Annotated in this window: 126 protein-coding genes, 2 tRNA genes, 2 pseudogenes and 1 riboswitch; of the genes and pseudogenes, 87 read left to right on the top strand and 43 right to left on the bottom strand. The window is 38.6% G+C overall.

All coding sequences use genetic code 11. The annotated features are described in order from the left end of the window. The coding region (locus tag HMPREF9096_RS09470; protein ID WP_009500743.1) for an autotransporter outer membrane beta-barrel domain-containing protein at positions 1 to 1444 on the bottom strand (1444 nt) is incomplete at its 3' end. Between the two features lie 163 nt (positions 1445 to 1607). On the opposite strand from HMPREF9096_RS09470, the gene HMPREF9096_RS01835 reads away from it, so the two are divergent. The 8 genes from HMPREF9096_RS01835 (at position 1608) to HMPREF9096_RS01800 (ending at position 10117) form a co-directional block, all read left to right on the top strand. After that, positions 1608 to 2591 (top strand): DNA polymerase III subunit delta', encoded by a 984-nt coding sequence (locus tag HMPREF9096_RS01835; RefSeq protein ID WP_009500744.1) that lies wholly within the window; start codon positions 1608 to 1610, stop codon positions 2589 to 2591. A 54-nt stretch (positions 2592 to 2645) separates the two neighbouring features. Further along, entirely contained in the window at positions 2646 to 3428 is a 783-nt protein-coding gene (locus HMPREF9096_RS01830; RefSeq protein ID WP_009500745.1) for a YchF/TatD family DNA exonuclease, read from the top strand. A gap of 26 nt (positions 3429 to 3454) precedes the next feature. Next, on the top strand, positions 3455 to 3979 hold the full coding sequence (locus tag HMPREF9096_RS01825) for a DUF1523 family protein (RefSeq protein WP_005626131.1): 525 nt from the start codon (positions 3455 to 3457) through the stop codon (positions 3977 to 3979). A 50-nt stretch (positions 3980 to 4029) separates the two neighbouring features. Then, positions 4030 to 5328 (top strand): hemolysin family protein, encoded by a 1299-nt coding sequence (locus HMPREF9096_RS01820; protein WP_009500746.1) that lies wholly within the window; start codon positions 4030 to 4032, stop codon positions 5326 to 5328. A gap of 72 nt (positions 5329 to 5400) precedes the next feature. Next, positions 5401 to 5931, top strand: a complete 531-nt coding sequence (locus HMPREF9096_RS01815) for a hypothetical protein (RefSeq protein WP_005632738.1) — start codon at positions 5401 to 5403, stop codon at positions 5929 to 5931. Positions 5932 to 6002: 71 nt separating this feature from the next. Further along, positions 6003 to 7502 carry a fused PTS fructose transporter subunit IIA/HPr protein gene (gene fruB, locus HMPREF9096_RS01810; RefSeq protein WP_009500747.1) on the top strand — a complete coding sequence of 500 codons (1500 nt, stop codon included), beginning with the start codon at positions 6003 to 6005 and terminating at the stop codon, positions 7500 to 7502. Position 7503: 1 nt separating this feature from the next. Beyond that, positions 7504 to 8445: a 1-phosphofructokinase gene (gene fruK / locus HMPREF9096_RS01805; protein ID WP_009500748.1), complete on the top strand. Its 942-nt coding sequence runs from the start codon at positions 7504 to 7506 to the stop codon at positions 8443 to 8445. Position 8446: 1 nt separating this feature from the next. Then, on the top strand, positions 8447 to 10117 hold the full coding sequence (locus tag HMPREF9096_RS01800) for a fructose-specific PTS transporter subunit EIIC (protein WP_009500749.1): 1671 nt from the start codon (positions 8447 to 8449) through the stop codon (positions 10115 to 10117). A 61-nt stretch (positions 10118 to 10178) separates the two neighbouring features. Here the strand turns inward: HMPREF9096_RS01800 and HMPREF9096_RS01795 are convergent, their stop codons facing one another. Both HMPREF9096_RS01795 and nadR read right to left on the bottom strand, forming a co-directional pair. Then, entirely contained in the window at positions 10179 to 10859 is a 681-nt protein-coding gene (locus HMPREF9096_RS01795) for a metallophosphoesterase (protein WP_009500750.1), read from the bottom strand. Further along, positions 10856 to 12079, bottom strand: a pseudogene (gene nadR, locus HMPREF9096_RS01790) (multifunctional transcriptional regulator/nicotinamide-nucleotide adenylyltransferase/ribosylnicotinamide kinase NadR). The gene HMPREF9096_RS01795 and the pseudogene nadR overlap by 4 nt, the downstream one beginning before the upstream one ends. Next, positions 12074 to 12251, top strand: a riboswitch (FMN riboswitch). (Overlaps the previous pseudogene by 6 nt.) Positions 12252 to 12339: 88 nt before the next feature. Here nadR and ribB point away from each other — a divergent pair. Together ribB and HMPREF9096_RS01780 are read left to right on the top strand one after the other, a co-directional pair. Then, entirely contained in the window at positions 12340 to 12987 is a 648-nt protein-coding gene (gene ribB / locus HMPREF9096_RS01785) for a 3,4-dihydroxy-2-butanone-4-phosphate synthase (protein WP_009500753.1), read from the top strand. Positions 12988 to 13077: 90 nt separating this feature from the next. Next, positions 13078 to 13848, top strand: coding sequence for a glycosyltransferase family 25 protein (locus HMPREF9096_RS01780; RefSeq protein ID WP_009500754.1), 771 nt, complete (start codon positions 13078 to 13080; stop codon positions 13846 to 13848). A gap of 48 nt (positions 13849 to 13896) precedes the next feature. Here the strand turns inward: HMPREF9096_RS01780 and trmL are convergent, their stop codons facing one another. Beyond that, positions 13897 to 14379 carry a tRNA (uridine(34)/cytosine(34)/5-carboxymethylaminomethyluridine(34)-2'-O)-methyltransferase TrmL gene (trmL, locus tag HMPREF9096_RS01775; RefSeq protein WP_009500755.1) on the bottom strand — a complete coding sequence of 161 codons (483 nt, stop codon included), beginning with the start codon at positions 14377 to 14379 and terminating at the stop codon, positions 13897 to 13899. Between the two features lie 10 nt (positions 14380 to 14389). Next, positions 14390 to 14971 carry a 16S rRNA (guanine(966)-N(2))-methyltransferase RsmD gene (gene rsmD / locus HMPREF9096_RS01770; RefSeq protein ID WP_009500756.1) on the bottom strand — a complete coding sequence of 194 codons (582 nt, stop codon included), beginning with the start codon at positions 14969 to 14971 and terminating at the stop codon, positions 14390 to 14392. A 96-nt stretch (positions 14972 to 15067) separates the two neighbouring features. Here rsmD and ftsY point away from each other — a divergent pair, with 96 nt between their 5' ends. The 36 genes and pseudogenes from ftsY to rplQ all read left to right on the top strand — a co-directional run bounded on the left by ftsY (position 15068) and on the right by rplQ (position 35358). Next, the gene (ftsY, locus tag HMPREF9096_RS01765) at positions 15068 to 16411 is read left to right on the top strand and encodes a signal recognition particle-docking protein FtsY (protein WP_009500757.1); all 1344 of its coding nucleotides are present in this window, start codon (positions 15068 to 15070) and stop codon (positions 16409 to 16411) included. Between the two features lie 18 nt (positions 16412 to 16429). Beyond that, a complete protein-coding gene (gene ftsE / locus HMPREF9096_RS01760) occupies positions 16430 to 17086 on the top strand; it encodes a cell division ATP-binding protein FtsE (RefSeq protein ID WP_009500758.1) in 657 nt (218 codons plus the stop codon). A 9-nt stretch (positions 17087 to 17095) separates the two neighbouring features. After that, the gene (ftsX, locus tag HMPREF9096_RS01755; protein ID WP_009500759.1) at positions 17096 to 18028 is read left to right on the top strand and encodes a permease-like cell division protein FtsX; all 933 of its coding nucleotides are present in this window, start codon (positions 17096 to 17098) and stop codon (positions 18026 to 18028) included. Between the two features lie 319 nt (positions 18029 to 18347). Next, positions 18348 to 18659 (top strand): 30S ribosomal protein S10, encoded by a 312-nt coding sequence (rpsJ, locus tag HMPREF9096_RS0108825; RefSeq protein WP_001181005.1) that lies wholly within the window; start codon positions 18348 to 18350, stop codon positions 18657 to 18659. A 16-nt stretch (positions 18660 to 18675) separates the two neighbouring features. Beyond that, a complete protein-coding gene (gene rplC, locus HMPREF9096_RS01750) occupies positions 18676 to 19302 on the top strand; it encodes a 50S ribosomal protein L3 (protein WP_005632753.1) in 627 nt (208 codons plus the stop codon). Between the two features lie 15 nt (positions 19303 to 19317). Further along, entirely contained in the window at positions 19318 to 19920 is a 603-nt protein-coding gene (rplD, locus tag HMPREF9096_RS01745; RefSeq protein WP_005625901.1) for a 50S ribosomal protein L4, read from the top strand. Next, positions 19917 to 20216 (top strand): 50S ribosomal protein L23, encoded by a 300-nt coding sequence (gene rplW, locus HMPREF9096_RS01740; RefSeq protein WP_005625900.1) that lies wholly within the window; start codon positions 19917 to 19919, stop codon positions 20214 to 20216. Before rplD ends, rplW begins: the two co-directional genes overlap by 4 nt. Positions 20217 to 20233: 17 nt before the next feature. Then, positions 20234 to 21055: a 50S ribosomal protein L2 gene (rplB, locus tag HMPREF9096_RS01735; protein WP_005625898.1), complete on the top strand. Its 822-nt coding sequence runs from the start codon at positions 20234 to 20236 to the stop codon at positions 21053 to 21055. Positions 21056 to 21080: 25 nt separating this feature from the next. Further along, positions 21081 to 21356, top strand: a complete 276-nt coding sequence (gene rpsS, locus HMPREF9096_RS01730; RefSeq protein ID WP_005539416.1) for a 30S ribosomal protein S19 — start codon at positions 21081 to 21083, stop codon at positions 21354 to 21356. Positions 21357 to 21367: 11 nt separating this feature from the next. Continuing rightward, entirely contained in the window at positions 21368 to 21700 is a 333-nt protein-coding gene (rplV, locus tag HMPREF9096_RS01725) for a 50S ribosomal protein L22 (RefSeq protein WP_009500761.1), read from the top strand. Positions 21701 to 21717: 17 nt separating this feature from the next. Further along, on the top strand, positions 21718 to 22425 hold the full coding sequence (gene rpsC / locus HMPREF9096_RS01720) for a 30S ribosomal protein S3 (RefSeq protein ID WP_005625894.1): 708 nt from the start codon (positions 21718 to 21720) through the stop codon (positions 22423 to 22425). Between the two features lie 13 nt (positions 22426 to 22438). Continuing rightward, on the top strand, positions 22439 to 22849 hold the full coding sequence (rplP, locus tag HMPREF9096_RS01715; protein WP_005625890.1) for a 50S ribosomal protein L16: 411 nt from the start codon (positions 22439 to 22441) through the stop codon (positions 22847 to 22849). Next, complete coding sequence (rpmC, locus tag HMPREF9096_RS01710) at positions 22849 to 23040, top strand: 50S ribosomal protein L29 (protein WP_005625888.1); 192 nt, start codon at positions 22849 to 22851, stop codon at positions 23038 to 23040. Before rplP ends, rpmC begins: the two co-directional genes overlap by 1 nt. Beyond that, positions 23040 to 23297, top strand: coding sequence for a 30S ribosomal protein S17 (gene rpsQ, locus HMPREF9096_RS01705; RefSeq protein WP_005625886.1), 258 nt, complete (start codon positions 23040 to 23042; stop codon positions 23295 to 23297). Before rpmC ends, rpsQ begins: the two co-directional genes overlap by 1 nt. 212 nt (positions 23298 to 23509) lie before the next feature. Next, positions 23510 to 23827: a hypothetical protein gene (locus tag HMPREF9096_RS0108830; RefSeq protein ID WP_032803565.1), complete on the top strand. Its 318-nt coding sequence runs from the start codon at positions 23510 to 23512 to the stop codon at positions 23825 to 23827. 13 nt (positions 23828 to 23840) lie between these two features. Further along, positions 23841 to 24146: a hypothetical protein gene (locus tag HMPREF9096_RS09365; RefSeq protein ID WP_009500763.1), complete on the top strand. Its 306-nt coding sequence runs from the start codon at positions 23841 to 23843 to the stop codon at positions 24144 to 24146. Positions 24147 to 24170: 24 nt separating this feature from the next. Next, entirely contained in the window at positions 24171 to 24704 is a 534-nt protein-coding gene (locus HMPREF9096_RS01695; RefSeq protein ID WP_009500764.1) for a hypothetical protein, read from the top strand. Between the two features lie 655 nt (positions 24705 to 25359). Continuing rightward, a pseudogene (locus HMPREF9096_RS09525) lies at positions 25360 to 25575 on the top strand (hypothetical protein); the annotation flags it as partial. A gap of 383 nt (positions 25576 to 25958) precedes the next feature. Beyond that, entirely contained in the window at positions 25959 to 26552 is a 594-nt protein-coding gene (locus HMPREF9096_RS01690; RefSeq protein ID WP_009500766.1) for a hypothetical protein, read from the top strand. Positions 26553 to 26829: 277 nt separating this feature from the next. Beyond that, positions 26830 to 27201, top strand: coding sequence for a 50S ribosomal protein L14 (gene rplN, locus HMPREF9096_RS01685; RefSeq protein ID WP_005548786.1), 372 nt, complete (start codon positions 26830 to 26832; stop codon positions 27199 to 27201). 10 nt (positions 27202 to 27211) lie between these two features. Continuing rightward, positions 27212 to 27523 carry a 50S ribosomal protein L24 gene (gene rplX / locus HMPREF9096_RS01680; RefSeq protein ID WP_005635734.1) on the top strand — a complete coding sequence of 104 codons (312 nt, stop codon included), beginning with the start codon at positions 27212 to 27214 and terminating at the stop codon, positions 27521 to 27523. 17 nt (positions 27524 to 27540) lie between these two features. Next, entirely contained in the window at positions 27541 to 28080 is a 540-nt protein-coding gene (gene rplE, locus HMPREF9096_RS01675; protein ID WP_005625881.1) for a 50S ribosomal protein L5, read from the top strand. Positions 28081 to 28091: 11 nt separating this feature from the next. Continuing rightward, positions 28092 to 28397: a 30S ribosomal protein S14 gene (rpsN, locus tag HMPREF9096_RS01670; RefSeq protein WP_005625879.1), complete on the top strand. Its 306-nt coding sequence runs from the start codon at positions 28092 to 28094 to the stop codon at positions 28395 to 28397. Between the two features lie 36 nt (positions 28398 to 28433). Continuing rightward, positions 28434 to 28826, top strand: a complete 393-nt coding sequence (gene rpsH / locus HMPREF9096_RS01665; RefSeq protein ID WP_005625877.1) for a 30S ribosomal protein S8 — start codon at positions 28434 to 28436, stop codon at positions 28824 to 28826. Between the two features lie 15 nt (positions 28827 to 28841). Beyond that, positions 28842 to 29375 (top strand): 50S ribosomal protein L6, encoded by a 534-nt coding sequence (gene rplF, locus HMPREF9096_RS01660; RefSeq protein WP_009500767.1) that lies wholly within the window; start codon positions 28842 to 28844, stop codon positions 29373 to 29375. 13 nt (positions 29376 to 29388) lie between these two features. After that, positions 29389 to 29742 carry a 50S ribosomal protein L18 gene (gene rplR / locus HMPREF9096_RS01655; protein WP_005625873.1) on the top strand — a complete coding sequence of 118 codons (354 nt, stop codon included), beginning with the start codon at positions 29389 to 29391 and terminating at the stop codon, positions 29740 to 29742. Positions 29743 to 29756: 14 nt separating this feature from the next. Then, on the top strand, positions 29757 to 30257 hold the full coding sequence (rpsE, locus tag HMPREF9096_RS01650; RefSeq protein ID WP_005625871.1) for a 30S ribosomal protein S5: 501 nt from the start codon (positions 29757 to 29759) through the stop codon (positions 30255 to 30257). A gap of 6 nt (positions 30258 to 30263) precedes the next feature. Continuing rightward, the gene (rpmD, locus tag HMPREF9096_RS01645; RefSeq protein ID WP_005543631.1) at positions 30264 to 30443 is read left to right on the top strand and encodes a 50S ribosomal protein L30; all 180 of its coding nucleotides are present in this window, start codon (positions 30264 to 30266) and stop codon (positions 30441 to 30443) included. A gap of 3 nt (positions 30444 to 30446) precedes the next feature. After that, positions 30447 to 30881 carry a 50S ribosomal protein L15 gene (gene rplO, locus HMPREF9096_RS01640; RefSeq protein ID WP_005625870.1) on the top strand — a complete coding sequence of 145 codons (435 nt, stop codon included), beginning with the start codon at positions 30447 to 30449 and terminating at the stop codon, positions 30879 to 30881. A gap of 7 nt (positions 30882 to 30888) precedes the next feature. Next, a complete protein-coding gene (gene secY, locus HMPREF9096_RS01635) occupies positions 30889 to 32214 on the top strand; it encodes a preprotein translocase subunit SecY (RefSeq protein WP_005625869.1) in 1326 nt (441 codons plus the stop codon). A 28-nt stretch (positions 32215 to 32242) separates the two neighbouring features. Continuing rightward, positions 32243 to 32356, top strand: a complete 114-nt coding sequence (rpmJ, locus tag HMPREF9096_RS01630; protein ID WP_005625868.1) for a 50S ribosomal protein L36 — start codon at positions 32243 to 32245, stop codon at positions 32354 to 32356. Positions 32357 to 32497: 141 nt separating this feature from the next. After that, the gene (rpsM, locus tag HMPREF9096_RS0108840) at positions 32498 to 32854 is read left to right on the top strand and encodes a 30S ribosomal protein S13 (RefSeq protein ID WP_005625867.1); all 357 of its coding nucleotides are present in this window, start codon (positions 32498 to 32500) and stop codon (positions 32852 to 32854) included. Between the two features lie 16 nt (positions 32855 to 32870). Then, a complete protein-coding gene (gene rpsK, locus HMPREF9096_RS01625) occupies positions 32871 to 33260 on the top strand; it encodes a 30S ribosomal protein S11 (RefSeq protein ID WP_005543603.1) in 390 nt (129 codons plus the stop codon). Between the two features lie 29 nt (positions 33261 to 33289). Further along, a complete protein-coding gene (gene rpsD, locus HMPREF9096_RS01620; protein WP_005625866.1) occupies positions 33290 to 33910 on the top strand; it encodes a 30S ribosomal protein S4 in 621 nt (206 codons plus the stop codon). Between the two features lie 31 nt (positions 33911 to 33941). Continuing rightward, positions 33942 to 34931: a DNA-directed RNA polymerase subunit alpha gene (gene rpoA, locus HMPREF9096_RS01615; RefSeq protein ID WP_005625865.1), complete on the top strand. Its 990-nt coding sequence runs from the start codon at positions 33942 to 33944 to the stop codon at positions 34929 to 34931. A 40-nt stretch (positions 34932 to 34971) separates the two neighbouring features. Continuing rightward, entirely contained in the window at positions 34972 to 35358 is a 387-nt protein-coding gene (gene rplQ, locus HMPREF9096_RS01610) for a 50S ribosomal protein L17 (RefSeq protein WP_005635737.1), read from the top strand. A 120-nt stretch (positions 35359 to 35478) separates the two neighbouring features. Here the strand turns inward: rplQ and HMPREF9096_RS01605 are convergent, their stop codons facing one another. Beyond that, complete coding sequence (locus HMPREF9096_RS01605) at positions 35479 to 36075, bottom strand: Crp/Fnr family transcriptional regulator (protein WP_009500769.1); 597 nt, start codon at positions 36073 to 36075, stop codon at positions 35479 to 35481. 121 nt (positions 36076 to 36196) lie between these two features. Beyond that, positions 36197 to 37276, bottom strand: coding sequence for an anaerobic sulfatase maturase (locus HMPREF9096_RS01600; RefSeq protein WP_009500770.1), 1080 nt, complete (start codon positions 37274 to 37276; stop codon positions 36197 to 36199). Between the two features lie 136 nt (positions 37277 to 37412). Between HMPREF9096_RS01600 and HMPREF9096_RS01595 the strand changes: the two genes are divergently transcribed. After that, the gene (locus HMPREF9096_RS01595) at positions 37413 to 38222 is read left to right on the top strand and encodes a sulfite exporter TauE/SafE family protein (protein ID WP_032803567.1); all 810 of its coding nucleotides are present in this window, start codon (positions 37413 to 37415) and stop codon (positions 38220 to 38222) included. Between the two features lie 31 nt (positions 38223 to 38253). On the opposite strand, the gene ispC is transcribed toward HMPREF9096_RS01595, so the two are convergent. The 13 genes from ispC to HMPREF9096_RS01530 all read right to left on the bottom strand — a co-directional run bounded on the left by ispC (position 38254) and on the right by HMPREF9096_RS01530 (position 53035). Continuing rightward, on the bottom strand, positions 38254 to 39447 hold the full coding sequence (gene ispC, locus HMPREF9096_RS01590; protein ID WP_009500772.1) for a 1-deoxy-D-xylulose-5-phosphate reductoisomerase: 1194 nt from the start codon (positions 39445 to 39447) through the stop codon (positions 38254 to 38256). Between the two features lie 109 nt (positions 39448 to 39556). Beyond that, positions 39557 to 40114, bottom strand: coding sequence for a ribosome recycling factor (gene frr / locus HMPREF9096_RS01585; protein ID WP_005632773.1), 558 nt, complete (start codon positions 40112 to 40114; stop codon positions 39557 to 39559). 150 nt (positions 40115 to 40264) lie between these two features. Then, positions 40265 to 41881 (bottom strand): phosphoenolpyruvate carboxykinase (ATP), encoded by a 1617-nt coding sequence (gene pckA, locus HMPREF9096_RS01580; protein ID WP_009500773.1) that lies wholly within the window; start codon positions 41879 to 41881, stop codon positions 40265 to 40267. A 173-nt stretch (positions 41882 to 42054) separates the two neighbouring features. Continuing rightward, positions 42055 to 42936 carry an Hsp33 family molecular chaperone HslO gene (gene hslO / locus HMPREF9096_RS01575; protein ID WP_009500774.1) on the bottom strand — a complete coding sequence of 294 codons (882 nt, stop codon included), beginning with the start codon at positions 42934 to 42936 and terminating at the stop codon, positions 42055 to 42057. 156 nt (positions 42937 to 43092) lie between these two features. Further along, entirely contained in the window at positions 43093 to 44466 is a 1374-nt protein-coding gene (gene argH / locus HMPREF9096_RS01570) for an argininosuccinate lyase (protein WP_009500776.1), read from the bottom strand. 134 nt (positions 44467 to 44600) lie between these two features. Further along, positions 44601 to 45488 (bottom strand): UTP--glucose-1-phosphate uridylyltransferase GalU, encoded by an 888-nt coding sequence (gene galU / locus HMPREF9096_RS01565; protein WP_009500777.1) that lies wholly within the window; start codon positions 45486 to 45488, stop codon positions 44601 to 44603. A 23-nt stretch (positions 45489 to 45511) separates the two neighbouring features. After that, positions 45512 to 45703 carry a carbon storage regulator CsrA gene (gene csrA, locus HMPREF9096_RS01560; protein WP_005625841.1) on the bottom strand — a complete coding sequence of 64 codons (192 nt, stop codon included), beginning with the start codon at positions 45701 to 45703 and terminating at the stop codon, positions 45512 to 45514. A gap of 77 nt (positions 45704 to 45780) precedes the next feature. Next, positions 45781 to 48405 carry an alanine--tRNA ligase gene (gene alaS, locus HMPREF9096_RS01555; protein ID WP_009500778.1) on the bottom strand — a complete coding sequence of 875 codons (2625 nt, stop codon included), beginning with the start codon at positions 48403 to 48405 and terminating at the stop codon, positions 45781 to 45783. A gap of 187 nt (positions 48406 to 48592) precedes the next feature. Continuing rightward, a complete protein-coding gene (gene uspA / locus HMPREF9096_RS01550; RefSeq protein WP_009500779.1) occupies positions 48593 to 49018 on the bottom strand; it encodes a universal stress protein UspA in 426 nt (141 codons plus the stop codon). A gap of 101 nt (positions 49019 to 49119) precedes the next feature. After that, positions 49120 to 50412, bottom strand: coding sequence for a Xaa-Pro aminopeptidase (pepP, locus tag HMPREF9096_RS01545; RefSeq protein ID WP_009500780.1), 1293 nt, complete (start codon positions 50410 to 50412; stop codon positions 49120 to 49122). Positions 50413 to 50423: 11 nt separating this feature from the next. Beyond that, positions 50424 to 50972: a YecA family protein gene (locus HMPREF9096_RS01540; RefSeq protein WP_009500781.1), complete on the bottom strand. Its 549-nt coding sequence runs from the start codon at positions 50970 to 50972 to the stop codon at positions 50424 to 50426. A 109-nt stretch (positions 50973 to 51081) separates the two neighbouring features. Next, on the bottom strand, positions 51082 to 52725 hold the full coding sequence (gene groL / locus HMPREF9096_RS01535) for a chaperonin GroEL (RefSeq protein WP_009500782.1): 1644 nt from the start codon (positions 52723 to 52725) through the stop codon (positions 51082 to 51084). Between the two features lie 19 nt (positions 52726 to 52744). After that, positions 52745 to 53035 (bottom strand): co-chaperone GroES, encoded by a 291-nt coding sequence (locus HMPREF9096_RS01530; protein WP_005629492.1) that lies wholly within the window; start codon positions 53033 to 53035, stop codon positions 52745 to 52747. A 168-nt stretch (positions 53036 to 53203) separates the two neighbouring features. Here HMPREF9096_RS01530 and ureA point away from each other — a divergent pair, with 168 nt between their 5' ends. The 9 genes from ureA to aspA all read left to right on the top strand — a co-directional run bounded on the left by ureA (position 53204) and on the right by aspA (position 61231). Further along, positions 53204 to 53506, top strand: coding sequence for an urease subunit gamma (gene ureA, locus HMPREF9096_RS01525; protein ID WP_009500786.1), 303 nt, complete (start codon positions 53204 to 53206; stop codon positions 53504 to 53506). A gap of 22 nt (positions 53507 to 53528) precedes the next feature. Continuing rightward, on the top strand, positions 53529 to 53834 hold the full coding sequence (gene ureB / locus HMPREF9096_RS01520) for an urease subunit beta (RefSeq protein ID WP_009500788.1): 306 nt from the start codon (positions 53529 to 53531) through the stop codon (positions 53832 to 53834). 11 nt (positions 53835 to 53845) lie between these two features. Further along, entirely contained in the window at positions 53846 to 55564 is a 1719-nt protein-coding gene (gene ureC, locus HMPREF9096_RS01515) for an urease subunit alpha (RefSeq protein WP_009500789.1), read from the top strand. 199 nt (positions 55565 to 55763) lie between these two features. Beyond that, positions 55764 to 56810, top strand: a complete 1047-nt coding sequence (locus HMPREF9096_RS01510) for an ATP-dependent Clp protease proteolytic subunit (RefSeq protein WP_156791783.1) — start codon at positions 55764 to 55766, stop codon at positions 56808 to 56810. Positions 56811 to 56832: 22 nt separating this feature from the next. Then, positions 56833 to 57381 (top strand): urease accessory protein UreE, encoded by a 549-nt coding sequence (gene ureE / locus HMPREF9096_RS01505; protein ID WP_032803568.1) that lies wholly within the window; start codon positions 56833 to 56835, stop codon positions 57379 to 57381. Next, positions 57366 to 58073, top strand: a complete 708-nt coding sequence (locus HMPREF9096_RS01500) for an urease accessory protein UreF (protein WP_009500792.1) — start codon at positions 57366 to 57368, stop codon at positions 58071 to 58073. The genes ureE and HMPREF9096_RS01500 overlap by 16 nt, the downstream gene beginning before the upstream one ends. A gap of 82 nt (positions 58074 to 58155) precedes the next feature. Continuing rightward, positions 58156 to 58791: an urease accessory protein UreG gene (gene ureG / locus HMPREF9096_RS01495; RefSeq protein ID WP_009500793.1), complete on the top strand. Its 636-nt coding sequence runs from the start codon at positions 58156 to 58158 to the stop codon at positions 58789 to 58791. 53 nt (positions 58792 to 58844) lie between these two features. After that, the gene (locus tag HMPREF9096_RS01490) at positions 58845 to 59657 is read left to right on the top strand and encodes an urease accessory protein UreD (protein WP_009500794.1); all 813 of its coding nucleotides are present in this window, start codon (positions 58845 to 58847) and stop codon (positions 59655 to 59657) included. Positions 59658 to 59812: 155 nt separating this feature from the next. Further along, on the top strand, positions 59813 to 61231 hold the full coding sequence (gene aspA, locus HMPREF9096_RS01485) for an aspartate ammonia-lyase (protein WP_009500795.1): 1419 nt from the start codon (positions 59813 to 59815) through the stop codon (positions 61229 to 61231). A gap of 87 nt (positions 61232 to 61318) precedes the next feature. Here the strand turns inward: aspA and tal are convergent, their stop codons facing one another. Then, the gene (tal, locus tag HMPREF9096_RS01480) at positions 61319 to 62272 is read right to left on the bottom strand and encodes a transaldolase (protein ID WP_009500796.1); all 954 of its coding nucleotides are present in this window, start codon (positions 62270 to 62272) and stop codon (positions 61319 to 61321) included. Between the two features lie 123 nt (positions 62273 to 62395). Then, the gene (locus tag HMPREF9096_RS01475) at positions 62396 to 63262 is read right to left on the bottom strand and encodes a VirK/YbjX family protein (RefSeq protein ID WP_032803569.1); all 867 of its coding nucleotides are present in this window, start codon (positions 63260 to 63262) and stop codon (positions 62396 to 62398) included. A gap of 103 nt (positions 63263 to 63365) precedes the next feature. On the opposite strand from HMPREF9096_RS01475, the gene yihA reads away from it, so the two are divergent. Both yihA and HMPREF9096_RS01465 read left to right on the top strand, forming a co-directional pair. After that, positions 63366 to 63983 carry a ribosome biogenesis GTP-binding protein YihA/YsxC gene (yihA, locus tag HMPREF9096_RS01470; RefSeq protein ID WP_009500798.1) on the top strand — a complete coding sequence of 206 codons (618 nt, stop codon included), beginning with the start codon at positions 63366 to 63368 and terminating at the stop codon, positions 63981 to 63983. Positions 63984 to 64097: 114 nt separating this feature from the next. Continuing rightward, positions 64098 to 65627 (top strand): YifB family Mg chelatase-like AAA ATPase, encoded by a 1530-nt coding sequence (locus HMPREF9096_RS01465; protein ID WP_032803570.1) that lies wholly within the window; start codon positions 64098 to 64100, stop codon positions 65625 to 65627. A gap of 33 nt (positions 65628 to 65660) precedes the next feature. Here HMPREF9096_RS01465 and deoC read toward each other — a convergent pair whose 3' ends face one another. After that, on the bottom strand, positions 65661 to 66332 hold the full coding sequence (deoC, locus tag HMPREF9096_RS01460) for a deoxyribose-phosphate aldolase (RefSeq protein ID WP_009500800.1): 672 nt from the start codon (positions 66330 to 66332) through the stop codon (positions 65661 to 65663). A gap of 109 nt (positions 66333 to 66441) precedes the next feature. On the opposite strand from deoC, the gene HMPREF9096_RS01455 reads away from it, so the two are divergent. Both HMPREF9096_RS01455 and rfaD read left to right on the top strand, forming a co-directional pair. Continuing rightward, positions 66442 to 66945: a protein disulfide oxidoreductase gene (locus HMPREF9096_RS01455; protein WP_009500801.1), complete on the top strand. Its 504-nt coding sequence runs from the start codon at positions 66442 to 66444 to the stop codon at positions 66943 to 66945. Positions 66946 to 66997: 52 nt separating this feature from the next. After that, the gene (gene rfaD / locus HMPREF9096_RS01450) at positions 66998 to 67924 is read left to right on the top strand and encodes an ADP-glyceromanno-heptose 6-epimerase (protein ID WP_005636304.1); all 927 of its coding nucleotides are present in this window, start codon (positions 66998 to 67000) and stop codon (positions 67922 to 67924) included. Positions 67925 to 67977: 53 nt separating this feature from the next. On the opposite strand, the gene xylB is transcribed toward rfaD, so the two are convergent. After that, the gene (gene xylB / locus HMPREF9096_RS01445) at positions 67978 to 69459 is read right to left on the bottom strand and encodes a xylulokinase (protein WP_032803571.1); all 1482 of its coding nucleotides are present in this window, start codon (positions 69457 to 69459) and stop codon (positions 67978 to 67980) included. A gap of 56 nt (positions 69460 to 69515) precedes the next feature. Further along, positions 69516 to 70835: a xylose isomerase gene (gene xylA, locus HMPREF9096_RS01440; RefSeq protein WP_009500803.1), complete on the bottom strand. Its 1320-nt coding sequence runs from the start codon at positions 70833 to 70835 to the stop codon at positions 69516 to 69518. 212 nt (positions 70836 to 71047) lie between these two features. Between xylA and HMPREF9096_RS01435 the strand changes: the two genes are divergently transcribed. The 6 genes from HMPREF9096_RS01435 (at position 71048) to rfaC (ending at position 77865) form a co-directional block, all read left to right on the top strand. After that, positions 71048 to 72220: a MalY/PatB family protein gene (locus HMPREF9096_RS01435; RefSeq protein ID WP_009500804.1), complete on the top strand. Its 1173-nt coding sequence runs from the start codon at positions 71048 to 71050 to the stop codon at positions 72218 to 72220. A 1-nt stretch (position 72221) separates the two neighbouring features. Beyond that, positions 72222 to 73628 (top strand): Na+/H+ antiporter NhaC, encoded by a 1407-nt coding sequence (nhaC, locus tag HMPREF9096_RS01430; protein ID WP_032803573.1) that lies wholly within the window; start codon positions 72222 to 72224, stop codon positions 73626 to 73628. A 110-nt stretch (positions 73629 to 73738) separates the two neighbouring features. Further along, positions 73739 to 74902: a DNA-binding transcriptional regulator gene (locus tag HMPREF9096_RS01425; RefSeq protein WP_009500806.1), complete on the top strand. Its 1164-nt coding sequence runs from the start codon at positions 73739 to 73741 to the stop codon at positions 74900 to 74902. A gap of 67 nt (positions 74903 to 74969) precedes the next feature. Then, positions 74970 to 76010 carry a lipopolysaccharide heptosyltransferase II gene (gene waaF, locus HMPREF9096_RS01420; RefSeq protein ID WP_032803574.1) on the top strand — a complete coding sequence of 347 codons (1041 nt, stop codon included), beginning with the start codon at positions 74970 to 74972 and terminating at the stop codon, positions 76008 to 76010. Next, positions 76007 to 76912 carry a DMT family transporter gene (locus HMPREF9096_RS01415; RefSeq protein ID WP_009500808.1) on the top strand — a complete coding sequence of 302 codons (906 nt, stop codon included), beginning with the start codon at positions 76007 to 76009 and terminating at the stop codon, positions 76910 to 76912. Before waaF ends, HMPREF9096_RS01415 begins: the two co-directional genes overlap by 4 nt. Next, positions 76909 to 77865 carry a lipopolysaccharide heptosyltransferase RfaC gene (gene rfaC / locus HMPREF9096_RS01410; protein ID WP_009500809.1) on the top strand — a complete coding sequence of 319 codons (957 nt, stop codon included), beginning with the start codon at positions 76909 to 76911 and terminating at the stop codon, positions 77863 to 77865. The genes HMPREF9096_RS01415 and rfaC overlap by 4 nt, the downstream gene beginning before the upstream one ends. Before the next feature lie 43 nt (positions 77866 to 77908). Here the strand turns inward: rfaC and HMPREF9096_RS01405 are convergent, their stop codons facing one another. Continuing rightward, entirely contained in the window at positions 77909 to 79132 is a 1224-nt protein-coding gene (locus HMPREF9096_RS01405; protein ID WP_009500810.1) for an MFS transporter, read from the bottom strand. 168 nt (positions 79133 to 79300) lie between these two features. Then, positions 79301 to 79390: transfer RNA gene (locus tag HMPREF9096_RS01400), tRNA-Ser, on the bottom strand. A 124-nt stretch (positions 79391 to 79514) separates the two neighbouring features. Between HMPREF9096_RS01400 and dauA the strand changes: the two genes are divergently transcribed. The 5 genes from dauA to dusC all read left to right on the top strand — a co-directional run bounded on the left by dauA (position 79515) and on the right by dusC (position 84586). Next, positions 79515 to 81257 (top strand): C4-dicarboxylic acid transporter DauA, encoded by a 1743-nt coding sequence (dauA, locus tag HMPREF9096_RS01395; protein ID WP_009500811.1) that lies wholly within the window; start codon positions 79515 to 79517, stop codon positions 81255 to 81257. 70 nt (positions 81258 to 81327) lie between these two features. After that, positions 81328 to 82044, top strand: coding sequence for a ribonuclease PH (gene rph / locus HMPREF9096_RS01390; protein WP_009500812.1), 717 nt, complete (start codon positions 81328 to 81330; stop codon positions 82042 to 82044). Positions 82045 to 82067: 23 nt separating this feature from the next. Beyond that, positions 82068 to 82709, top strand: a complete 642-nt coding sequence (pyrE, locus tag HMPREF9096_RS01385) for an orotate phosphoribosyltransferase (protein ID WP_009500813.1) — start codon at positions 82068 to 82070, stop codon at positions 82707 to 82709. Between the two features lie 78 nt (positions 82710 to 82787). Then, positions 82788 to 83654 carry a co-chaperone DjlA gene (gene djlA, locus HMPREF9096_RS01380; protein ID WP_005636320.1) on the top strand — a complete coding sequence of 289 codons (867 nt, stop codon included), beginning with the start codon at positions 82788 to 82790 and terminating at the stop codon, positions 83652 to 83654. Beyond that, complete coding sequence (gene dusC, locus HMPREF9096_RS01375; protein ID WP_009500814.1) at positions 83654 to 84586, top strand: tRNA dihydrouridine(16) synthase DusC; 933 nt, start codon at positions 83654 to 83656, stop codon at positions 84584 to 84586. The genes djlA and dusC overlap by 1 nt, the downstream gene beginning before the upstream one ends. Before the next feature lie 39 nt (positions 84587 to 84625). Here the strand turns inward: dusC and rpoH are convergent, their stop codons facing one another. From rpoH to plsY, 5 genes are all read right to left on the bottom strand, one after another. Then, complete coding sequence (rpoH, locus tag HMPREF9096_RS01370) at positions 84626 to 85471, bottom strand: RNA polymerase sigma factor RpoH (protein ID WP_005626842.1); 846 nt, start codon at positions 85469 to 85471, stop codon at positions 84626 to 84628. A 137-nt stretch (positions 85472 to 85608) separates the two neighbouring features. Continuing rightward, a complete protein-coding gene (locus tag HMPREF9096_RS01365) occupies positions 85609 to 85920 on the bottom strand; it encodes a DUF2322 family protein (protein WP_009500815.1) in 312 nt (103 codons plus the stop codon). 25 nt (positions 85921 to 85945) lie between these two features. Continuing rightward, on the bottom strand, positions 85946 to 86971 hold the full coding sequence (gene murB / locus HMPREF9096_RS01360) for a UDP-N-acetylmuramate dehydrogenase (protein WP_009500816.1): 1026 nt from the start codon (positions 86969 to 86971) through the stop codon (positions 85946 to 85948). 75 nt (positions 86972 to 87046) lie between these two features. Next, the gene (narQ, locus tag HMPREF9096_RS01355; RefSeq protein WP_032803576.1) at positions 87047 to 88750 is read right to left on the bottom strand and encodes a nitrate/nitrite two-component system sensor histidine kinase NarQ; all 1704 of its coding nucleotides are present in this window, start codon (positions 88748 to 88750) and stop codon (positions 87047 to 87049) included. A gap of 41 nt (positions 88751 to 88791) precedes the next feature. Next, complete coding sequence (gene plsY / locus HMPREF9096_RS01350) at positions 88792 to 89391, bottom strand: glycerol-3-phosphate 1-O-acyltransferase PlsY (RefSeq protein ID WP_009500818.1); 600 nt, start codon at positions 89389 to 89391, stop codon at positions 88792 to 88794. Between the two features lie 82 nt (positions 89392 to 89473). Between plsY and folB the strand changes: the two genes are divergently transcribed. Then, complete coding sequence (gene folB, locus HMPREF9096_RS01345) at positions 89474 to 89830, top strand: dihydroneopterin aldolase (RefSeq protein ID WP_009500819.1); 357 nt, start codon at positions 89474 to 89476, stop codon at positions 89828 to 89830. An 87-nt stretch (positions 89831 to 89917) separates the two neighbouring features. Further along, the gene (gene sodC, locus HMPREF9096_RS01340) at positions 89918 to 90490 is read left to right on the top strand and encodes a superoxide dismutase family protein (protein ID WP_009500820.1); all 573 of its coding nucleotides are present in this window, start codon (positions 89918 to 89920) and stop codon (positions 90488 to 90490) included. Between the two features lie 65 nt (positions 90491 to 90555). Here sodC and HMPREF9096_RS01335 read toward each other — a convergent pair whose 3' ends face one another. From HMPREF9096_RS01335 to HMPREF9096_RS01325, 3 genes are read right to left on the bottom strand one after another with little or no spacing between them, the layout of a single operon-like run. After that, positions 90556 to 90834 carry a heavy-metal-associated domain-containing protein gene (locus HMPREF9096_RS01335; protein WP_009500821.1) on the bottom strand — a complete coding sequence of 93 codons (279 nt, stop codon included), beginning with the start codon at positions 90832 to 90834 and terminating at the stop codon, positions 90556 to 90558. Between the two features lie 7 nt (positions 90835 to 90841). Further along, entirely contained in the window at positions 90842 to 91204 is a 363-nt protein-coding gene (locus tag HMPREF9096_RS01330; RefSeq protein ID WP_005635782.1) for a mercuric transporter MerT family protein, read from the bottom strand. Further along, complete coding sequence (locus tag HMPREF9096_RS01325; protein ID WP_009500822.1) at positions 91179 to 92288, bottom strand: transglutaminase-like domain-containing protein; 1110 nt, start codon at positions 92286 to 92288, stop codon at positions 91179 to 91181. Before HMPREF9096_RS01325 ends, HMPREF9096_RS01330 begins: the two co-directional genes overlap by 26 nt. Before the next feature lie 232 nt (positions 92289 to 92520). On the opposite strand from HMPREF9096_RS01325, the gene metH reads away from it, so the two are divergent. The 4 genes from metH (at position 92521) to HMPREF9096_RS01305 (ending at position 99090) form a co-directional block, all read left to right on the top strand. Then, complete coding sequence (metH, locus tag HMPREF9096_RS01320) at positions 92521 to 96210, top strand: methionine synthase (RefSeq protein ID WP_009500823.1); 3690 nt, start codon at positions 92521 to 92523, stop codon at positions 96208 to 96210. Positions 96211 to 96258: 48 nt separating this feature from the next. Then, the gene (locus tag HMPREF9096_RS01315; protein ID WP_009500824.1) at positions 96259 to 97440 is read left to right on the top strand and encodes an AAA family ATPase; all 1182 of its coding nucleotides are present in this window, start codon (positions 96259 to 96261) and stop codon (positions 97438 to 97440) included. Between the two features lies 1 nt (position 97441). After that, positions 97442 to 98158: a hypothetical protein gene (locus tag HMPREF9096_RS01310; RefSeq protein WP_009500825.1), complete on the top strand. Its 717-nt coding sequence runs from the start codon at positions 97442 to 97444 to the stop codon at positions 98156 to 98158. Between the two features lie 464 nt (positions 98159 to 98622). Then, on the top strand, positions 98623 to 99090 hold the full coding sequence (locus HMPREF9096_RS01305; protein WP_009500826.1) for a hypothetical protein: 468 nt from the start codon (positions 98623 to 98625) through the stop codon (positions 99088 to 99090). 47 nt (positions 99091 to 99137) lie between these two features. On the opposite strand, the gene HMPREF9096_RS01300 is transcribed toward HMPREF9096_RS01305, so the two are convergent. The 4 genes from HMPREF9096_RS01300 to HMPREF9096_RS01285 form a co-directional block, all read right to left on the bottom strand. Beyond that, positions 99138 to 99875 carry an ABC transporter ATP-binding protein gene (locus tag HMPREF9096_RS01300; RefSeq protein WP_009500827.1) on the bottom strand — a complete coding sequence of 246 codons (738 nt, stop codon included), beginning with the start codon at positions 99873 to 99875 and terminating at the stop codon, positions 99138 to 99140. After that, positions 99875 to 100852: an iron ABC transporter permease gene (locus HMPREF9096_RS01295; protein ID WP_009500828.1), complete on the bottom strand. Its 978-nt coding sequence runs from the start codon at positions 100850 to 100852 to the stop codon at positions 99875 to 99877. Before HMPREF9096_RS01295 ends, HMPREF9096_RS01300 begins: the two co-directional genes overlap by 1 nt. Before the next feature lie 27 nt (positions 100853 to 100879). Further along, positions 100880 to 101665 (bottom strand): helical backbone metal receptor, encoded by a 786-nt coding sequence (locus HMPREF9096_RS01290; protein WP_009500829.1) that lies wholly within the window; start codon positions 101663 to 101665, stop codon positions 100880 to 100882. Positions 101666 to 101738: 73 nt separating this feature from the next. Further along, the gene (locus tag HMPREF9096_RS01285) at positions 101739 to 103679 is read right to left on the bottom strand and encodes a TonB-dependent siderophore receptor (RefSeq protein ID WP_032803579.1); all 1941 of its coding nucleotides are present in this window, start codon (positions 103677 to 103679) and stop codon (positions 101739 to 101741) included. Positions 103680 to 103877: 198 nt separating this feature from the next. On the opposite strand from HMPREF9096_RS01285, the gene glyQ reads away from it, so the two are divergent. From glyQ to HMPREF9096_RS01240, 9 genes are all read left to right on the top strand, one after another. Beyond that, on the top strand, positions 103878 to 104786 hold the full coding sequence (gene glyQ, locus HMPREF9096_RS01280; RefSeq protein ID WP_005628151.1) for a glycine--tRNA ligase subunit alpha: 909 nt from the start codon (positions 103878 to 103880) through the stop codon (positions 104784 to 104786). A gap of 57 nt (positions 104787 to 104843) precedes the next feature. Continuing rightward, positions 104844 to 105104 carry a hypothetical protein gene (locus HMPREF9096_RS01275; RefSeq protein WP_009500831.1) on the top strand — a complete coding sequence of 87 codons (261 nt, stop codon included), beginning with the start codon at positions 104844 to 104846 and terminating at the stop codon, positions 105102 to 105104. A gap of 1 nt (position 105105) precedes the next feature. Further along, complete coding sequence (locus tag HMPREF9096_RS01270; protein ID WP_009500832.1) at positions 105106 to 105486, top strand: hypothetical protein; 381 nt, start codon at positions 105106 to 105108, stop codon at positions 105484 to 105486. Further along, a complete protein-coding gene (locus HMPREF9096_RS01265; protein ID WP_009500833.1) occupies positions 105486 to 105932 on the top strand; it encodes a hypothetical protein in 447 nt (148 codons plus the stop codon). Before HMPREF9096_RS01270 ends, HMPREF9096_RS01265 begins: the two co-directional genes overlap by 1 nt. Before the next feature lie 9 nt (positions 105933 to 105941). Then, on the top strand, positions 105942 to 107207 hold the full coding sequence (locus tag HMPREF9096_RS01260; RefSeq protein WP_009500834.1) for a histidine-type phosphatase: 1266 nt from the start codon (positions 105942 to 105944) through the stop codon (positions 107205 to 107207). A 59-nt stretch (positions 107208 to 107266) separates the two neighbouring features. Then, a complete protein-coding gene (locus tag HMPREF9096_RS01255; protein WP_009500835.1) occupies positions 107267 to 107719 on the top strand; it encodes a DUF2846 domain-containing protein in 453 nt (150 codons plus the stop codon). Between the two features lie 17 nt (positions 107720 to 107736). Beyond that, complete coding sequence (glyS, locus tag HMPREF9096_RS01250) at positions 107737 to 109803, top strand: glycine--tRNA ligase subunit beta (RefSeq protein WP_009500836.1); 2067 nt, start codon at positions 107737 to 107739, stop codon at positions 109801 to 109803. Between the two features lie 85 nt (positions 109804 to 109888). Beyond that, positions 109889 to 109965: transfer RNA gene (locus HMPREF9096_RS01245), tRNA-Ile, on the top strand. A gap of 269 nt (positions 109966 to 110234) precedes the next feature. Then, entirely contained in the window at positions 110235 to 111059 is an 825-nt protein-coding gene (locus tag HMPREF9096_RS01240; protein WP_005644310.1) for a class II glutamine amidotransferase, read from the top strand. A 57-nt stretch (positions 111060 to 111116) separates the two neighbouring features. Here HMPREF9096_RS01240 and HMPREF9096_RS01235 read toward each other — a convergent pair whose 3' ends face one another. The 4 genes from HMPREF9096_RS01235 to bcp all read right to left on the bottom strand — a co-directional run bounded on the left by HMPREF9096_RS01235 (position 111117) and on the right by bcp (position 113441). Further along, positions 111117 to 111890 (bottom strand): energy transducer TonB, encoded by a 774-nt coding sequence (locus HMPREF9096_RS01235; protein ID WP_009500837.1) that lies wholly within the window; start codon positions 111888 to 111890, stop codon positions 111117 to 111119. Between the two features lie 9 nt (positions 111891 to 111899). After that, positions 111900 to 112343: a TonB system transport protein ExbD gene (gene exbD, locus HMPREF9096_RS01230; protein ID WP_005627856.1), complete on the bottom strand. Its 444-nt coding sequence runs from the start codon at positions 112341 to 112343 to the stop codon at positions 111900 to 111902. 3 nt (positions 112344 to 112346) lie between these two features. Next, positions 112347 to 112799 (bottom strand): TonB-system energizer ExbB, encoded by a 453-nt coding sequence (gene exbB / locus HMPREF9096_RS01225; RefSeq protein ID WP_009500838.1) that lies wholly within the window; start codon positions 112797 to 112799, stop codon positions 112347 to 112349. 174 nt (positions 112800 to 112973) lie between these two features. After that, the gene (gene bcp, locus HMPREF9096_RS01220) at positions 112974 to 113441 is read right to left on the bottom strand and encodes a thioredoxin-dependent thiol peroxidase (protein WP_009500839.1); all 468 of its coding nucleotides are present in this window, start codon (positions 113439 to 113441) and stop codon (positions 112974 to 112976) included. 101 nt (positions 113442 to 113542) lie between these two features. On the opposite strand from bcp, the gene dapA reads away from it, so the two are divergent. Beyond that, positions 113543 to 114439 carry a 4-hydroxy-tetrahydrodipicolinate synthase gene (dapA, locus tag HMPREF9096_RS01215; RefSeq protein ID WP_009500840.1) on the top strand — a complete coding sequence of 299 codons (897 nt, stop codon included), beginning with the start codon at positions 113543 to 113545 and terminating at the stop codon, positions 114437 to 114439. Position 114440: the final 1 nt, after the last annotated feature.

Consider the following 114440-nt stretch of genomic DNA (forward strand, 5'->3'; position numbering starts at 1 on the left):
ACGCACCTGTCTGTTTGTCCTGAAGTTGATGCCATGTTGCATAAATCCCGGCGCTATAACCTTTCATACTTCCTGTTGTAACATTGTCTGTATCTGAGTGACGGAAAGTACTACGTTGTTCTGCTTGTCCACCCATTAAACCAAAGGAAAGTTGATGGTCTTGATTCTGTAAGGAGAAAATATCACCACCAAGTTGTATACCTTTATGGTTTCCTTCTACTGGCGTTGTTTTACCTTGTACATGTTGGCTTGAATGTCCGTTAAGCAAACGTACCCATAGTGCTTTACGTGGTAAAGTGCGGTCAAAAATATCGCTATATTTGTCATTCAAACTTAGGTTGAATAAGGTATTGGCTGCTTGAGCTTGATAAGGATAAAGTTTAATGCTTTCCGGCTCTTGCCACATTGCCCAAAAACCATCGTGATGTTTTTGTAAAAGTAGACGACGAATACCTTTTTTATACTGGCCAACAAGACGAAATGCGTTTGTATTTTCCGTATTTACTTTTACAAGGTAATGTCCGCCGAGATTTTCAAAATTTTCTAATGCTTTTCCTTCAAGAATAATATCAGATGTTCCCGTTACGTCTTTTTCAAAAGTTAAAATTGGAGTTTCAGTAGACTTGTCTTTTAGATCATAAGATAAAATGAAACGACCTTGCCCACCATTATAATTTTCATGAACTACCAAACTTTCGTTTTTTGTATTGAAACGGATATCAGAATTTTCCGTTTTTAAAGAATAGATGTCAGAGTCCCATCTCGGTTCCCAAAGTGAATCTGTTAATGTAAGCTCAGTCAAATTAATGATTTGACCTGCAACATGAGATTTGTTTCTTATTTTAAAACGTAGTGAATAGTACATTGGATCTGCAGAAGCAAAGCTTTCTAGTTTACAATCTGGTGCAAATCTAGTTTCACAACTTTCTAAGTTAGGATATTCTGCTAAATATTTAGCATAGTTTTTACGATGATATCTTATATTATCAACTAGTAGTATTTCACTATTAACATCAGAATTATCAATATAAGCGTATCTTATATTTGTATTAGAAGATGAACCATAATCAGATACAACTCCTGATGCACTACTCCATTCAAAATGTTCATTACGCTTTTTGTCAGTAAACTTAAATGGCTCCTTAAAATCCTTAAGGCTATGCCCTTTTACTACGTCATTGTCATCAGGTAAAAGCTCTCCGTTGCTTTTACTCCCCCTTCCAACTGACGCCAATTTCATCGAGCCTCCTCCTGTCATTGCCCCATTTTCATCATAGAGAAAAAGTTGCCAATGTTCAGAATTTTTATTACGTAATTTTTCCCATCGCTCTATTTCCTCAGCGGAAAAACCATCATAAGAATAATCTACTGCGAATGCGTGAAGAGGAGAGCTGATTAAAATAAACTTTAAGAGAGTTAAATTAAATTTTGCTTTTAATTTCAAAATAATATCCTCAAGGGTTAAGGGCTAAAGGGGGCTAATTATATTCAATATTGAATAAAAAAGCAGCATTTTTATTATATTTTTCTGTTTTATTTTAGATATTATTTATAAAGCCCATTTTAAAACATGTATAATCGTGCTTTCACTCATTACTACACAAAAAATGACCGCACTTTATCCTTGGCTAATGCCAATTTATCATCAAATTGCTCAAACCTTTGACGAAGGTTTGGGGCATCATGCTGTCCTGATTAAAGCTGATTCTGGTTTAGGTGTAGAAAATTTATTTGATGCACTTGCACAGAAAATAATGTGTGTGGCTCAAGGCGATAAACCTTGTGGTCAATGCTATTCTTGTCATTTAATGCAAGCCCATAGCCATCCAGATTATCATGAATTGAGCCCTATTGATGGTAAGGATATTGGCGTTGATCAAGTACGCGACATTAATGAAATGGTTGCTCAACATGCACAACAAAATGGTAATAAAGTGGTGTATGTACAGGGTGCGGAACGTTTAACGGAAGCGGCTGCTAATGCGTTATTGAAAACATTGGAAGAGCCTCGTCCAAATACTTATTTTTTACTTCAGACAGATAGTTCAGCAAGTTTATTGGCAACCATTTATAGTCGATGCCAAGTGTGGAATCTGTCCGTGCCTAATGAACAAATAGCTCTTGATTGGTTGAAATCAGAAAGTGCGGCTGAAAATCAGGAAATTTTGACCGCACTTGCGATGAATCTTGGGCGTCCGCTTTTAGCATTAGAGACTTTACAACAAGGGCTTATTGAACAGCGTAAAAACTTCTTACGTCAATTTTGGGTGTTCTATCGCCGACGTTCACCATTGGAATTGCTTCCGTTGTTTGATAAAGAACGCTATGTTGAGCAAGTGGATTGGATTTTAGCTTTTCTTTCCGATTGTTTAAAACAGAAACTTGAAATTGATAGTCATCGACAAGTTGCCGATCTTGGCCGTGGCATCGAACAATTCAGCGATGAGCAAACCGCTCTTGGTTTATTACAAGCAATCAAAATTATGCAAAAAGTGCGGTCAGATTTGCTTACAATTAATGGTGTGAATGTTGACTTGATGCTATTAGATGGCTTGACGCGATTAGTCACAGAAGTATTTGAAACGCAATAAATTAAAGATATATCGTCTATGGCGTTCAAGCCTTAGGTATAAGGAAAAATAATTATGTTCATTGTTGACTCCCACTGCCATTTAGATGCGTTGGATTATGAAAATTTACATAAAAATATCGCAGATGTGGTGGAAAAAGCGCGCGCGCGTGATGTGAAACATTTGCTCGCGATTGGTGTAACCTTAAGCCGTTTTGAACAGGCTTATGAATCTTTACGCGAATTTAATAATGTCTCGCTTGCTTGCGGTGTTCACCCACTGGATTTTGAAGAGGAACCTTATGACGCAGAACGCTTATTGCGTTTGGCGCAAGATCCGAAAGTGATTGCTATTGGCGAAATTGGATTAGATTATTATTACAGCGCGGACAATAAATCGGATCAACAAGCGGTGTTTGGTAGCCAAATCGATATTGCAAACCAGTTAGATAAGCCTGTAATTATTCATACACGTTCTGCAGGTGATGATACTATTTCAATGTTACGCCAACACCATGCTGAAAAGTGCGGTGGCGTTATTCATTGTTTTACGGAAACTATGGAATTTGCGAAAAAAGCGTTGGATTTAGGCTTTTACATTTCTTGTTCTGGCATTGTCACCTTTAAAAATGCCGAAGCGATTCGTGAGGTTATTCGTTATGTGCCAACGGATCGCTTATTGGTTGAAACGGATTCGCCTTATCTTGCGCCAGTGCCTTATCGCGGAAAAGAAAATCAACCAGCTTATACGAGAGAAGTATGTGAATACGTGGCAACCTTAAAGGGCGTTTCTGCTGAGGCGTTTGCTAGAATCACCACGCAAAATTTCGAGCGTTTATTTAAAATTCGTGTAGAATAAATGCACAGTTCTGACAAGGAAAAAGTATGCGAAAGTTTTTTAAATATTTCTTATTTATTGTTGTTTTTTTATTCCACGGTTTTATGTTTTCCGTAGTGAATTATGTATTTCCCCATTACGATGTGACGCGTGTTACTGGCGTAGAAGTTAAACGTGTTGATAAAGATGGTCCCATCACAAAATCGAATCCAGCTGATGGCCCAACACGTGATGTGTATTACATCAATACGCAAAATGATGATGGCAAAATTATGGTGTATCGCAATGAAGATACACGTTGGGGGTTCCCATTCTACTTCAAATTTGGATCTGCCAATTTACAGGCTGAAGCGCAGGCTTTGGGTAATGACAACAAACTTGTGCAAATTAAATACTATGGTTGGCGTATTACAATGATGGATGAATATCGTAATGCAACCTCAATTAAAGAAATTACTGCTGATGACACGCCAAGTCATCCAATCGTTTCTTGGATTTTCTATGCATTCCTGTTAGCTACTTTATTCTTGTCTATTCAATTTGTTCGCGGCTGGTTTGACAGCGAAGAGTAATATCCTGAACGGCCGCAAAGTGCGGTCGTTTTCTTTCATATTTTTGAGTAATGATTATGGAATTATTTCATACTATTTTGGCGATTATTGCCTTAATTCTAATTAGTGCGGTTGTTTCTTCTGCAGAAATTTCACTGGCGGGTTCGCGTAAATTGAAACTACAAACCCTTGCGAATGAAGGGGATGTGCGCGCGCTTCAAGTGCTTAAATTACAAGAGCATCCTGGTCGTTTTATTACTGTGGTTCAAATCGGTTTGAATATGGTGGCGATTCTTGGCGGGGGAATTGGTGAAAGCGCACTAAGCCCTTATATCGCGGAAATTTTAAGCCGCTCTTTTGTGGGCGATTGGATTGAGCCAACCGCTTCTACAATCGCATTTGTGCTGGTTACTTGTTTCTTTATCTTATTTGCTGATCTTATTCCAAAACGTATTGCTATTACTTATCCTGAAATGGTGGCGTTGCGCGTTGTCGGCATTATGAATTTCAGTATGTTTGTGTTTAAGCCGCTTGTATGGTTTTTTGATACGATTGCTAATGTATTTTTCCGCTTATTTCGTATTTCCACTGTGCGTGAAGATGGCATGACCTCTGAAGATATTTTCGCCGTAGTTGAAGCAGGCGCAGAAGCTGGTGTGTTGAAAACTCAAGAGCATTATTTGATCGAAAATATTTTCGATATGCAATCCCGTACAGTGACTTCCACCATGACAACCCGTGAAAATATCGTGTATTTAGACCGCACTTTTTCTCGCCAAGAAGTCATGGATACGCTTTCTCGTGATTCTCATTCTAAAATCGTGATTTGTGACAATAGCCTCGACAAAATCTTAGGTTATGTCGAATCCCATACGTTACTAACCATGTATTTGCAGAATGAAAATGTGGTTCTCACAGATCCCAAACTACTCCGTAAAGCATTATTTGTGCCTGATACACTTTCTCTTTACGAGGTGTTGGAATTGTTTAAATCTACCGGTGAAGATTTTGCGATTATTGTGAATGAATATGCCCTTGTCGTTGGTATCGTTACGCTAAATGATGTAATGAGTATTGTCATGGGGGAATTAGTTTCTAACGAAGAAGAATATATTGTGAGTCGTGATGAACATTCGTGGCTTATTGATGGCGCAACGCCATTAGAAGATGTGACACGAGTATTAGATATTGAATCTTTCCCAGATGAAGAAAATTACGAAACCATCAGTGGCTTTATGATGTATATGTTACGTAAAATCCCGAAAAAAACCGATTCTGTGGTTTATGGAAAATACAAGTTTGAAGTAATTGATACGGAAAACTTTAAAATCGATCAGATTTTGGTGTCTTTAGTAAAAGAGGCGGAATAATTACCGCCCTTTCTTTAATCCCCTTCAGCCAGTATAATGGCGGCGTTTTATTAACTTTAATCAGGTATGACTATGTTTAAAAAAATCTCTGTTTTATTTTTTACGTTAATGTTGGCAGGTTGTTCTTCTTGGTCATCGGTTACCAACTATATTCCATTTATGGGGAACGATAAAAAAGTGATTGATTTAGATAAAGATAAAATCGATCAAAAATCTTATGCGGCTGCTTATGAAGCGACTGTAGCGACATATAAAGGTCGCGTGAATGAAAATTTCTTTGTAGATAATTTTGCAAGTGGGGCGAATGACTGGTATTTAGGCCGTATTTTAGTTCCTGTGAAACAAATTCAAGATAAACTTTACACCGGCGGTCATGATTCTGATGTATATGCTTATTATAGCGGCGTGTTACATGCGGAAGCATTGCAAGCTAATATTAAACGTTTGAACGCAAATTGTTGGGAAAAAGTGGATTCGCAAAGCATGACTCAAGGTATTTATGATGCGATGCGTGATTTGCAAAAAGGCAAAGAGCGCGGTGAAAATGATGAATATATTGCGCAAGGTAGTGAAGCACTGCTGAAAGCCTGTACATCTAAATAATTGTTTTTCAACAAGCTGCTGGTCGATTTATTTCACCAGCAGCTTTATTTTTAAATTATTAAGGAGCAAGAATGTTAGAACTTTCGGAAAGCAACATTCATTTAAATGCTAACGCAGCTGATAAACAACAAGCGATTGAAATGGCAGCGTCCGCATTAGTTCAAGCAGACAATGTGGAAAATGGTTACTTACAAGGAATGCTAGCGCGCGAACAGCAAACTTCAACCTTTTTAGGCAATGGTATCGCTATTCCTCATGGCACCTTGGATACTCGTTTGATGGTAAAGAAAACGGGCGTGCAAGTGTTTCAATTTCCTCAAGGCATAGAATGGGGAGAAGGAAATATTGCTTATGTCGTGATTGGTATTGCGGCGCGATCTGATGAGCATTTGTCTTTGTTGCGCCAACTAACCCATGTATTGAGTGATGAAGATACCGCAGCGAAATTAGCAAAAATAACGGATATTGCTGAATTTCGCGCGATTTTAATGGGTGAAACTATCGAGCCATTTGAAATTCCTGCTGCTAATATCAGTTTGGATGTAGATACCCAAAGTTTATTAACTTTAGTCGCGATTAATGCGGGGCAATTACAGGTGCAAAGTGCGGTAGAAAATCGCTTTATTTCTGAGGTGATTAATAATGCGGCATTACCGCTTGGCAAAGGGTTATGGGTAACGGATTCTGTCGTAGGAAATGTTAAAAATGCTTTAGCATTTAGCCGAGCCAAAACAATTTTTAGCCACAATGGCAAAGCAGTAAAAGGCGTGATAACTGTTGCAGCCGTCAGTGATCAAATTAATCCAACTTTAGCGCGTTTATTAGATGACGATGTCCAAACAACCTTGCTCAATGGTTATTCAACAGAAATTTTGACCGCACTTTTGGGTTCAGAGTGTGATGTTGAAACTCAATCTGTAGAAGGTGCTGTTGTGGGAACCTTTACGATTCGTAATGAACATGGTTTACATGCGCGTCCAAGTGCAAATTTGGTTAATGAAGTGAAAAAATTCACTTCGAAAATTACCGTGCAAAATCTTACTCGTGAAAGTGAAGTCGTGAGTGCAAAAAGTTTGATGAAGATTGTTGCGCTTGGAGTAACGCAAGGTCATCGTTTACGTTTTGTGGCAGAAGGGGAAGATGCAAAACAAGCTATTGAAGCATTGGGCAAAGCGATTGCTGATGGTTTGGGCGAGAATGTTTCTGCAGTGCCGCCATCTGAACCAGATACCATTGAGATTATGGGGGAACAAATTCACGCACCAGCGGTAAGCGAAGATCATAACTTGCCAGCAAATGCTATTGAAGCCGTGTTTGTAATTAAAAACGAACACGGTTTGCACGCTCGCCCAAGTGCGGTGTTGGTAAACGAAGTGAAAAAATATAATGCCTCTGTGGCGGTTCAAAATCTTGATCGTAATTCTCAATTAGTGAGCGCTAAAAGTTTGATAAAAATTGTGGCATTAGGTGTGGTGAAAGGGACTCGTTTACGTTTTGTTGCGACGGGCGATGAAGCGCAACAGGCTATTGACGGAATCGGTGCGGTGATTGAATCGGGTTTAGGTGAATAGTATGGCAAGCGTCGTAACAATTACTTTAAATGCCGCCTATGATTTAGTCGGGCGTTTAAATCGTATCCAACTTGGTGAAGTAAATACCGTAGAAACCCTTGGTTTATTTCCTGCAGGGAAAGGAATTAATGTCGCAAAAGTATTAAAGGATTTGGGCGTTGATGTCGCAGTAGGTGGCTTTTTGGGCGAGGATAATTCAGCTGATTTCGAGCAAATGTTTAATAAGCACGGTTTGGAAGATAAATTCCACCGTGTGGATGGAAAAACACGTATCAATGTAAAAATTACCGAAACTGAAGCGGATGTGACAGATTTAAATTTCTTGGGATATCAAATAAATCCACAAGTTTGGCAACAATTTGTGACGGATTCTTTGGCTTATTGTTTAAATTATGACATTGTCGCAGTTTGTGGCAGTTTACCTCGAGGTGTATCTTCTGAATTATTTGCTGATTGGTTGAATCAGCTCCACCAAGCTGGCGTAAAAGTTGTACTTGATAGTAGCAATGCTGCACTCACCACTGGATTAAAAGCGAAACCTTGGCTAGTAAAACCCAATCATCGAGAACTTGAGGCTTGGATTTGTCATCCATTAAATCGTCTTGAAGAAATTATTGCCGCAGCACAACAACTCAAAGCGGAAGGCATTGAAAACGTGATTATTTCAATGGGCGCAAAAGGTTCTTTATGGATTAATAATGAAGGCGTGCTCAAAGCCAAACCACCAAAATGTGAAAATGTAGTGAGTACGGTTGGGGCAGGGGATTCAATGGTAGCAGGCTTAATTTATGGTTTTGAAAAAGGTTTATCAAAAGCAGAAACCTTAGCGTTTGCTACGGCTGTGTCCGCTTTTGCTGTGTCTCAAAGTAATGTCGGTGTGAGTGATTTGAGTTTACTTGACCCCATTTTAGAAAAAGTACAAATAACGATGATTGAAGGATAGTATGAAGTTATTTTTAACCCAATCAGCTAATGTAGGCGATGCGAAAGCCTATTTATTACATGAAGTTTTTCGAGCAGCTGCACAAAAAGCGAATGTCTCTATTGTAGAAACACCAGACGAAGCAGATCTTGTTCTCGTATTTGGTTCTGTATTACCAAATAACCCTGCGTTAGTTGGTAAAAAAGTCTTTATTATCGGCGAAGCTATCGCCATGATTTCTCCTGAAGTAACGTTGGCAAATGCCTTAGCCAATGGAGCTGATTATGTTGCACCGAAAAGTGCGGTGAGTTTTACGGGTGTTTCTGGTGTAAAAAATATTGTTGCGGTAACTGCTTGTCCAACTGGCGTTGCACATACGTTTATGTCAGCCGAAGCGATCGAAACCTATGCGAAAAAACAAGGTTGGAATGTGAAAGTTGAAACCCGTGGTCAAGTTGGGGCTGGCAATGAAATTACTGCAGAAGAAGTCTCGGCGGCTGATTTGGTATTTATTGCAGCAGATATTGATGTGCCTTTAGATAAATTTAAAGGTAAACCAATGTACCGTACTTCAACAGGATTAGCCCTGAAGAAAACCGAGCAAGAATTTGATAAAGCATTTAAAGAAGCCAAAATTTTTGATGGTGGAAATAATGCGGAATCGAAAGAAGAAAACCGTGAGAAAAAAGGTGTGTACAAACACTTAATGACTGGTGTTTCTCATATGTTACCGTTAGTGGTTGCGGGTGGATTATTGATCGCGATTTCCTTTATGTTCAGTTTTAATGTAATTGAAAATACAGGAGTTTTTCAAGATCTTCCTAATATGTTAATGAATATCGGTAGTGGTGTGGCGTTCAAGTTAATGATTGCCGTGTTTGCCGGTTACGTTGCATTTTCTATCGCGGATCGTCCAGGGCTTGCAGTTGGTTTGATTGCTGGGATGCTGGCAAGTGAAGCGGGCGCAGGGATTCTTGGTGGTATTATTGCGGGTTTCTTAGCAGGCTATGTGGTGAAAGGGCTAAATGTGATTATTCGATTGCCAGCAAGCCTGACTTCATTAAAACCGATTTTAATTTTACCGCTCTTGGGTTCGATGATTGTTGGCTTGACGATGATTTACCTAATCAATCCACCAGTGGCTGAAATTATGAAAGAGCTAAGTAATTGGCTTACTTCAATGGGCGAAGTGAATGCGATTGTGTTAGGCGCAATTATCGGCGCAATGATGTGTATCGATATGGGCGGGCCGGTAAATAAAGCTGCATACACCTTTTCTGTTGGGTTGATTGCATCCCAAGTTTATACGCCAATGGCTGCGGCAATGGCTGCGGGTATGGTTCCACCAATTGGTATGACAGTGGCGACTTGGATTGCTCGCAATAAATTCACCGTTAGCCAACGCGATGCGGGGAAAGCATCATTCGTTCTTGGTTTATGTTTTATTTCCGAAGGTGCATTACCATTTGTGGCAGCAGATCCAATTCGAGTCATTATTAGCTCAGTGATTGGTGGTGCGGTGGCTGGTGCGATTTCAATGGGATTAAATATTACATTACAAGCTCCACACGGTGGATTATTTGTCATTCCATTTGTATCTGAACCATTGAAATATCTTGGTGCAATTGCGATTGGTGCTTTATCAACAGGTGTGGTTTACGCCGTCATTAAATCGAAAAACAATGCGGAATAATACCGCACTTTGAATGTAAAAAAGCCGATTCATTTGAATCGGCTTTTGTTTTGGAATAGATTTATTTTTCACGATCGTCGATAGTTTGTAGCAAATAATTTCCATCTGCATCAGCAAGACTGCGGAAACCTACATTTGTGATTTTGTAGGGATACTTTGTTCGATAAGTAAAGTTTTCGTGATGATGACCGTGGAATACTTGCTTAACCCCCATCTTCATTGCCAAATCATTAATCACTTGGAAACCCATCGGATGTGGCTTAGGGGCTTCGTGACAAATCAACACATCCGCTTGTTGGTTTTCTAAGATTTCAATATCCGATGGGAAAATTGACGTGCGATGACGTAAAGGCACACCGCCTCGCCAGATTTTCTCTTGTGGGCTATATTGACAATAATGAATAGGATCAAAAAACATGGGGCGATTTGGCGGCATCCAAATTTGCCCTCGGAATACACCGCCTAATCCCGCAATGCGGGTGCCTTGAATATCAACTACGCGATTGTGTAAATTCCGTGATTGCCATTCAGAACCCCAAATCGCATCAAAAGCACTAATTGTTTTGCTATCATGATTTCCATGAATAAACCAAATATCACAATGTTTAGCAAGTTTATCCAACTCATCTGTTGTCGTAAGCTGTAAATCGCCTAAAATTATGAGTGCGACATTTTCCTGTTCTTTCACAAAAGGGTAAATATGATCGTAGCTTCCGTGTGGATCACCGGCAAATAAGATCATTGATGTTTTCCTTTTATAACAAATGGACTATTTTGCAATTCACTGATTTCTTCTTCATTTAACACTTTCTCAATGACTGCTTTAACTTGGTTATAACGATCAAGATAACTTGGCGATTCAATCTCTATATAAGGAACTTTATATTTATCTAACAGTTTTTTGAGTAGTTGTTGAAATTGTTGGCGTTGCTTTTGTGAACCTAAACTGCGCAAGCCATCATCCACCCACTCAGTATTATTTTTAAGCAAAATAGTGACATCGAAGGGATATTCTTTAATCATCGAGTCTAAAAATGGATGGGCTTTTCCTTCGTATTGAATACAGAACGCTTGCGTGGTGATGAAATCCGTATCAATAAATGCAATTTTATGTGCATGGCGCACGGCATAATCAATATATCGTTGATGACCAAGAGCCATTTGCGGATAGTCAGAATATTGCATCGCTTGCTCATTACCACCCAGTTTTTCAAATACAAATTCACGTCCGTATTCCCACGCGGAAGTGGTATTAAATACGGCAGCTAACTTATTCACCAGCACACTTTTACCGCTACTTTCTCCCCCTAAAATAGCCACAGTTTTAGCAAAGAAAGGACGAACTTCTTTCGGAATAAATTTCCAATATTGGAATGGTGTGGTGCGAATTTTGGTGGCAGACACATTAAAGAAAGTGCGGTCAGGATCGACTAACGATACTTCTAAACCTAAGTATTTCTCGTAAGGTGCTTTATCTTGAGGTTCGCTACTAAATACGATTGAAGGTTTAAAATGTTTTTCATTAAATAGAGTTTTAACCGCTTCACTCCAAGATTGCCAGCCATTTGGATAACTTGGAATACCGTCTTCAACCAAATGATGAATAAAAATCTGATTTTTTTGATATTTGAAAATTTGCTGCATCCAACGTAAACGATCTTGCACGGTTGGCATACGTTTCATTTTACTATCGTAAAATAATTTCAAATCGCGTTCTGTATCACTACACACGATAACGTGTAGTTCATCGACTTTACTGAACGCTTCATAAATCATATTTATATGGCCTGTGTGCACGGGATAAAATTTCCCGAAAATGACACCGACTTTTTTCTCTTTTGCTTTTGACATAATCCGCTCTTAATAGCGTAAGAATTGAGTGCGTTTATTGTAGGCTAAATGAAAATATTTTTCACGTTCTGATTTAGTGCCTAGGTATTTTGCGCTATACTTAGTGAGCATTCTCAGGGCAGGGTGAAATTCCCTACCGGTGGTAAAGCCCACGAGCGTTTAAAAGTGCGGTCAATTTTTGGCAAATTTTTCTTGCTAAATTGCCCTAACTTTCACTTTTAAAGTCAGCAGATTTGGTGAAATTCCAAAGCCGACAGTAAAGTCTGGATGAAAGAGAATAAAACGAGTTGGGTTCCCAAATCGTTCATTTTATTTGCATTTCTCAGCCCTGATTCTGGTATTTAATTGAAATCTCAAATTAGGAAATTACTATGAATCAGTCAATTTTATCTCCATTCGGCAATACCGCTGAAGAACGCGTACTTAACGCAATTAATGCCTTCAAAAATGGAAATGGCGTATTAGTTTTAGATGATGAAGATCGTGAAAATGAAGGCGATTTAATTTTCCCAGCAGAAACAATCACGCCAGAGCAAATGGCAAAATTAATTCGTTATGGAAGTGGTATCGTTTGTTTATGCATTACCGATAAACGTTGCCAACAACTCGATTTACCGCCAATGGTAGAACATAATAATAGCGTAAACAAAACGGCTTTTACTGTAACGATTGAAGCCGCGAAAGGTGTTTCTACAGGCGTATCTGCCGCAGACCGAGTCACAACCATTAAAACAGCGATTGCTGATAATGCAGTTCCAAAAGATTTACATCGTCCCGGTCATGTTTTTCCACTTCGTGCAGCAAATGGTGGCGTACTTACCCGCCGCGGACACACTGAAGCTTCTGTTGATTTAGCACGTCTAGCTGGATTTAAACATGCAGGTGTGATTTGTGAAATCACGAATGACGACGGCACAATGGCTCGCGCCCCTGAGATTGTAGAATTTGCAAAGAAATTTGGTTATTCTGTGCTAACCATTGAAGATTTGGTTGAATATCGTTTAGCGCATAATATTTAGTATGAAGAAGCGCGGTGAAAATTTCTATGATTTTTCACCGCACTTTTTATATTATACCGTTCCACATTTTTATTTATTTTGGTGACTTTTATGCAGAGCACAGCACAACACAATTATGTCATTAGTTTAACTACTGAACAAAAACGCCGAAAACATATTACAGAAGAATTTGGTAAGCAGAATATTCCTTTCGCATTTTTTGATGCTATCACGCCTGACCTTATTGAAGAAACTGCTAAAAAATTTAATATTACATTAGATCGTTCTCCTCAAGCCAAGTTATCAGATGGAGAAATTGGTTGTGCATTAAGTCATATTGTCTTGTGGAATTTAGCCTTAGAGAACAATTTAAACTATATCAATATTTTTGAAGATGACATTCATCTGGGAGAAAATGCTAAAGAATTATTAGAAATTGATTATATTTCTGATGATATTCATGTTTTAAAATTAGAAGCAAATGGCAAGATGTTCTTTAAAAAACCACAATCTGTAAAATGTGATAGAAATATTTATCCTATTACGGTAAAGCAATCTGGAACTGCTGGATATACTGTTACAGCGAAAGGGGCTAAATATTTACTTGAATTAGTAAAAAACAAACCACTTGATGTAGCAGTTGATTCTCTTGTTTTTGAGGATTTTTTGCATTTTAATAATTACAAAATAGTGCAACTTTCACCGGGTATTTGCGTTCAAGATTTTGTGTTGCATCCAGATCATCCTTTTGAAAGCAGTTTAAAAGAGGGGAGAGATAGAGTGCATGGAAGTCAACGTGAGTTTTCTATTTTAGAAAAAATAAAAAATGAATTTGGCCGAGTGAAAATAAAAATGTTCGGAAAACAAGTCCCATTTAAATAACAAAAGAGCGGTTAAAAATCTCATTGAATTTTTAACCGCTCTTTTCGTTTATTTTACTTCTGGCAAATTTACTGCACCTTCGTAGCCTAATTGTCGCCAAGCTTCATAAACCGTTACTGCGACAGAATTAGACAAGTTCATACTGCGGCTATTGGCTGTCATTGGAATACGGATTTTTTGTTCCATCGGCATTTTATTTAAAATTGACATTGGAATGCCGCGAGTTTCGGGGCCAAACATTAAATAATCCCCAAGTTCAAACTTAACCTGGCTATGTGCTGGACTGCCTTTTGTTGTAAGTGCAAAGAGACGCTTGGGTTTTTCGCTTTCTAAAAAGGCTTCAAAAGTCTTGTGGCGTTTGATTTCTGCAAATTCGTGATAATCCAAACCTGAGCGACGTAAGCGTTTATCATCCCAGGTGAAACCTAGCGGTTCAATTAAGTGCAAGCGAAATCCTGTATTGGCGCAAAGGCGGATAATATTGCCCGTATTTTGGGGAATTTCTGGTTCATATAAAACAATATCTAACATAATTTTTTCTCTAATTTTGATATAAACGATAACTCACCATTCCTGTCGTTTTTTCTTTCAATAACGTCCAGTTTTGAGGTGTAATGAGTGGTTTATCTTTCTCTGTTTCTACGTAAATTAACGCATTGGGTTTTAGCCAATTATTTTCGCAAAGCAAGTTAATTGCTTGTTCTGCCAAATTAAAATGAAAGGGTGGATCTAAAAACACCACATCAAAGTGCGGTTGATTTTGTGGCTGTTTTAGAAAATCCAAACTACTTTGATTAATCACTTCGGCCTGTTCTGATGAGCATTTGAGCGTTTGTAAATTCTTTTTTAATTGATTGGCGACGATTTTATCTAGTTCTAAAAAAGTCACCTTTTTCGCTTGGCGAGAAAGTGCTTCAAAACCTAATGAGCCACTCCCCGCAAAGCCATCTAAACATTCAGACTGATGGATATAAGGCATTAACCAATTAAAAAGCGTTTCTTTCACTCTATCGCCAGTTGGGCGTAAGCCTTCTGAATTTAATACTGGAAGTTTTCGCCCTCGCCATAGCCCAGCAATAATGCGAACCTCGCCCTTTGCATTTGGCGTTTGTATTTTTTTCATAAAGATTCGATTTTTATTGAAAATTGTGCTTAGTTTAGACGATTTTTTGCTAGAATAAACGACATTTTTATCGGATTACAGTTAAGAGAGCATTTTATGGCTGAAGAAAATAAAAAAGGCGGATTTTGGGCATCGTTATTTGGGCGTAATAAAAAGCAAGATGAACCTAAAATTGAGCCGATAATTGAAGAAGAAAAGATTAAAGATGTCGAGCCATCTATTGAAAAACTTGAAACTCATGATTTAGTTGAGGAACCGTCTGAATTAGAGGCAGTAGAAAGTGCGGTGGATTCTGAGCCGTTTTTAGCAGAAAGCATTGAGACGAATGAAATCGTTGAAGAAGAAAAAATACAGGAAATTTCAACTGCACTTGGGCCCGTCGGAGAAATCATCGAAGCGAAAAATTTAGAAGATGATCTTCCGATTACAGAAACCGTGGTTGAATCTGAAATTGTTGAAGATATTAAAGATGAGCTTCAGCCTGTTGTTGAAATTGAAACTCGCGAAAAGCCAAGTGAAGGGGGCTTTTTTAGTCGTTTAGTTAAGGGATTACTGAAAACTAAACAAAATATTGGCGCGGGTTTTCGTAGTTTTTTCTTAGGAAAGAAAATTGATGATGAGTTGTTTGAAGAATTGGAAGAACAACTTTTGATTGCGGATATTGGCGTGCCGACAACAAGTAAAATCATCAAAAATTTGACTGAACATGCAAGTCGCAAAGAATTACAAGATGCCGAACTTTTATATCAACAATTAAAAGTAGAAATGGCTGATATTCTTGAGCCAGTGGCACAACCGTTAGAGATTGATAGCACGAAAAAACCTTATGTGGTTTTAATGGTGGGCGTAAATGGCGTGGGTAAAACGACGACAATTGGTAAGCTTGCACGTAAATTTCAGGCTGAAGGAAAATCAGTGATGCTTGCGGCGGGCGATACTTTCCGTGCGGCGGCAGTTGAGCAGCTTCAAGTTTGGGGAGAACGCAATCATATTCCAGTTGTTGCGCAAAGCACCGGCTCTGATTCTGCATCGGTGATTTTTGATGCGATGCAATCAGCGGCTGCACGAAATATTGATATTCTTATTGCGGATACGGCGGGTCGTCTGCAAAATAAAAATAACTTAATGGCCGAGCTGAAAAAAATTGTTCGTGTTATGAAAAAATATGACGAAACTGCACCACATGAAATTATGCTTACGCTGGATGCTGGAACGGGACAAAATGCTATTAGCCAAGCGAAGTTATTTAATGAGGCTGTCGGTTTAACAGGGATCTCTCTAACAAAATTAGATGGTACGGCAAAAGGCGGCGTGATTTTTGCCATAGCCGATCAGTTTAAGTTGCCTATTCGCTATATTGGTGTAGGTGAGAAAATTGAAGATTTACGTGAGTTTAATGCCAAAGAATTTATTGAGGCATTATTCGTTAATGAAGAATAAAAAGAATAAGGAAAAATTGTGATTAAGTTCTCAAATGTTTCTAAAGCCTATCATGGCGCAACGCAGCCAGCGTTACAAGGCTTGAATTTTCATCTTCCTGTGGGAAGTATGACTTACTTAGTCGGGCATTCAGGCGCAGGGAAAAGTACATTACTCAAGCTTATTATGGGGATGGAAAAAGCCAACGCGGGTCAAATTTGGTTTAACGGACACGATATTACTCGCTTGTCAAAATATGAAATTCCATTTTTGCGTCGCCAAATTGGTATGGTTCACCAAGATTATCGTTTATTAACAGATCGTACGGTGGTGGAAAATGTGGCATTGCCATTGATTATTGCAGGTATGCATCCAAAAGATGCGCATACACGTGCGATGGCATCTTTAGATCGTGTAGGATTACGTAGTAAAGCGCACTATTTGCCACCACAAATTTCTGGCGGGGAGCAGCAACGCGTTGATATTGCACGTGCGATTGTGCATAAACCTCAGCTCTTACTAGCAGATGAACCAACGGGTAATTTAGACGATGAACTTTCTTTAGGCATTTTTAATTTGTTTGAAGAATTTAATCGTCTCGGAATGACGGTGTTAATTGCTACTCACGACATTAATTTAATTCAACAAAAACCAAAACCTTGTCTTGTGCTTGAACAAGGTTATTTACGTTATTAAGGAATAATCATGAGCCGACCAACGGATGCATCCTTTTTTGTTCAAACAGCCTATACTTTGCGTGCAGTATGGACGGATTTATGGCAACGTAAATTTGGCACACTACTCACGATTTTGGTGATTGCTGTATCTCTGACAATCCCAACCGTAAGCTATTTAATGTGGAAAAATTTACATTTAGCAACCACGCAATTTTATCCTGAAAGTGAATTGACGATTTATCTTCACAAAAATTTAAGTGAAGAAGACGCGAATTTAGTAGTAGAGAAAATTCGTCAACAAGAAGGGGTGGAATCACTGAATTATGTTTCTCGCCAAGAAAGTTTAAAGGAATTTAAAAGCTGGTCTGGCTTTGGCGAAGAATTAGAAATTTTAGATGATAATCCATTACCAGCTGTCGTTATGGTAAAACCAACGAGCGAATTTAATGTTTCAGAAAAACGTGATGAGTTACGTACCAATTTAACTAAAATTAAAGGGGTACAAGAAGTTCGCTTGGATAACGACTGGATGGAAAAATTAACCGCACTTTCTTGGTTAATCGCCCATGTGGCAATTTTCTGCACTGTATTAATGACGATAGCGGTATTTTTGGTTATTGGTAACAGTATTCGCTCTGATGTGTATAGTAGCCGATCAAGTATTGATGTGATGAAATTGCTTGGTGCAACAGATCAATTTATCCTTCGTCCTTACCTTTATACAGGGATGATTTATGCTGTATTAGGTGGATTAGCTGCTGCAATTTTTAGTAGTTTTATTATCAGCTATTTTACTTCTGCCGTGAAATATGTAACGGATATTTTTGCCGTTCAATTCAGTTTGAATGGATTAGGCGTTGGCGAATTTGTATTCTTATTAGTGTTCTGTTTAATTATGGGATATGTTGGTGCGTGGATTGTAGCAAAACGACATATCACGCTATTAGATAACCATCATTAATTTTAATATGTGAAGTGCGGTGATTTTTCTAGGTATTTTTCGATGAGAAAATACGGCGATAAATGACCGCACTTTTTATTTGCTTTGAATAAATCCCTTGCAATTTGTTTAACTTTTGTGTAGTATTTGTGAGCTTTCAGTATGAAAGCCGTTTAATGTAATCATTTATTAAACGAGCATGACGATATGTCACGCTAAACAATGTTTCCGATTTGGAGACTATATAACAGGTAACTTGCACCTCCTTTTCTATTTTGAAGTTAGAATTGTGATTGGTGTTGGTTTTTTATTAGCTAAATTTTATTGGAGCTCTGGTCTAATGCAGAACCAAAGAATCCGTATCCGCTTAAAAGCTTTCGATCACCGTTTGATCGATCAATCTACTGCGGAGATCGTAGAAACAGCTAAACGTACTGGTGCACAAGTTCGTGGTCCAATTCCTTTACCAACTCGTAAAGAGCGTTTCACCGTGTTGATTTCTCCACACGTGAACAAAGACGCACGTGACCAATACGAAATTCGTACTCACAAACGTTTAGTAGATATCGTAGAGCCAACAGAAAAAACTGTTGATGCATTAATGCGTTTAGATTTGGCTGCCGGCGTGGACGTGCAGATCAGCCTAGGTTAATTAAGAGGTTATTACAATGATTGGTTTAGTCGGTCGTAAAGTTGGTATGACCCGTATCTTCAATGAAGACGGTGTTTCTGTACCAGTTACCGTTATCGAAATCGAAGCCAACCGCGTAACTCAAGTTAAAACTCTTGAAAACGATGGCTATACTGCAGTTCAAGTTACTACTGGTTCTAAAAAAGCGAATCGTGTAACTAAACCTGAAGCAGGCCATTTCGTGAAAGCAGGTGTTGAAGCTGGTCGCGGTTTATGGGAATTTCGTACTGAAGGTGAAGAATTCACTTTAGGTCAAGAAATCAATGTTGACATCTTTGCAGATGTTAAAAAAGTAGATGTTACCGGTACTTCTAAAGGTAAAGGTTTCCAAGGTGGTGTTAAACGTTGGAACTTCCGTACTCAAGATGCGACTCATGGTAACTCTTTATCACATCGTGTACTTGGTTCTATTGGTCAAAACCAAACTCCAGGTCGTGTGTTTAAAGGTAAAAAAATGGCAGGACATTTAGGTGCTGAACGTGTAACTGTTCAATCACTTGAAGTTGTTCGTGTAGATGCTGAGCGTAAATTGCTATTAGTAAAAGGTTCTGTACCTGGTGCTATCAATGGCGATGTTATCGTTAAGCCAGCAGTTAAAGCATAAGTCTAGGAGATAGAGATGGAATTACAAGTTGTAGGTGCAAACGCACTAACTGTTTCTGAAACTACCTTCGGACGTGAGTTTAACGAAGCGTTGATCCACCAAGTTGTTGTTGCTTATGCAGCAGGTGCGCGTCAAGGTACTCGTGCGCAAAAAACTCGTGCTGAAGTGTCTGGTTCAGGTAAAAAACCTTGGCGTCAAAAAGGTACAGGTCGTGCTCGTGCTGGTGATATCAAATCACCAATCTGGCGTTCTGGTGGTATAACCTTCGCGGCTAAACCACAAGATCACAGCCAAAAAGTGAACAAGAAAATGTACCGTGGTGCTATCAAAAGCATTCTTTCTGAATTAGTTCGTCAAGACCGTTTGGTTGTTGTTGAAAAATTCGAATTAGATGCACCAAAAACTAAAGTTTTAGTACAAAAATTAAAAGATTTAGCAGTTGAAGATGCATTAATTATCACAGCAAGTTTAGATGAAAATCTATTCTTAGCAGCACGTAACTTATACAAAGTTGATGTACGTGATGTTCAAGGTATCGATCCAGTTAGCTTAATCGCTTTCGATAAAGTGATTGTTACTGTTGACGCTGTGAAACAAATTGAGGAGATCCTAGCATGAGTCAAGAACGTTTGCTAAGCGTGCTACGTGCACCGCACATCTCTGAAAAAGCAACTAACAATGCTGAAAAATCTAACACTGTTGTACTTAAAGTTGCTTTAGATGCGAACAAAGCTGAAATTGCTGCTGCTGTTGCTCAATTATTTGAAGTAAAAGTTGACTCTGTTCGTACCGTGGTTGTTAAAGGTAAAACTAAACGCCGTGGTAGCAAAATGGGTCGTCGCAGCGACTGGAAAAAAGCTTATGTAACTTTAGCCGAAGGCCAAAATTTGGACTTCGTGGACAGTGCAGAGTAATCGGAGGAAATTAGAGAATGGCTATCGTTAAATGTAAGCCGACCTCCGCTGGTCGTCGTCACGTTGTTAAAATCGTGAACCCTGAATTACACAAGGGTAAACCTTACGCACCTCTTCTAGATACTAAATCTAAAACTGGTGGTCGTAACAACTATGGTCGTATTACTACTCGTCACATTGGTGGCGGTCACAAACAACACTACCGTTTAATCGATTTCAAACGTAACAAGTTAGACATCCCAGCGGTTGTTGAGCGTTTAGAATATGATCCAAACCGTTCTGCTAACATTGCTTTAGTGCTTTATAAAGATGGTGAACGCCGTTATATCTTAGCTCCTAAAGGTCTGTCAGTAGGCGATCAAATCCAAGCTGGCGTAAACTCACCAATTAAAGTGGGTAACTCATTACCAATGCGTAATATCCCAGTTGGTTCAACAGTACATAACGTTGAATTAAAACCAGGTAAAGGCGGTCAAATCGCTCGTTCTGCTGGTGCTTATGTACAAATCATCGCACGTGAAGGCAACTATGTAACTTTACGTTTACGTTCTGGCGAAATGCGTAAAGTATTAGCTGAATGTGTTGCAACAATCGGTGAAGTTGGTAACTCAGAACATATGCTTCGCGTATTGGGTAAAGCTGGTGCTAACCGCTGGAGAGGCATTCGCCCTACAGTTCGTGGTACTGCAATGAACCCAGTAGATCACCCACACGGTGGTGGTGAAGGTCGTAACTTTGGTAAACACCCAGTAACTCCTTGGGGCGTTCAAACCAAAGGTAAGAAAACTCGTCACAACAAACGTACTGATAAATATATCGTACGTCGTCGTGGCAAATAATAGATTAAATTAAAGAGGATTAGCCATGCCACGTTCTCTCAAGAAGGGTCCTTTCCTTGACCTACACTTGTTGAAGAAGGTAGAGAAGGCGGTGGAAAGCGGGGATAAAAAACCAATCAAAACTTGGTCCCGTCGTTCAATGATCATTCCATCAATGATCGGATTGACCATCGCAGTCCATAATGGTCGTCAGCACGTTCCTGTTTATGTATCTGATGAAATGATCGGTCATAAGCTTGGTGAATTTGCACCGACTCGTACATACCGCGGTCACGCGGCAGATAAGAAAGCTAAGAAATAAGAGGTAAAGAGATGGAAACTATCGCAAAACATCGTTACGCTCGCACTTCTGCCCAAAAAGCTCGCTTAGTTGCCGATTTAGTTCGTGGTAAAAAAGTTGCGCAAGCACTAGAAATTTTAACTTTCACTAACAAAAAAGCAGCGGCTTTAGTGAAGAAAGTTTTAGAATCAGCTATTGCAAACGCAGAGCACAATGACGGTGCAGATATCGATGATCTTAAAGTTGCTAAAATCTTCGTTGATGAAGGTCCTAGCATGAAACGTGTTATGCCACGTGCTAAAGGTCGTGCAGATCGTATTTTAAAACGTACTAGCCACATTACTGTGGTTGTGTCAGATCGTTAATAAGTAGAGGAATAGCAATGGGTCAAAAAGTACATCCACATGGTATTCGCCTAGGTATTGTTAAACCTTGGAGCTCTACTTGGTTCGCGAATACACAAGACTTCGCTGACAATCTTGAAGGCGATTTCAAAGTACGCAAATTCTTAAATAAAGAATTAGCAAATGCTTCAGTTTCACGTATTACTATTGAGCGTCCAGCTAAAAGTATTCGTGTAACTATTCACACAGCTCGTCCTGGTATCGTAATCGGTAAAAAAGGCGAAGATGTTGAAAAATTACGTAATGCAGTGTCTAAAATCGCTGGCGTTCCTGCTCAAATCAACATTGCTGAAGTGAAAAAACCTGAATTAGATGCGAAATTAGTTGCAGATAGCATTGCTTCTCAATTAGAACGTCGTGTAATGTTCCGTCGTGCAATGAAACGTGCGGTACAAAGCGCAATGCGTTTAGGTGCTAAAGGTATCAAAGTTGAGGTTAGCGGTCGTTTAGGTGGTGCAGAAATCGCACGTTCAGAATGGTATCGTGAAGGTCGCGTACCTCTACATACTCTTCGTGCGGACATCGATTATAACACTGCAGAAGCTCACACAACTTACGGCGTAATTGGCGTTAAAGTGTGGATCTTCAAAGGTGAAATTCTTGGTGGAATGGCTGCCGTTGCGCAATCAGAACAACAACCTGCCGACAAGCCTAAAAAGGCTCCTCGCGGTAAAGGTCGTAAGTAAGGAGAAACGCTAAATGTTGCAACCAAAACGTACAAAATTCCGTAAAGTTCACAAAGGCCGTAACCGTGGTATCGCGGGCGGTACTGAAGTTAGTTTCGGTACTTACGGTTTAAAAGCAGTTGGTCGTTGTCGTTTAACCGCTCGTCAAATCGAAGCGGCACGTCGTGCAATGTCACGTGCAGTAAAACGTCAAGGTAAAATCTGGATTCGTGTATTCCCAGATAAACCAATTACTGAAAAACCATTAGAAGTCCGTATGGGTAAAGGTAAAGGTAACGTTGAGTACTGGGTAGCCTTAATCCAACCGGGTAAAGTGCTTTATGAAATGGATGGTGTGTCTGAAGAAGTAGCAAGAAACGCATTTGCATTAGCAGCTGCTAAATTGCCAGTTAAGACCACTTTCGTAACTAAGACGGTGATGTAATGAAAGCTCAAGATTTACGTACAAAAAGTGTTGAAGAGCTGAATGCTGAATTAGTAAACCTTTTAGGTGAACAATTCAAGTTGCGTATGCAGACAGCCACCGGTCAGCTTCAACAAACCCATCAGGCTAAGCAAGTGCGTCGTGATATTGCACGTGTAAAAACTGTATTAACCGAAAAGGCGGGTGAGTAATGACTGATAAAATTCGTAGCGTACAAGGTAAAGTTGTTAGCGACAAAATGGAAAAATCTTTCGTTGTTGCTATTGAACGTAAGGTAAAACACCCTTTATATGGTAAATTTATCCGTCGTACAACTAAATTACACGTACACGATGAGAACAATGAAGCCAAAGTTGGTGATACCGTAGAGATTCGCGAATGTCGCCCTCTATCAAAAACCAAATCTTGGACTTTAGTTCGTGTTGTTGAGAAAGCAGTTATTGCTTAATTAATAACAAAGCGTAATAAAATAAAAGCCAATAGTGTAAATCTATTGGCTTTTTGTTTTTAAAGTGCGGTTAAAATTAAATGAATTTTAACCGCACTTTTTCTTTCAGTAAGCCGATTTCGCAAAGAAGTATACTTCTTTTAGGTGTTATTGACATAACACCTAAACAAACACTGATAAAAATATTTTTAATAATGGTAGCGGAGAAGATTATGCCAAAAATTTCATTATCGAGTAAATGGTCTTGTGATGGGCGTGAGCTAAAACCTAAAGTTGGAGCAAATCAAAGTGATATTTGGATATATGATGGACGTGAGTTAAGACCTAAAGTTGGAGCAAAACAAAGTGATATTTGGGTATATGATGGACGTGAGTTAAAACCTAAAGTTGGAGCAAAGCAAAGTGATATTTGGGTGACAGAAGGGAATAAAATTAAGCCAAAAATTTCAGCTAACTATGATACCACTTATGAACTAAATGGTAACGCCATCTTAGTTGCATTTGGTCAAGTTGTTTTAAAACTTTGGTAATCTGGAGCTAGTTATGTCTAAACAAATTAGAAGTTGTGCAATTTATAAAGATTTAATTATTGAATCTGCTGAAGATTATACTGTTACTATCAGATGTCGTGACAGAAAAACACGAAGTATGTTAAGAGAAATTTCTGAAGATCTTGGCTTTGAATATTCTGATGAGTGGAATACTCGTTATTTTGGTCATAGATTAATTAATTTCATTAACGGAATTGATACCCGTAAGGAAACGACAAAATTAGCAGAGGATAAATTCCCGGAAGAACTTATCAATGATACAGATACTACTGAGAATATTTCTAATGAAGATTGGTAGTAGTGGTGTAGTTTATCTTATGTAATGAAGTGTGTTCTGTTATGGAATCTTAAAGATAAATTCCTTGAAGTTGATCGTAACTTAATTCCTGAATTGGATACGGAAAATAGAGATATTTCTATTTCAGTTGATCTTAACGATAGAAATACAGCTATTAGCTACTATGTAGGTAAATATTTAACTGGTCAGTATGATTCAGAACAAAAATATACCCAAGGAACGCTTACTTCTCTTATTATTCCGCAGTTTTATGATGTAGAAGATGATTTAGACAAATTATCACATATTAAGCAATTGTCATCATTATCACTTAGAAATAAAGATATAATTGTTCAAGGATATGTAACATCAATGATTGCTAGTATTCCTCAATTAGAAGAATTAGATCTTTCAGGTAATGATCTATTTTTATATTCATTAGACTCACTTAAGGATATTAAAAATCTTAAAAAGATCTATTTAGAGAAAGTAAAAATCCCATTCACAGAGGATTACTTTGGGGATAAAGAATTAAATGTAGTTAAAGAATTGCTGCCAAATTGCGAGATTATTGCATAGGAAAGTATTATTACCTGTCATGTGAATTTTATGAAACTATATAAAATAGTAAATTAAATATTTATGCTGCATGTTGGTGTAATTAATTATAGCCTATATAAACTTTAAATATTAATTATATATAGGCTATTTTTATTGTCCAATAAATTGGAGTTGGTTTATGATTAAAAATATTAGAAATTTTGCAGTTTATAATGAGTTACGTATAGAATTAGGCGGCGAAGATGTTAAAGTAATATATCGTGATACAGTTAAAATATTACGCGAAATTCTTGATAGATTGGGTATTGTCTATGGGAAAATGGAAAGTCCTCAATGTTTGAGTTACCGACTTATTTCCCATATAAATGGAAACTCTAATTTTTCAAAGGACGCTGATGGCTATGCTGAGTATGATGAGTTTTTAATTGAAAAAGTCAGTGGACATGTAACGGTGATGCATCGTAATCTCAAGTCTATATTAGACGAAATAGTAAAATCAGTTGGTTTTGAATTCGAAAATGAGAAAAACAGCAATGACTGTAACGAAGCTCTAATAAACTTTATTAATGCTCAAAAAATTGGAAAGATCAGCAAAATGTCAGAAGATGAGATTGCTGACAATGAGTTTATTTCTGATGCAGATTGGGATTGGTGGTGCCATTTATCTGATACAATGAAGTATATATTAATACATGATCTTCCTAATCAAGAAGAGGAGATTGGCATCAAAGAGTTTTACGATGAAAATGATTTTGATACAGAACCAGATATATATGATAGAGATACTTTTGGAATCTTATTAGGAGAATATGTAACAGGATTATATTTGTTAGATGATACTTTTATAGAGCCAGTGCTCGATAATATAAATATTCCTAACAATGTTTATGAGATTAATGATTTGGAGCCTTTAGTCTACTTAAATAATTATGTTTTATCTATTTCATTTAGAGATTGGAATGGCATGATTGGCGAGGTTATGTTTAATTCGATTATTAACTTTAATAAGTTAGAAAGTTTAGATCTTTCCTATAATCGAATAAATATTGATGAATTATATAAACTTAGTAAATTAAATCATTTAAAAGAACTTTATATAAGAGGAGTAATGGACTTTGATGATGAGCTTGTTGAGTTTAATGAGGCGGAATTCTCCAAATTAAAAGTTACGTTGCCTCATTCTGAAATCATGATGTAATGGCTTGATGGTATATAAAATCTATGGTTACGATTAGATTGAGTTAGACATTAGTTTTATAATGTGGAGAAAATGTGGAAAAATATTTACCCCCTAAACCCAGTGTTTCAGAAGTTAATAAACATCTTAAAGGATGGAAAAAACTTGAAAAATACACTTCACAAGAAAAAGCGTTAAATAAACTATTTTTAAAGTTATTACCTGAGAATCTTGAGATTAGTGATATTTTATTGAAAACATCATGCTTAAATGATTTTTATAGTACAAATATATTTGCTATTCATCATGTTGCAAAGCATATTTGGGGTATTAAAGATCTAGATAAACGTTTAAAATCTGGTGATATTGAATTAGTTCGTGAATTAGGAGAAGTAACAATTGGTGGTAAGGAGAAGTATTTTTACTCTTTTGCAACTAAATATTGTAGTCATCACAATCCAATTGCTTTCCCAATTTATGATAGCTATGTGGAGCAAGTTCTCCTCTATTTTAATAAAGTAGATAAATTTTCAGTGTTTAAAAGGAAAGATTTAAAAAATTACAGAAAATTTAAAGGGATTTTGCTAGATTTTCAAAGATTTTATAAATTAGAAAGATTTAATTTAAAAGAACTCGATAGGTATCTCTGGCTTTTAGGCAAGGATATTTTTCAAAAATCTAAAAACTAATGAATTTATCTAAGGTAAGTGTGCAGTTCATTTTTTCTGCAGTTTATTTTTCATTAGATGAGCTTTTGAGAATAATATAGGAGTATCTTACAATTCTAAAAGTGCGGTAAATTTTAACTGGATTATTTAGTAAATAGATCAATAAGAGGAAGGTAAATTATCATTGCCTTTCTCTTTTTCTTTTGATAAAATCCGCCACCTATCCGCCATTCTATTCGAGTAGTGCGGATGGGTTCGTCCCGAAAGGGTGTTTTTTTAATCTTAACGGAGCACTAATATGATCCAAGAACAGACTATGCTGGATGTTGCTGATAATTCAGGCGCTCGCAGCGTAATGTGTATCAAGGTTCTAGGTGGATCGCACCGTCGTTATGCTGCGATTGGTGACATCATCAAAATTACTGTAAAAGAAGCAATTCCACGCGGTAAAGTAAAAAAAGGTGATGTATTAAAAGCAGTTGTTGTGCGCACCAAGAAGGGTGTTCGTCGCCCAGATGGCTCAGTTATTCGTTTCGATGGTAACGCTTGTGTAATTTTAAATAATAACACTGAGCAACCAATCGGTACTCGTATTTTTGGACCAGTGACTCGTGAACTTCGTTCTGAGAAATTCATGAAGATCATTTCTTTAGCTCCAGAAGTACTGTAAGGGGAATGTAATGGCTGCTAAAATCCGTCAAAATGATGAAGTAATTGTTCTTACTGGTAAAGATAAGGGCAAACGTGGCAAGGTAACTAAAGTGTTACCAAACGGTAAAGTGTTTGTTGAAGGTATCAACATCATTACTAAACATGAAAAACCAGTTCCTGCATTAGGAAAAGCTGGTGGTTTAGTGAAAAAAGAAGCTGCAATTGACGCTTCAAATGTTGCGATTTTCAATCCTAAAACAAATAAAGCTGACCGTGTAGGTTTTAGATTCGAAGACGGCAAAAAAGTACGTTTCTTCAAATCTAACAATGAAATTATCTAACAAACTGGAGTAATGCGATGGCGAAACTGCATGATTACTACAGAGATCAAGTAGTAAGCGAATTAAAAAATAAATTCGGCTACAAATCTGTCATGCAAGTCCCACGAATCGAAAAGATTACCCTGAATATGGGTGTGGGTGAAGCATTGACCGACAAAAAATTGCTAGACAACGCAGTAGCGGACTTAGCAGCAATCAGCGGTCAAAAACCTTTAGTAACTAAAGCTCGTAAATCTGTTGCTGGCTTTAAAATCCGTCAGGGATATCCAATCGGTTGTAAAGTAACACTACGCGGTGAGCGTATGTGGGAGTTCTTTGAACGTTTAATTACAATTGCTGTTCCACGTATTCGTGACTTCCGCGGTTTAAGCGCGAAATCATTCGATGGTCGTGGTAACTATAGCATGGGTGTGCGTGAACAAATCATCTTCCCTGAAATCGATTACGATAAAGTAGATCGTGTACGTGGTTTAGATATCACTATCACAACTACTGCTAAGAATGATGAAGAAGGTCAAGCACTACTTGCTGCCTTTAATTTCCCATTCCGTAAATAAGGCAGGTTATAATGGCTAAACAATCAATGAAAGCACGCGATGTAAAACGCGTTAAATTGGCTGAAAAATTCTACGCAAAACGTGTTGAATTAAAGAAAATCATTTCTGATGTCAATGCCTCTGATGAAGATCGTTGGGATGCAGTGTTAAAGTTACAAACTTTACCACGTGATTCTAGCCCATCTCGTCAACGTAACCGTTGCCGCCAAACTGGACGTCCTCATGGCGTTTTACGTAAGTTTGGTTTAAGCCGAATTAAGGTTCGTGAAGCTGCAATGCGCGGTGAAATCCCAGGCCTTAAAAAAGCGAGCTGGTAATATACCACTTTATTTTGGAATCGGAGAAAAAGTACAATGAGTATGCAAGATCCAATCGCAGATATGCTGACCCGTATTCGTAACGGTCAAGCTGCGAACAAAGTTGCAATCAATATGCCTTCTTCCAAGCTAAAAGTGGCAATTGCCAACGTATTAGCTGCTGAAGGTTATATCGAAAGCGTAAAAGTTTTAGAAGGTGCTAAACCTGAATTGGAAATTACTTTAAAATATTTCCAAGGCAAACCAGTTGTAGAAAGCATCCAACGTGTAAGTCGTCCTGGTCTTCGTATTTACAAACGTAAAGATGAATTACCAAAAGTTATGGGCGGTTTAGGTGTTGCAGTTATTTCTACATCTAAAGGTGTTATGACTGACCGCGCTGCTCGTCAAGCAGGTTTAGGCGGTGAGATCATCTGTTATGTAGCTTAATAGAGAGGTAGGAAAATGTCTCGTGTTGCAAAGGCACCTGTTAATATTCCTGCCGGCGTTGAAGTTAAACTCGACGGTCAGCTATTAACAGTAAAAGGTAAAAATGGCGAGTTATCTCGCACAATTCATGAATCAGTTGAAGTAAAACAAGATAACGGACAATTTACGTTCACTCCACGTGAAGGTTTTGTTGAAGCAAATGCTCAATCGGGTACCGCACGTGCGTTAGTTAATGCAATGGTTATCGGTGTTACTGAAGGTTTCACTAAAAAATTGGTATTGGTGGGTGTAGGTTACAGAGCTCAACTTAAAGGCAATGCAATTGCATTAAGTTTAGGCTATTCTCACCCAGTAGAGCACACTTTACCGGCAGGTATTACTGCAGAATGTCCATCTCAAACCGAAATCGTGTTGAAAGGTGCAGACAAACAGTTGATCGGTCAAGTTGCAGCAGATATTCGTGCTTATCGCCGTCCTGAGCCTTATAAAGGTAAAGGGGTACGTTACGCTGATGAAGTGGTACGTATCAAAGAGGCTAAGAAGAAATAATTAAGGTAACACTATGGATAAGAAATCAGCTCGTATCCGTCGTGCAGCTCGTGCTCGTCATATGATGAGAGAGCAAGGTGTAACTCGTTTAGTTATTCACCGCACTCCACGTCATATTTATGCACAAGTTATTGCACCAAACGGTTCAGAAGTGCTTGCCGCTGCTTCAACTGTTGAGAAAGCAATTCGTGAGCAAGTAAAATACACCGGTAATAAAGATGCTGCTGCTGCAGTAGGTAAAGCTGTTGCAGAACGCGCATTAGCAAAAGGCGTTCAAGCTGTTGCTTTTGATCGTTCCGGTTTTAAATATCATGGTCGTGTCCAAACTCTAGCGGACGCTGCACGTGAAGCTGGTCTACAGTTCTAATGAGGTAAATTGAGATGTCAAACATCGAAAAACAAGTTGGTGAACTGCAAGAGAAGCTAATCGCAGTAAACCGTGTATCAAAAACTGTAAAAGGTGGTCGTATTATGAGTTTCACTGCATTAACTGTGGTGGGTGATGGTAATGGCCGAGTAGGTTTTGGTTATGGTAAAGCACGCGAAGTTCCAGCAGCGATCCAAAAAGCAATGGAAAAAGCACGTCGTAATATGATTAACGTTGCTTTGAATGAAGGTACATTACAGCATCCAGTTAAAGGTGTTCATACTGGTTCACGTGTATTTATGCAACCAGCAAGCGAAGGTACAGGTATCATCGCTGGCGGTGCAATGCGTGCAGTATTAGAAGTTGCAGGTGTACGTAACGTTCTTTCTAAAGCGTATGGTTCTACCAACCCAATTAACGTTGTTCGTGCAACTATTGATGCATTAGCAAACATGAAATCACCAGAAATGGTTGCTGCAAAACGCGGTAAAACTGTTGATGAAATCTTGGGGTAATGAATAATGGCTAAAACTATTAAAGTAACACAAGTTCGTAGCTCAATTGCTCGTTTACCGAAGCATAAAGCTACCTTGCGTGGTCTTGGTCTTCGCCATATGCACCACACTGTTGAGTTAATTGATACGCCTGCAGTACGTGGTATGATTAACCAAGTTTCATACATGGTTAAAGTGGAGGAGTAAGAGATGCGTTTAAATACTCTATCTCCGGCTGAAGGTGCAAAGCATAGCGCTAAACGCCTTGGTCGTGGTATTGGTTCAGGTTTAGGCAAGACTGGTGGCCGTGGTCATAAAGGTCAAAAATCTCGTACTGGTGGCGGTGTTCGTCGCGGTTTCGAAGGTGGTCAAATGCCATTATACCGTCGTTTACCAAAATTTGGTTTTACTTCAATGAAGGCTGCAGTAACTGCAGAAGTTCGTTTGAATGAGTTAACCAAAGTTGAAGGTAATGTAGTAACCTTAGAAACATTAAAAGCAGCAAATATCTTAACTAAGGATATCCAATTCGCTAAAGTAGTTTTAGCGGGTGAAGTGAAATCTGCAGTAACAGTTCGTGGTTTGCGTGTGACTAAGGGTGCAAAAGCAGCAATTGAAGCTGCTGGCGGTTCAGTTGAGGAATAATTAGCAAATGGCTAAACAACCAGGTTATCAAGCAAGAAGTACTAATAGCGGTAAAGGTGAATTAAAAAGCCGATTACTTTTCGTTTTAGGTGCGCTTATCGTTTACCGAATTGGTTCTTTCATTCCGGTTCCTGGTATTGATGCGGCTGTGCTAGCTCAATTAGTTGAACAACAAAAAGGCACCATCATTGACATGTTTAACATGTTCTCTGGTGGTGCATTAAGCCGTGCATCTATCTTAGCATTAGGTATTATGCCGTATATCTCGGCATCTATTGTAATTCAGTTGCTTGCAACGGTTTCTCCTGCTTTAGCAGAATTAAAGAAAGAAGGTGCTGCTGGTCAACGTAAAATTTCTAAGTATACTCGGTATGCGACAGTTGTTTTTGCAACCATTCAGGCAGTAGCTATTTCAACAGGTTTACCAAATATGTTACCTGGCTTAGTTCCAAATGTTGGATTTGGTTTTTACTTCACTTCAGTTGTTAGCTTAGTAACTGGAACTATGTTCCTCATGTGGTTAGGCGAACAAATTACTGAAAGAGGTATTGGTAACGGTATTTCAATTCTTGTTTTTGGCGGTATCGTAGCTGGTTTACCATCAGCTATACTTCAAACTATTGAGCAGGCTCGTCAAGGACAGATGCATCCACTAGTGCTTCTTCTGATCGCAGCTATTGTATTTGCAGTAACTTATTTTGTTGTTTTTGTTGAAAGAGGACAGCGCAGAATTCGCGTTGAATATGCAAAGCGTCAACAAGGTCGTCAAATTTTAGGTGGTCATTCGACACATTTACCATTGAAAGTAAATATGGCAAACGTAATGCCGGCAATTTTTGCCTCAAGTATTATTTTATTTCCAGCTACCTTAACTCAATGGTTTGGACAAAATGATAAGTTTGAGTGGTTAAATAACTTATCTATGTTGTTGAATCCTGGCCAGCCTCTTTATTTACTTGTTTATGCTGTAGCAATTATTTTCTTTAGCTTCTTTTACACTGCAATGCAGTATAATCCGCGAGATACAGCAGATAATCTAAAAAAATCTGGTGCATTTATTCCAGGAATTAGACCAGGGGAACAAACCTCTCGTTATATTGATAAAGTTATGACTCGTCTTACACTGATTGGCGGTCTTTATGTAACGTTTGTGTGTTTAGTTCCTTATATTATGACATCGGCTTGGGATGTTAAATTTTACTTCGGTGGAACATCTCTTTTAATTGTAGTCGTTGTAATTATGGATTTCATCGTGCAGGTTCAGAGTCACTTAATGTCGTCTCAATATGAATCTGCGTTGAAAAAAGCAAACCTTAAAGGTTTTGGACAATAATTGTTCATTTAGTAGAAAAGGATAAGCAATGAAAGTTCGTGCTTCCGTAAAGAAAATGTGTCGTAACTGTAAAATTGTTAAACGTGAAGGTGTTGTACGTGTATTGTGCAGCGATCCTAAGCATAAACAACGTCAAGGTTAATACATATTTTTTCTTGCAAAGAACCAGTTGAGCAGTTATACTGCTCAACTCATTTATGTCCTTGGTATTCTGTTTGAGTATCCTGAAAACGGGCTTTTCAAGATCAGAATACCAAATTAGTTAAAATAATAGGAGTGCATAGTGGCCCGTATTGCAGGCATTAACATTCCTGATCACAAACACGCTGTAATCGCTTTAACTGCAATTTACGGTATTGGTAAGACTCGTTCAAAAGCTATTTGTGCTGCAGCGGGTATTGCTGAAGATGTTAAGATCAGAGAATTGTCTGAAGAGCAGATTGACAAACTGCGTGACGAAGTTGGTAAATTTACCGTTGAAGGTGATTTACGTCGTGAAGTAACACTAAACATCAAACGTCTTTTAGACTTAGGTTGTTATCGTGGTTTACGTCACCGTCGTAGTTTACCGGTACGTGGTCAACGTACTAAAACTAATGCGCGTACCCGTAAGGGTCCACGTAAGCCGATCAAAAAATAGTCGGGGTAAATAAAGAATGGCTAAAACACCAGTTCGTGCACGTAAACGTGTAAAAAAACAAGTCGTAGATGGCGTAGCACATATTCACGCATCTTTCAATAATACAATCGTTACTATTACTGACCGTCAAGGTAACGCTCTAGCATGGGCGACTGCAGGTGGTTCAGGTTTCCGTGGTTCTCGTAAATCTACCCCGTTCGCTGCGCAAGTTGCTGCTGAACGTTGTGCTGAAATTGTTAAAGAATTCGGCTTAAAGAACTTGGAAGTTATGGTTAAAGGTCCGGGTCCAGGTCGTGAATCTACAATTCGCGCGTTAAACGCAGCGGGTTTCCGTATCACGAATATTACTGATGTGACTCCGATTCCTCATAACGGTTGTCGTCCACCGAAAAAACGTCGCGTTTAAGACGTATATAGGATAGTTGGAGAAAGAAAATGGCAAGATATTTGGGTCCAAAACTCAAGCTCAGCCGTCGTGAAGGTACTGATTTATTTCTTAAATCAGGCGTGCGTGCGATTGATTCAAAATGTAAAATTGATACAGCACCTGGTCAACATGGTGCTCGTAAACCGCGTTTGTCTGACTATGGTAGTCAATTACGTGAAAAACAAAAAGTTCGTCGTATCTATGGTATTTTAGAACGTCAATTCCGTAACTACTATAAAGAAGCAAACCGTTTAAAGGGTAACACTGGTGAAAATTTATTAGTGTTATTAGAAGGTAGATTGGATAACGTTGTTTATCGCATGGGATTTGCTGCAACTCGTGCAGAAGCTCGCCAATTAGTGAGCCATAAAGCGATTGTTGTAAATGGTCGTGTTGTTAACATTCCATCTTTCCAAGTTTCTGTAAATGATGTTGTTGCTGTTCGTGAGAAATCTAAAAAACAAGCACGTATTAAAGCATCATTAGAATTAGCAGAACAAAGAGAAAAACCAACATGGTTAGAAGTTGATTCTGCAAAAATGGAAGGTGTGTTCAAACGTGTTCCTGAACGTTCTGATTTATCAGCAGATATTAACGAACATCTGATCGTTGAGCTTTACTCTAAATAATAGTTAAGCTTAAAAGCAAAGAGAGGATAAAATGCAGGGTTCTGTTACAGAATTTTTAAAACCACGTTTAGTAGATATTGAACAAATTAGTTCAACTCATGCTAAAGTGATCTTAGAGCCGTTAGAGCGTGGTTTTGGCCATACTCTAGGTAATGCATTACGTCGTATCCTTCTGTCTTCAATGCCAGGTTGTGCTGTAACTGAAGTGGAAATTGATGGCGTATTGCACGAATATAGTAGTAAGGAAGGTGTTCAAGAAGATATTCTTGAAGTTCTTTTAAACCTTAAAGGTCTAGCGGTTAAAGTACAGAATAAAGATGATGTTATTCTGACACTAAATAAATCTGGAATTGGCCCTGTTGTTGCAGCGGATATCACCCATGATGGTGATGTTGAAATTGTGAATCCGAATCATGTAATCTGTCACTTAACTGACGAAAATGCATCAATCAGTATGCGTATTCGAGTTCAGCGTGGTAGAGGATATGTTCCAGCTTCAGCTCGCACTCATAGTCAAGCAGAGGAGCGTCCAATTGGCCGCTTACTTGTTGACGCTTGTTACAGCCCAGTTGATCGCATTGCATATAATGTTGAAGCAGCTCGTGTTGAACAACGTACTGATCTAGATAAACTTGTTATTGAGTTAGAAACTAATGGTACGCTTGAGCCTGAAGAAGCAATTCGTCGTGCTGCAACAATCTTAGCAGAGCAACTCGATGCATTCGTTGATTTGCGTGATGTTCGTCAACCTGAAATTAAGGAAGAAAAACCGGAATTTGATCCGATTTTATTACGTCCTGTAGATGATTTAGAGTTGACAGTTCGTTCTGCTAACTGTTTGAAAGCAGAAACAATTCATTATATCGGTGATTTAGTACAACGTACAGAAGTTGAATTATTAAAAACACCTAATCTTGGTAAGAAATCTCTTACTGAAATTAAGGATGTGCTCGCTTCACGTGGCTTGTCACTTGGTATGCGCCTTGAAAATTGGCCACCAGCAAGTATTGCTGAAGACTAGTTTGGTCATAGGTTAAGATTTTTCTGAGAAGGATAAGATCATGCGCCATCGTAAGAGTGGTCGTCAACTAAACCGTAATAGCAGCCATCGCCAAGCGATGTTTCGTAACTTAGCAAGTGCTTTAGTTAGTCATGAAATCATTAAGACTACTTTGCCTAAAGCTAAAGAATTACGCCGTGTAGTTGAACCGTTAATTACATTAGCAAAAGTAGATAGCGTTGCAAACCGTCGTTTAGCATTCGCTCGTACTCGCAACGTTGAAACTGTTGCAAAATTATTCAATGAATTAGGTCCACGTTTTGCTCAACGTGCAGGTGGTTACACTCGCATTTTGAAATGTGGTTTCCGTGCAGGCGATAATGCACCAATGGCATACATTGAGTTAGTTGATCGCCCAGAAGTTGCTGAAGCGGCTACTGAGGAATAAAAATCAATTCAAAGGAAAAGCTCACTTTATAGTGAGCTTTTTTATTTTATATGTAAGTAAAAAGCAATTTATTTACTGAAATATTATTTAGATAGATAGTTCAAAACCATAATATTAAATTTAAGAGCAGATTCTTAAATGTCTTGTATTTTTGTCTAGAATTCCTTGTTTCTTTAATTCTTGACTAATACGAATAGCAGTTTCTGTTTCGCATCCACAAAATTCAGCTACTTCTCGGTAGGTCCAAGGATAATCGGGATAACTTTCAGTTAGATTTTCAATTGCATCAATTATACGCTCGTAGCTTCGTTTATAGGCTGTACTACTTATTCGGTGTTCTGCGTCATATAATTCATTCGAAAGTTGTTTCATAAGATAGCGGGAAAAATCAGGATTATTTGCGATAAAAGTAGTGTGATTTCCAGGAAATATACGAATAATATCTGCTTCTAGTAATACCTTTGCACTACAATGATAAGTTGTTTCACTAAAGATTGTTCTAAACCCAAAATATTCGTTAGCATGATAAAGTCGAATCAAGGTTTCTTTACCATTTTCTAAGCTATGATAAAGCCCAACGAGCCCCCGTCTTAAAAAATAAAATTCTTTAGGTTTTTCACCTTGAGTATAAATTAAGCTGTTTTTCCCTAGTGTTTTACTTTCAGAAATAATGCATTGGTGTAAATTTTGAGGTAAATAAGGTGATGAGCTTGACATAAATATCCTTTTATTACATAAACAACTTTAGATTACTATACAAATTTCTGTTTTTATCTGCTATAAGCAAGTTTTAAAAGTGTTAACTTGGTAACAAAATTTTTATTTTAAATGAATAATGTTATTTTGCTTTACCAAAGCATTTTACAAATTCTTTCAAATAGGGTTCCATATGAGAGAGCGCTGCATAATAGGCTTCACATAGTTGATTATGTGGTTTTTCAAATCCTTGAACCGTTCGATGTTTTGGGCAACCTCCATGACAGGCAAAACGAAATTTACAGCTTTTGCATCGTTCGGAAAGAAAGGATTTCGCTGAACCGAAATGTTTTTGTTTTATGTTATCAATTAATGTTACTAGTGGTGTTTCTATGAGGTTTCCTAACTTGTACTCAGGGTAAACATAATGATCGCAACTATAAATATCGCCATTTTGTTCAATAACTAATTGATCACCGCACGTTTCACGAAAAATACATAAATCAGGTTGTAATCCAAGATAGGCCATAAACCATTGTTCAATAAACTGAATCCCAATTTTTCCTACATCATTAGCGTACCATTCATCAAAAATATTAATTAGAAACTGCCCATAATCCTTTGCTGAGGCTTGTTGCTTATAATCTCCCATTAGTGGAATAAATTGCATATATGGCGATCCAATTCGTTTTAGAAAATGATAGATTTCTTTGCCATATAGGACATTTAGGTTATGCACTACAGTGAGAGTATTAAAAGACACTTGATAGTTATGTAGTAAATCTAGTGCATCTATTACTTGTTGAAATGTGCCTTTGCCATTTTTAGTTAAACGATAGGCATCATGTAAGTGTTCTGGGCCATCTATAGAAAGCCCCACAAGAAAATTATGATCATGCAGAAAACGGCACCAATCGGCATTAAGTAATACACCATTGGTTTGTAGCGAATTTTTAATTTGTTTCCCATTAGCATATTTATGCTGAAAATCGACCGCTCTTTTATAGAAATCAAGGCCTGCCATGGTTGGCTCGCCGCCTTGCCAAAGGAAAGTTACTTGCTGTTGAGGGGCTGTTTCTATGTAAGATTTGATATGGGCTTCTAATACCTCATCACTCATGGCTCGTTGATTTAAATGAGGTTTTTCCAAGTAAAAGCAATACTGGCAATCTAAATTACAAATTGAGCCAGTAGGTTTTGCCATTAATTGAAATGCGTTCATACATCATATCCTTTCTATTTTTTTCATCATAACAGAATATTTTTAAGTGTATATGATGCTGATCATAAGATATGCTCATCTCCTTACGCCACAATTAGAATACATTATTAAGCTGATTTTCTTGATAGGAGTAGCAATGGCAATTAGTACAATTTTTATCTTACTGATTTGCGGTATTTGTACCAATATGGTTTCTGCTATTTTTGGTATTGGCGGTGGGGTATTGATGGTGCCAATTTTACGTACATTATTTCCCGAATTGCCGATTCAAGTTATTTCAGCTACATCACTCACCATTGTGATGTGTACCGCATTGATTAACTTATTATTTTTCCATAAGCAAAAAATTAAAATTGATCATATCAATATGATTTTATGGTCTATAGCAATGGTTATTGGCGTGCAAATTGGTTTTGAATTAAGTTTTTATTTTTCTACAGCGATAATTAGTTTAATTTTTACAGTAAGTTTGAGTGCACTAGCGATTAAAACATTTTTAAACAGATCGAGAACACAAATAGAAGTGTTTAATATGTCTCCTATAGAACGAGCTAAAGGTAGTATTAGTTGCTGCGGAGGAGGCTTAATTGCGGGTATTACAGGTATTGGAGGCGGCTCTATCCTTGCCCCGCTTGTTGGCCAATTAAAAGGGGTAAAAACACAACAAATTGCCGTTTATACGAATTACATGATGATTATTGGTGGTATTGGTAATTTATATGGCTATCTCACAAGAGTCTTCCCTTATGATGTCAGTCTAAGTGGTCAATTAGGATATGTAAATTTTCTTGTAGTTGGTGTCGTTACTTTGGGGTCATTTGGAATGAGTTTCTTCTCAATGAAATTGCGTGGATTAATGAATCCAGCTTTAACAAGAAAATTATTGGCGATTATTTTATTTTGTATTGCAGCTTATATGTGTATTTTGGAGTTTGTATTCCATTAAATCGAATAAACTAGACCTAGTTATTCTAGGTCTATTCCTCAATTAGCGTTTTCGCAATCTCTCTTGCTTGCGCATCAATTTCGAGTACATCATCAATATTTTGAATGGTATAAGGCGAAATTTTCTCAATTGTTTTCGAATTAATTTTTGCAATATCCATAAAACTAATTTGACGATCTAAAAATGCTTGTACGGCAATTTCATTAGCTGCATTCATTGCTGTTGTCGCATATTGACCCGCAGCAAATGCATCAATAGCCAGTTTTAAATTCGGATAGCGATTAAAATCAGGTTCAATAAAAGTCAGTTCTTTGATTTTAAAGAAATTAAGTGTCTCTACTCCAGCAAAAGTGCGGTGAGGATATGCCATAGTTTCTGCAATTGGTGTACGCATATCTGGATTTCCCATTTGAGCAATGACTGAGCCATCAACATAACGCACCATAGAATGAATAATCGATTGTGGATGAATAATGACTTCCATTTCTTCCGCACTTGCATTGAAAAGCCAGCGAGCCTCAATGTATTCCAAGCCCTTATTCATCATTGTAGCTGAATCGACAGAGATTTTTTTACCCATAGACCAATTAGGGTGCGCAACTGCTTGTTCTGGTGTGATACTAGCAAACTGTTCGAGTGGTGTGTAACGAAATGGCCCGCCAGAACCGGTGAGTATAATTTTACTTACACCTAATTCAGAAAGTGGGCAAAAACCGATTTTTTCTTGTGCTTCTGGCGGTAACGATTGAAAAATAGCATTATGTTCACTATCTACTGGTAAAAGCTTCGCACCATAGTTTTTTACGGCATCAATAAAAAGCTGTCCGCAGGTTACCAATGATTCTTTATTTGCCAGTAATACCCGTTTACCTTCTTTAACCGCTGAAAGAGTCGGTAGCAATCCTGCGGCACCAACAATAGATGCCATTATCTGATCTGCATCTGGATGTGCTGCAAGTTCACAAATAGCTTGTTGTCCTGCTAATACTTCCGTTGGAATATGATGCGCAATTAATTTCTCACGTAAAATTTTAGCCGCATTTACATCATCAAGAGCCGCAAAGTACGGTTGGAATTTAATGCATTGTTCAAACATTGCTTCTACATTTTTTCCGCCGACGAGTGCAAATGCATGATATTTCTGAGGATTATTTTCGATAACAGAAAGGGTGCTCTTACCGATTGATCCCGTTGAACCAAGAATGACAATGTTTTGTTTTTGCATAGAATCTTTACCGCACTTTTGTTGATTATATTTTCATTGGTACGTCTAAATTCGCATACCTAATAAAATAAAGGCAGACAAAACTGTCTGCCTTTCGCATTTTTTATGATTAGAAATCCATTAATTCTTTTTCTTTATCCGCTAATACTTCATCTACTTTTTTAATGTAAATATCTGTGATTTTTTGGATTTCTTCTTCTGCTTTATGTTGTTCGTTTTCGCTAATTTCTTTGTCTTTTAATAATGCTTTGATTTTATCATTCGCATCACGACGCACGTTACGAACCGCAACTTTACCTTGTTCACCCTCACCTTTTACAATTTTGATTAAATCGCGACGGCGTTCTTCTGTTAATGGCGGAAGTGGAACACGGATTGTGGTACCCGCTGAAGATGGGTTTAAACCTAAATCTGAGGTTAAAATTGCTTTTTCTACCGCAGAGATTAAAGAACGATCAAAAACAGTTACAGCTAAAGTACGCGCATCTTCTGCTACTACGTTTGCTAATTGGCGAAGTGGAGTCGCTGCACCATAATATTCAACTTGAATTGCATCAAGTAAACTCGGTTGTGCGCGACCGGTACGGATTTTCGAAATATGGCCTTTTAATGCTTCAAGGCTTTTTTCCATACGATCTTGAGCATCTTTTTTAATTTGGTTAAGCATTGCATTGTCCTTTTAATTGACGAAAGTTAAAACGCGGTGATTTTACTGGATTTTTGTAAATTTTTGAATACATTTATCAGCTTGAAAACAGATAAAAAATGACCGCACTTCAGTTACCCAAAGTGCGGTTAATATTTTTAGTATTTTTAATTAAGCTTTAGGACCAGCTACAATTAAAGCTTTGCCTTCTTCGTTAGTTGCATATTTAACAAAGTTTTTCACAAAGCGACCAGCTAAGTCTTCAGCTTTTGATTGCCATTGTGCTTTATCTGCGTAAGTATCACGAGGATCTAAGATTGCAGAATCTACACCTGGTAATGCTTTAGGAATTGCTAAGTTGAAGATTGGCAATTCGCCCATTTCAGCTTTTTCAATTGAGCCATCTAAGATTGCATCAATGATTCCGCGAGTATCTTTGATTGAGATACGTTTGCCTGTACCATTCCAACCAGTATTCACTAAGTAAGCTTCAGCACCTGCTGCTTGCATACGTTTTACTAACACTTCAGCATATTGAGTTGGGTGAAGGGTTAAGAACGCTGCACCGAAACATGCTGAGAAAGTTGGAGTCGGTTCAGTAATACCACGTTCAGTACCTGCTAATTTTGCAGTGAAACCTGATAAGAAGTAGTATTTAGTTTGTTCTGGTGTCAATTTAGATACTGGTGGTAATACGCCAAATGCATCTGCAGTTAAGAAAATAACTTTAGTTGCGTGACCAGCACGAGAAACTGGTTTTACAATGTTATCGATGTGATAAATTGGGTAAGACACGCGAGTATTTTCTGTTTTTGAACCGTCGTCAAAATCAACAGAACCATCTGCACGAACAACTACGTTTTCTAATAATGCGTCGCGACGGATAGCGCGGTAAATATCCGGTTCATTTTCTTCTGAAAGGTGAATGGTTTTTGCATAGCAACCACCTTCAAAGTTAAAGATACCAACATCATCCCAACCGTGTTCATCGTCACCGATTAATTCACGTTTTGGATCGGTTGAAAGGGTTGTTTTACCTGTACCAGATAAGCCGAAGAAGATTGCTACATCGCCATCTTTACCAACGTTAGCTGAGCAGTGCATTGCACCTACACCTTTAAGTGGTAGGAAGTAGTTCATCATTGAGAACATACCTTTTTTCATTTCACCACCGTACCAAGTACCACCGATTAATTGAATACGCTCAGTTAAGTTGAAGGCAACGAAGTTTTCTGAATTTAAACCTTGTTCTTTCCAGTTTGGATTGGTTACTTTAGAACCGTTCATTACAACGAAATCTGGTTCAAAATTTTTGAGTTGTTCTTCAGTTGGGCGAATAAACATGTTTTTCACAAAATGCGCTTGCCATGCAACTTCAGTTACAATACGTACTGCAATACGGTCGTGTTCACTAGCGCCACAGAAACCATCAACTACAAATAAGCGTTTACGAGAGAGTTGGTTAGTTACCAAGTCTTTTAAGCTTTGCCATGTAGCTTGGTTCATTGGTTTGTTGTCATTTTTCGCTGCTTCAGATGTCCACCAAACAGTATCTTTGGTTTTTTCATCTAACACGATATATTTATCTTTTGGTGAACGGCCAGTGAAGATACCAGTATCTACAGCTACTGCACCAGTCGTAGTTAAAGTACCTTTTTCAAAGCCTTCTAAACCTGGATTGGTTTCTTCTTCGAATAATTGCTCGTAGCTTGGATTATAGACAACTTCTTTTACGTCATAAATGCCTAGAGCTTCAAGTTCTTTTACTACTTTGTTTAAGTCTGTCATAAGTCACCTCTAATATTTAAGATTAAAATTTAACTGTTGCCTATTCTAAAGAATGTCAATGCAAAAAAATGTTAACTAGATCTCATTTTTGAAAAATTATAGCTCTTCATTACCTATTTTTAGGTGTATTGATGATGTAGATCAAAAATCCCGACATGGCGTCGGGATTGTTTTTAAAGTTTTGTTGATTTTAATTTTTCAATCGTTTCTTTATTAAAGAAGTAGTGTGTACCACAGCACTCACATTGCATATCAATGCTGCCTTTATGTTCGGCTAGTATTTCATCAATTTCTTCATCGGAGATGAGAAGTAATGCAGAACCAGAACGCTCTGCAGAGCAGCCACAGAAAAATTGTACATCTTGTGCTGGATAAAGATTGACGGTTTCTTCATGATATAAACGATAGAGTAACTCTTCTGCTGGGAGGCCAAATAATTCTTCGTCTTTTACTGTTGCTGCGAGCGTAGTTAAATGCTCAAAATCTTCTGGTGTACCAGAACCATCAGGCATAATTTGTAATAACATACCTGCTGCCACCGGCTTTCCTTCATATTCTCCAGTACGAATAATTAATTGAGTTTGAAGCTGTTCTGAACGTACAAAATAATCTTCTAAGCATTCTGTAATCGTCGGTTTATCCAAGCTAATTACACCTTGATAGCGTTCACCTTCTTTTGGTGCAATAGTAATGACCAATACGCCTTTACCAATCATATTATGTAGGCTCATATTTTCAGTGATGTTCCCATCCACTCGAGCAAGGGCACGGATTTGTTGTTGATCATTGCCATTTACTAATGCTAAGCGTAATGGACCATCGCCTTGAATTTGTACGGTGATATTGCCGTCAAATTTTAGTGTGGCAGTGAGCAAATTAGTCGCCACCATCATTTCACCCAATAAATCCTGTACTGCTTTAGGATAGTGATGGGTATTTAATGTATCAGTAAATGTTTTATTTAAGCGAACCCATTCCCCACGAACCGCACGATTTTGGAAAAGATAACGGTAAAGCTTGTCATTGTCTTGAGTATAGTCTTGTTGATTGGTCATTGATCATTCCTAATTGAAATAAAAAGTGCGGTAGTTTTTCCCGCACTTTTTGTTTTTATCATTTTATTTAAGTGTTGATACTCATAATTGGGGCTATTCAGTGGATTGCAAGGGAGTCTTGTGAAATCCAATTGTGATATGCGCGTTAAAATATGATTAAGCAAATCTTGTTTTGGCTTCTGCAATAGCTTCAGCAACACGCAATGGCGATACACCACCTTTTGCACAACGTTTGTCTAAGCAAGATTGGAGAGAAAGAATCTCGTAAACATCATCTCCTACTACTTCACTAAATTGGCGGAATTCAGGGATAGTAAGATCTTCTAATCCTTTGCCTTTCGCGATTGCATAAACAACCGTTTCACCCACGATATGATGGGAATCTCGGAAAGGTACGCCCTTAGAGACTAAATAATCCGCTAATTCAGTTGCGTTTGAATAGCCTTTTAACGCTGCTTCTCGAGTACGTTCAACATTTACTTTCAATTCATCTAATACGAACGTTGCCATATCTACACAGTTTTGCCAAGTATCTAAGGCATCGAAAATGCCCTCTTTGTCTTCTTGCATATCTTTATTATACGCAAGTGGCAAGCCTTTTAAGGTGATTAATATGCCTGTTAATGAGCCAATCACTCTGCCTGCTTTGCCTCGAATTAACTCACATGCATCAGGATTTTTCTTTTGTGGCATTAATGATGAGCCAGAAGTCACGCGATCGGATAGCTCCACGAAATTTGCCTCTCCGCTGTTAAAGATAATCATATCTTCAGCAAAGCGAGAAAGATGCGCCATACTGAGGGATGCGATGGAAAGTAACTCTACGATATGATCGCGATCAGAGACGCTATCTAAGCTATTTCTAGTAGCGAAAGCAAAACCAAGATCGTGCGCCAGTGAATCACGATCTACAGCATAAGCCGTACCAGCCAGCGCACCACTACCAAGTGGGCAGGTATTCATACGATTATACGCATCTGTTAAACGTGAATAATCTCGGTCGAACATTTCCACATATGCCATACACCAATGGGCAAACGTTATTGGTTGAGCTCGTTGTAAATGGGTATAGCCAGGCATTACCGCTTGTTGTGTATTTTCTGCGGTTTGAACTAAATGGCGTTGCAAATTGCGTACTGATTCTTGTAACTCAACCACACGTTGTTTGCACCATAGTTTTATATCTACTGCCACTTGATCGTTACGGCTACGGCCAGTATGTAATTTTTTACCAAGGTTACCAACTTTATCGATTAGCTTACTTTCAACCCAACTATGAATATCTTCTGCATCATCTTGTAAAATTGCTTGCGGATTTGACCGCACTTCAATAAGTAACTCATTTAGTGCTTGTTCAAGTTGATGCTGTTCTTCGGTAGTTAATACATTCACTTTCACCAAGGCTTTGGACCAACCAATCGAGCCTTGAATATCCTGTTCTGCCAAACGATAATCAAAACGTAACGAGTCATTAAAATCTTTAAAACGTTTATCCGCCGCCTGCGTAAAACGCCCACCCCAAAGTGCCATAATCTTTCCTTTTTATTTTAATTAATTATTCTATTATTATGCATATTTATGCATAAAGCAATGTTCTATATTAATAATAAAACAAAAATGGACAAAATCTTTCATTTTGTCCATTTTCTCTGTATTAGTGCTATTTACAGTGTTTTTGCTAAATTTTTGATAAAGGTTTTGAATTCTTTACCTAATTTTTCGTGACGAATACCGTATTCTACAAAAGCTTCCATATAGCCAATTTTATCACCACAGTCGAATGTTTCACCTGTCATATGGAATGCTTCAACAGTTTCTTTTTCAATGAGCATATCAATCGCATCGGTTAATTGGATTTCATCACCAACACCGATTGGCGTCTTTTCCAACAAGTCCCAAATTGCGGCTGAGAAAACGTAACGACCCACTACAGCAAGGTTTGATGGCGCATCTTCAATAGAGGGTTTTTCAACAATGCTATTAATTTTTGCACTTTCACCGCCATTAAGATCTGCACCACCACAATCTGCAACACCATAGCTACTCACATTTTCTTGTGGAACAGGCGTTACCATAATTTGGCTTGCACCAGTTTCATTAAAGCGTTTAATCATTGCAGAAAGATTTTCTTTTTTCTGGTCTGCACTGAAATCAGCTAACAATACGTCAGGTAATACAACAGCAAATGATTCATTGCCTACAAGTGGGCGACCGCACAGCACAGCGTGTCCAAGTCCTTTTGCATTACCTTGGCGAACATGCATGATAGTTACATCTTTTGGACAGATAGAACGCACTTCTTCTAGAAGTTGACGCTTAACACGTTTTTCTAGCATTGTTTCTAGTTCAAAAGAGGTATCAAAATGGTTTTCGATAGCATTTTTTGATGAATGCGTGACAAGCACAATTTCTTTCATGCCAGCTGCAACACATTCATTTACCACGTATTGAATCAATGGCTTATCAACCAAAGTAAGCATTTCCTTCGGAATTGCCTTCGTGGCAGGCAACATACGTGTACCAAGACCGGCTACAGGAATAATTGCTTTCATAATATAAAATCCATTATTTACGATTATGATGAACTGTCTAATTGTTCATCTTTCATCTGTTTAATTCGTTGGTAAATTTCTTCTCGGTGAACGGATACTTCTTTAGGCGCTTCTACACCGAGTTTAACTTGGTTTCCACGTACACTCAAAATCGTGATAGAAATATCATTTCCAATAAGTACACTTTCGCCAACTTTACGAGTTAAGATTAACATCTTTTATCTCCTTAGTTTGCATTTATTAGATATCCCTATCAATCAAGGAAGGTTGGCATCCCACCAACCGGCTTGTACTACAGATTTTCGTTTAACCAGTCCTGCGCCACTTTAACTGCTTGTGCTACACTTTCTGGTTGGGAGCCTCCTGCCATTGCCATATCCGGACGACCACCGCCTTTACCCCCGACCTGTTGAGCCATTAAATTAACGAGTTCTCCAGCTTTTACTTTGGTAGTTAAATCGTTTGTTACACCAACGACAAGGTTGACTTTTTCATCTAAGATCGATGCGAATGCGATTACGCCTGAGCCGAGCTGATTTTTTAAATCATCGACCATCACACGTAATGATTTTGTTTCTATGCCGTCTAATTGTTGTGCGATAACAGAAACACCATTGATTTTCACCGCACTTTTTACAAAATCAGAACCAGCCTGCATTGCGGCTTTCTCTTTTAGACCTTGCAATTCTTTTTCCACTTTCTTCGCTTTGTCTTGAAGTTGTTGGATTTTTTCTACTAAGGTATTTACGTCTGATTTGAATAAGTCTGCGCTTTGGGTCAGAATACGTTGTTGATTATGTAACCACTCAATTGCATTTTCACCAGTTACAGCTTCAATACGACGAACGCCTGCAGCCACCGCGCTTTCAGTAATAATTTTAAATAGACCAATATCCCCAGTGCGTTTTGCGTGAATACCACCACAAAGCTCAATTGAGAAATCGCCCATGGTTAATACGCGAACATTATCACCATATTTCTCGCCAAAGAGTGCCATTGCCCCTTTAGCTTTTGCTGAATCAATGTCCATAATATCCGTTTGAACAGGGAAGTTAGCACGGATTTTTTGGTTTACTAATGTTTCAATTTGAGTTAACTGTTCTTTTGTAATTGCTTCTGGTTGAGCAAAGTCAAAACGCAAGGCTTTATCTGAAACAAGTGAGCCTTTTTGTACAACATGTTGACCTAAAACTTGACGTAAGGCTGCGTGCAATAAGTGGGTTGCTGAGTGGTTGAGTGATGTGTTGTGGCGACGTTCAGCATCCACAATAGCATTCACTGATTGCCCAACTTTCAAACTTCCTTGCGTTAATTCTCCAATGTGTCCAAATACTTGCCCATATTTTTGGGTATCTTTAACATTAAAAGTCACGCCTTGTGCGCTTAAATATCCGCTATCGCCAATCTGACCACCTGATTCTGCATAAAACGGCGTATTTTCTAAAATAACGACCGCACTTTGACCCGCTTCGATACTTTCTACTGACTTACCATCATAGAAAAGTGAGGTGATTTTTGCTTGAGATTCGACTTCAGTATAGCCTTCAAACTGAGTTTCACCATCTACGCGAATAATGCTGTTGTAGTCCACACCAAACTGGCTCGCAGCTTGAGCACGGGTACGTTGTGCTTCCATTTCACGGTCAAACGCTTGTTCATCAATAGTGATATTGCGCTCACGACATACATCAGCCGTTAAATCCAATGGGAAACCATAAGTATCATAAAGTTTGAATGCAACTTCACCTGAAAGAACGCCATCTTTCACTTGAGCTAGGGCTTCATCTAATAAGCTCAACCCACGTTCTAGAGTGCGAGCAAATTGTTCTTCTTCTAAACGTAATAATTTTTCAACATTTGCTTGTTTTGCTTTTAGGTCTTTGCCCGCCTCTGCCATGACTTCAATTAGAGTTGGTACGAGTTTATAGAAAAAGGCTTCTTTGGCACCTAATAAGTGACCGTGACGAACTGCGCGGCGAATAATACGACGTAACACATAACCACGGCCTTCGTTTGATGGAATAACGCCATCTGCGATTAAATATGCACAGGAACGAATATGGTCAGCAATAACACGCAATGATTTATTACTTAAATCTTTTGTACCTACAACTTCAGCCGTTTTTGCGATTAATGTTTTGAAAATATCAATCTCGTAGTTTGAGTTCACATGTTGCAATACAGCAGAAATACGCTCTAATCCCATACCTGTGTCAACTGATGGTCGTGGTAATTTTTCCATTGTGCCATCGGCTAAACGGTTGAATTGCATGAACACAACGTTCCAGATTTCAATATAACGGTCGCCATCTTCTTCTGGTGAGCCTGGAGGACCGCCCCAAATATGATCACCGTGATCGTAGAAAATTTCAGTACAAGGACCACAAGGACCTGTATCGCCCATTGCCCAGAAGTTGTCTGATGCGTAAGGTGCGCCTTTATTGTCACCAATGCGAATAATGCGTTCAGCGGGAACACCGACTTCTTTATTCCAGATGTTGTAGGCTTCGTCATCAGTTTCATACACGGTTACCCATAGTTTTTCTTTAGGTAAACCAAGCCATTGTGGAGAAGTTAAATATTCCCAAGCAAAATTAATGGCATCGTGTTTAAAGTAATCACCAAAACTGAAGTTACCAAGCATTTCAAAGAAAGTATGATGACGCGCGGTATAACCAACATTTTCTAAGTCGTTGTGTTTACCACCAGCACGTACGCAACGTTGCGCGGTGGTGGCTCTAGAATAAGGGCGTTTATCCATTCCAAGGAATACATCCTTAAATTGGTTCATCCCAGCATTCGTGAAAAGCAAAGTCGGATCATTTTCCGGCACAAGTGAGCTACTCTCAACTACTTGGTGGCCTTTGCTATGGAAAAAATCAAGGAATGATTGTCTTATTTCTGCTGTTGTTTTCATTAAAAAGAATCCTTGTTACCCATAATAAAAATAAAAACTAAACCGTACTATTTTTGCATATTTTTGAAATTTATAAAAAGGCTTTTTGCCAAAACCCCAAAATAAAACCGCACTTCACGACGCTATTTGAGAAGTGCGGTTAAAATTTAAGTTATTTCAGATTATTCAAAAAACAATTTCTTGTTAATTATTCATCTATAAGCGGAACAACCAACATATCAATTTTAATCGTATTCATCACTTGACGTGTTGAAGACATTAACTTACTCCAAAAGTCTTGGTGATGTCCCGTCACTAATAAATCTACATCATATTGTTCGATGGCATCACTTAGAACTTGTCCTAAATCACCACTGCCACTCAATTTTTCTGAAATTGGATAGTCGGCACTTTCAGCTAAATCTAATAGGGCTTTTTGTGTTTCCGTGGAAATTCTGTCCTGCATTGAAGACATATTCACATCAATCAATCCAGTGTAAAGATCCGAGAAGTTCACATCAACGTGGATGATAGAAAGTTTTGCTTCGTGGCGTTTTGCAACCCCAACCGCTTTTTTAAGTAAAACTGGACTCTCTTCAGAAAGATCTACTGCCACTAAAACGTGTTTGTACATAATCGACTCCTTAACTGATTGGTTCGGCTTTTAACTGGCTCTAATGCTAACATTTTGAGCAATGAAAAACTGTGTACTAGATCACAATTTAAACATTTTTATTAAAAATTCATTAAATTTTCAATGTCTGCAATTTCTTTAGGGGCAGCTGCGGTTAGGATTTTATTACCATATTCAGTCATGAGCAAATTGTCCTCAATGCGCACGCCAATGCCTTTGTATTGCTCGGACACATCAGCATCTTCTGAAATATAAATACCAGGTTCAACGGTAATCACCATACCGATTTCGAGTATCCGTTGCTTATCTTGGCCATAGCTACCTACATCATGAACATCTAAACCTAGCCAGTGCCCTAATCCATGCATATAAAATTGTCGATAAGCTTGTTGTTCAATGAGTGTATCGACATCTCCTTTCAAGATACCTAAATCCACTAATCCTTGGGTTTTAATACGAATAACTTCATCATTGGCTTGCTTAATGGAATTGCCAGGTACAAGTAATTCAATCGCACGTTTTTGTGCTTTTAAAACTAACTCGTAAATTTCACGTTGAGGCTGGCTAAATTTTCCATTTACAGGAAAAGTGCGGGTAATATCGCCTGCATACATGGCAAACTCACAGCCGGCGTCAATAAGCACTAAATCCCCATCATTTAATGGGCGATCATTTTCTGTATAGTGCAAAATACAGGCGTTATTTCCTCCTGCAACAATAGAATTGTAAGAAGGAAATCTTGCGCAATGGCGATTAAATTCATGCAAAATATCGCTTTCAATTTCATATTCAAAGCGATTTGGGCGTGTCGTTTGCATCGCTTTAATATGCCCAAGTGCCGTAATTTGTCCCGCTTGTTGCATTAATCGGATTTCATTAGGCGATTTTATAAGGCGCATTTCGCTGAGCATTGGTCGCCAATCTAAAATCTCGTTAAAATTCACCGCACTTTCTGCCACTAATTTATCACCCCAAGTATGAATTTCTGGCACATAGTAAAGTGCGGTCAAATTTTTCAGTATTTTTGGCAGTACGATAGCGAACTCTTCAATAGAATAGGCTTCATTTACATTAAGTTGTTGTGGTGCATGCTCAACACCTAATCGGCGACCATTCCAGGTTTCAAGTAAGGGATCACGTGGACGAAGAAAAATAATGGCTTTTTCTGCTTGTTCTGTTTTTAGTAATAACAGCGCAGCATTCGGTTCATTAAAGCCTGTTAAATACCAAAAATAGCTATCTTGACGGAAAGGATAGGTACAATCATTATTACGGCGTTTTTCGATTTCAGAAAAAAGCAATAATGCTGAATTAGGTTGTATTTGAGTGAATACTCGTGTGCGGCGTTCCCCAAATTCTTCTTTAGGCAATTCAGCCATATAAGCCAATTCCATTCGAGATCTCCTTAATGTAATACAGGTTTGCTCTCAATTTCTCCTTCGTTGAAATGAGAATAGAACAACATAGCAATGGTGCGGACATATTCAATGATTTCTTCTAGTGCTTCCGCTAGTTCTTCTTCGTTATCGTCTTCATCATAACCAAGTTGGCAAATATCTTGTAAATCATCTACTGCTTCGCCAATTTCGCCTTTTTCTTTTGCTAATTCAGGTTGAGCTAAGCCAAGACCAAGTAAGAATTGGTTTGCCCAGTCAGATAAGCTATCCGCTTGTGCAAAGACATTTTCATCTTCGGTTAAACCAAGTTCAAAGGTAAATCCTTCAACATCTGATAAGGTTTGACTAATTTGTTCATAAAGTTCTGTAACGGGTTGAACTAATGCTGTTGGGTAAGCGTGATTATCATTGCTGAATTGATATAAGAGCAGTAGCCAACTTTGATCTTTTAAGCCACCACAAAGTAAACCACTTAAAAAACCGTGTAGTTCTGTTGCATTAAAGCCGATTCCAGCAGATTTAAGTTGTTGGTTAAGGTCAGAATGAGAAATGAGCATAATAGATGTCCTGAGTAAATTTGAAATTAGTGTAAACCTTTGTAAATAAAAAAGCGATCGCTTTTCCTTGTGGAAAAACGACCGCACTTTTTACCTGATGATGAGCGAATTACATCATTCCGCCCATGCCACCCATACCGCCCATGCCTGCGCCTAGGTCAGCTTTTTCATCTTTTGGAAGCTCGGTTACCATACATTCAGTGGTAATCATTAAGCCTGCTACAGATGCTGCGAATTGTAATGCAGAACGAGTTACTTTCGTTGGATCTAAGATACCCATTTCGATCATATCGCCGTACTGTTCAGTACCCGCGTTATAACCAAAGTTTCCTTCGCCATTTTTAACCGCACTTGCCACAACAGATGCTTCTTCACCTGCGTTAGTGACGATTTGACGTAAAGGTGCTTCCATCGCACGTAATGCAAGTTTGATACCCACATTTTGTTCTTCGTTGTCACCTTTTAGGCTTGCTGCTACTTTCGCTGCTGCGCGAACTAATGCAACACCACCACCCGCAACGATACCTTCTTCAACCGCGGCACGAGTTGCGTGTAACGCATCATCCACACGATCTTTTTTCTCTTTCATTTCAACTTCAGTTGCTGCACCGACTTTGATTACTGCCACACCGCCAGCTAATTTAGCCACGCGCTCTTGAAGTTTTTCTTTATCGTAGTCAGAAGTTGATTCTTCAATTTGTTGACGAATTTGAGCAACGCGACCTTTGATTTGAGCTTCATCACCAATACCATCAATAATGGTTGTGTTATCTTTATTGATAACAACACGTTTTGCTTGACCAAGATCTTCAAGTGTCGCTTTTTCTAATTCCATACCGATTTCTTCAGAAATCACAGTACCTGCAGTTAAGATCGCAATATCTTGTAACATCGCTTTACGACGATCACCAAAACCTGGCGCTTTCACTGCTGCAACTTTTACGATACCGCGCATAGTGTTCACCACTAAGGTTGCAAGTGCTTCGCCTTCCACATCTTCAGCGATGATTAATAACGGTTTACCTGCTTTCGCAACACCTTCTAACACTGGAAGTAATTCACGGATGTTAGAGATTTTTTTATCAACAAGAAGAAGATATGGATTATCTAATTCAACCGTTGCAGTTTCTGGTTTGTTGATGAAATATGGAGAAAGGTAACCACGATCGAATTGCATCCCTTCAACCACATCTAATTCATCTTCAAGCCCCGTACCATCTTCAACGGTAATCACGCCTTCTTTACCCACTTTTTCCATCGCTTGTGAGATTAATTGACCCACAATGTTGTCAGAGTTTGCAGAAATAGTCCCGACTTGTTCAATTTCTTTTGCTGTTTCACAAGGTTTAGATAAATTTTTAAGCTCAGAAACAACCGCACTTACTGCTTTATCGATACCACGTTTTAAATCCATTGGATTCATGCCTGCCGCTACTGCTTTCAAGCCTTCATTTACGATAGCTTGCGCAAGTACAGTTGCCGTGGTTGTACCGTCGCCTGCAGCATCATTGGCTTTAGATGCCACTTCTTTCACCATTTGTGCACCCATGTTTTCGAATTTATCTTCTAATTCGATTTCACGAGCAACAGACACACCGTCTTTAGTGATAGTTGGGGCGCCAAATGATTTATCTAAAATTACATTACGACCTTTCGGGCCAAGGGTTACTTTTACTGCATCGGCTAATACATTCACGCCTTTAAGCATTTTTACGCGTGCGTCATTACCAAATTTTACGTCTTTTGCTGCCATTTTCTTTTCCCTTATCTAATTATTCTACAATTGCTAAGATATCGTTTTCAGAAATGATTAATACTTCTTCACCATCGATTTTTTCGCTTTTCACGCCGTAACCGTCGTTGAAAATTACGGTATCGCCAACTTTCACATCTAATGGTTGAACGGTGCCATTTTCTAAAATACGACCTTTACCCACTGCTAATACTTTCGCACGGGTTGATTTGGTCGCTGCTGAACCTGTCAATACGATACCGCCAGCTGAACGGGTTTCGACTTCTTCACGTTTAATAATTACACGATCGTGTAAAGGACGAATATTCATGATTAATTTCCTTCTTAAGAATTTGTAAGTGCGGTTTTTATATAAGGAACATTTTTTCGCTTTCAAGGGCTATTCATAAAAAAATTCTGACAAAATGTTTTTCCTATTTGGATTTTTTACGTAAAATTCGCCGCTCTTTGTGCGATAAATAAATGAAGGAATGAAAATATGCACTTAACATCAAGAGAACAAGAAAAGTTAATGCTCTTTTTGGCCGGTGAACTGGCTGCAAAACGTAAAGCGAGAGGCGTTAAATTAAATTATCCAGAAACCATTGCTTATATTGCGAGCCATTTACAAGAGGCTGCAAGAGACGGAATGAGCGTGGCTGAAGTGATGCAATATGGCTCAACACTTTTAACCGTTGATGATGTCATGGAAGGTGTATCAGAAATGGTTCATGAAGTCCAGATTGAAGCAACTTTCCCAGATGGTACAAAACTTGTTACCGTGCATAATCCGATTAGATAAAAAATAGAAGGATTTAAATACTATGATCCCAGGCGAATACCAATTAGCTGAAGGCGATATTATTGCTAATGTTGGCAGAAAAACCGTCACAATCGAAGTAACCAATTCAGGCGACCGTCCAATCCAAGTCGGTTCGCATTACCATTTTTTTGAAACCAATAACGCCCTTAAATTTGACCGCACTTTAGCACGCGGAATGCGTTTAAATGTGCCATCTGGCAATGCGGTGCGTTTTGAACCAGGTGAAGTGAAATCAGTGGAATTAGTTGCTTTTGGTGGTAACCAAATCATTTACGGTTTCCATAATAAAATTGATGGAAAATTATAAGGTAGGGCAGAATGGCATTAACAATTTCAAGAGTGCAATATGTAGCAACTTATGGCCCTACGGTGGGTGATAAAGTCCGTTTAGGCGATACCAATTTATGGGCAACCATTGAACAAGATTTATTAACTAAAGGTGATGAGTGTAAATTTGGTGGCGGTAAAAGCGTTCGCGATGGTATGGCACAAAGTGGTACTGCAACTCGCGATAATCCTAATGTATTGGATTTTGTGATTACCAACGTGATGATTATTGATGCCAAATTAGGCATTATTAAAGCCGATATTGGTATTCGAGATGGTCGTATTGTGGGCATTGGTCAAGCAGGTAACCCAGATACGATGGATAACGTCACGCCAAATATGATTATTGGTGTTAGCACAGAAGTGCATAACGGTGCACATTTAATTGCGACCGCTGGCGGTATTGATACTCACATTCACTTTATTTGTCCGCAACAAGCTCAACATGCCATTGAAAGCGGTGTGACCACCTTAATTGGCGGTGGGACAGGTCCGGCAGATGGTACACACGCAACCACTTGTACCCCAGGTGCATGGTATATGGAACGTATGTTCCAAGCGGCAGAAGCTTTACCTGTCAACGTGGGCTTTTTCGGTAAAGGAAACTGCTCAACTTTAGATCCGCTACGCGAACAAATTGAAGCGGGTGCATTAGGTTTAAAAATCCACGAAGACTGGGGCGCAACGCCTGCAGTAATTGATTCTGCTTTAAAAGTGGCAGATGAAATGGATATTCAAGTGGCAATTCACACCGACACGCTAAATGAAAGTGGCTTCTTAGAAGATACCATGAAAGCAATTGATGGACGTGTGATTCACACCTTTCACACAGAGGGTGCCGGTGGCGGTCATGCGCCAGATATCATTAAGGCGGCGATGTATCCAAACGTATTGCCAGCTTCAACCAACCCGACTCGTCCGTTTACGAAAAACACCATTGATGAACATTTGGATATGTTGATGGTTTGCCATCACTTAGATAAACGCGTGCCAGAAGACGTGGCATTCGCTGATAGCCGTATCCGTCCTGAAACTATTGCAGCAGAAGATATTTTGCATGATATGGGCGTCTTCTCGATAATGAGTTCTGACTCTCAAGCAATGGGACGTATTGGCGAAGTCGTTATTCGTACATGGCAAACTGCAGATAAAATGAAAATGCAACATGGTGAGCTAGGTAATGAAGGAAACGATAACTTCCGTATTAAACGCTATATTGCGAAATACACTATTAACCCAGCGATTGCACACGGAATTGCGGATCATATTGGTTCGTTAGAAGTGGGCAAAATTGCAGATATCGTATTATGGAAACCGATGTTCTTTGGGGTAAAACCAGAAGTGGTGATTAAAAAAGGTTTTATTAGCTATGCAAAAATGGGCGATCCAAATGCCTCTATTCCAACACCGCAACCTGTATTCTACCGTCCAATGTATGGCACACAAGGATTAGCAACGGTACAAACAGCGGTATTCTTTGTTTCACAAGCCGCTGAAAAAGCTGATATTCGTACAAAATTCGGTTTACACAAAGAAACCATTGCCGTAAAAGGCTGCCGCAGCGTGAGCAAAAAAGATCTTGTTCATAATGATGCAACACCAAACATTACTGTTGATGCTGAACGTTATGAAGTGCGAGTGGACGGAGAGTTAATTACCTGTGAACCAGTGGATAAGGTGCCATTGGGACAGCGATATTTTATGTTTTAATATAATCTTCACACACTTTCTATTATTGAGTGTGTGAAGATTCACCTGACTAATTTATATGACTCTCAGAATATGAGCTAAAAGTATTCAGTATTGATAATTTACCAAAAGATTTAATATCTAATATGAGCCTTTACTTAATCTGCTAATGAGAGACACTTATAGCTCTGTAAAAATAATATTTTATATTGGGGAAAATATGAAAAATTGGCTCAAAGAACTATTTCTTTCTTTAACGATTTCTCCGTTGGCTTTTTCAGCTGAAATGCCAGTTCAGGCTTTTCAAGATGGCACGGTTGTAATGGGCATTTATGGAGATATTGAGGGGAATGATGGTCAGCAGTTTATCAATATTATTGAATCATGGAGAGTATCTGGTCACCCTATTCAAATAATAGATCTACATAGTGGTGGGGGGAGTGTAATATCTGGTTATCAAATTGCTGATTATATTATGAGGCACAGAATTCAAACTGTAGTAAGAGGTAACTCAGAATGCGCAAGTTCTTGTTTTAATATTTTTATTGCTGGACAACCTAGAGTGTCGGAACCTAATAGTAAGATTGGTGTTCACAGAATATCATCAGGATCGAATGACACCCATCTAGCACGTTCTCTTTCAATTGATATGAGTGCTTATTACAAATCAATGAGGATTCCTAATAATATTCGATTAGCTATGTTAGAAACTCCACCTGAACGTATGTATTGGCTTACAGCAAAAGACTTAAAAGATGTATCTGATTACCAACTAAATTATTCGGAAGCAGAGAAAGTATTTAGTGATGGAGGGCTAAAAGAATCTAAAAGTATGATTACAAATAATTCTAAGGCTCAATCAAGAAGTTTAAATAGAGAGGCTATCTCATTAATTAGAAATAATAATTTTGCATTAGCTATTTCAAAATTAGAACAAGCTAAAAGCTTAAATCCAGCTGATTCAGAAATTCTAGGTAATTTAGGATATGCTTATTATATGTCTGAGGATCTGAAGAACGCTCAAATTAACTTTACTGCATCTCTGAAAATTACTCCTAAGAGAGGAGCTACCTGGGGAAATTTAGCTGATCTCTTAGCATATACAGGGCAAATTGATTGGTCTGTTCAAGCCTGGATTAACTATTACAATTATTCAAAAAATAAACAAGCTGCACAAGGTCAATTTGATTATGTATTAGAAAATTACCCTAATACAAATAATGCAATAGCTGTTAAGCAAGCAATGGCTCAACTAGGATTGTATTAATTTTAAAACAATGAAGCTCAATATGAAAATAATTAACCCAATTCTCCCCATTATGGATACCATTCTAGGCAATTTAACTAGCCTTCAATCCGAGGGAAGAATTACAAATCAAACCATCGAGCGAGTCGCATTGGAATGGTATGAAAGCGAACGCAACATTCTTCGTAAAACCACAAATACGGGACATGAAGTGGCTTTTCGCTTGTTAAAGGAAGGGCAACGTTTAAAACACGATGATGTAGTGTTTATCAGTAATGAGTTGGTCATTGCGATTGAAATATTGCCCTCTGAAGTGATTGTGCTTTCACCGCAATCTTTACCTGAAATGGCGAGAGCCTGTTATGAAATTGGCAATAAACATTCACCGCTCTTTTTAGATGGCGATGAAGTTACGTTGCCTTACGATAAGCCTATGTTTGAATGGTTAGAGGCGGCAGGGTTTAACCCACAAAAAGCAGAGCGTCGTTTGAGCCAAGCCTTAAGAGCCAATTCAGCGCAAGGACATGGACATTCTCATAGCCATTCACAAGGTTACCATCATCACGGAGACGGCAATTGGCATCAACATTAAATAGAAGTCTTGCTGATTTAGGTGCGTTGCTTCACTTAGTCGATCCTACTTTACCTATTGGTGGCTTTAACCATTCCAATGGTTTAGAAACCTTTGTGCAGCAAGGTGTTGTTTCGACTAAAGCAAGCCTTGAAGAATATGTTCAAACACAGTTATTACAGAACTGGATATGTAATGACGGGGCGTATCTTTCCCTCGCATTTGATGCAATGGCTGAGAATGATTTTGAAAAATTGTGTGAGTTAGAGTATTCGCTTTCTGCAACAAAAATTGCTCGTGAAAGCCGTGAAGGCAGTTTTAAACTCGGCGTGCGATTGTTGAAAATTTTTATCCGCTATGAACAACACCCAATGTTAAGTCAATTTCAACAAGCGATTTTAAATAAAGAAGTGCAAGGCTATTTTCCCATAGTGTTTGCTATGGTGGCCCAAGCAATGGGGCTAACAAAAGCAGATACTCTTTATGCCTTTTACTACAATGCGGCAGTTGGTACCATTACCAATGGCGTGAAACTCATTCCGCTCAGCCAAATGGATGGGCAAGATATTCTGTTTGATTTGCGTAGTGCGCTCTTGCAAGCCGTCGAGTTAAGTCTTGAACCAAATCTTGATTGGCTGGGGGCCGCAACTCTCTCAAATGACATCCGTTCCATGCAGCACGAAGTGCTTTATACGCGACTTTATATGTCGTAAGAACGGTCATTTTTTATTAAATTTTTACATATCGCAGAGGTTATAAGAATGAGCCTCTACGATAATCAACAAAAGGAACATTATGCGTAACTACATTAAAATTGGCGTAGCAGGTCCTGTTGGCGCAGGCAAAACCGCGTTAATTGAAAAACTGACTCGTGAAATAGCAAGCCGTTATAGCGTGACGGTGATCACTAACGATATTTATACCCAAGAAGATGCGGAATTTTTAACTAAAAATAGTTTACTTCCGCCAGATCGCATTATGGGCGTGGAAACGGGCGGTTGTCCACATACGGCGATCCGTGAAGATGCGTCAATGAACTTGGAGGCGGTAGATGAAATGGTGGCACGTTTCCCAGACGTGGAAATTGTGTTCATTGAATCAGGCGGTGATAACCTTTCAGCGACTTTTAGCCCAGATTTGGCAGATGTGACTATTTTCGTGATTGACGTGGCTCAAGGCGAAAAAATCCCTCGTAAAGGTGGGCCAGGTATCACTCGTTCAGATTTGTTAGTGATTAACAAAACAGACCTCGCTCCATTTGTTGGCGCGGATTTAAGCATTATGGAACGTGATGCACGTCGTATGCGTAACGGTCAGCCGTTTATTTTCACTAATTTGATGAAAAAAGAAAATCTTGATGGCGTGATCGGTTGGATCGAAAAATATGCGTTGTTGAAGAATGTGGAAGAACCTAAGGCATTAGTGAGATAAAGAATTATCCCCTTTCCTTTAAATAGGGGAGTTTTTTACGAATTGAAAAAATTATGAATAGTACCCTCAAACTTTCAACCAAACTTTCCTCAAACGGCAAAACTCAACTTGATGAATACTTTGTGACGCCACCTTTTAAAGTAATGACGTTATCTGCTTATGCCGATTCTTGGGAAAATGGACTTAGTGCAATGCAGATGTCTTCTTCGCCAGGTTTATTAGCGGGGGATAGTGTTGATATTCAAATAACTCTCGAAAAATCTACCGCACTTTCTTTAAATACGCAGGCATTTACTCGAGTTCAGGCAATGAATGAGGGAGATTTTGCTGAGCAAAATACATTGATTCAACTTGCTGAGAAAAGTCGTTTATTTTATTTACCTCACCCATTGGTTTTGCATAAGAATTCAGCGCTTAAGCAAAAAACGTTAATTAATATGCAACATGAGAGTACGCTCATTTATGGTGAAATTGTGGCTATTGGGCGAGTGGCAAATGATGAACGTTTTGAATTTCGCCAATTTTCTTCTCATTTAAAAGTTCAGCTTGTGCAAGAAAATGGGAAAGTTAAACCGCTGATGTTGGATTGTATTCAGTGGTTGCCGTCTAAAATGAATTTAACCGCTTTAAGCCAAATGGAAGGTTTTTCACATCAGGGATCCTTGGTTTACATTAACTTACAAAAAACATTTACAGAGATTAAGCAGATAGCGCAACAGCTTCAACAGCAAGAAACAGATAAATCTTTACTCCTTGGTATATCTCAGTTGAATGAAGGCGGGTTGATTGTGCGAGTGTTAGGGCATAGAGCAGAGCAAATTCAGAACCTGTTTGAGAAAATTGGTGAGCAGTTAAAATCTGCATAAGTTTGATAGATAACTGATTTTCCCCTAAAAAAACTAATCCGAAAAATGAAAATATGTCTTGAGAGCATTTCTTGAAAATGTGATCTTGGTCAAGTTTTTTCTCCTTAAAATTTCTATAATGGCGTCAAATTAACTAACCAGAAAAGGTGATTCAAATGACTCAATTTAGAAAAGAAGTAGATTTACTCGGCGAACGTGATGTACCAGCAGATGCGTACTGGGGTATTCATACATTAAGAGCGGTAGAAAATTTCAATATTTCTAACGTAACTATTTCTGATGTGCCTGAGTTTGTTCGTGGCATGGTGATGGTGAAAAAAGCAACGGCTTTAGCCAATGGTGAATTAGGTGCAATTCCAAGTGATATTGCAAAAGCGATTGTAGCAGCTTGTGATGAAATCCTTACTACTGGAAAATGCTTAGATCAATTCCCATCAGACGTATATCAAGGTGGTGCAGGTACGTCTGTCAATATGAATACTAATGAAGTGGTTGCTAACCTTGCGCTTGAAAAAATTGGTCATAAAAAAGGTGAATATAACGTGATTAACCCAATGGATCATGTTAACGCAAGCCAATCAACCAACGATGCGTATCCTACCGGTTTCCGTATTGCAGTGTATAACAGCATCTTAAAATTGATCGATAAAATTCAATATTTACACGACGGTTTTGATAATAAAGCAAAAGAGTTTGCGAACATCTTAAAAATGGGACGTACCCAATTACAAGATGCGGTGCCAATGACTGTTGGCCAAGAATTCAAAGCTTTCGCCGTATTACTTGAAGAAGAAGTGCGTAACTTAAAACGTACTGCAGATTTACTCCTTGAAGTAAACCTTGGTGCGACTGCAATCGGTACTGGTTTAAATACGCCACAAGGCTATACAGAATTAGTTGTAAAACACCTTGCTGAAGTCACAGGATTAGCTTGCGTACCAGCAGAAAACTTAATTGAAGCAACATCTGACTGTGGCGCTTATGTCATGGTTCACGGTGCATTAAAACGTACCGCAGTGAAACTTTCTAAAGTATGTAATGACTTACGTTTACTTTCTTCTGGACCACGTGCTGGTATCAAAGAAATTAACTTACCTGAATTACAAGCTGGTTCTTCTATCATGCCGGCAAAAGTAAACCCAGTTGTTCCAGAAGTGGTGAACCAAGTATGCTTTAAAGTAATTGGTAACGATACAACTGTGACCTTCGCATCTGAAGCAGGTCAATTACAATTAAACGTAATGGAACCCGTGATTGGTCAAGCAATGTTCGAATCTATTGATATCTTAACAAATGCTTGTGTGAACTTACGCGATAAATGCGTGGATGGCATCACTGTAAACAAAGAAATTTGTGAAAACTACGTGTTTAATTCAATCGGTATCGTAACTTACTTAAATCCATTTATCGGTCACCACAACGGCGACTTAGTGGGTAAAATCTGTGCGCAAACAGGTAAAGGCGTACGCGAAGTTGTGTTAGAAAAAGGTTTATTAACAGAAGAACAATTGGATGACATTCTTTCTGTAGAAAACTTAATGAACCCAACTTACAAAGCGAAATTAAATAAATAAGTCTGAATGATTTATTCAGTCCTCGAATAGAAATAACCGCACTTTGATTAATCAAAAGTGCGGTTATTTTTTATATTGAATGATGGATTAAAGTTTTGCTGAAAGCATGGTTTCCAATTTTTCTTGGTCAACAGCAAATTTACGAATACCATCTGCTAATTTTTCTACAGCCATCGCATCGCTGTTATGCTGCCAGTAAAATTCAGCTTCAGTTAATGGTTGAGGTTTCGCTTTTATTTCACCTTTGTACTCTAATTTACGCACAAGTGGAGTTGTGTTTTCTTGTAATTCTTTAAGTAAAGCAGGAGCAATAGTTAAACGGTCACAGCCTGCTAATTCAGTGATTTCGCCTACATTACGGAAACTTGCGCCCATCACCACCGTTTTATAACCATATTCTTTGTAGTAGTTATAAATTTTGGTTACAGAAATTACACCTGGGTCTTCTGCTGGCGCATATTCTTTTTTGTCTGAGTTTGCTTTGTACCAGTCTAAAATACGACCTACAAATGGAGAAATTAGGTAAACGCCTGCTTCTGCACAAGCACGAGCTTGAGCTTCAGAGAATAATAAGGTTAAGTTACAGTTAATGCCTTCTTTTTCAAGGGTTTCTGCAGCTCGGATACCTTGCCATGTTGAAGCAATTTTAATCAAAATACGGTCGTTTGAAATGCCTGCTGCATTATAAAGTGCGATCAATTTACGCGCTTTTTCAACCGTTGCTTGTGTGTTGTAAGAAAGACGCGCATCCACTTCAGTAGAAATACGTCCCGGAACGATTTTTAAAATTTCTAAACCAATATTTACCGCTAATTTATCTTCTGCATCAATAAGTTGCTGTGCTTTATCATTGCTTTGAGCTTTTGCATACGCTACCGCTTCATCAATTAATGGCGCATATTGTGGAAGTGCAGATGCGCTTAGAATTAATGATGGGTTAGTAGTCGCATCTTGTGGTTGATATTTTTTAATCGCGTCGATATCGCCAGTGTCTGCGACCACAACGGTCATTTGACGAAGTGAATCTAATTGAGTTGTCATTTGTATCTCCTATTCGAGTGAAATGGAATGAATAATGTGGGCTACGATAGCATAAATTTAATCTTAAAAGGAAAAATTTTTCGATAGAAAAAATAGGCGCAGGCGTTGATCTGCGCCATTGTTTTAAAGTTTGAGGGTGTCTTTTATGGTGAGGGTTATTTCATCTAACATGGCATAACGTTTACGATACATGGAACGTTTTTTACTTGGAATATCATCCAGATTTCGATCCATTTCTAAAGGCAATTCCCAGTAATCTTTTAATTCTCCGCCTGATTCGCCAAAAATTGCATCATAATCCACCGTGTATTGTTTACTTTGAATGAAACGAGATTTATTTTGGTATTTTTGCGGAATGCCAAGCAATTTATCGTAGCCTAGTATTTTTGTCAGTGATTTCATGGTTTCAACCATTAAATAGGCTGGGCGCAAACCGTGGCATGATTTGGTTAGTTGTTTCACCATTTCTTTTGAACCTTCAAAATTTGGCCCTTGTACAACAGCAATGAGTAGAGCATCGCCTAATTTGGCAAAGGTAAGCAAATAGACTAATTCATTTTTTGGTTTATGCCATAGCTCCAATACCCAATATCCTTCCATCGGTTGATGGGTTGTCATACTTAATGTCATTTCAAAATCAGGAATGACTTCGCCAAAACTTAATGGTTTTTCCCATAACGGCGTAGAAAGTGCGGTAAGTTTTTCGGGTAAAAATAAAAGGTTATCACAAACAGCATCAAAACGTTGTGATGCATTGAAACGTTTATCCAGAAAACGACAAGCAACAGGATAGCTATAATCCAAGTGCGTATTAAAAATATCGACGAGAAAAGAATGCTGATTGATAAATTGTTCAAAGCGACGAATTGAACCACGATTTAAAAAGCTACGTAAGTTATAACGCCAATGTTTTGGTGCATCAAAACGCCCAGGTCGATATGGATAAATATCCTTAGATTGAGGCCATTGGTAAGTTGTTTTTGTTGTCATCTGAATTGCCATGAATTAGTTATAATTTTGGCGCAAATTTTGACATAATTTCAGGAAATTTTCCATTTATGCTATTCTAAGCGCAATTTTAAAAGGAATCCTTATGTCTGAAATTAAACTTAATTATCATAAAACTCACTTTTTAACGAGCGCGCCGAATATTCGTTCTATTCCTGAAGATACTGGCATTGAAATTGCGTTTGCGGGTCGTTCAAATGCAGGAAAATCGACCGCACTTAATGCATTAACCAATCAAAAAAGCTTAGCCCGCACCTCAAAAACGCCGGGTCGCACACAATTAATTAACTTATTTGAAGTGGAACCAAATTGTAAATTGGTAGATTTACCGGGCTATGGTTATGCTGCCGTGCCAGAGCAAATGAAAATCCAATGGCAAAAATCCTTAGGTGAATATTTGCAGAAACGCGAATGTTTAGCTGGATTGGTTGTATTGATGGATATTCGCCATCCACTTAAAGATCTTGACCAACAAATGATTGAATGGGCGGTTTCAGCTGATTTACCAGTACTTTTATTACTTACTAAAGCCGATAAATTGAGCCAAAGCGCACGTAGTAAACAAGTTAAAATGGTGCACGAAGCGATTCTTCCATTCCAAGGTGATATTCAAGTAGAAGCCTTTTCTGCACAAAATAAAATTGGTATTGATAAACTTGCAACAAAATTAGATTTTTGGTTTTCGCCACTTTTTGCGGAATAAAATGTAAATTTTGCGATCTAGATCGCAAGAAAAGCACATGATGAATGATTTCATTATGTGCTTTTTTTATAGTGTAAAAACTATCTTTATTTTTACCGCACTTTAAGGATTATCATGTCCCTTGCTATTGTTTACAGCCGTGCCTCTATGGGTGTGCAAGCGCCGCTTGTCACTATTGAGGTTCATTTAAGCAACGGAAAACCAGGATTTACACTTGTTGGTTTGCCCGAAAAAACGGTGAAAGAGGCACAAGATCGGGTGCGTAGTGCGTTGATGAATGCACAATTTAAATACCCAGCCAAGCGTATCACAGTGAATCTCGCGCCTGCGGATTTGCCGAAAGAAGGCGGACGATTTGATTTGCCTATTGCTATCGGAATTTTAGCCGCATCGGATCAGCTTGATACGAGCCGTTTAAAGCAATTTGAATTTGTGGCTGAGCTTGCGCTGACGGGGCAATTACGTGGCGTTCATGGTGTAATTCCCGCTATTCTTGCTGCGCAAAAGTCAAAGCGAGAGTTAATTATCGCGAAGCAAAATGCCAATGAAGCTTCTCTCGTTTCTGATCAAAATACTTATTTTGCGCAAACGCTTTTAGATGTGGTGCAATTTCTCAACGGTCAGGAAAAATTACCCCTTGCCACTGAAATTGTGAAAGAAAGTGCGGTAAATTTTTCGGGCAAAAATACGTTAGATTTAACGGATATTATCGGACAACAACACGCCAAACGAGCATTGACCATTGCCGCAGCAGGGCAGCATAATTTACTCTTTCTTGGCCCTCCGGGTACAGGAAAAACCATGTTAGCTAGCCGATTGACAGGGCTTTTACCTGAAATGACCGATCTAGAAGCGATAGAAACGGCATCTGTAACGAGTTTAGTTCAAAACGAGTTAAATTTTCATAATTGGAAACAACGTCCTTTTCGCGCACCGCACCATAGTGCATCAATGCCGGCCTTAGTTGGAGGCGGAACGATCCCCAAACCTGGTGAAATATCCTTAGCAACAAATGGCGTACTTTTTCTTGATGAGCTTCCAGAATTTGAGCGAAAGGTGTTAGATGCACTACGTCAGCCTTTGGAAAGTGGTGAGATTATTATTTCTCGTGCTAATGCCAAAATTCAATTCCCTGCTCGTTTTCAATTAGTAGCTGCGATGAATCCAAGTCCGACAGGCCATTATACAGGAACACATAATCGTACTTCGCCACAGCAAATTATGCGTTATTTGAATCGACTTTCAGGACCCTTTTTAGATCGTTTTGATTTATCTATTGAAGTGCCTTTACTGCCACAAGGCAGCTTGCAAAATACGGGCGATCGTGGTGAAACCAGCGCGCAAGTTCGTGAAAAAGTGTTAAAAGTACGTGAGATTCAAATGGAAAGAGCGGGAAAAATTAATGCTTATTTGAATAGTAAAGAGATTGAACGTGATTGCAAGTTAAGTGATAAAGATGCCTTTTTCCTTGAAAAAGCGCTGAATAAGCTTGGGCTTTCTGTAAGGGCTTACCATCGTATTTTAAAAGTTTCTCGAACTATTGCCGATCTACAAGGAGAACAACAAATTTCTCAACCGCACTTGGCGGAGGCCTTGGGCTATCGAGCAATGGATCGTTTGCTGCAGAAATTGTCGAATATGTAAAAACGCGTGATGAGAATACCACGCGTGAAAGGATTAGTAAGTGTTTTGGGTGTCTTGCGTACTGCTAATAATTGCAATGCCCGCACTCGCACCAATGCGAGTCGCACCCGCTTTAATCATTGCAAGTGCTGTTTCAGTATCACGCACACCACCTGATGCTTTAACACCAATATTGCCGACCGTTTGTTTCATCAATGCAACATCTTCTACAGTTGCACCACCTTTATTGAAGCCTGTTGATGTTTTAACAAAAGCCACACCGATTTCTTTACAAATTTCGCAGGCTTTCACTATTTCATCTTTAGTGAGCAAACAAGTTTCTAAAATCACTTTTAATGGCGTGCCATCACAAGCATTAAATACAGCTTGAATATCTTGTTTTACTGCATCCCATTTTTGCGATTTTATCCAACCTACATTAATTACCATATCAATCTCATTTGCACCCGCTTTAATAGATTCTTGCGTTTCAAATGCTTTTACAGGGGTTAAATTCGCCCCCAAAGGGAAGCCAACTACGGTACAGATTTTTACATTTGAGCCAGCAAGTTTTTCTTTAGCGAGTGGAATATAACCAGAATTGATACATACAGAATAAAATCCGTGTTCAATCGCTTCATTACAGAGTGTCGAAATATATTGTTCATTTTTTTCTGCGGTAAGTGCGGTGTGATCGATATATTGAGCAAGTTGATTCGGTGTCATGATTTTCCTCCTTTATTTATGCTTTACCTATTGTAGCAAAAATCCCTTGTTTTTGACTGTGCTTTTATGCTTGATTACAATCATCCCAACGAGATAAGGAATAAAGAAAATGAAGATTAAAAAACTACTTAAGAATGGATTATCCCTCTTTTTAACTTTTATTGTGATGAGTAGCATACTGGATTTTGTTCGTCGCCCTGTAGTGCCAGAGGAAATAAACAAAATCACGTTACAAGATCTTCAAGGGAATACGTTTTCTCTTGAAAGCCTTGATCAAAATAAAGCGACCCTGCTTTATTTTTGGGGAACTTGGTGTGGTTATTGTCGCTATACTTCGCCAGCAATTAATTCTTTAGCAAACGAAGGGTATCAAGTTGTATCGGTGGCATTACGTTCAGGCAATGAGGCGGACGTAAATGATTATTTAAGTAAGCATGACTACCACTTCACTACGGTTAATGATCCCAAAGGAGAATTTGCAGAACGATGGCAAATTAATGTGACGCCCACAATTGTATTGTTGAGTAAAGGCAAAATGGATCTTGTTACGACGGGCTTAACGAGTTATTGGGGATTAAAAGTGCGGTTGTTTTTCACAGAGTTTTTTGGCTAAGCGGTAGAAAATCTATTACAATACGCAGACCTATTTTAAAGAGGACAGAATTATGATTATCGTAACAGGTGGCGCAGGTTTTATTGGCAGCAATATTGTCAAAGCATTAAATGATTTAGGGCGCAAAGATATTTTAGTGGTAGATAACTTAAAAGATGGCACAAAATTTGCAAATTTAGTTGATTTAGACATTGCTGATTATTGTGATAAAGAAGATTTCATTGCTTCTATTATTGCAGGCGACGAATTTGGCGATATTGATGCGGTATTCCACGAGGGAGCATGTTCTGCGACTACGGAATGGGATGGCAAATACATTATGCACAACAACTACGAATATTCTAAAGAGTTGTTGCATTATTGCCTTGACCGAGAAATTCCTTTCTTCTATGCCTCAAGTGCGGCAACTTATGGTGATACCAAAGTATTCCGTGAAGAACGTGAATTTGAAGGCCCATTAAATGTTTATGGCTATTCTAAATTCTTGTTCGACCAATATGTGCGCAACATTTTGCCTGAAGCAAAATCGCCAGTATGTGGTTTCCGTTATTTCAATGTTTACGGGCCGCGTGAAAATCATAAAGGTTCTATGGCGAGCGTAGCATTCCACTTGAATAACCAAATCTTAAAAGGCGAAAATCCAAAATTATTTGCAGGCAGCGAACACTTCCGCCGTGATTTTGTTTATGTAGGCGATGTGGCTGCAGTGAATATTTGGTGTTGGCAAAATGGTATTTCGGGTATTTACAACCTTGGTACAGGAAATGCAGAAAGTTTCCGTGCAGTGGCTGATGCAGTAGTGAAATTCCACGGTAAAGGCGAGATTGAAACCATTCCATTCCCAGAGCATTTGAAATCTCGTTATCAAGAATATACTCAAGCTGATTTAACTAAACTTCGCTCAACAGGCTACGATAAACCATTCAAAACAGTCGCGGAAGGCGTGGCTGAATATATGGCGTGGTTGAATAGAAAATAAATTATTAATGTAGTAAATCATCCCCTATAGACTCTCGGTATAGGGGATTTTATTTAGTATAATTGTGATAAATGTTTTAAATAACGCTCGTAAGCACTTTGATAATTTTCCACCTGTGATAAGTTGGGATAAGTTTTGGAGTTTTCATCTAAGTGAATGAAGGTTTCGCATAAAAATTCCAGTTCTCCTTCTCCATTTGCCCACATAGCTTGAATTGCTCCTCCTAATGCAGCAGCTTCTTCTTCCTGCAAACATACCACTTCGGAATTCATCACATCAGCAACCATTTGCCGCCAAAATGAGCTTTTCGCGCCACCTCCAATTAGGCGAATTTGTGAGGTTTTGAGGCCAGCTTGATGAAATAAATCTAAGCCATAGCGAAGCGTAAAAGTGGCACTTTCCATCATTGCTCGACAAAGATTTTCTCGTGTGAAATTACTTGAATCTAATCCTAAAATGCTCGCTTTTGTATTGGGTAAAGGAGGAACTCTTTCACCATTAAAGAATGGCAAAATAGTGATGCCATTCGCACCGATAGGTGCTTGTTGAGCAAGTTGATTTAATTCTTCAATATCAATATTGAGCAAATTCATTAGCTGTTTATTTGAGGAGGTTATATTCATCACACAAACTAGTGGTAACCAGCCATTATTACTTGAACAAAAATTTGCGATCATTGGTGGTAAATTAAGTAATGGCTTTTGCGTATAAGCATACAAGGTACCAGAAGTACCGAGACTCATCGTAGCAATCCCTTCTCGAATATTTCCTGTACCAATTGCTCCCATCATATTATCGCCTCCACCTGTGGAGACGATGACATTATCATTAAAACCAAATAAAGTCGCAATTTCAGGTTTAATCACACCGATTTTTTGTTCGGCAGAAAGTAATTTAGGTAACACCTCATCCATATTTAATTCTGGCGCAAGATATTTGAAGACTTCTCTTTTCCATTCTCTTTTCACAACATTGAAGTAACCACTACCGGAAGCATCACCAAATTCAGTGCAGAATTTTCCTGTTAGCCAATAATTTAGATAATCGTGTGGCAGCATAATTTTGCGAATATTGGCAAATTTATCAGGATAATTTTGACGAAACCAACTCAGTTTTGAAGCCGTGTAACCAGTTTGGCAAATGATACCTAATTTTTCAAATGCGGCCGTTTGTCCGCCTAATTTTTCGATTAGTATATCATTTTCCGTAGCGGTTTCTGTATCACACCAAAGCTTAGCCTTATATAGAGGACGATCGTTTTTATCTAACATTACCAGTCCATGTTGTTGTCCTGAAATGCCTATTCCCTTCACTAAATTAGGTGAAAAGTGCGGTGAATTTTTTGCTTGTTTCAATGCAATTTGTAATGCTTGTTGTAATGCCTCAATCCACCAATTTGGTTGTTGTTCACGTCTTCCATTGGATTGTGTAATTAATTCATGTTTTGCGTAACCAACTCCAATCACTTTTTTTTGGACAGAATCAAGCACTATCGCCTTTGTTCCTTGTGTGCCACAATCAATTCCTATATACATAATGTCTCCTAAAATAAAAAAGTGCGGTGGAATACAACCGCACTTTTGCTTCATTTTTAGCTATAAATAACTTGGTTTACCAAATTTTCCAAATATTCTTGCTGACCTGAAACTGGTTTTGGCGCTAAATCTTTTTGTTGGACAAGTTGCGCAAGTGTTTCAAGTGAAGTTTTACCTTGCAAAATATGCTGGCCAAGTTCACTATTCCAACCTGCATAGCGTTCATTAACAATTTTTTGTAAGGTTTCCTCTTGTAACATTTTTGCTGCACGTTTTAAGGATAATGCCAATACATCAATTGCACCGATATGAGCGTAAAATAAATCATAAGGATCAATACTTTGTCGGCGAATTTTCGCATCAAAATTAAAACCTCCAGTAGTAAAACCACCATGTTTTAAAATTTCATACATAACTAGCGTGTTTTCTTCAACACTATTTGGGAATTGGTCGGTATCCCAGCCTAATTGTGGATCGCCACGATTAGCGTCAATTGAGCCAAAAATATCTAATGCACAAGCTGTTGCAATTTCATGTTGAAAGGTATGGCCAGCAAGCATCGCGTGGTTAGCTTCAATATTAACTTTAATTTCTTTTTCTAAACCAAATTGTTTTAGGAAACCATACACTGTTGCCACATCATAATCATATTGATGTTTAGTTGGTTCTTGCGGTTTTGGCTCAATTAATAATGTACCTTTAAACCCAATTTTATGCTTATGTTCTACCACCATTTGCATAAAACGACCAATTTGTTCACGTTCACGTTTCAAATCGGTATTCAATAAAGTTTCATATCCCTCACGTCCACCCCATAATACGTAATTTTCTCCACCTAAACGTTGAGTGGCATTCATCGCATTAAACACTTGTGTTGCAGCCCAAGCAAAAACCTCAGGATTAGGATTGGTTGCTGCACCAGACATATAACGAGGATTAGTAAAACAATTTGCAGTTCCCCATAAGAGTTTTACACCCGTTTCTACTTGTTTGCGTTCTAAAATATCAACAATATGATGAAAATTTTGTACATATTCCCGCACTGAATTACCTTCAGGTGCAATATCGACGTCATGAAAACAATAATAAGGCACGCCTAACTTATTCAAAAACTCAAAAGCAATATCGGCTTTTTGTTCTGCGCCAGCAAGCAAATTTGGATTTTTCTGCCAACTTCGTTCCAAAGAACCTAGCCCAAACATATCATTCCCATTCCAGCAAAAGGTATGCCAATAACACACAGCTAAGCGTAAATGTTCAGCCATAGTTTTACCTAAAATTACTTGATTAGCATCATAATGTTTGAAAGCAAAAGGATTTGTGGATTTTTCTCCCTCAAAGGAGATTTTTTCAATTTTATCGAAATAGGTTGTCATAACATTTTCCTCTCTAGGTGATGAAATTTTTCGTATTTTTGTGAAAAACTAGCTTTTCATCAATTATGTTATTTAATTTTTCTATGTTGATTATTTGCAACTGTGGAGTGGATCACAGTTGTGAAAAAACGTAATAGATAAAGTAGTTTTAGTAATTTTAATTCTTTTCTTCTTTGACTAAAGTAAATTTGCCTTATGCATCAGGAGGAATAATGAATAATTTTTATAATTTTGATGTGATTATTGATCGCCGAAATACATTTAGTGCTAAATGGAATGTAGATAATGATATTATTCCAATGTCTGTTGCGGATATGGATATTCCAGCACCTCAAATAATGATAGATGAATTAGAAAAATTTAATCGTTTAGGAATTTATGGTTATACTGAATTACCAGCTGACTATTACAAGATAATCAGTGATTATATTTTCGAACAATATCATTATTCTATTCTCTCTGAAAAAATTGTATTTTGCCCAAGAATAATCCAAGCCATATCTATTTATATACGAGCATTTACAAAAGAAACTGATGGAATATGTATTCTATCACCTTCATATAGTCCAATATTAAACACGATAAAATTAAATGACAGAAAATTATATAAATGTCCTTTGCTTTATGAAAATAGAAAGTATCGTATTGATTTTAATTTATTAGAGGAATGTTTTGAACATTCTAAAGTATTTGTTTTAATTTCTCCTCATAACCCAACTGGAACGATTTGGAACAAAGAAGTCCTTATTGAAATTATAAACTTAGCTAAAAAATATAATGTATTTATCATTTCCGATGATGTCCATGCAGACTTTACATTAACAAATAATTCCCACTATCTAATATCATCATTAGATGAATGGGTAGCAAATCACTCAATGATCTGTTTATCCCCAGCAAAAACTTTTAATATTCCTGGATTGGAAATAGCTAACCTAATTATTGAGAATAAAGAAATTCGAGAAAAATTTATAAAAGAAATGATGGCATTAGGTATACATAATCCAAATTATTTCTCTATACCAGCTATCATTTCGTTGTATAAATATTGTACTGATTGGGTAATCTATCTAAAAGAATACATAAAGAATAATAAGAAGATAGTAAAAGAATTTTTCAATGAGTATATTCCATTATTAGATATTACTGAAAGTGATGGAACTTATTTACTTTGGATAAACTATAAAAAGCTAAGTATAAATGAAAATGAATTAGCTTATTGGATTAATAATTTATCAAGAGTAAAAGTATCTTTGGGGAGTGAATTTGGCAAAGAGGGAGACGGTTTCTTTCGTATGAATGTAGCTATGCCTAGAGAAAAATTATTAGAAGCATTGAATCGAATCAAAAATGGGTTTTGTTTATTAAACAATAGGGAGATTTAATATGAAAACCACTCATCGCACAAGAATGCCAACAACATTAGAAGCTTTTTCACCAATTATAGTGATGCTATTACTGTTAGGGCTTGGGTATGCTTTATTTGATTTGCCAGCAGAGCCATTAATGATTATTTCAACGGTATTTGCTGGTTTCTTAGTTATTAAATTAGGTCATTGCTATTTAGATATTTTAGACGCCATTTCCGAAAAAATAGCTAAAACAATGCCTGCGCTATTAATTTTAATTACTGTAGGATTATTAATTGGAACTTGGATTAGTGGCGGAACAATTCCTATGATGATCTACTACGGACTAAAAGCGATATCACCAGAATATCTTTATGTGACAGCCTTATTCCTTACTGCTATTGTTTCCATTTGTACTGGAACCTCTTGGGGTTCCGCAGGGACTGTTGGTGTGGCATTTATGGGAGTTGCGATTGGATTAGACGCCAATTTGGCTGCTACAGCAGGTGCTGTGGTCGCTGGTGCGTATTTTGGAGATAAATTATCGCCATTATCTGATACAACCAATATTGCATCCGCAGCTGCTGGCGTAGATTTATATGAGCATATCTCTCACTTACTTTATACAACATTACCATCTTTTATTCTTTCGGCTACTGTCTATGTTGTATATGGTTTAAACTACGATTTTTCTAATGTGGCGACTCCAGAAAAAGTAAATACAATGATTCATGAGCTAGAGCAAGTTTATCATTTTAACTTTCTATTACTTATTCCAGTCGCTATTGTATTATGGGGCTCTATTACTAAGAAACCGACTATTCCAGTGATGTTATTATCAGCATTTATCGCAATTATTAATGCGATCTTAATTCAAAAATTCTCTCTATCTGATGTGATTAATAGCGCAGTTAATGGATTTGATACCTCAATGATTCACCATACTTCAGTTAGCTCTGATTTAAGTCGTTTGTTGAATCGTGGTGGAATGAATTCAATGATGGGAACACTATTAATTTGTTTCTGTGCATTATCATTTGCTGGTGTATTACAATTGAGCGGTGCATTAACTGTAATTATTCAAAAATTACTCACCTTTGTTCATTCAACTCTTTCTTTGATTATTACAACGATTCTTTGCGGTCTAACAATGATTGGGATTACTTGTAATGGGCAAATTTCTATTCTAATTCCAGGAGAAATGCTTAAAGATGCGTATGTAGAAAAAGGATTACATCCAAAAAATCTAAGTCGAACAGCTGAAGATTCTGCTACGATTATTGAACCAATTTTACCTTGGACTGCAGCAGGTGCATATATGGCAGGAACTTTAGGGGTAGCTACATTAGCTTATTTACCTTGGGCAGTGTTGTGTTGGAGTGGGATTATATTTGCTGTTATTTATGGTGCAAGTGGCATAGGTATTGCAAAACTAAAAAAATAAACATGGTATTGAATATAAAATAGCCAGTTATTCTGGCTATTTTTATCTTGAAGCTAAATATCTTTTCTATTATAACTTAAACAGAAGTTTCCCATAGATAAGGATATAAAATGACGGAACAATACTACAAAATTGCCCTCTTATTTAATGCAAACAAGGTGTATGATCGGCAGGTGGTGGAGGGTATTGGACAATATATTCAGGCATCACAATGTATGTGGGATATTTTTGTAGAAGATGAATTTATCTATCATACTAATACCATTAATCAACTTTCTATTGATGGTATTATTGCGGACTTTGATGATCCGAAAACCGTCGAATTGTTGCAAAATACTCTTATTCCTACTATCGCAGTCGGCAGTTCTTATAAACAAGTTGATTTTTATCCTCACTTTCCTTATGTAGCAACAGATAATGCAGCATTGGTTGAAATGGCTTTATCTCATTTACAGGATAAAGGGCTGTCACAGTTTGCGTTTTATGGTTTGCAAGTAAATACTCATAAGCATTGGTCTATAGAACGAAGAGATGCTTTTGTAGAGTTGATGGAGAAAAATCATTATCCTATTTACCTATATGAGGGTGTGCAGGTTCATGCTCAAAATTGGTTGGAAGAGCAACAAAAGCTAATTGTCTGGTTAAAATCTCTTCCTTCTCATACTGGTATTATTGCTGTTACGGATGCGCGTGCTCGTCATTTGTTGCAGGCTTGTGAGTACAGTAAAATTGCTGTACCTGAAGAGCTTTGTGTGATTGGTATTGATAATGAAGAATTGATCCAATATTTATCGAGAGTATCTCTTTCTTCTGTAGAGCAAGGAGCAAGAGAAATTGGATATCAAGCAGCAAAGTTATTACATAAATTACTTAATGGACAAAAAGCTCCTAGTACACCTATTTTAATTCCGCCAATTACAGTTCATACACGAAATTCTACTGATTATCGTTCCTTGAGCGATCCTCTTGTTATACAAGCTATGCATTATATTCGTCACCGGGCATGCCATGGCATTAAAGTAGAACAGGTTTTGGACCATTTGGAAATATCGCGCTCTAATCTTGAACAACGTTTTAAAAACGAAATGGATAGAACAATACACCAAGTTATTCATGAAGAAAAAATCGCTAGAGCTAAAAATTTATTAGAACAAACTGATATTTCTATTCAAGAAATTGCAGATATTTGTGGTTATCCTTCTGTTCAATATTTTTATTCTGTGTTTAAGAAAGAATTCGAAATGACTCCGAAAGAGTTTCGGTTGAATTGTTAAGAACATATTTTTATAACTTTATGCCATAATAACAGAAATATATACCATGCTTTTTATAAGAAATATTATGAATATTCTAATTATTGGCCCTTCTTGGGTTGGCGATATGATGATGTCGCACAGTTTGTACCAGCAACTGAAAATTCAATATCCAAACTGCAATATTGATGTGATGGCACTGAATTGGTGTAAGCCTTTGCTTGCGCGAATGCCAGAGGTGCGTAAGGCGATTGAAATGCCATTAGGGCACGGGGCCTTTGAATTAGGAACGCGTTATCGTTTAGGAAAGTCTTTACGTGAACAATATGATATGGCGATTGTTTTGCCTAATTCATTGAAATCGGCGTTTGTTCCTTTCTTCGCAAAAATTGCTCATCGTCGCGGTTGGAAAGGCGAAAGCCGTTACATTTTATTGAATGATTTACGAGCCAATAAAAAAGATTATCCAATGATGGTGCAGCGTTATGTTGCATTGGCTTTTGAAAAAGATGCTGTACCAAAAGCTGATGATATTCCTGTCTTGAAGCCCTATTTGACGGTTGAGCCAGCGCAACAAGCTGAAACCTTTAAAAAATTTGAAAAACAAACCGCACTTTTAGGCGAGCGTCCAATTATTGGTTTTTGTCCTGGCGCAGAATTTGGCCCAGCAAAACGTTGGCCACATTATCATTATGCAAAATTAGCAGAAATGTTAATTACACAAGGCTATGCAGTGGAGCTATTTGGTTCTGCTAAAGATGAACCAGTGGGCGAAGAAATTCGTCAAGCGCTGCCAGAAGAATTACGTGAGTTTTGTGTCAATTTAGCAGGAAAAACCAACTTAAATGAAGCGGTGGATTTAATTGCAAATTGTACGGCAGTCGTGACGAATGACAGTGGTTTAATGCATATTGCGGCAGCAGTAAATTGTCCATTGATTGCACTTTATGGACCTACTAGCCCGCAATATACGCCACCGCTTTCGGATAAAGCGACGATTATTCGTTTAATTGAAGGTGGATTGATTAAAGTCCGTAAAGGCGATAAAGAGGGCGGATATCATCAAAGTTTGATTGATATTACGCCGGAAATAGCATTAGAAAAATTAGAGGCATTATTAGCAAAATGAACCCTCTACGCATACATTTACAATTAATTGGAATGGTGATTTTATGGGGCGCCTCTTGGCCTTGGGGGCGAGTGGTTGCTCAAGCTATGCCGACATTTGTTGCTTCAAGCGTGCGCTTTTTTTTCGCCATTATTCCACTCATTATTTGGCTATATGCGGCGAATCGTTTCAAATATGCTAAACAACTGCGACCTAATCAATGGGTGGGGTTATTGTTAACGGCTTTGCTTGGGATCTTTGGTTATTCGACTTTCTTTATTTGGGGTTTGAAATATATTCCAGCAGGGCAAGGAACGATGGTCGTTGCCTCTAATCCCGTCTTTACGATGTTTTTTGCGATTTTATTATTTAAAGAGAAATGGAATCGCTGGGTTGTATTAGGGATGATTATTGCCATTAGCGGTTCTTTGTTAGCCATGACAAAAGGGAATCCAACTAACCTCTTACAAAATTTTGGATTCGGTCAAATGTTATTGCTTTGTGCTTTAGTTTGCTGGGTTGCTTATACTTTATTGGCTCGTAAAGTATTAATCGGAATTGATTCTCTCACCGCTACCACGATTTCTTCTACTTTTGGTTTTTTCATGCTGACGTTGGCAACATTATGGACGGAAAGTGCGGAAGATTGGGCAACCGTATTTCAATTAAATGGAGCGCAATGGTTTAGTTTACTTGGTCTTGCATTTGGTGCAACGGTATTGGCTTATGCATGGTATTTTGATGGTGTGAAACACTTAGGGGCAGGCAATGCCTCGGCTTACATTATTCTTGTGCCGATTTTAGGCATTTTATTCTCCGCCGTTTGGTTGAATGAACAGGTGGATTCCTCCTTAATTATTGGGGGAATTTTATCCGTATCTGGGCTTGGGATTATGCACTGGGGAAGAAGGTTAATTAAATGAAAGTATGCGTGATTAAGACTTCCTCTATGGGGGATGTCATCCACACTTTGCCCGCCTTGACTGATGCACAAAAGGCGATCCCTAGTTTAAGTATTGATTGGGTGGTGGAAGAAAACTTTGCAGAAATTCCACGTTGGCATTCCGCCGTAAATCGCGTGATTCCTATTGCTTTGCGCCGTTGGCGTAAATCGCCTTTTTCCATTAAAACAAGAAATGAGTGGAAAAATTACCGCACTTTGTTGCAGGCTGAAAACTATGATGCGGTAATTGATGCGCAAGGCCTCATTAAAAGTGCATTATTTGCAACTCGTTTCGCTCAGGGTGTGAAACATGGCTATGATCGTCAAAGCATTCGAGAGCCGCTAGCATCTTTTTTCTACGATAAAAAATATGCCATTTCTTATCAACAGCATGCGGTGGAACGAATTCGTCAGCTTTTTGCTCTGAGTTTAGGTTATGAATTACCTCAAGTTCAGGGCGATTATGGTATTGCTCGCCATTTTCTTCATCAAACTTCAGAACAAAACTATGTGGTATTCATTCATTCTACAACTCGGGCAAATAAGCATTGGGAAGAATCAGAATGGCAAAAATTGATTGAAAAAATTACCTCACTTTCTGATTGTGAAATTCATTTGCCTTGGGGAAATGAACAAGAAAAAGCGCGAGCAGAGCGTTTGGCTCAAGTTCATTCTAAAGTGATTGTATTGCCGAAATTAACTTTAACTGAGCTTGCAGAACAGCTTGCAAATGCGCAAGCCGTCGTGTCGGTGGATACAGGCTTGGCGCATTTAACTGCCGCTTTGGATAAGCCCAATATTACGCTTTATGGCGCAACGGATCCTAAATTGATTGGCTGTTATGGTAAAAATCAGTATTACTTATCGGCAAGTTCAATGAAAGAAATTTCAGCTGAACAAGTGTTATCACAATTGCTTCCTTTTATTTCATAAAAAATGCTCGCACCTGGCGAGCATTTTTATCTTTTATATTTTCTTAGTCTAAGGCTTTACCTTTTAATTCAGGGATTAAGAAAATTGTCGCTAACATATCAATTACGTAGATAATCGCAAGTAGGGCGATGGCAGTTTGGAAAGAGTAGGCAAGTACAACCGCGCCCACAACTACAGGTCCAAATCCCCCTACGGCACGACCAATATTGAAAAGTACGTTTTGTGCGGTTGCTCGAGCTTCTGTTGGATAGGCTTCTGCCATTAATGCACCGTAACCACCCATCATTCCGTTAACAAACATACCTAAAAATGCCCCTGCAAGAAGCATGATGTCAGGATCGGTAAGTTGTGAGTAAACCACGATACTTATCACTGCGCCTAATTGGAAAAGTAAGAAGCTTGGTTTGCGTCCGATGCGGTCAGCGAGTTGTCCGAAAAGCCAAATTCCAGCCATCATGCCGCAGACAGTAACAGCGGTCCAAAGTCCCGATTTAGTTAAACTGAATCCCAGTTGTTTTGATAAGAAATTAGGCAACCAAATCATAATGCCGTAATAACCGAAGTTTTGTACGGAGGTGAGCACAACGATACCAAGGCTAATTTTGCTCGTGGCTTTATCTTTAATAAGAAGCTGGAATGAACGTAATTTATCAGTAAAACTGGATTGAGTTGAAAGTGCAGTTTGTTTTTGAGTGAAAATTTCAGGTTCGTGCAGATGAGAACGTAAGAACCAAGCGACAAATGCAGGGAAGATACCCACCAAGAACATTCCACGCCAGCCAATATGTGGGAGCAATAATGGTGTAAGTAATGCGGCACCTAACACACCAGCTTGCCAACCCAAGGCAACATAAGATGCAGCTTTAGCTCGGTGACGTGCGGGCCATGCTTCTGCTGCTAGAGCCATCCCAATTCCAAATTCACCGCCTAAGCCAATACCAGCAATTGTGCGATAAATCAGTAAATCCCAATAACCTTGCGCAATCGCACATAAACCAGTAAATACCGCAAAGAGAAGAATGGTCCAAGTCAGTACGCGTACACGTCCGTATTTATCGCTTAATGCACCAAATAAAATGCCGCCAAATACTGCACCAATAAGCGTCCATGTCACAAGAGAGCCACTCTGGGTGGGTGTTAGATTTAAGTCTGCGGAAATTGCGCTAAGCATGAAACCTAAAATGAGAAGATCGAAACCGTCCATTGCATAGCCGACGGCAGAGCCAATTAAGGCTTTCCAGCCATAACTGTTTACTTTGTTTGTCATGATGTGTCCTTTTGTTACTCGCGGGTAACATTTAAAGTGAAAAGAAAGGTGATTAAAAATCGCTGGCTAGTTTACTGCATTGATGAAAAATTTCAATGAACAGAATACGAAAAGAAGAATAAAAAATTGATTTTGAATAAGAGGGAAAACAAGGGAATAAAATTAGAATGGCGGTGAGAAAGGGATTCGAACCCTTGATGCAGTTTCCCACATACACGCTTTCCAGGCGTGCTCCTTCAACCACTCGGACATCTCACCGTAAAAGGTGCGCAAACTATAAAGATTTGCTCCAGTTTAGTCAAGTTTTTTGCGCTAGAACATAAAAAACTTTTAAAAGTTTCGCTAGAATAACCGCACTTTATTTATCGTTTGTAGTTTTTTTATGCATATTAAAGCGTTATTTTCTAAAAATGTTTTTTTAGCCGTAAAACCCTTTAGCGCGCTGAAAGATTCTTTCCGTTTAGGCTATTCGAAAAAATCGCTGATTCGCGACATTATTTCAGGGTTGACCGTGGGTGTGATTGCAATTCCGCTTTCCATGGCCTTGGCGATTGCAAGTGGTGTACCGCCACAACATGGTCTTTATACGGCAATTATTGCGGGTATCGTTATCGCGCTGACGGGTGGTTCTCGCTTTAATATATCTGGGCCTACAGCCGCTTTTGTTGTGATTCTATACCCTGTTACTCAACAATTTGGGCTAAGTGGTCTTTTGATGGCGACATTGCTTTCGGGCCTCATTTTGGTTTTGATGGCGTTATTTCGTTTAGGGCGTTTAATTGAATATATTCCTTTGCCCGTCACCTTAGGTTTTACTTGTGGGATCGGCATTACTATTGGTACTTTGCAAATTAAGGATTTTTTGGGGCTTTCCATAGAAAAAATGCCGGCGCATTATCTTGCAAAAATCCAAACAATTTTTACCGCACTTCCTACGATAAATTGGGCGAATGCAGCGGTTGGTGTAGTAACCCTATTAGTCCTAACTCAATGGCATAAATTGCGTTTGGCGGTGCCAGGGCACCTACCTGCCGTGATTATTGGTACAATTTTAGCTCTAGCATTACAGCATTTTGGTTTTGAGGTGGCAACGATTGGATCAGCATTCCAATATACTTTGCCTGATGGATCCATTGGTCATGGAATTCCTAATGTATTGCCAGATTTCTCACTACCGTGGAATATTCCTGATGCGCAAGGTCAATTAATTCATTGGGATTTTAATAGCTTACAAGCGTTGTTACCTGCTGCTTTTTCAATGGCGGTATTGGGCGCAATTGAATCTCTTCTTTGTGCCGTGATTTTAGATAATATGACAGATACTAAACATCACTCTAATAACGAGTTATTAGCACAAGGCTTGGGAAATATCATTTCTCCGTTTTTTGGCGGGATTACGGCAACAGCTGCGATTGCTCGTTCTGCGGCTAATGTGAAATCAGGGGCAGTATCGCCAATATCGAGTGTTGTGCACGCAATACTTGTTTTATTCGCTTTACTTTTGTTTTCGCAAGCCCTTTCTTATTTACCTTTGTCATCGATGGCTGCTTTGTTGTTAGTGGTGGCGTGGAATATGGCAAGTGTACACGATATTATCCACCTTGCTCGCCGTTCAGGCAAAAATGAAATGGCAGTGTTGCTGACTTGTCTTATTTTGACTGTATTATTTGATATGGTGATTGCGATTAGTGTTGGGGTGTTACTTGCAAGCCTCTTGTTTATTCGGACGATTGCTGAGATGACAAAAGCCATTGAACACAATGCGCCTGAAGATTTAGATGATGTTTTGGTTTACCGAATTAGCGGTCCACTTTTCTTTGCTGCTGCGGATAAATTATTTGCGGATTTGCATGATAGAACGGTTCATACCGATCATGAAATCCGACATATTGTGCTGCAATGTGATGCAGTGACCGTGCTTGATGCTGGTGGCATTCATGCGCTTACTCGATTTGTTCAACACATGTTGCCCCATCAACAACTTTACTTGTGCAATATGCAATTCCAGCCGTTGAGAATGCTAGTTAAATCTAATTCTTCGCCAGATATTCAAAAAATTAATTTTGCGGCAGATTTAAACGAAACTTTCCATAAAATTCGTGACTTTGAAAAAACTACCCAATAATGAAAACCAAAGCGTGCTAGAATAGTGCGCTTTTTTATTACATCGTTCTAAACCATATCAAGGAATAATTATGCGTCCAAATAATCGAGAAAATAATCAACCCCGCCAAATTAAAATTACCCGTAACTACACCAAGCATGCTGAAGGTTCTGTGCTTGTTGAATTTGGTGATACCAAAGTGCTTTGTACTGCAACAGTGGAAGATGCTGTACCACGTTTCTTAAAAGGACAAGGGCAAGGCTGGGTCACGGCTGAATATGGAATGTTGCCACGCTCAACACATAGTCGTATGCAACGTGAAGCGGCTAAAGGTAAACAAGGTGGACGCACAATGGAAATTCAACGCTTAATTGCCCGCTCTTTGCGCGCAATGGTTGATCTCAAAGCACTTGGTGAACGTGCGATTACTTTAGATTGCGATGTTATTCAAGCGGATGGCGGTACTCGTACAGCGTCTATCACCGGTGCTGCTGTCGCATTATGTGATGCGATCAACGGTTTAATTGAGAATGGCACGTTAAAAACTAACCCAATTAAAGGTTTGGTTTCAGCGATTTCTGTGGGGATTGTTGATGGTCAAGCTGTTTGTGATTTGGAATATGTGGAAGATTCTGCAGCAGAAACTGATATGAATGTTGTGATGATGGAAGATGGTCGAATGATTGAGGTGCAAGGCACTGCAGAAGGCGAGCCATTTAGCCATGAAGAATTATTAACATTATTAGATTTAGCGAAACAAGGTTGTAATCAAATTTTTGTTGCTCAACGCGAAACGCTAGGCTTATAAACACAGTTTATAGGGATTAAAAAATGGAACAATATAAACGCGATTTTATCGAATTTGCTTTAAGCCGAAATGTATTGAAATTCGGAGAGTTTACTTTGAAATCGGGGCGTAAAAGTCCGTATTTCTTCAATGCGGGTTTGTTCAATACAGGGGCAGATTTAGCGCGTTTAGGCGAGTTTTATGCTGCGGCAATTCAGGCAAGTGCGGTAGATTTTGATGTTGTTTTTGGCCCTGCTTACAAAGGTATTCCAATTGGCACGTCAGTTTCGGTGGCGTTATTTAATCGTTATGGTATTGATAAACTCGTGTGTTTTAATCGCAAAGAAGTGAAAGATCACGGAGAGGGCGGCAATTTAATTGGTAGCCCATTGCAAGGAAAAATTTTGCTTGTGGATGACGTGATTACGGCTGGGACTGCAATTCGTGAATCTATGGAATTAATCAGTGCAAATAAGGCAGAGCTTGCGGCAGTATTGATCGCTCTAAACCGTAAGGAGAGAGGAAAAGGCAAGCTTTCAGCAATTCAAGAAGTAGAACGTGATTATCAATGCCAAGTGCTATCAATCATTGATTTAGATGATTTGATGCAATTTATCGAACAAGATCCTCGATACAGTAGCCATTTGCCAGAAATGCGTGCTTATCGTGCCGAATTTGGCGTATAAAACTTGAGAAATAAATTTTTGTCATCATTATAAATAACATTATAAAAATAACCGCACTTTGACTTAACAGGGGAAAGAATGGGATTTATTGGAAAAATTATAGGCGTATTTTTAGGGTGGAAAGTCGGTGGATTTTTTGGTGCGATAGCTGGGCTTATTTTAGGTTCTATTGCAGATAAAAAATTGTATGAGCTTGGCTCGGTAAGTTCTAGTTTCTTTAAAAAGAAAACAACGCGTCAAGACCTGTTTATGCAAACTACCTTTGCGGTGTTAGGGCATTTAAGCAAATCGAAAGGGCGTGTAACAGAAGAAGATATCCAATTAGCCAATCAATTAATGATTCAGCTTAAACTGGATGATGCGGGGCGTAAATTAGCTCAGGATGCGTTTCGTCGCGGTAAAGAATCTGATTTCCCGATTCGTCAAGTTATCCGTGAATTTCGCATTGGCTGTGGGCAACGTGCTGATTTATTACGAATGTTCTTACAAGTACAAGTTCAAGCGGCTTTTGCCGATTCAGAACTTCACGAAAATGAGAAAGAAGTGCTTTATGTGATCGCTGAAGAACTTGGTCTTTCTCGTATGCAATTTGAACAAATGATTGCGATGGAAATGGCTGCTAGAGCTTTTACTCAAGGCGGTTTTTATCAGCAATATCAACAAGGTGCATATCAAGGTGGCTACCAATATCAGCAACAAAATAGTGGTGGTTATCAACATGCTTCAGGCCCAACTTTAAATGATGCCTATAAAGTATTGGGTGTGACTGAGTCCGACGAGCAAAACACGGTTAAGCGTGCTTATCGTCGTTTAATGAATGAACATCATCCAGATAAACTTGTGGCGAAAGGTTTACCTCCAGAAATGATGGAAATGGCAAAAGAAAAAACTCAACAGATTCAAGCCGCTTACGATTTAATTTGTAAAGCAAAAGGCTGGAAATAGTGCGTGTTATTCTTGCGCCTATGCAAGGGGTTCTAGATCCCTTTGTGCGTCAACTTCTCACCGAAGTGAATGACTACGATTTATGTATAACAGAATTTGTTCGCGTAGTTGATCAACTTCTCCCTGAAAAAGTATTTTATCGTTTATGCCCTGAATTAAAAAATCAGGGCTTTACTTCTTCTGGCACGCCTGTGCGAGTGCAGTTGCTAGGGCAGCATCCAGAATGCCTTGCTGAAAATGCGATTCGTGCGATCGAGCTTGGTTCTCATGGCATTGATTTAAATTGTGGTTGCCCTTCTAAAACAGTGAATGGCAGTAATGGCGGTGCGGTATTATTGAAACAGCCTGAATTGATTTATCGTGCCACTCAAGCCTTACGCAGAGTCGTGCCAAGTGAATTCCCAGTTAGTGTAAAAGTGCGGTTAGGCTGGGATGATATTTCTCAAGCTTTTGAAATCGCTGATGCGGTGGAGCAAGGGGGAGCAACCGAAATTACGGTGCATGGACGCACAAAAGCTGATGGTTATCGTGCTGATCGAATTAATTGGAAAAAAATTGGCGAAGTCCGAGAGCGTTTATCCATTCCTGTTATTGCTAACGGAGAAATTTGGCATTGGCAAGATGGGCAAGATTGCTTATCTCAAACTGGTTGTCAGGATTTAATGGTGGGGCGAGGCGCATTGAATATTCCGAATTTAAGTCATGTTCTGAAATCAAATGCAGAAAAAATGCCTTGGTGTGAGATTCAAAAAATCTTGCAAAAATATGCGAATGTTGAAAATGAATATGACAGTGGTTTTTATCATGTGGCACGAATTAAACAATGGTTACGTTATTTGAATAAGGAATATGATGAAGCGAACAAAGTGTTTGATAAGATTAAGACTTGTCAAACTGCTGAAGATTTGAAATTACGTTTAAATGATAAATAAAAAACCTGCTAATCAGCAGGTTTTCTTTTTCTAAATTATTTAAAAACTCACCGCACTTTTTAATTTTTTCAGTGCATTAGTTTCTAATTGACGAATACGTTCCGCAGATACATTATATTTTGCTGCTAAGTCGTGTAATGTGGCTTTGTTATCATCTAACCAACGAGCTTTGATAATATCCTGACTACGCGCATCTAGACTTTGTAACGCTGCACCTAATTGCTCGGTTGCTTGGCTTTCAAAGTTTTCATTTTCAAGCTCTGCTGCGAAATTAGAACTTTTATCTTCCAAATAAAGGGCTGGAGAATAAGTCTCTGTTTCTGCATCATCAGTGGGTAAATCAAAACCGACATCCGCACCGCTCATACGCGATTCCATTTCGATCACATCTTCTTTGGAAACACCCAATTCATTTGCCACGATATCAACTTCATTTTCATTGAACCAGCCTAAACGTTGTTTAGTTTTGCGTAGGTTGAAAAATAATTTACGTTGAGCCTTCGTGGTTGCGACTTTTACGATACGCCAGTTACGAAGAACATATTCGTGGATTTCAGCTTTAATCCAATGCACAGCGAATGACACCAAACGTACACCAACTTCAGGGTTAAAACGTTTGACAGCTTTCATTAAGCCGATATTGCCTTCTTGGATTAAGTCAGCTTGTGGCAAACCATAGCCAGAATAGCCACGCGCAACATGGATCACGAAACGAAGATGCGACAAAATGAGTTTTTTCGCAGCATCTAAATCCTCGTGATAATACAAGCGTTCTGCCAATTCCTTTTCTTCCTCTGCGGTCAGCATCGGATATTCATTTGCCGCACGAATATAACCTTCGATACTGCCTTGAGGAACTAACATCATTTGTGTTTCTTTATCCATCGTTTCCCTTCTTTATTTTGGCTTTTGCCAATCAATGTACTTAGTTATAGCACAATAAGCTATCTTATTGAACCAATTTGATAATAAGACAGGTTTTATCAATCAAAAGTTCAATTATTCTAAATAATTCTGATTGATTAGCAAAGTGGAATGAGGGTTAAATTAAGATTTTCATTAATCACTTTAAATAGTAAATCAATGTTTGGATGCTTGCCTGGATCCGCTTTTGCATCTTCGACGTGTTCTGCAAACCATTCAACGCCTTGTTGTGCGGAAGTGCGGTTTAATTTCCCGCTAAATTTTTTAGCCAATGCATTATAAAGGCGAAGCGAACCTAATTTACCGGGTATGGCTGGAATGTTGTGGATAATCGTTTCACCATCCATCACATTTAAACCGGTTAAATGATCGATTGTGGGTAAGGTTTCTAAAATTTCTTTAAAACTCATGATTTATTTCCTTAATCTATATAAATTATGCGATAGTTTGCTCGCTATTTACTTCGCCAGTTGCACCAATAAAGCGGACTTCAGGTTGTAAATATACGCCAAATTTTTCTGCAACAGTTTGGCGAACGTGATGGGCGAGTTTGACTATGTCTTGTCCTGTTGCCCCGTTTTTATTAATTAACACTAATGCTTGTTTTTCATGAACGGCTGCACCGCCAATTTGAAAACCTTTAAGATTGCATTGATCAATCAGCCAGCCAGCAGCTAATTTCACTGAGCCATCTGCTTGTGGAAAGTGCGGTAGATTTTCGTGATGTTTTTTGATTTCTTCAAAATGTTCTGAACTGATAACGGGATTTTTAAAGAAACTGCCCGCATTACCAAATTCATTTGGATTAGGTAATTTACTTTGACGGATATGACAGACTTCATCAAAAATTTGTTTAGCGGTAACTGTTTTTGGATCGAACTCTACAAGCGAGCCATATTTTAGAATAGGCTGCCAATTTTTTGTGAGCTTTAATCCAACCGCTGTAATCATGTAACCTTGTTGATAACGATGTTTGAAAATACTTTCACGATAACCAAATTCACATTGTTCTGTGTTGAGTCGGAAGGTTTCATTCGTGTTTAAATTAAGTACATCGACATAATCGCATACGTCTTTAAATTCAATACCGTATGCACCGATATTTTGAATGGGTGCAGAGCCTGTACAGCCAGGAATCAGAGCCAGATTTTCTAATCCATAAATACCATTGTTAATAGACCACTCCACCAATTCATGCCAATTTTCACCGCCATTCACATGCAGGTAGTGAAAATCAGAATCCTGTTGATGAGTAATACCCATTAAACGATTTAAAATCACCACACCATTAAAATCATCTAGAAATAGCATATTACTGCCTTGACCTAGAAAAAGTGCGGGTAAATTTTCCGCTTTTGAATGAGCCCATGCTTGTTGTAGTTGTTCAATGCTATGCGCTTCGATAATTTCACGAGCATTAGCATGAATATGGAAAGTGTGAAAAGGTTGTAAATTTTGCATTTAAAATACCATTGTAGGGTGCATAAAAAATTTATCTTTTATACCAGTTGCTATGAATAATTATATCCACCATAATTAACATAAAGCGTGTGGAAGCGTGATTTTCACCTGTGTACCGCCTTGTTCGCGACGAATAATGTTAAATTCTGCATTAAGTTGGCGACTACGTTCAGTCATGATATTTAACCCATAATGACCTTCAGGTTCTTCAAGGTCTTGAATACCGATACCATTATCTTCAACTAAAATTTCGTATTCGCCTTCTGCATTAATTTTGGCGCTAATTTCAATTGCTGTGCCTTGAGAATGTTTGATCGCATTGGTGGTGGCTTCACGTACAATTTGTAGCACATGAACCAGTTGTTGTGGATTCAAACTTTGTGATGGTAATTGGCAATTAACGTTCATTTGCATCGTTGTTTGTGAACGTAATGAGTCAATCACTTGTTCTAGCGCAAGCTGTAAATTAGCTTCTTGTATGGTTAAACGGAAAGTGGCTAAAAGCTCGCGTAATTGTGCATATCCACTCGAGAGAGCCTGTTCAAAATCACGAATAATGACCAAACTTTGTTCTTTGGATGAATCGCCTTCTTTCTTCAAGTTATGTTTAAGTAATGTAAGTTGGATCTGTAAAAACGATAGTACTTGAGCCAACGAGTCATGCAATTCTCGCGCGATAATTGACCGCTCTTCCATCAATAAGAGCTGCTCTTGTTGGCGTAAACTTTTTTGGAAATAAAGGGCTCGCGCAAGCATTTGAGCAAGGTTTTGCATCATTCTCGGATCGGGGCAAGGCAATCCTGCTTGCCAAGAGAGCGCGCCGAATTCTTCGTTATCGACAGAAAGTGTCTCAGTTTGCAACGAGCAGTCTAAATCTTGAGTACCAAAAGCAATATCCCAATGCTCTGCACCCATAACTTCAACTTTAATATATTTCAAATTCTCGCTGACTAGAATGTGATCGAGCACTTGGTTTAATACTTTATCGTTGATTGTGTTGGCATTAAGGATTTGAGAACTTTGATAAAGGGTCGTCAAAGAGCGGTTGGTTTGGCGTAACTTTTGTGTTTTTTCGTTTACTGTTTCTTCCAAACGTGAATAAAGCTGACCAAGCTCCGTGGACATTTGTGTAAAAATACGAGCCAATGTACCGAGTTCATTTTGTTTTGTTGTATCAAGCGGAATGTGATTGAATTGACGCATTTGCACTTGCATACTGGCTTTCGTCATTAAGTGAAGTGGTTTTACGACTTCCCGCTGTGTGTACCAAATCACATAAGACACCATGAGTAAAATTAACCACATCGCGAAAAAGAGCACCGATACGCCCAAAATCCATTTTTGTTCACTGAAACGTTGTAGCTCAAACACAAAATAATCAACATCTGCTACATAGTCAGTGAGCTGATTACTATAGTTTTTTACATCGTGTTGGCGGGCATATTTTTCCATGTTCGTCCAACGTTGCAAAATATTTTGATAGGAATGTTTTAATACATTCGGTGTGAAAAATTGATTTTGAACTTCCAATAAAGCAGATGAATGAAGGCTTATATGATAACGACGCAAGTTTGTTTCCACGCTTTCTGGTTGTTCTTGCATTTCATAGAGCAGGCGATAACTTTGCATCCGCAAAGAACCTGAAATATTAATGGCTTCTGCGTCATATTTATTACTGCTCATAATTGCCAAACTTAGCGAGCTAATTACGCCAGCAACGATGAGAATGATGAATAAATATTTAGCAATACGAGTGGAAACTGAACGTTTAGTATGCACAGGAAACTCCAGTGGAAATTTAGAAAAGTGCGGTGAATTTTTTATTTCTTTTTAAATTTAGCCCAAACTTTATCTTCTTGACCGCGCCATAAACGTTGAACGTTATCGTGATGACGATAAATTAATAGACAACAGACCAAGGCAACGGGAAAAGTAAATTCAGGTTTGAACCACCACACATAAAAAGGCACAAGTAATGCAGAAATAACCGCACTTAATGAGGAATAACCGCTGATAAGAAAAACGAAGACCCAAGTGCCTAATGTAGAGCCTGCTACAGCCCAAGAAATTGGTGCGATTGCACCGAAAGCGGTTGCGACGCCTTTGCCGCCTTTGAATTGGAAGAAAATGGGGAAAATGTGCCCTAAGCAAGCACCCAGTGCGACCATGCCTAATTCAAATTGTGTGAGTCCTAAATAGTAACCAACCCATACTGGCGTCATGCCTTTTAAAATATCAATAATTAGTACGGCGAGAGCAGACCAACGGCCTCCGATACGAAGCACATTTGTCGCCCCAGGATTGTTTGATCCATTTTGACGAGGATCTGGCAAACCTGCAATGCGACAAATTAGAATAGCACTGGAAATAGAGCCTAAAAGATAGGCACAAAGCATATAAAAAAGGGCAAAAAGGCTCATTTTGTACTCCAGCAAGAAAAATTATTCGTTATTCTACCCAAAGTTGATAGCATACGCCTACAATAATTTTAGAGGAAATTTTATGGATCGTGTTTTTATTGAAGAATTGACTGTTTTTGCTCAAATTGGCGTATATGATTGGGAGCAGCAAATTAAGCAAAAACTTGTGTTTGATTTGGAAATGGCTTGGGATTGTAAGCAAGCTGCGGAAACGGATGATGTTGCATATTGTTTGAATTATGCTGAAGTGAGCCAAGTGATAATTGATTATATGGAAAGCAACCCTTTCTTGTTGATTGAGCGAGTGGCTTATGAAGTGGCGGATTTGCTTGAGTCACGTTATCAACTTCAAGGATTAAAAATTAAACTGAGTAAGCCGAAAGCTGTCGCGCAAGCTCAAAATGTTGGCGTGTTGATTGTACGTGGATGTTTAAAATAATGTGAAATTTTCGTAAAAACTTGTCGGCTTTTTAAACGAAATTGACTAAAATAGTCATGAGTTTTTACTGCAATAAAGGAGATTGCAATGAATATGAAAACCTTATTAGCACTAGCGGTTAGTGCGGTATGTTCGGTTGGTATTGCGCAAGCACATGAGCATAATCATGATCACAATATGGCACCCAAAGGTGCTTCTATTGAAGTGAAAGTGCAACAACTTGATCCAGTAAACGGTAACAAAGATGTGGGTACAGTTACTATTACTGAATCTAACTATGGTCTTGTGTTTACCCCTAATTTACAAGGATTAAGCGAAGGCTTACATGGTTTCCACATCCATGAAAACCCAAGTTGTGAGCCAAAAGAGAAAGAGGGTAAATTGACAGCTGGTTTAGGCGCTGGCGGTCACTGGGATCCTAAAGGTGCAAAACAACATGGTTACCCATGGCAAGATGATGCACACTTAGGTGACTTACCGGCTTTAACGGTATTACATGATGGCACTGCAACTAATCCTGTTTTAGCACCACGTCTTAAACATTTAGATGATGTTCGCGGTCACTCTATTATGATTCACGCCGGTGGTGATAATCACTCCGATCATCCTGCTCCACTTGGCGGTGGCGGCCCACGTATGGCATGTGGCGTGATTAAATAATTCGATTGTTCGAAACGAAAAGTGCGGTGAAATTTCACCGCACTTTTTTGCTAGATATTTAGCATTTAATTCACAACTTCAGCAGTATATTTCAGCTTGTGAATCGCATCGAATAATTGCTGGTTTGTGACTTTGGGATCTTCCACAATCGTCACTAAACCATCTTTAATAGATGCTTTTGTTGAAATAACACCATCGATATTACGTAATTCTTTATTGACTAAATAAGCGCAAAGCTGGCAATTCATTTCTTTTACTTTTAGCACAATTTGTTTGGTTTCATTCGCATGGGCGAAAGAAATTGCAAACAGCGAAAGCAAAAGTGCGGTACATAATTTCTTCATTTTATTCCTAATTAGCTAATTCTAAAATCCAAGGTAAAATTGTTGGATAGGTTAAGAAAAAAATCATCACGATAAATACAATCCAATATAAAACGATGAGTTTTTTACGGGAAATATATTTGCTGCAAATGATTTTTTTGGAAAACATCAACAGCCAAAATCCATAGGCAAAGGCGCATAATGAAATAATGAGCATGGGAATGCGCAAATAATCATATTCTCCTAAGCCAATCAACCAAGTGGATGACACACCAAATACTAAATAGATTAATGGCGCAATGCAGCACAACGTTGATGCCACCGCAGCACTAAGTGCGGTGGCTATGGCAACCCAAAAGGATTTATTAGAGTTTTTTAGAGACGTAGTCATATTTAAATTCTTTTGGATCAAAGGAATTTAACGGATCGCCCCCCACTTCAGCATACGGATAGCCGAAGTTATTGATTGGAGCCAGTTCTGGTTGTGGATATAAATCGAAGTCACGGGCATGATTAAATCCAACCCAGTTTGCTTCCCAGTTACCAAACAAATATTTTGCTACGGCTTGTGTATCTTTATCTTCAACAGATTTTTTCTCAGCTAAACGCATTTTGGCAACGTCTGCGGAATCAACTGGTACCCATCCAAACCCTGCAAGGTAGAATTCAGCACGGCAGTGCTGACCACCACTTACGTTTGCGATGCCTTGTTCATTTGCACTACCGAAAGCACCTTTGGAATATTTGCCCATTTTCTCTGCCGCACCTAAGCGAATACCAAAAATTTCACGGGCTGGGATACCTGCCGCACGAGCAAGCGCCACAAATACAGAGTTAATATCGGTACATTTACCTTTTAATACGCCAGTGGTAAGAATTTTTTCTACATCGCCGTCGCCACAACCTAATACAGAATTATCACGTTCCATATTTTTTACGATCCAATGGTGAATAAGTTCTGCTTTTTTCAATGGATTAGTTTCTTTACCTACGATTTTGTCAGCAAATTCTTTCACAATGCCATCAGTTTTAATGTGTTGAGTAGCTTTTAAGTACTCTTGTACATCCACGGAATACTGAATATCTTTTGGCGGAGTATAATTCTCTAAAGCACCTTTCACCATCGGTTCACGGTCTTTTGTTTCAATGACCATAGTGACTTTTAAATCACGCTTTTGTGCATCTTTATCCCAAGTGGCAAATAAGGTTTTCGCACCGTATTTGTTGTTTTCTGTTACATAGGCATTCATGTAATTACCTTCAAAGTGAATCGATTTCACTTGTTGGTATTCTCCATTAAATGGCAATGGGACCCATAAATTGGTTTTTCCTTGCGAGCCTTTTGGCACAACTAAATCGTAGGTTTGTGTGAATTCGTAAAGATGGGCGTCTGTATTGTAGTTTGGAATATTGGTGTTTGCATGAGCTAACGAGCCACATGCAGAAAGCACCGCAACTGCGATAAGTTTCTTCATGAAGAGATCCTCTAGTTAATAATAGTTAAACTTAACATATTAGATAAACTAATACGCCAATATGCTAACGGATTTTTGAGTAATAATTCAACCGTTTTGCATAAACTTTTTATTTTTCTTATATAAAAAGTATTTTATTTTCCACCGCACTTTCCTTCTAACATTTGACACCCCTAGCCCTTACACCTATTATTCCTTAGTTATTTATTAAGATTTACGGAACAAAATAATTATGGTGAATAAAACCGCTCAACTTAAACAAGCTCTAGAAAATCGTATTCTCATTTTAGACGGTGCAATGGGGACGATGATCCAAAAATATAAACTGACAGAAGCCGATTTTAGAGGCGAGAAGTTTAAGGAAAGTGCGGTTGATTTACGCGGTAATAATGATTTACTGACATTGACTCAGCCACTGCTAATTTCCGCTATTCATGAGAAATATTTAGCAGCGGGTGCCGATATTATTGAAACCAATACTTTTAGTTCAACTACGATTGCTCAAGCGGATTACGATTTGCAATCTATCGCTTATGAACTCAATTTTGTTGGCGCAAAATTAGCTCGTTTGGCAGCAGATAAATATAGCACGCCAGAAAAACCTCGCTTTGTCGCGGGCGTGTTAGGGCCAACAAACCGTACAGCCTCCATTTCACCCGATGTTAATGATCCTGGTTTCCGCAATGTTACTTTTATGGAGTTGGTGGATGCTTATGCCCAAGCAACAAAAGGCTTAATCGAAGGTGGTGCGGATTTAATTATGATCGAAACCATTTTTGATACGCTTAACGCTAAAGCAGCCGTTTTTGCCATTGAAAGTGTATTTGAAGAATTAGGCATGGAATTGCCAATCATGATTTCCGGCACCATTACTGATGCCTCAGGGCGAACTCTTTCTGGGCAGACCACTGAAGCCTTCTACAACTCGCTTCGTCACGCAAAACCGCTCACTTTCGGTTTGAACTGTGCGTTAGGTCCAAAAGAATTACGCCAATATGTAGAACAGCTTTCAAAAATTAGCGAAACCTACGTTTCCGTACACCCGAACGCGGGCTTGCCGAATGCCTTCGGCGGCTATGATCTCGGTGCGGAAGACATGGCGGCACACCTTAAAGAATGGGCGGAAAGTGGTTTTGTGAACATTATTGGCGGTTGTTGTGGTACCACACCGGAACACATCAAAGCCTTTGCTGAGGCGGTAGAAAATATTCCACCACGGAAATTGCCACAAATCAAAACTGCAATGCGTTTGTCTGGTTTAGAACCACTCAATATTGACGATGAAAGCCTGTTCGTGAACGTCGGCGAACGCAATAACGTGACAGGCTCGGCGAAATTCAAACGTTTAATTAAAGAAGACAAATTTGCCGAAGCCATTGAAATTGCTATCGATCAAGTAGAAAACGGCGCGCAAGTCATCGACGTGAACATGGATGAAGCCTTGCTCGACGGCAAAAAATGCATGACCCGTTTCCTCAACATTATGGCGACGGAACCCGATGCGGCAAAAGTGCCGGTGATGATCGACTCCTCCAAATGGGAAGTGATTGAGGCAGGTTTGCAGTCGGTACAAGGTAAACCGATTGTGAACTCTATTTCCTTAAAAGAGGGCGAGGAAAAATTTATTCATCAGGCTAAATTGGTGCGTAAATACGGTGCAGCCGTTGTGGTGATGGCATTTGATGAAGTCGGGCAAGCTGATACCGAAGAGCGTAAAGTCGAAATCTGTACCCGTGCTTATAACATCTTAGTCAACCAAGTAGGCTTCCCGCCAGAAGACATTATTTTTGACCCGAACATTTTCGCCATTGGTACGGGGATTGAAGAACACAACAACTATGGCGTAGATTTCATTAACGCCACAGGTCGTATTAAACGCTCTTTACCACATGCAAAAATTTCAGGCGGTGTGTCAAACGTGTCCTTCTCTTTCCGTGGAAATAATGTCATGCGTGAGGCGATTCACGCAGTGTTCCTATATCATGCCATCAAACAAGGCATGGATATGGGAATCGTGAACGCAGGACAGCTCGCGATTTACGATGATCTTGATCCTGAATTACGTAATGTAATCGAAGATGCCGTCTTAAACCGCACGCCGGATGGCACAGAGCGTTTATTAGATATTGCGGAAAAATATCGCAACCAAGGCAACGATGAAAGTGCAGTGGATTCTGTGGCCGAATGGCGTACGTGGCCGGTAGAAGAACGCTTAAAACACGCTCTAGTGAAAGGCATAACCACGCACATCATCGAAGACACCGAAGAGGCGCGCCAAAAATTACCAACGCCGTTAGAGGTAATTGAAGGTCCACTTATGGCGGGCATGGACGTGGTGGGTGATTTGTTCGGCGACGGCAAAATGTTCCTCCCGCAAGTGGTGAAATCGGCACGCGTAATGAAACAATCGGTGGCGTATTTAGAGCCATTTATCAACTCCACCAAACAAAAAGGCTCTAGCAACGGTAAAGTGGTAATCGCTACCGTAAAAGGCGACGTGCATGACATCGGCAAAAACATTGTGAGCGTGGTGTTGCAATGTAATAACTTTGAAGTGATTGACTTAGGCGTCATGGTGCCGGCGGACAAGATCATTCAAACGGCGATTGATGAAAAAGCCGACATTATCGGCTTGAGCGGTTTGATTACGCCATCCCTTGATGAAATGGAATACTTCCTCGGTGAAATGACGCGTTTAGGTCTGAACTTGCCTGTTTTAATTGGCGGCGCAACTACCTCCAAAGAACATACTGCGATTAAACTTTATCCAAAATACAAGCAACATGGTGTGTTCTATACATCCAATGCCTCACGTGCGGTAACAGTGTGTGCCACATTGATGAACCCGGAAGGGTGTGCTGCATTGTGGGAACAGTTCAAAAAGGATTACGAGAAAATCCAACAATCTTTTGCCAATCGCAAACCTCTGCGTAAACAACTCAGCATTGAAGACGCTCGTGCCAACCGTTTCGACGGCTTTAGTGGAGAATGGGCGGATTATGTGCCACCAACGCCAAACCAAACGGGCATTGTGGAATTCAAAAACGTGCCGATTGCCGAGTTACGTAAATTTATCGACTGGTCGCCATTCTTCCGCATTTGGGGGTTGATGGGCGGCTATCCGGATGCCTTTGATTATCCGGAAGGCGGCGAAGAAGCACGTAAAGTATGGAATGATGCACAAGTGGTATTAGATGAATTAGAGCAAAACCACAAGCTCAATCCGAGCGGTATTTTAGGTATTTTCCCTGCAGAACGTGTGGGCGACGATGTGGTGCTTTTCTCTGATGAAGAACGCACACAATCCATTGGCACCGCTTACGGCTTACGCCAACAAACGGAACGTGGCAAAAACAGCAAAAGCCCATTTAACTTCTGCTTAAGCGACTTTGTCGCCGATCGCGAAAGCGGTAAAAAAGACTGGTTCGGCATGTTTGCCGTGTGCGCTGGTATTGAAGAAATGGATTTAGTGGAAGGCTACAAAGCTGCAGGCGATGACTACAACGCCATCTTGCTGCAAGCCGTAGGCGACCGCCTCGCTGAAGCCATGGCTGAATACCTGCACTTTGAGCTTCGTACCCGCATTTGGGGCTACACGCAAGAGGAATTTGATAACCAAGGGTTAATCAATGAAAACTATGTGGGCATCCGCCCTGCTCCGGGCTATCCAAGCTGCCCTGAACATACCGAAAAAGCCTTGATTTGGGATTTATTAGAAGTAGAACAACGCATCGGCATGAAGCTCACTGAAAGCTACGCCATGTGGCCGGCGGCTTCCGTCTGCGGTTGGTACTTCACCCACCCCGCTAGCAACTATTTCACTTTAGGTCGTATTGATGAAGACCAAGCTCAAGATTATGCCAAACGTAAAGGTTGGGATGAGAGAGAGATGATGAAGTGGTTGGGTGTGGCGATGAAGTAGGCTATCTAGTTCAGAATTTCTAACTAAAATATGAAGGAATAACTAAAAATGAAAATTGAATCTTTAGCAATACAAGATGTTGGTGGTATATCATCTCTTAAGTTGGAAAACTTGAATCCTTATTTGAATATAATTTGTGGGGTAAATGGTATTGGCAAAACCAATATTATCGAATCAATAGCAGCATGTTTTACAACCTATTCTCAAAATGAACTAAAGAAAAAGGCTGATTCTAATAGTGGTCTAATTAAATTAAATATGACTGATATAAATGAGGAATTTAAAAAAATAGAATATATAGTAGATGCTTTCTATCCCAGAGAAAGTAATTACAACAATAAAAATTACAGTACTCTTTATAGATTTTGGGAAAATTACTTAAATTTTTTAATGTATTTCAAGGTAGATAGGTTTTTCTCATATCAACGAATAGATTCATTAAAAATACATGATGATATAAATGAGCACACCAAGAGTAACCTAAATGGTGTTTCTAGAAATAATTTAAAAGATTGGTTTATCAGAAATGAATTACTTTCAAAACAGGAATATGCTACAGATGTTAATAAGAAAAATATAGAATATGCAAAGGAGTTTATTACATTACTAAATTCTAATTATAGTTTTTCTTCACTTAAACAAGATATGGAAATCTATATTAATTCTCCAACAGGTGAAATTCCTTATGAATACTTATCATCTGGCTTTAAGAGTTGCCTATTCATTATGTGGGGAGTTATAAGAGAAATCCAAATTCGTTTCCCCGATATAGAAGCTAAAAACTTCAATGGGGTAATTATAATTGATGAAATAGAATTACATTTACATCCTGAATGGCAAAATAAAATTTGTAATGTTCTGAAAAGAGCCTTCCCTAATACACAATTTATTGTTACAACTCATAGCCCTCACGTAATTCAAACTGCGGAACATAATCAGGTAATAGCCTTAGAAGGTATTAATGGTATTCTTAATAAGAAAGATTTAGAAAGTGCACGTAATGGCTTTAGTGGATGGAGTATAGAAGAAATTCTTACAGATGTTATGGGAATGAGTGATTTAAGAACAGATTGGTTCAAATCAACTTTATCTAAGTTTAATTCAGCATTAGATGAGGAAAACTTTGAAAATGCTAAAATTATTTTTGAAGAGTTAGAACGTAAATTACATCCTCAAAGTACTGAGCTTGCATTATTTAGATTTCAGTTAAAAGCATTAACTGGAGAATAAAATGATACCATTACAACAGCTACCTAAACCTGATTATTTAACAGATAAAAAAGTACAAGAGCTTACAAATAAGTATCAATTAGACACTAAAAAGGCAGTATGGAATAAAGCAGAAATAAAAGAACCTTTATTAAAATCATCAAACAAAAAATGTGCTTATTGTGAATGTATACTTCAAGAAACAGATTCCTATAGCCAAATAGAGCATTTTCATCCTAAATCGCTTTACCCACTGGAAGTCGTTGTTTGGGAAAATTTATTGCCAGCCTGTGTGCGTTGTAACACGCATAAAGGTAATCATGATACTGTAAACATCCCTATAATTAACCCTTATAATGATCTTCCTAAAGAGCATCTTTCAACTCAAGGTTTGCGTCTTTATCCAAAAACTGAGATGGGAAAAATAACAATTAAGCGGCTAAACTTGAATGACAACGATAGACTTTGCATACCAAGGTTTAAATTATGCAATGAGGTTCATGAAAAGTTAGGGTATATAAAGGATACTACTGATTTATTAGATCAAAGAAATCGATTACATTCTCTATTGACTGCTTGTAGTAAAAGTGGAGAGTTTTCTGCATTTTGTTCTCATGCGCTACATTCAAATATAGATTATACTAATATAAAGAATTTGTTATCAGAAAACGAGTATTGGGATGATGAATTAGCAAAATTAGATGAGGAAACTAAATCGATTGCTTTAGAATCTAGATAGTAAATATCCATCTGATGGCGCAAGCGTCCTCGCTTGTGCCTATCAACTAAAAGTGTGGTCAGAAAATCCTAAGGATTTTGAATATTGGTTCCGAAAACAGCTTATGAGTAAAATTCGCAATGATTTTATTAAACAGCACCAGCTAGGACGCTGTCGCTATCTTTCCTTATTAGCACAATCTGTTGGTGCACGCTTCCTAGCGTGTGTCTAATTTCAATTAAAAACATCTCAAAAATTCACCGCACTTTATTTACTTTCTTTGGCTAGCGTTAGGAAATGCGCACCAGCATAAATGTTAATTACTAAAAGTGCGGTGAAAATTTTCAGCATTTTTGTATTTGCTGTAACAACCAATCCACCATAATTTCATTTACTTCCGTTTGTTATTAACTTTAAAGCCTAGTTGCACAATCCCCAATTTCCGTTATCATACGCGCTTTCTTATTTCTCGGAATTTTGTATTTATGAATAAATTAAAGATGGCGTTGTTTGTGGGTGTCCTTGTGAGTTTATTTGCTTGTACCACAACACATCAGCCGAAGAAGACGGTTAAATCTCGATTTTTAAAGGATAATATTAGCCAAGCTGAGTTAAATAATTCTGTTAATTACAAGCCATATCATTATCGTTGTAATAATAAAGAAACTGGGGGGATTTCTCATTTAACGACTTATTTCCCTCTGTCGCGTGAAAGCCGTATGAAAGATAACTTCGGGTTTTATTTCCAGTTAGATAATGGCAAAGCTTTGCCTTTTGATCATTCATACACGCTGACACTGAATGCGCGCGGTACAAAATTTGAAGTGGTTTATCGTTCGTATGATCCGATTCAAGGAAGTTATGTGGATTTAATCGCGCGATCTCAAAGTTCAATTTACTACAAGAATCAACAAGGCAAGCAAGTTCCTTGGTTGATTTGTAAGGGCGGTTGATTTTTCTCGAAAATAACTTTTACTTTCACCGAAATGAGAAATTGGAATTAGTTTTCCAATTTCTCTATTCCATAAATCTCTCTTCTTTCTACATCAAATTTCACGCTTATATCAAAGGCTTTTGCAAGATTTGCTGAATTTAGCACCGCTTGTGTTTTGCCTGTCGCAATGATTTTGCCTTTGTCGAGCAAAATCACTTCATCACAGTATTTATATGCAAGGGATAAATGATGGATCGCTACAACGCAAGTATGCTGTGGCGTAAGCGATTTTAATTGTTCCATCATATCTATTTGATAATAGGGATCGAGTGGTGCGATTGGTTCATCGGCAAGCAATAGCGGCGCATTTTTGATACAACAACGAGCAAGTTGTACACGGGCTTTTTCTCCGCCTGATAGTTTCTGAAAGGATTTATTAAGCAAATGTGCTATCGAAAATTTTTTTGAAATCTCCGTGATTTTTGACCGCTCTTTTGCCGATGATAAGGGGGAATTTAAGCCGAGAGCTATGACATCATAAACCGATAAATCCCAATGGATATTGGTATCTTGCGCAAGATAAGCGAGTTGCTGGCTTTTTTCAGTTGTACTCATTTTGCTTAACGGGTTATTCCCAAAATAAATTTCACCTTTTGTAATAGGTAAAATTCCTGCAATCGTTTTGAGTAAAGTTGATTTGCCCGCACCGTTTGCGCCCATAATGCCGATAAGTTTTCCTTTACGAAGCGTGCAGCTGATGTTGTTTAAGCCATAAGGCTGGGAAAGATTTTCGATTCTAATCATTATCTTGCCAACTTGCGTTGCTCCGTAATTAAAATCCAAATTAAGCAAGGTGCACTAATGATTGCGATGAGCGTGCCAATATAAATATGTGAGAAGATTGGAATATATTGCACGCAAAGATCCGCAACAAGTAGCAATAATGCGCCAAGTAATGCACTGGTGATGTAAAGTTGTGAAGGTCGTTTTTTTAGCAATAGGCGAGCAAAGTGCGGTGCGATTAAGCCAATAAAACCGATAGTGCCTGTTTGCGGAATCGTTGCACCCACTAATAATGCTACGCCAAAGGTCGTGACGAAAAAGCTACGTTTAGGATTCACGCCCATTGTGCTTGCGGTTTCTTCACCGAAAGTGAGCAAGTCAATATAGCGGCGTTCACGATATAAACAGAACAATCCCAATAATACGATTGGAAATGAAATGAGTAGCGTATCAAGTTTTGCCCACACGAGAGAACCTTGTAGCCAACGGTAGAGTTCAGCTAACGCCCACGGGCTTTCTGCGTTTGAAAGTAGCAATGCGACGGCAGCAGAGAGCAACATATTGACGGCTAAACCACTTAAAATCATCGCTGTTGTGCCATGATTTTTAGCGATCAAATAAACCAATAAAAAACTAGATAACGCACCAGCCACGCCGCCAATAAGCAACAGACTTAACGGCACGGAAAAATAATAGAGCAAAAAGACACTGGTGGTGGTTGCACCGGCACTACTTCCCAATAATCCAGGACTTGCTAGTGGATTTTGAAATATCCCCTGCATTGCATTGCCTGCTAAAGCAAGACTTGCGCCAGTTAAAATGGCTAATCCGAGGCGCGGTAGGCGAATATCAAGCAATACGAGTGAGCGCATATCCGTGAGCACACCATCGGCATTTTTGAGATGAGCAAAATCGCCGAGCTGATGATAAATCGCAAACCCGCTAATCAACAGCAATGCTAAGAAAAGTGCGGTATTTAATTTTAGTGTTTTGGTCAATGATCAATTTCCTATGTAATCCAAATATCATTTTAACTGTTGATAAATCTTCTCTGCCCCTTGCCACACGCCGTGATCAAAGCAATAAGTATATTTCATTGGAATACGAAAGTGCGGTCGATTTTTAAAAAGATTTTGCAAAAGCGGATGTTTAAGCAATTCCGCTTGCTCGTTATAACTTTGTTGGTCGCTGATTTCAATCAACACGTTGGGTTCAGCTCGTAACACTTTTTCGAGAGAAAAATTTTGTGCCGTAAGCGGTATTTTTAGCGGGGTTAAGCCTAGTAAGTTAAGTAAAGTGGGATACTGTGGCGTATAATTTTCTACAATGCCTGTATCTGAAAGTATTAATGTGTCAGTGAGTGATAGATTGAGGCGAGAATCTTGTAATTTAAGTTTATCGATTAAAGATTTCGTATGCGTTTCGTTACTCGTGAGTTTGCCCAAGTGCAATATTAGCCCAAATAATTCTTCTGCCGTTTGTGGCGTGTCATTAATTGGCTCAACTTTTGCCCCGAGTTTTTTTAAATCTGCTACAAGTTGTGGATAAAAGGTTTCATTGATCAGAAACGTTTTATCGAGATAGGGCAATAATGCGGTGAGTTGTGGCTCAAGTGTTGGCTTATCCACATTGAGTTTATCCAACATCATCAAGGGATTTTTAGAATAAGGCGACTGTGCGGCAATTTGCTCAGGACGCGCAATTTCCGACAAAAGACGATCGCTACAAAGCGTGAGCGAGACAAATTGCTCCGACGCATGTGAAGTCAAGGGCAAGAAAAGTGCGGTTAAAATTAAGCGAGTTTTTTGCATATAGATAATGATACGCTACGCCATCAATAATGTAAAAAGGCGTGCTAAGCACGCCCTTGTTAGTGGGTAATAATTAGAATGATCCTTTTAACCCAACGTAAACATTACGTCCGTCTTGACCATATTCGATAGCATTTTCGTATTTTTTATTAAATACGTTGTTCAAGTTCGCATATATGTTTAGATTTGGAATTAATTGATAATTCACACCTAAATTTACCAAAGTGTAAGATGGCATTTCAACTCGTTTTGATGGCCATGTGCCCCAATAGGTATCAAGACGTTTACCTACGTACGAGATGTTTACATCAGAACCTAGTTTTTCAGTGATTTGATATGCTAACCCTACATTTGCGGTATGTTTAGGACGGCGATCTAAAGATAAACCTTCTGCACCGCGTTTTATTTCACCATTTTTAATATGAGTATAAGTATAGTTCGCATAGCTGGTTAAATCTTTGGTAATTTTGCCTCTATATGTAATTTCAACACCATTTACTTTAGTTTTACCTTTTACATTCACTGCACGACTAATACCCGCAGAGACAGGTTCAGAACCGATAAAATTATCTATAATGCGAGCAAAGTAAGTTACATCAAAAGTATGCTGTTTGTCGTTTGTTACCATCAGCAAACCTAACTCACCGCCACGACTTTTTTCAGGTTTAAGAGAAAGATTACCTAACCAAGTTGCAGAATAACCATATAATTCAGTAAAGGTTGGATTATGCACCGCTGTGCCCAAACTTGTATGTACTTTAAAGTTTGGTGATAAACGATAAGCACCAGCTAATCGTCCTGTAAAAGTATTTTTAAATTGCTTGTTATCAGTAAAACGCCCACTTAAAGAAAGACTGTGGTCATCTTCAGTAAATAAACGGTATTCTGTGGCAATGCTTTTTTCAATTAATTTTTGTTCTTTGAATGTTGAATAAGAAGATTGAGCTTCATAATGTGATTTTTGATATTCACCTAATACACTTATACCTTGTTTTAAATAACCTTCACGATCAAAGTTAATATCAAGTTGATAATTTGCATTGAGTTTTTTCCAATCACGAGTATATGGGGATGTACTTACATAATCATAATCATTTTTGATATGACTAACACTAGCTTTATGCTTAAATAGATCTTGATCATTGCCGGTATAACCACTTAATTTTAATGTGCTTTCACGTGTACGGAAAAAGTCTTTATCCGTAGCTTCACTTAATAATGACGTATCATTCTTGGTTGTTTGTGAAGAGTGTGATGCTAAGACTTCCACACCTTTATTATTATCATCATAGCCTAAACGCAATGAACCATTGTCGCGATGGAATCCATCACGCTCAATTGCTCCACCTGTTGGAATTGATGTACCGTCTAAAGCTTTATAATTGAATTTATCTTTACTTAATACAGAAATGCCAGCCGTGCGATGACTATCTCCATGGAGTGCGTAATAGAAGCCTCCTTGGTAGCCTGAAATAGTAGCTGATGCATCACGTGTACGGTGAGACCCCAATCCTAAATCAAAATCAATGTTTAACGGTTTTTCTTTATATAGGCCGCTTTTGGTTGTGATGTAAACTACACCACCAATCGCATCGCTTCCCCATAACGCAGATTGTTCACCACGTAATACTTCAATTCGTTCAATATTGCTTAGTGTTAATCCCCCAAAATCAAAACCATCATTTACAGGATTCATTTTTACACCATCAATCACTACCACAGTATGGTTGGATTCTGCTCCTCGCAAGAATAAACTAGTTACCGCACCACGGCCTCCAGTTGCCCCCATTGCCACACCCGGCACAGTTTTTAATACATCACTTACATAAGTTGCATTACGTGCTGCAAAATCTTTTTCTGTTAATACGGTAACAGACGACGCTGTTTGGTGAAGGCTGATAGGGGTTGCGGATGCTGAATACACATTGATCGGCTCAAGCTCGGTTTTAGTTTCAGCTTGTACAAAAGCCGATGCACTCAATAAAAGTGCGGTAGTAATTAAGTTAGTTTTCATTAAGTTGGTTCCTCTTTTTAAAAAGTGCGCTATTTTGTCACAATAGACATTCATTTCCTAGTTGAGAATTTTCATTTACTTTAAAAATTCTGTTCATTTTGTAAAAAAATTCGTTTTTTGACTGCACTTTTTCACCTTTATCCGCTTTGCGCTTTCAAGTATAATGCGGGCATTTTTAATCACATTAGATCAACGATTATGAGCACAAAATTTAACGTAAAAACATTCCAAGGTATGATTTTAGCCCTGCAAGAATATTGGGCAAACCAAGGCTGCACCATTGTGCAACCTTTTGATATGGAAGTGGGCGCAGGTACCTCTCACCCAATGACCGCATTACGTGCCTTAGGCCCTGAGCCGATGGCATTTGCTTATGTGCAACCTTCACGTCGTCCGACCGATGGTCGCTATGGCGAAAACCCAAACCGTTTACAACACTACTACCAATTCCAAGTAGTAATCAAACCTTCTCCAGATAACATTCAAGAACTTTATTTAGGCTCGCTTGAAATGCTTGGCTTCGATCCAACTAAAAACGACATTCGTTTCGTAGAAGATAACTGGGAAAATCCAACCTTAGGTGCATGGGGCTTAGGCTGGGAAGTATGGTTAAACGGGATGGAAGTGACCCAATTTACCTATTTCCAACAAGTGGGCGGCTTAGAATGTAAACCTGTAACGGGCGAGGTGACTTACGGTTTAGAGCGTTTGGCCATGTACATTCAAGGCGTAGATTCTGTGTATGACCTAGTTTGGTCTGACGGCCCATTAGGCAAAACCACTTATGGCGATGTTTTCCATCAAAATGAAGTTGAGCAATCAACCTATAACTTTGAACACGCAAACACAGATTTCTTATTCTACTGCTTCGATCAATACGAAAAAGAGGCACAAGAGTTATTAGCCTTAGAAAAACCGTTACCATTGCCAGCTTATGAGCGTATTTTGAAAGCAGCACACAGCTTCAACTTGTTAGATGCACGTAAAGCAATTTCGGTCACCGAACGCCAACGCTATATTTTACGCATTCGTGCCTTAACCAAAGGGGTGGCGGAAGCCTATTATGCAAGCCGTGAAGCCTTAGGTTTCCCTGGTTGTAAAAAATAAGGCTTAAACAAATTCACAAAAGTGCGGTGAAATTTGACCGCACTTCAGGAGAGCAAAATGAGCAAACCCATTCTTTTTTATGCAGAAACATGCCCAGATACCGCACCATTTGTCGCGGAGTTGGATCGCTTAGGCGTGGATTACGATGAAGTAGAAATTATGACTTCATTACCTAATCTCAAACAATTCATTCGTTTACGCGATAGCAATGCAGAATTTGATAATTCGAAAGCAAATGGCTATTTAGGTATTCCTGCGTTGTTATTACTAAATGGCGATGTTGTTTTAGATGAATCCAAATTAAAAGAGATTTTCTAAAGTGATAAAAAAAACGTTAGCTCTTGCAACTTCAGCGATGATTTTGACCGCTTGTAGCAATGCGCAACCACAAGCTGAAATGCCAACTGTGGGCAGTGAAACAGATGCTCACGGTTGCTTACCAAGTGCGGGACAGTCTTATTCTTATTTGAAAAAAGCCTGTGTACAAGTGTTTGATGTGGCGGATATTAAGCTAGACGATCCTGCGAATAAAACCCAAGCGGTTTATGGCATTCTTTCGGAAGATAAGCAACAGGTTGAAGTGTTTGCTTCTGATTTACCTGAAAATACGATTTTATATGTGGTAAAAGACGGATATGTCTCCAAAGATGGCAAAGTGCGTTTAATGAAAACCAAGAAAAGTTGGAAAATTCGTAAGTAATGAAGAAAGTCAGTTTTTTGCAATTTTTATTTAGAATTGGTGATGACTATTTAATGTTTTTGCGAAATTTAACACCCGCTGTGTTGTTTTTATCACTGGCGTTATTTATGTATTCTGAGCTGAATTGGACACATTGGGCGTGGAGTAATGTGCTAGTGCTGTTTTTAAGTTTGACTTCAGGATTTATTGCACTCAGCGTCATGGCAATAAATACTGTCGCTTTTGTACGCGAGATGCTGAAAACCTTAAGAACACTAAGCGGAGAGAGCGAACTTGATGAAAATATTGGTACGCTCGCATTATTTAAAATGCTCTGGGTGGAGAGCAACAGTAAACAACTAATCTTTTTTGCGGTAGTCAATATTGTTGCAGTATTTATGGTGTTAGCTTACGGCACCAAATATGCCTTGAATTTTTATAGCTCAATTTCAACATTAAATAATTAGGTCTCGAATATGAAAAAAATAACCCTAAAATTCACCGCACTTTTGCTCGGCTCAGCTTTAGCAACTAGCGTGTTGGCAACAGAAAATGGTCAAACTTCCTCAAGTTCTGATTATGAATTAGAGAAAGTATTGATTTTCAGCCGACACGGATTGCGTTCACCAGTGGAAAAAGATCCGCAAGAAATGGCGAATTACTCCCCTTATGAATGGGCAAAATGGAATGTGCCATCAGGCTACCTCACTGCCAAAGGGACGGTGCTAGAAACCTATTTCGGACAGTATTTAGGTCAATGGCTTTCAGATAAAGGGTTATTAACAACAGAACGTTGTGCATCGGGCGAAGGTATTTTCGCTTATGCCAATGGAGTGCAACGCACCATTGCAACAGGTCAGGCGATTGTTTCTGGTGCATTTGCGGGCTGTAATGTTCAATTGCAACATCACGGTAAAATTGGTTCAGAAAAAGATCCGATTTTTAATACACAGGCGCACAATCCAAGTAAAGCCTTGATTGAATCTGCAAAAAATAACGTTGATTTAACCGCTTTACAGCAAAAATTAGCACCGAATTATGCGTTATTAAGTGAAATTATCGATTATAAAAATTCACCAAACTGCTTACAAAAAGGCGAATGTGATTTAGGTGGAAAAGTCGGTGAATACAGTATTAAAGACGGTAAGTCGGTAAAAATTACGGGTTCTATCAGCACCGGAAAGAAAATTGTCAGTGCGTTATTGCTCGCACATTATGTGGGTAAGCCTGATTCAGAAATCGCAAACGGTCGTGTGAATAGCCAAGACAAATGGCGTGCAATTAATGAAATTAAAAACGAATATTACCGCACTTTATTTAAAAACAACGAAACGTTAGCACAAAATGCATCATATCCGTTATTGGCATTTATTCAGCAACAGCTAAATAGTGAAAACAAAATTAACTTATTGGTTGGACACGATTCTAATATCGTCGCTCTGCTTGCGGCACTAGGTGTTGAGCCTTATGAATTGAATGATTCATTAGAAAATATCCCAATCGGAGGCAAGTTACTATTTGAAGTGTGGAAACACAAACCAAGTGGCAAACTCAAATTTAAGTTGGATTATGTGTATCAAACCACAGAACAACTGATTAACATCACGCCGCTAAGTTTAGCAACACCACCAAACCAAACAGCATTAACCCTCAAAGGTTGTGAGAAAGATGAACATGGCTTTTGTGATTATGAGCGTTTTCAACAGGTGTTGAGGGAGAGTATTAAGAACGGTAAGAAGTAAAATTGGATAAAATAGTCTATAAGTGACTGATTTATATCTTCTTCTAAAAGAGGATTTTTATGAAAAAATTAATATTAATATCAAGTATTATATTAGCAGGGGGATGTGCAACACCGTTTCCTTTATCTCAATATGCTAGTGATAAAGAGGATATTCAAGCAAAAGAGTTTCAAGTACCATCCAATAATACTGCTAATCTTTATGTTTACAGAGATAAATCAGTAGGACCTTTCTATGGTGCAAAAATTTTTATTGATAATAAAGAAATCGCAACAAGCCATGGCAAAACTTATTTTGTAGTAAATGTTTCTCCTGGTGAGCATTTTATAGAATCGTATACTGAAGAAAAAAGTATAAAGAAAAATTTTAGTGTTTTACCTAATAGTAACAACTACATAAAAATAGATCCTAATGTTGATGGATTTGGCGTTACTATGAATATAATCATATCAGATGAAAAAACAGGTAAAAGCGGCGTTCTCCAGAGTAAATTAATTGAAATAATTAAATAATTGTAAAGAGATAAACAATGACAACCCAAAACTTCCTAGTAGAAATCGGCACAGAAGAGCTACCACCTAAAGCTCTCAAAACATTAGCGACCTCTTTTGCGAATAACGTTGAAGCGGAATTAAACCAAGCGGGTTTAACCTTCGATAAAATCGAATGGTTTGCGGCGCCACGTCGTTTAGCGGTGAAAGTGTTAAACTTAGCCACACAACAGCCAAGCAAAGAAATTGAAAAACGCGGGCCAGCAGTGTCAGCCGCTTTTGACGCTGAAGGTAAACCAACTAAAGCGGCAGAAGGTTGGGCACGCGGTTGTGGGATTACCGTTGATCAAGCAGAACGCATTGCGACTGATAAAGGCGAATGGCTTGTTCACCGTGCAAAAATTGAAGGTCAACCGACCAAAAACTTACTTAACGACATTGTGGCTAATGCCTTAGCAAAATTGCCAATTCCCAAACCAATGCGTTGGGCAGATAAAACCGTGCAATTTATCCGTCCGGTTCACACTGTGACTATGTTATTGGGTGACGAGTTAATTGAAGGTGAAATTTTAGGTGTGGCAAGTGAGCGAACTATTCGCGGTCACCGTTTCTTAGGCGAGAAAGAATTTGAAATTCAACATGCTGACCAATATCCGCAATTATTGCGTGAGAAAGGTTCTGTGGTAGCCGACTTCAACGAGCGTAAAGCAGAAATTTTGGCAAAATCGCAAGCAAAAGCGACCGCACTTGGCGGCGTGGCTGATATTGAAGAAAGCTTGCTTGAAGAAGTGACCTCATTGGTGGAATATCCAAACGTTTTAGCGGCAAAATTTGAAGAGCGTTTCTTAGCGGTGCCAGCGGAAGCATTGGTTTACACCATGAAAGGCGACCAAAAATATTTCCCGATTTATGACAAAGACGGCAAATTATTACCGCACTTTATTTTTGTCTCGAACATCAACCCAGAAGATCCAACCGCGATTATCGAAGGGAACGAAAAAGTAGTTCGCCCACGTTTAACCGATGCGGAATTCTTTTTCAAAACTGACTTGAAACAAAAACTCGTTGATCGTTTACCTCGCTTAGAAACTGTGTTGTTCCAACAACAACTCGGTACATTAAAAGACAAAACTGATCGTATCGAACAACTTGCAGGCGAAATTGCAAAACAAATCGGTGCAGACGAAGCAAAAGCAAAACGTGCCGGCTTACTGTCAAAATGTGATTTAATGACCAACATGGTGTTTGAATTTACCGATACGCAAGGCGTAATGGGTATGCACTATGCTCGTCATGATGGTGAAGATGAAGAAGTCGCAGTGGCATTAAATGAACAATATATGCCACGCTTTGCGGGGGATGAATTACCTAAATCACTCGTTGCAAGTGCGGTCGCTTTAGCAGATAAATTTGACACCTTAACGGGGATCTTCGGCATCGGACAAGCACCAAAAGGTAGCGCAGACCCATTTGCATTACGTCGTGCGGCATTAGGTGCATTACGTATTATCGTTGAGAAAAACTTACCGCTAGATTTAGAAGATTTAGTGAAAAAATCAGCCGCACTTTTCGGCGATAAACTCACGAATCAAAACGTGGTTGCTGATGTGGTGGACTTCATGCTCGGTCGTTTCCGTGCATGGTATCAAGATGAAGGAATCGCAGTGGATGTGATTCAAGCGGTATTAGCACGTCGTCCAACTCGTCCAGCTGATTTTGATGCACGTGTACGTGCGGTATCACACTTCCGCACTTTAGATTCAGCGGAAGCGTTAGCAGCAGCAAATAAACGTGTAAGTAACATCTTAGCCAAAGCGGATGCTACAATCGGCGAGATCAATTTGACCGCTTGCGTAGAACCAGCAGAAAAAGCCCTTGCTGAAGCTGTACTTGCATTACGCACTGAAGTACAACCGCTTATTGCACAAGGTGATTACACGGCAGTATTAGATAAATTAGCGAACTTACGTGCACCGGTAGATAATTTCTTTGATAACGTGATGGTAAATGCTGAAGATCCAGCATTACGCCAAAACCGCTTAGCGATTTTAAATACGTTACAAGGCTTGTTCTTACAAGTAGCTGATATTTCAGTGCTTCAATAATGATAAAAGGGATGATTGATTTTTCATCAATCATCCCTTCTTTTATAGACTTCAAGTGATTATTTCTCTATAATCACCGCACTTTCCCCCCTTAGCTCAGTCGGTTAGAGCAGGCGACTCATAATCGCTTGGTCACTGGTTCAAGTCCGGTAGGGGGGACCATTTTCCCTCTCTATACCCTTTAAACTTCCTTAGATTCATTTCTTTTATCGATATTTATTACTTTAATTTTCAAATCCTATTTCTTTGAATAACTCTTATTAGAAATAATCGGTGATGATTTCTAGAAAATAGTGTGTTAGCTAAAAGAATTATTTCGGAGAGATCTAATACCTACATGGACATAAAAAATCCATAGAATCTCTCTTGATATTCCCTTCATAATGGTGTTAAATCACTCACATATTGTGAGGTTATATCTTATTTAAATTATGTGTCAATTACTCGGAATGAATTGTAATACGCCGACGGATATTGTCTTTTCTTTTGAAGGTTTTCGTCGTCGTGCTGGTTTAACTGATTGTCATTCAGATGGCTTTGGAATCGCTTTTTTTGAAGGGCGTGGAGTGCGTATTTTTCGCGACAATCAAGCTGCTAGCCTTTCGCCCATCGCTGATTGTGTTAAGCAATATAAGATCAAGTCTTTGAATGTCATTGCGCATATTCGTAAAGCTACTCAGGGTGAAGTGAATATAGAAAATACTCACCCATTTATTCGTGAAATTTGGGGGCAAAACTGGGTTTTTGCGCATAATGGTAATCTGAAAAACCTACCAGACATGACAGAACATTTTTTGCAGCCAATAGGTTCTACAGATTCAGAAGCTGCTTTTTGTTATATGGCGGAATATCTCAAAAATACTTTTCGTAAAAAACCGAGTGAAATGGAAATTTTTGAGGCTATTCAAAAAGTAACAAAAGAGCTTGCTCAACACGGCACATTTAATTTTATTCTTTCTAATGGCGAATGGATGATAGCCCATTGTTCAACGAATTTACATTATGTCATGCGACAAGCGCCTTTTGGTAAAGCGCACAGAATTGATGATGATGGTGTCATTGATTTTAGTGATTATGCAAAGGAAGGCGATAAAGTGAATATCATTACAACCTTTCCATTAACCAAAGATGAAAATTGGACAAAAATGGAAAATGGTGGATTTGTATTTTTTAAGAACGGGGATAAAATTGCTGAAGTGGTAGGTACTCCGAAAGAAGCGATTGATGATGGTACCTTAGGTAATCGAGTAGCTTAATTAAATCTAGCCAAATAAAAGTGCGGTTAAACTCAAAGAGAATTAACCGCACTTTTTTTATTGAAGCGTGAAACTAATCGGCACATTTAACCCTGAAGGGAATCCTGAAGGTCTTGCACCGACAGGTCTTGCGCTGTTAACTGCTTCTAATGCTGCATTATCTAGGCTTTCATCACCCGATGATTGAGTAACACGAGCACCACTTAGTGAGCCATCAGGACCTACATTGAAGGACACGCTGACTTTACCTTGCTTACGCATCATTTTTGCGCGAGTAGGGTAACGTTTATGACGTTCAATTTCACGACGAATTGCGGAGCGATAAGCTGCCATTTCGCTCGTATCTGTTCCACTCCCTGCTACTTGTGCATTGCTATTGGTGGCGCCAGTTGTGGTCGCTTTAGCATTCACGTTTGCACTTGAATCAATATTTTTATCACCTTTTGGTAGATCTTTATTGATTGGTTTTTCCTGTGGCTTAACGTCTTTTTTCGGTTTATCCTTTGGCTTTTCTTTAGGTTTTTCTTTTGGTTTTGGCTTTTCTTTTTCCGGTTCTTTGATTTTTTGTGGCTCAGGTTTCACCGTTGGATCTTCCACAACCTCTTGTTTTTCTGGTTCTGGCTCTTTTTGTACATTTTCTGGCTCAGGAGCAGGTTCTTCCATCACCATGCCTTGCACCATTTCCATAGAAATACTTGTGGATATGTCGCCTGGAGCGCTATTGGCGCTATCACTTGGCTTATTCCAACTCCATAAGATCACTCCTACAATAATGCCGTGTACGATCAAAGAAATAAGCAAACCTAATAGCGAACGTTTTGTTTGCTGCATAATTATTCCTTAAGGCGTCGTTGGCACAGATTGAGCGGGTGCAGATTCTTGAGGATTTTTACCCGCACTTTTACCTTTATCTTTCATAGAAACAATAGCTACATTTTTGATCTCATTTTTAGAGAGCATATCTGTAATGGTAACAAAGTCTTGGAAAGAGGCTTCTGCATCAATTTTTAATGTGACTTTCTGATCTTTATTCCATTGGGCAATTTCTGCTTCTAGGGCTTCTTGCGTAATAGGTCTATCATTGAAATAGAGTTGTTTATCCGCTGTCACAGTCAATAATTTAGCAAGCTCATCAGCTTTAAATGCAACAGCTGTACTGGCTTTAGGTACGTTAACTTGAATTTTACCTTGAGAGATAAAAGACGCAGTGATAAGTACCACAGCAAGTAATACCAACATAATATCAATGAAAGGGATAATGTTGATTTCATCGAATTTTTTCACGGACTATTCCTTATCTTTTTGTTCGTTTAACACTTTCCATTTCAAACGATTAACTTCAACTTTACGACCTAAACCGTTATAAAACACCATCGATGGAATAGCCACAAGAATACCTAATGCCGTCGCTTTTAATGCTAAAGATAAGTGCATCATAATCACGCCAGTATCGATTTCGCCACCGCCATGACCGATTTGATAGAACGTTAATAAAATCCCGATAACTGTACCAAGCAAGCCAACATATGGTGCGTTTGCACCAATAGTAGAAATCACGGTCATATTGCGATTTAAATCGATATCTAATGCGTGAATAGTGGAATAATGTGCGACGTTTACCTTTCTTAAGAAAATATAACGTTCAATTACCATGGCTAGCATAATAATGCTCATCAGTAATAATAAACCGATGATAAAGTAGTCACTGTACTGTTGTAAAAAATCAAAAAGCTGCATCATTTTTTTCTGTCCTTATTATTTGAGAAATATCTTGGGGATATAATTGAGAATGAATTTCAATCAAGGATAAATTCTAGCAAAGGCGGAATAACGCGTAAATATCGAACTGAAAAAATAATGAATTTTTACCGCACTTTATACTTTATATAGAAAAGTGCGGTAATTTTTGAAGGGTTATAGGGATCGAAGATAATCAACGATAACTTGATGATGTTCTGTTGTTTTGAATTTATCAAATACGTGAATAATTTTTCCGTTTTCATCAATTAAAAAACTAATTCGGTGAATACCATCGTAAGTTTTCCCCATGAATTTTTTCTCACCCCATACGCCAAATTGTTCTGCAATTTTGTGATCAGGATCGGAAAGTAGTGTGAAATTAAGGTTTTTTTTCTCAATAAACTGAGCTAATTTTTTCGGTGTATCAGGGCTAATACCAAGTACAACTAAACCTAATTCATCTAATTCTGATTTACTATCACGCAATCCGCATGCTTGCGTTGTACAGCCAGGCGTAAGTGCTTTCGGGTAAAAATAGACTAATACTTTTTTACCGAGAAAATCATTTAAAGAAACTGGGTGTTCTTGCTGATTTAATAACGTAAAAATTGGTGCTTGGCTACCAACGGATAATGGATTCATAAAAAGCTCCTTTGATGAAAAAATATTTGCAAATTCAAGTCATTTTAGCGACTATAACGGGCTATACCAAATAATAAAATTAAAAAACCAACGGAGGTTCTATGTCAGCACAAAATCCTTTATTTTCAGGCAGTATTGTTGCACTTGTTACACCTATGAATAATTATGGCGAAGTAGATTTCGCTTGTTTAGAAAAATTGGTGGAATATCACATTGAGGCAGGCTCTAATGCGCTTGTTTCTGTGGGAACAACGGGTGAATCAGCAACATTAAGTATTGAAGAAAATGTAAAGGTTATTGAGAAGACCGTTGAATTTGCCAAGGGGCGTATTCCTGTGATTGCTGGCGCAGGCGCAAATGCGACGAGTGAAGCAATTACAATGACAAAATTATTACGCGATAGCGGCGTTGCGGGTTGTCTATCCGTTGTACCTTACTACAATAAACCAACCCAAGAAGGAATCTTCCAGCATTTTAAAGCCATTGCTGAATGTACAGATTTACCGCAAATTCTTTATAACGTACCAGGTCGCACCGGTAGCGATATGAAGCCAGAAACTGTTGCTCGTTTAGCGAAAATCAACAACATTGTTGGTATTAAAGAAGCAACTGGAGATATCAGTCGTGTCACCAAAATTAAAGAGCTCGCAGGTAAGGATTTCATCGTTTTAAGTGGTGATGATGCAACGAGTTTGGATGCAATGAAACTCGGCGCAGAGGGTGTGATTTCTGTAACGAATAACTTAGCGCCAAAAGATATGGCTGATATGTGTCGCTATGCCCTTGCGGGGGATTTTGCTAAAGCAGAGGAAATTAATGCTCGTTTAATGCGTTTACACCATGATCTCTTTATTGAATCAAACCCAATCCCTGTGAAATGGGCGGCTTATCGTTTAGGTTTAATTAAGTCAGCACATTTACGTTTGCCATTGACGGTGTTAAGCGAAGATGTTCAACCAAAAGTAGAAGAAGCACTGAAAATCGCAGGATTATTATAAA

This window comes from Haemophilus sp. oral taxon 851 str. F0397, assembly GCF_000242295.1.
Lineage (GTDB): Bacteria > Pseudomonadota > Gammaproteobacteria > Enterobacterales > Pasteurellaceae > Haemophilus.

Bases quoted from the DNA above. Each gene is read 5' to 3' on its own strand.
- HMPREF9096_RS01835 (WP_009500744.1), top strand. From the start codon at position 1,608: ATGACCGCACTTTATCCTTGGCTAATGCCAATTTATCATCAAATTGCT.
- HMPREF9096_RS01830 (WP_009500745.1), top strand. From the start codon at position 2,646: ATGTTCATTGTTGACTCCCACTGCCATTTAGATGCGTTGGATTATGAA.
- HMPREF9096_RS01825 (WP_005626131.1), top strand. From the start codon at position 3,455: ATGCGAAAGTTTTTTAAATATTTCTTATTTATTGTTGTTTTTTTATTC.
- HMPREF9096_RS01820 (WP_009500746.1), top strand. From the start codon at position 4,030: ATGATTATGGAATTATTTCATACTATTTTGGCGATTATTGCCTTAATT.
- HMPREF9096_RS01815 (WP_005632738.1), top strand. From the start codon at position 5,401: ATGTTTAAAAAAATCTCTGTTTTATTTTTTACGTTAATGTTGGCAGGT.
- fruB (WP_009500747.1), top strand. From the start codon at position 6,003: ATGTTAGAACTTTCGGAAAGCAACATTCATTTAAATGCTAACGCAGCT.
- fruK (WP_009500748.1), top strand. From the start codon at position 7,504: ATGGCAAGCGTCGTAACAATTACTTTAAATGCCGCCTATGATTTAGTC.
- HMPREF9096_RS01800 (WP_009500749.1), top strand. From the start codon at position 8,447: ATGAAGTTATTTTTAACCCAATCAGCTAATGTAGGCGATGCGAAAGCC.
- HMPREF9096_RS01795 (WP_009500750.1), bottom strand. From the start codon at position 10,859: ATGATCTTATTTGCCGGTGATCCACACGGAAGCTACGATCATATTTAC.
- ribB (WP_009500753.1), top strand. From the start codon at position 12,340: ATGAATCAGTCAATTTTATCTCCATTCGGCAATACCGCTGAAGAACGC.
- HMPREF9096_RS01780 (WP_009500754.1), top strand. From the start codon at position 13,078: ATGCAGAGCACAGCACAACACAATTATGTCATTAGTTTAACTACTGAA.
- trmL (WP_009500755.1), bottom strand. From the start codon at position 14,379: ATGTTAGATATTGTTTTATATGAACCAGAAATTCCCCAAAATACGGGC.
- rsmD (WP_009500756.1), bottom strand. From the start codon at position 14,971: ATGAAAAAAATACAAACGCCAAATGCAAAGGGCGAGGTTCGCATTATT.
- ftsY (WP_009500757.1), top strand. From the start codon at position 15,068: ATGGCTGAAGAAAATAAAAAAGGCGGATTTTGGGCATCGTTATTTGGG.
- ftsX (WP_009500759.1), top strand. From the start codon at position 17,096: ATGAGCCGACCAACGGATGCATCCTTTTTTGTTCAAACAGCCTATACT.
- rpsJ (WP_001181005.1), top strand. From the start codon at position 18,348: ATGCAGAACCAAAGAATCCGTATCCGCTTAAAAGCTTTCGATCACCGT.
- rplC (WP_005632753.1), top strand. From the start codon at position 18,676: ATGATTGGTTTAGTCGGTCGTAAAGTTGGTATGACCCGTATCTTCAAT.
- rplD (WP_005625901.1), top strand. From the start codon at position 19,318: ATGGAATTACAAGTTGTAGGTGCAAACGCACTAACTGTTTCTGAAACT.
- rplW (WP_005625900.1), top strand. From the start codon at position 19,917: ATGAGTCAAGAACGTTTGCTAAGCGTGCTACGTGCACCGCACATCTCT.
- rplB (WP_005625898.1), top strand. From the start codon at position 20,234: ATGGCTATCGTTAAATGTAAGCCGACCTCCGCTGGTCGTCGTCACGTT.
- rpsS (WP_005539416.1), top strand. From the start codon at position 21,081: ATGCCACGTTCTCTCAAGAAGGGTCCTTTCCTTGACCTACACTTGTTG.
- rplV (WP_009500761.1), top strand. From the start codon at position 21,368: ATGGAAACTATCGCAAAACATCGTTACGCTCGCACTTCTGCCCAAAAA.
- rpsC (WP_005625894.1), top strand. From the start codon at position 21,718: ATGGGTCAAAAAGTACATCCACATGGTATTCGCCTAGGTATTGTTAAA.
- rplP (WP_005625890.1), top strand. From the start codon at position 22,439: ATGTTGCAACCAAAACGTACAAAATTCCGTAAAGTTCACAAAGGCCGT.
- rpmC (WP_005625888.1), top strand. From the start codon at position 22,849: ATGAAAGCTCAAGATTTACGTACAAAAAGTGTTGAAGAGCTGAATGCT.
- rpsQ (WP_005625886.1), top strand. From the start codon at position 23,040: ATGACTGATAAAATTCGTAGCGTACAAGGTAAAGTTGTTAGCGACAAA.
- HMPREF9096_RS0108830 (WP_032803565.1), top strand. From the start codon at position 23,510: ATGCCAAAAATTTCATTATCGAGTAAATGGTCTTGTGATGGGCGTGAG.
- HMPREF9096_RS09365 (WP_009500763.1), top strand. From the start codon at position 23,841: ATGTCTAAACAAATTAGAAGTTGTGCAATTTATAAAGATTTAATTATT.
- HMPREF9096_RS01695 (WP_009500764.1), top strand. From the start codon at position 24,171: ATGAAGTGTGTTCTGTTATGGAATCTTAAAGATAAATTCCTTGAAGTT.
- rplN (WP_005548786.1), top strand. From the start codon at position 26,830: ATGATCCAAGAACAGACTATGCTGGATGTTGCTGATAATTCAGGCGCT.
- rplX (WP_005635734.1), top strand. From the start codon at position 27,212: ATGGCTGCTAAAATCCGTCAAAATGATGAAGTAATTGTTCTTACTGGT.
- rplE (WP_005625881.1), top strand. From the start codon at position 27,541: ATGGCGAAACTGCATGATTACTACAGAGATCAAGTAGTAAGCGAATTA.
- rpsN (WP_005625879.1), top strand. From the start codon at position 28,092: ATGGCTAAACAATCAATGAAAGCACGCGATGTAAAACGCGTTAAATTG.
- rpsH (WP_005625877.1), top strand. From the start codon at position 28,434: ATGAGTATGCAAGATCCAATCGCAGATATGCTGACCCGTATTCGTAAC.
- rplF (WP_009500767.1), top strand. From the start codon at position 28,842: ATGTCTCGTGTTGCAAAGGCACCTGTTAATATTCCTGCCGGCGTTGAA.
- rplR (WP_005625873.1), top strand. From the start codon at position 29,389: ATGGATAAGAAATCAGCTCGTATCCGTCGTGCAGCTCGTGCTCGTCAT.
- rpsE (WP_005625871.1), top strand. From the start codon at position 29,757: ATGTCAAACATCGAAAAACAAGTTGGTGAACTGCAAGAGAAGCTAATC.
- rpmD (WP_005543631.1), top strand. From the start codon at position 30,264: ATGGCTAAAACTATTAAAGTAACACAAGTTCGTAGCTCAATTGCTCGT.
- rplO (WP_005625870.1), top strand. From the start codon at position 30,447: ATGCGTTTAAATACTCTATCTCCGGCTGAAGGTGCAAAGCATAGCGCT.
- secY (WP_005625869.1), top strand. From the start codon at position 30,889: ATGGCTAAACAACCAGGTTATCAAGCAAGAAGTACTAATAGCGGTAAA.
- rpmJ (WP_005625868.1), top strand. From the start codon at position 32,243: ATGAAAGTTCGTGCTTCCGTAAAGAAAATGTGTCGTAACTGTAAAATT.
- rpsK (WP_005543603.1), top strand. From the start codon at position 32,871: ATGGCTAAAACACCAGTTCGTGCACGTAAACGTGTAAAAAAACAAGTC.
- rpsD (WP_005625866.1), top strand. From the start codon at position 33,290: ATGGCAAGATATTTGGGTCCAAAACTCAAGCTCAGCCGTCGTGAAGGT.
- rpoA (WP_005625865.1), top strand. From the start codon at position 33,942: ATGCAGGGTTCTGTTACAGAATTTTTAAAACCACGTTTAGTAGATATT.
- rplQ (WP_005635737.1), top strand. From the start codon at position 34,972: ATGCGCCATCGTAAGAGTGGTCGTCAACTAAACCGTAATAGCAGCCAT.
- HMPREF9096_RS01605 (WP_009500769.1), bottom strand. From the start codon at position 36,075: ATGTCAAGCTCATCACCTTATTTACCTCAAAATTTACACCAATGCATT.
- HMPREF9096_RS01600 (WP_009500770.1), bottom strand. From the start codon at position 37,276: ATGAACGCATTTCAATTAATGGCAAAACCTACTGGCTCAATTTGTAAT.
- HMPREF9096_RS01595 (WP_032803567.1), top strand. From the start codon at position 37,413: ATGGCAATTAGTACAATTTTTATCTTACTGATTTGCGGTATTTGTACC.
- ispC (WP_009500772.1), bottom strand. From the start codon at position 39,447: ATGCAAAAACAAAACATTGTCATTCTTGGTTCAACGGGATCAATCGGT.
- frr (WP_005632773.1), bottom strand. From the start codon at position 40,114: ATGCTTAACCAAATTAAAAAAGATGCTCAAGATCGTATGGAAAAAAGC.
- pckA (WP_009500773.1), bottom strand. From the start codon at position 41,881: ATGACAGACTTAAACAAAGTAGTAAAAGAACTTGAAGCTCTAGGCATT.
- hslO (WP_009500774.1), bottom strand. From the start codon at position 42,936: ATGACCAATCAACAAGACTATACTCAAGACAATGACAAGCTTTACCGT.
- argH (WP_009500776.1), bottom strand. From the start codon at position 44,466: ATGGCACTTTGGGGTGGGCGTTTTACGCAGGCGGCGGATAAACGTTTT.
- galU (WP_009500777.1), bottom strand. From the start codon at position 45,488: ATGAAAGCAATTATTCCTGTAGCCGGTCTTGGTACACGTATGTTGCCT.
- csrA (WP_005625841.1), bottom strand. From the start codon at position 45,703: ATGTTAATCTTAACTCGTAAAGTTGGCGAAAGTGTACTTATTGGAAAT.
- alaS (WP_009500778.1), bottom strand. From the start codon at position 48,405: ATGAAAACAACAGCAGAAATAAGACAATCATTCCTTGATTTTTTCCAT.
- uspA (WP_009500779.1), bottom strand. From the start codon at position 49,018: ATGTACAAACACGTTTTAGTGGCAGTAGATCTTTCTGAAGAGAGTCCA.
- pepP (WP_009500780.1), bottom strand. From the start codon at position 50,412: ATGGAATTGGCTTATATGGCTGAATTGCCTAAAGAAGAATTTGGGGAA.
- HMPREF9096_RS01540 (WP_009500781.1), bottom strand. From the start codon at position 50,972: ATGCTCATTTCTCATTCTGACCTTAACCAACAACTTAAATCTGCTGGA.
- groL (WP_009500782.1), bottom strand. From the start codon at position 52,725: ATGGCAGCAAAAGACGTAAAATTTGGTAATGACGCACGCGTAAAAATG.
- HMPREF9096_RS01530 (WP_005629492.1), bottom strand. From the start codon at position 53,035: ATGAATATTCGTCCTTTACACGATCGTGTAATTATTAAACGTGAAGAA.
- ureA (WP_009500786.1), top strand. From the start codon at position 53,204: ATGCACTTAACATCAAGAGAACAAGAAAAGTTAATGCTCTTTTTGGCC.
- ureB (WP_009500788.1), top strand. From the start codon at position 53,529: ATGATCCCAGGCGAATACCAATTAGCTGAAGGCGATATTATTGCTAAT.
- ureC (WP_009500789.1), top strand. From the start codon at position 53,846: ATGGCATTAACAATTTCAAGAGTGCAATATGTAGCAACTTATGGCCCT.
- HMPREF9096_RS01510 (WP_156791783.1), top strand. From the start codon at position 55,764: ATGAAAAATTGGCTCAAAGAACTATTTCTTTCTTTAACGATTTCTCCG.
- ureE (WP_032803568.1), top strand. From the start codon at position 56,833: ATGAAAATAATTAACCCAATTCTCCCCATTATGGATACCATTCTAGGC.
- ureG (WP_009500793.1), top strand. From the start codon at position 58,156: ATGCGTAACTACATTAAAATTGGCGTAGCAGGTCCTGTTGGCGCAGGC.
- HMPREF9096_RS01490 (WP_009500794.1), top strand. From the start codon at position 58,845: ATGAATAGTACCCTCAAACTTTCAACCAAACTTTCCTCAAACGGCAAA.
- aspA (WP_009500795.1), top strand. From the start codon at position 59,813: ATGACTCAATTTAGAAAAGAAGTAGATTTACTCGGCGAACGTGATGTA.
- tal (WP_009500796.1), bottom strand. From the start codon at position 62,272: ATGACAACTCAATTAGATTCACTTCGTCAAATGACCGTTGTGGTCGCA.
- HMPREF9096_RS01475 (WP_032803569.1), bottom strand. From the start codon at position 63,262: ATGACAACAAAAACAACTTACCAATGGCCTCAATCTAAGGATATTTAT.
- yihA (WP_009500798.1), top strand. From the start codon at position 63,366: ATGTCTGAAATTAAACTTAATTATCATAAAACTCACTTTTTAACGAGC.
- HMPREF9096_RS01465 (WP_032803570.1), top strand. From the start codon at position 64,098: ATGTCCCTTGCTATTGTTTACAGCCGTGCCTCTATGGGTGTGCAAGCG.
- deoC (WP_009500800.1), bottom strand. From the start codon at position 66,332: ATGACACCGAATCAACTTGCTCAATATATCGATCACACCGCACTTACC.
- HMPREF9096_RS01455 (WP_009500801.1), top strand. From the start codon at position 66,442: ATGAAGATTAAAAAACTACTTAAGAATGGATTATCCCTCTTTTTAACT.
- rfaD (WP_005636304.1), top strand. From the start codon at position 66,998: ATGATTATCGTAACAGGTGGCGCAGGTTTTATTGGCAGCAATATTGTC.
- xylB (WP_032803571.1), bottom strand. From the start codon at position 69,459: ATGTATATAGGAATTGATTGTGGCACACAAGGAACAAAGGCGATAGTG.
- xylA (WP_009500803.1), bottom strand. From the start codon at position 70,835: ATGACAACCTATTTCGATAAAATTGAAAAAATCTCCTTTGAGGGAGAA.
- HMPREF9096_RS01435 (WP_009500804.1), top strand. From the start codon at position 71,048: ATGAATAATTTTTATAATTTTGATGTGATTATTGATCGCCGAAATACA.
- nhaC (WP_032803573.1), top strand. From the start codon at position 72,222: ATGAAAACCACTCATCGCACAAGAATGCCAACAACATTAGAAGCTTTT.
- HMPREF9096_RS01425 (WP_009500806.1), top strand. From the start codon at position 73,739: ATGACGGAACAATACTACAAAATTGCCCTCTTATTTAATGCAAACAAG.
- waaF (WP_032803574.1), top strand. From the start codon at position 74,970: ATGAATATTCTAATTATTGGCCCTTCTTGGGTTGGCGATATGATGATG.
- HMPREF9096_RS01415 (WP_009500808.1), top strand. From the start codon at position 76,007: ATGAACCCTCTACGCATACATTTACAATTAATTGGAATGGTGATTTTA.
- rfaC (WP_009500809.1), top strand. From the start codon at position 76,909: ATGAAAGTATGCGTGATTAAGACTTCCTCTATGGGGGATGTCATCCAC.
- HMPREF9096_RS01405 (WP_009500810.1), bottom strand. From the start codon at position 79,132: ATGACAAACAAAGTAAACAGTTATGGCTGGAAAGCCTTAATTGGCTCT.
- dauA (WP_009500811.1), top strand. From the start codon at position 79,515: ATGCATATTAAAGCGTTATTTTCTAAAAATGTTTTTTTAGCCGTAAAA.
- rph (WP_009500812.1), top strand. From the start codon at position 81,328: ATGCGTCCAAATAATCGAGAAAATAATCAACCCCGCCAAATTAAAATT.
- pyrE (WP_009500813.1), top strand. From the start codon at position 82,068: ATGGAACAATATAAACGCGATTTTATCGAATTTGCTTTAAGCCGAAAT.
- djlA (WP_005636320.1), top strand. From the start codon at position 82,788: ATGGGATTTATTGGAAAAATTATAGGCGTATTTTTAGGGTGGAAAGTC.
- rpoH (WP_005626842.1), bottom strand. From the start codon at position 85,471: ATGGATAAAGAAACACAAATGATGTTAGTTCCTCAAGGCAGTATCGAA.
- HMPREF9096_RS01365 (WP_009500815.1), bottom strand. From the start codon at position 85,920: ATGAGTTTTAAAGAAATTTTAGAAACCTTACCCACAATCGATCATTTA.
- murB (WP_009500816.1), bottom strand. From the start codon at position 86,971: ATGCAAAATTTACAACCTTTTCACACTTTCCATATTCATGCTAATGCT.
- plsY (WP_009500818.1), bottom strand. From the start codon at position 89,391: ATGAGCCTTTTTGCCCTTTTTTATATGCTTTGTGCCTATCTTTTAGGC.
- folB (WP_009500819.1), top strand. From the start codon at position 89,474: ATGGATCGTGTTTTTATTGAAGAATTGACTGTTTTTGCTCAAATTGGC.
- sodC (WP_009500820.1), top strand. From the start codon at position 89,918: ATGAATATGAAAACCTTATTAGCACTAGCGGTTAGTGCGGTATGTTCG.
- HMPREF9096_RS01335 (WP_009500821.1), bottom strand. From the start codon at position 90,834: ATGAAGAAATTATGTACCGCACTTTTGCTTTCGCTGTTTGCAATTTCT.
- HMPREF9096_RS01330 (WP_005635782.1), bottom strand. From the start codon at position 91,204: ATGACTACGTCTCTAAAAAACTCTAATAAATCCTTTTGGGTTGCCATA.
- HMPREF9096_RS01325 (WP_009500822.1), bottom strand. From the start codon at position 92,288: ATGAAGAAACTTATCGCAGTTGCGGTGCTTTCTGCATGTGGCTCGTTA.
- metH (WP_009500823.1), top strand. From the start codon at position 92,521: ATGGTGAATAAAACCGCTCAACTTAAACAAGCTCTAGAAAATCGTATT.
- HMPREF9096_RS01315 (WP_009500824.1), top strand. From the start codon at position 96,259: ATGAAAATTGAATCTTTAGCAATACAAGATGTTGGTGGTATATCATCT.
- HMPREF9096_RS01310 (WP_009500825.1), top strand. From the start codon at position 97,442: ATGATACCATTACAACAGCTACCTAAACCTGATTATTTAACAGATAAA.
- HMPREF9096_RS01305 (WP_009500826.1), top strand. From the start codon at position 98,623: ATGAATAAATTAAAGATGGCGTTGTTTGTGGGTGTCCTTGTGAGTTTA.
- HMPREF9096_RS01300 (WP_009500827.1), bottom strand. From the start codon at position 99,875: ATGATTAGAATCGAAAATCTTTCCCAGCCTTATGGCTTAAACAACATC.
- HMPREF9096_RS01290 (WP_009500829.1), bottom strand. From the start codon at position 101,665: ATGCAAAAAACTCGCTTAATTTTAACCGCACTTTTCTTGCCCTTGACT.
- HMPREF9096_RS01285 (WP_032803579.1), bottom strand. From the start codon at position 103,679: ATGAAAACTAACTTAATTACTACCGCACTTTTATTGAGTGCATCGGCT.
- glyQ (WP_005628151.1), top strand. From the start codon at position 103,878: ATGAGCACAAAATTTAACGTAAAAACATTCCAAGGTATGATTTTAGCC.
- HMPREF9096_RS01275 (WP_009500831.1), top strand. From the start codon at position 104,844: ATGAGCAAACCCATTCTTTTTTATGCAGAAACATGCCCAGATACCGCA.
- HMPREF9096_RS01265 (WP_009500833.1), top strand. From the start codon at position 105,486: ATGAAGAAAGTCAGTTTTTTGCAATTTTTATTTAGAATTGGTGATGAC.
- HMPREF9096_RS01260 (WP_009500834.1), top strand. From the start codon at position 105,942: ATGAAAAAAATAACCCTAAAATTCACCGCACTTTTGCTCGGCTCAGCT.
- HMPREF9096_RS01255 (WP_009500835.1), top strand. From the start codon at position 107,267: ATGAAAAAATTAATATTAATATCAAGTATTATATTAGCAGGGGGATGT.
- glyS (WP_009500836.1), top strand. From the start codon at position 107,737: ATGACAACCCAAAACTTCCTAGTAGAAATCGGCACAGAAGAGCTACCA.
- HMPREF9096_RS01240 (WP_005644310.1), top strand. From the start codon at position 110,235: ATGTGTCAATTACTCGGAATGAATTGTAATACGCCGACGGATATTGTC.
- HMPREF9096_RS01235 (WP_009500837.1), bottom strand. From the start codon at position 111,890: ATGCAGCAAACAAAACGTTCGCTATTAGGTTTGCTTATTTCTTTGATC.
- exbB (WP_009500838.1), bottom strand. From the start codon at position 112,799: ATGATGCAGCTTTTTGATTTTTTACAACAGTACAGTGACTACTTTATC.
- bcp (WP_009500839.1), bottom strand. From the start codon at position 113,441: ATGAATCCATTATCCGTTGGTAGCCAAGCACCAATTTTTACGTTATTA.
- dapA (WP_009500840.1), top strand. From the start codon at position 113,543: ATGTCAGCACAAAATCCTTTATTTTCAGGCAGTATTGTTGCACTTGTT.